Source organism: Pseudomonas sp. S49, assembly GCF_009866785.1.
In the GTDB taxonomy this organism is placed as follows: Bacteria; Pseudomonadota; Gammaproteobacteria; order Pseudomonadales; family Pseudomonadaceae; genus Aquipseudomonas.
In genome coordinates, this window is sequence record NZ_CP019432.1 from 936,957 (window position 1) to 1,052,299 (window position 115,343).

The 115,343-nt window shown below is 58.7% G+C and carries 89 protein-coding genes, 3 tRNA genes and 1 other RNA gene (2 of these 93 cut by a window edge); 47 read left to right on the top strand and 46 right to left on the bottom strand.

Annotated elements, in window-relative coordinates; translation table 11 throughout:
* The 4 genes from PspS49_RS03980 to PspS49_RS03995 all read right to left on the bottom strand — a co-directional run.
* Positions 1 to 1,446 carry the 5' portion of a methyl-accepting chemotaxis protein gene (locus PspS49_RS03980; protein ID WP_127925770.1) on the bottom strand. 474 nt of this gene lie to the left of the window's left edge, so 1,446 of the gene's 1,920 nt are visible here — the first part of the coding sequence; the start codon lies at positions 1,444 to 1,446; its stop codon lies off the left edge, out of view.
* Positions 1,447 to 1,662: 216 nt separating this feature from the next.
* Complete coding sequence (locus PspS49_RS03985) at positions 1,663 to 3,102, bottom strand: glycosyltransferase family 39 protein (RefSeq protein WP_160038243.1); 1,440 nt, start codon at positions 3,100 to 3,102, stop codon at positions 1,663 to 1,665.
* Between the two features lie 67 nt (positions 3,103 to 3,169).
* Complete coding sequence (rimJ, locus tag PspS49_RS03990; RefSeq protein WP_160038245.1) at positions 3,170 to 3,757, bottom strand: ribosomal protein S5-alanine N-acetyltransferase; 588 nt, start codon at positions 3,755 to 3,757, stop codon at positions 3,170 to 3,172.
* A 261-nt stretch (positions 3,758 to 4,018) separates the two neighbouring features.
* On the bottom strand, positions 4,019 to 4,390 hold the full coding sequence (locus PspS49_RS03995) for a hypothetical protein (protein WP_160038247.1): 372 nt from the start codon (positions 4,388 to 4,390) through the stop codon (positions 4,019 to 4,021).
* Between the two features lie 313 nt (positions 4,391 to 4,703).
* On the opposite strand from PspS49_RS03995, the gene PspS49_RS04000 reads away from it, so the two are divergent.
* Entirely contained in the window at positions 4,704 to 5,744 is a 1,041-nt protein-coding gene (locus tag PspS49_RS04000; RefSeq protein WP_160038249.1) for a DMT family transporter, read from the top strand.
* 82 nt (positions 5,745 to 5,826) lie between these two features.
* A complete protein-coding gene (locus PspS49_RS04005) occupies positions 5,827 to 6,453 on the top strand; it encodes a hypothetical protein (RefSeq protein ID WP_160038251.1) in 627 nt (208 codons plus the stop codon).
* A 177-nt stretch (positions 6,454 to 6,630) separates the two neighbouring features.
* On the opposite strand, the gene ssrA is transcribed toward PspS49_RS04005, so the two are convergent.
* From ssrA to PspS49_RS04040, 7 genes are all read right to left on the bottom strand, one after another.
* Positions 6,631 to 7,019: a transfer-messenger RNA gene (gene ssrA, locus PspS49_RS04010) on the bottom strand.
* 96 nt (positions 7,020 to 7,115) lie between these two features.
* On the bottom strand, positions 7,116 to 7,394 hold the full coding sequence (locus tag PspS49_RS04015; RefSeq protein ID WP_150774859.1) for a hypothetical protein: 279 nt from the start codon (positions 7,392 to 7,394) through the stop codon (positions 7,116 to 7,118).
* Positions 7,395 to 7,524: 130 nt separating this feature from the next.
* The gene (locus tag PspS49_RS04020; protein ID WP_160038253.1) at positions 7,525 to 10,335 is read right to left on the bottom strand and encodes an FAD-binding and (Fe-S)-binding domain-containing protein; all 2,811 of its coding nucleotides are present in this window, start codon (positions 10,333 to 10,335) and stop codon (positions 7,525 to 7,527) included.
* Entirely contained in the window at positions 10,332 to 11,003 is a 672-nt protein-coding gene (locus tag PspS49_RS04025) for a lactate utilization protein (protein ID WP_160038255.1), read from the bottom strand. Before PspS49_RS04025 ends, PspS49_RS04020 begins: the two co-directional genes overlap by 4 nt.
* Entirely contained in the window at positions 11,003 to 12,457 is a 1,455-nt protein-coding gene (locus tag PspS49_RS04030) for a LutB/LldF family L-lactate oxidation iron-sulfur protein (RefSeq protein WP_160038257.1), read from the bottom strand. The genes PspS49_RS04025 and PspS49_RS04030 overlap by 1 nt, the downstream gene beginning before the upstream one ends.
* Positions 12,454 to 13,278 (bottom strand): (Fe-S)-binding protein, encoded by an 825-nt coding sequence (locus PspS49_RS04035; RefSeq protein WP_160038259.1) that lies wholly within the window; start codon positions 13,276 to 13,278, stop codon positions 12,454 to 12,456. The genes PspS49_RS04030 and PspS49_RS04035 overlap by 4 nt, the downstream gene beginning before the upstream one ends.
* Before the next feature lie 173 nt (positions 13,279 to 13,451).
* Positions 13,452 to 15,146 (bottom strand): lactate permease LctP family transporter, encoded by a 1,695-nt coding sequence (locus tag PspS49_RS04040; protein WP_160038261.1) that lies wholly within the window; start codon positions 15,144 to 15,146, stop codon positions 13,452 to 13,454.
* Positions 15,147 to 15,408: 262 nt separating this feature from the next.
* Between PspS49_RS04040 and PspS49_RS04045 the strand changes: the two genes are divergently transcribed.
* Complete coding sequence (locus PspS49_RS04045) at positions 15,409 to 16,176, top strand: FCD domain-containing protein (RefSeq protein ID WP_007915207.1); 768 nt, start codon at positions 15,409 to 15,411, stop codon at positions 16,174 to 16,176.
* A gap of 119 nt (positions 16,177 to 16,295) precedes the next feature.
* Here PspS49_RS04045 and smpB read toward each other — a convergent pair whose 3' ends face one another.
* Complete coding sequence (gene smpB / locus PspS49_RS04050; protein ID WP_008088297.1) at positions 16,296 to 16,778, bottom strand: SsrA-binding protein SmpB; 483 nt, start codon at positions 16,776 to 16,778, stop codon at positions 16,296 to 16,298.
* A 119-nt stretch (positions 16,779 to 16,897) separates the two neighbouring features.
* Between smpB and PspS49_RS04055 the strand changes: the two genes are divergently transcribed.
* The 3 genes from PspS49_RS04055 to PspS49_RS04065 are packed head-to-tail and all read left to right on the top strand — an operon-like array spanning position 16,898 to position 19,050.
* Positions 16,898 to 18,301: a sodium-dependent transporter gene (locus tag PspS49_RS04055; RefSeq protein ID WP_150749595.1), complete on the top strand. Its 1,404-nt coding sequence runs from the start codon at positions 16,898 to 16,900 to the stop codon at positions 18,299 to 18,301.
* A gap of 7 nt (positions 18,302 to 18,308) precedes the next feature.
* On the top strand, positions 18,309 to 18,743 hold the full coding sequence (locus PspS49_RS04060) for a type II toxin-antitoxin system RatA family toxin (RefSeq protein WP_016986510.1): 435 nt from the start codon (positions 18,309 to 18,311) through the stop codon (positions 18,741 to 18,743).
* Positions 18,736 to 19,050 (top strand): RnfH family protein, encoded by a 315-nt coding sequence (locus PspS49_RS04065; RefSeq protein ID WP_137219101.1) that lies wholly within the window; start codon positions 18,736 to 18,738, stop codon positions 19,048 to 19,050. Before PspS49_RS04060 ends, PspS49_RS04065 begins: the two co-directional genes overlap by 8 nt.
* A gap of 59 nt (positions 19,051 to 19,109) precedes the next feature.
* Here PspS49_RS04065 and PspS49_RS04070 read toward each other — a convergent pair whose 3' ends face one another.
* Complete coding sequence (locus PspS49_RS04070) at positions 19,110 to 19,637, bottom strand: outer membrane protein assembly factor BamE (protein WP_007915215.1); 528 nt, start codon at positions 19,635 to 19,637, stop codon at positions 19,110 to 19,112.
* A gap of 97 nt (positions 19,638 to 19,734) precedes the next feature.
* Between PspS49_RS04070 and fur the strand changes: the two genes are divergently transcribed.
* Entirely contained in the window at positions 19,735 to 20,139 is a 405-nt protein-coding gene (fur, locus tag PspS49_RS04075) for a ferric iron uptake transcriptional regulator (RefSeq protein WP_007915216.1), read from the top strand.
* Between the two features lie 75 nt (positions 20,140 to 20,214).
* On the opposite strand, the gene recN is transcribed toward fur, so the two are convergent.
* A complete protein-coding gene (recN, locus tag PspS49_RS04080) occupies positions 20,215 to 21,888 on the bottom strand; it encodes a DNA repair protein RecN (protein WP_160038263.1) in 1,674 nt (557 codons plus the stop codon).
* Between the two features lie 240 nt (positions 21,889 to 22,128).
* On the opposite strand from recN, the gene grpE reads away from it, so the two are divergent.
* The 8 genes from grpE (at position 22,129) to PspS49_RS04120 (ending at position 32,600) form a co-directional block, all read left to right on the top strand.
* Positions 22,129 to 22,695 (top strand): nucleotide exchange factor GrpE, encoded by a 567-nt coding sequence (gene grpE / locus PspS49_RS04085; protein WP_007915219.1) that lies wholly within the window; start codon positions 22,129 to 22,131, stop codon positions 22,693 to 22,695.
* A gap of 102 nt (positions 22,696 to 22,797) precedes the next feature.
* A complete protein-coding gene (gene dnaK / locus PspS49_RS04090; protein WP_007915221.1) occupies positions 22,798 to 24,714 on the top strand; it encodes a molecular chaperone DnaK in 1,917 nt (638 codons plus the stop codon).
* Positions 24,715 to 25,011: 297 nt separating this feature from the next.
* Positions 25,012 to 26,136, top strand: a complete 1,125-nt coding sequence (gene dnaJ, locus PspS49_RS04095) for a molecular chaperone DnaJ (protein WP_007915222.1) — start codon at positions 25,012 to 25,014, stop codon at positions 26,134 to 26,136.
* 9 nt (positions 26,137 to 26,145) lie between these two features.
* A complete protein-coding gene (gene dapB, locus PspS49_RS04100) occupies positions 26,146 to 26,952 on the top strand; it encodes a 4-hydroxy-tetrahydrodipicolinate reductase (protein ID WP_038357479.1) in 807 nt (268 codons plus the stop codon).
* Positions 26,953 to 27,209: 257 nt separating this feature from the next.
* The gene (gene carA / locus PspS49_RS04105; protein WP_007915228.1) at positions 27,210 to 28,346 is read left to right on the top strand and encodes a glutamine-hydrolyzing carbamoyl-phosphate synthase small subunit; all 1,137 of its coding nucleotides are present in this window, start codon (positions 27,210 to 27,212) and stop codon (positions 28,344 to 28,346) included.
* Between the two features lie 126 nt (positions 28,347 to 28,472).
* Positions 28,473 to 31,694, top strand: a complete 3,222-nt coding sequence (gene carB / locus PspS49_RS04110) for a carbamoyl-phosphate synthase large subunit (RefSeq protein WP_007915231.1) — start codon at positions 28,473 to 28,475, stop codon at positions 31,692 to 31,694.
* The gene (gene greA / locus PspS49_RS04115) at positions 31,691 to 32,167 is read left to right on the top strand and encodes a transcription elongation factor GreA (RefSeq protein WP_003221530.1); all 477 of its coding nucleotides are present in this window, start codon (positions 31,691 to 31,693) and stop codon (positions 32,165 to 32,167) included. Before carB ends, greA begins: the two co-directional genes overlap by 4 nt.
* 28 nt (positions 32,168 to 32,195) lie before the next feature.
* Positions 32,196 to 32,600: an MFS transporter gene (locus tag PspS49_RS04120; RefSeq protein ID WP_150749592.1), complete on the top strand. Its 405-nt coding sequence runs from the start codon at positions 32,196 to 32,198 to the stop codon at positions 32,598 to 32,600.
* A gap of 9 nt (positions 32,601 to 32,609) precedes the next feature.
* On the opposite strand, the gene PspS49_RS04125 is transcribed toward PspS49_RS04120, so the two are convergent.
* Entirely contained in the window at positions 32,610 to 32,918 is a 309-nt protein-coding gene (locus PspS49_RS04125; protein ID WP_003221534.1) for a YhbY family RNA-binding protein, read from the bottom strand.
* Positions 32,919 to 33,019: 101 nt separating this feature from the next.
* On the opposite strand from PspS49_RS04125, the gene rlmE reads away from it, so the two are divergent.
* The 17 genes from rlmE (at position 33,020) to PspS49_RS04210 (ending at position 49,096) form a co-directional block, all read left to right on the top strand.
* Positions 33,020 to 33,649 (top strand): 23S rRNA (uridine(2552)-2'-O)-methyltransferase RlmE, encoded by a 630-nt coding sequence (gene rlmE / locus PspS49_RS04130; protein WP_008088328.1) that lies wholly within the window; start codon positions 33,020 to 33,022, stop codon positions 33,647 to 33,649.
* A gap of 202 nt (positions 33,650 to 33,851) precedes the next feature.
* The gene (gene ftsH / locus PspS49_RS04135; RefSeq protein ID WP_127925787.1) at positions 33,852 to 35,759 is read left to right on the top strand and encodes an ATP-dependent zinc metalloprotease FtsH; all 1,908 of its coding nucleotides are present in this window, start codon (positions 33,852 to 33,854) and stop codon (positions 35,757 to 35,759) included.
* An 8-nt stretch (positions 35,760 to 35,767) separates the two neighbouring features.
* Positions 35,768 to 36,619 carry a dihydropteroate synthase gene (folP, locus tag PspS49_RS04140; protein WP_127925788.1) on the top strand — a complete coding sequence of 284 codons (852 nt, stop codon included), beginning with the start codon at positions 35,768 to 35,770 and terminating at the stop codon, positions 36,617 to 36,619.
* A gap of 16 nt (positions 36,620 to 36,635) precedes the next feature.
* Complete coding sequence (gene glmM, locus PspS49_RS04145; protein ID WP_127925789.1) at positions 36,636 to 37,973, top strand: phosphoglucosamine mutase; 1,338 nt, start codon at positions 36,636 to 36,638, stop codon at positions 37,971 to 37,973.
* A gap of 65 nt (positions 37,974 to 38,038) precedes the next feature.
* On the top strand, positions 38,039 to 38,794 hold the full coding sequence (tpiA, locus tag PspS49_RS04150; protein WP_016986498.1) for a triose-phosphate isomerase: 756 nt from the start codon (positions 38,039 to 38,041) through the stop codon (positions 38,792 to 38,794).
* A 4-nt stretch (positions 38,795 to 38,798) separates the two neighbouring features.
* Entirely contained in the window at positions 38,799 to 39,185 is a 387-nt protein-coding gene (gene secG / locus PspS49_RS04155; protein WP_016986497.1) for a preprotein translocase subunit SecG, read from the top strand.
* Between the two features lie 22 nt (positions 39,186 to 39,207).
* Positions 39,208 to 39,293 (top strand) — tRNA-Leu (locus tag PspS49_RS04160).
* A 97-nt stretch (positions 39,294 to 39,390) separates the two neighbouring features.
* Positions 39,391 to 39,467 (top strand) — tRNA-Met (locus PspS49_RS04165).
* Between the two features lie 139 nt (positions 39,468 to 39,606).
* A complete protein-coding gene (gene rimP / locus PspS49_RS04170; RefSeq protein ID WP_007915250.1) occupies positions 39,607 to 40,065 on the top strand; it encodes a ribosome maturation factor RimP in 459 nt (152 codons plus the stop codon).
* A 47-nt stretch (positions 40,066 to 40,112) separates the two neighbouring features.
* The gene (gene nusA / locus PspS49_RS04175; protein WP_127925790.1) at positions 40,113 to 41,594 is read left to right on the top strand and encodes a transcription termination factor NusA; all 1,482 of its coding nucleotides are present in this window, start codon (positions 40,113 to 40,115) and stop codon (positions 41,592 to 41,594) included.
* Between the two features lie 27 nt (positions 41,595 to 41,621).
* Positions 41,622 to 44,153 carry a translation initiation factor IF-2 gene (gene infB / locus PspS49_RS04180; protein ID WP_150749590.1) on the top strand — a complete coding sequence of 844 codons (2,532 nt, stop codon included), beginning with the start codon at positions 41,622 to 41,624 and terminating at the stop codon, positions 44,151 to 44,153.
* A 160-nt stretch (positions 44,154 to 44,313) separates the two neighbouring features.
* Entirely contained in the window at positions 44,314 to 44,715 is a 402-nt protein-coding gene (gene rbfA, locus PspS49_RS04185) for a 30S ribosome-binding factor RbfA (RefSeq protein WP_008088344.1), read from the top strand.
* A 4-nt stretch (positions 44,716 to 44,719) separates the two neighbouring features.
* On the top strand, positions 44,720 to 45,637 hold the full coding sequence (gene truB, locus PspS49_RS04190) for a tRNA pseudouridine(55) synthase TruB (RefSeq protein WP_008088346.1): 918 nt from the start codon (positions 44,720 to 44,722) through the stop codon (positions 45,635 to 45,637).
* Between the two features lie 142 nt (positions 45,638 to 45,779).
* Positions 45,780 to 46,049, top strand: coding sequence for a 30S ribosomal protein S15 (gene rpsO / locus PspS49_RS04195; protein WP_003177875.1), 270 nt, complete (start codon positions 45,780 to 45,782; stop codon positions 46,047 to 46,049).
* Between the two features lie 193 nt (positions 46,050 to 46,242).
* Positions 46,243 to 48,348 (top strand): polyribonucleotide nucleotidyltransferase, encoded by a 2,106-nt coding sequence (pnp, locus tag PspS49_RS04200; RefSeq protein ID WP_160038265.1) that lies wholly within the window; start codon positions 46,243 to 46,245, stop codon positions 48,346 to 48,348.
* A gap of 129 nt (positions 48,349 to 48,477) precedes the next feature.
* Positions 48,478 to 48,553 (top strand) — tRNA-Thr (locus tag PspS49_RS04205).
* A gap of 243 nt (positions 48,554 to 48,796) precedes the next feature.
* Entirely contained in the window at positions 48,797 to 49,096 is a 300-nt protein-coding gene (locus tag PspS49_RS04210; protein WP_123452824.1) for a DUF6388 family protein, read from the top strand.
* Positions 49,097 to 49,147: 51 nt separating this feature from the next.
* Here PspS49_RS04210 and nadC read toward each other — a convergent pair whose 3' ends face one another.
* Positions 49,148 to 49,996 carry a carboxylating nicotinate-nucleotide diphosphorylase gene (gene nadC, locus PspS49_RS04215; protein ID WP_150749589.1) on the bottom strand — a complete coding sequence of 283 codons (849 nt, stop codon included), beginning with the start codon at positions 49,994 to 49,996 and terminating at the stop codon, positions 49,148 to 49,150.
* Between the two features lie 372 nt (positions 49,997 to 50,368).
* Here nadC and PspS49_RS04220 point away from each other — a divergent pair, with 372 nt between their 5' ends.
* From PspS49_RS04220 to PspS49_RS04235, 4 genes are all read left to right on the top strand, one after another.
* Positions 50,369 to 52,549, top strand: coding sequence for a DUF1631 domain-containing protein (locus tag PspS49_RS04220; protein WP_150749588.1), 2,181 nt, complete (start codon positions 50,369 to 50,371; stop codon positions 52,547 to 52,549).
* 64 nt (positions 52,550 to 52,613) lie between these two features.
* Complete coding sequence (ampD, locus tag PspS49_RS04225; RefSeq protein ID WP_150749587.1) at positions 52,614 to 53,174, top strand: 1,6-anhydro-N-acetylmuramyl-L-alanine amidase AmpD; 561 nt, start codon at positions 52,614 to 52,616, stop codon at positions 53,172 to 53,174.
* Positions 53,171 to 54,010, top strand: a complete 840-nt coding sequence (ampE, locus tag PspS49_RS04230) for a regulatory signaling modulator protein AmpE (RefSeq protein ID WP_127925795.1) — start codon at positions 53,171 to 53,173, stop codon at positions 54,008 to 54,010. Before ampD ends, ampE begins: the two co-directional genes overlap by 4 nt.
* Positions 54,011 to 54,238: 228 nt before the next feature.
* The gene (locus tag PspS49_RS04235; RefSeq protein WP_127925796.1) at positions 54,239 to 56,269 is read left to right on the top strand and encodes a methyl-accepting chemotaxis protein; all 2,031 of its coding nucleotides are present in this window, start codon (positions 54,239 to 54,241) and stop codon (positions 56,267 to 56,269) included.
* Between the two features lie 116 nt (positions 56,270 to 56,385).
* On the opposite strand, the gene PspS49_RS04240 is transcribed toward PspS49_RS04235, so the two are convergent.
* On the bottom strand, positions 56,386 to 57,162 hold the full coding sequence (locus tag PspS49_RS04240) for a TatD family hydrolase (protein ID WP_150749586.1): 777 nt from the start codon (positions 57,160 to 57,162) through the stop codon (positions 56,386 to 56,388).
* Positions 57,163 to 57,165: 3 nt separating this feature from the next.
* Positions 57,166 to 58,161 (bottom strand): catabolite repressor/activator, encoded by a 996-nt coding sequence (gene cra / locus PspS49_RS04245; protein WP_095119519.1) that lies wholly within the window; start codon positions 58,159 to 58,161, stop codon positions 57,166 to 57,168.
* A 307-nt stretch (positions 58,162 to 58,468) separates the two neighbouring features.
* Here cra and ptsP point away from each other — a divergent pair, with 307 nt between their 5' ends.
* From ptsP to PspS49_RS04265, 4 genes are all read left to right on the top strand, one after another.
* A complete protein-coding gene (ptsP, locus tag PspS49_RS04250) occupies positions 58,469 to 61,330 on the top strand; it encodes a phosphoenolpyruvate--protein phosphotransferase (RefSeq protein ID WP_150749585.1) in 2,862 nt (953 codons plus the stop codon).
* The gene (gene pfkB / locus PspS49_RS04255) at positions 61,330 to 62,271 is read left to right on the top strand and encodes a 1-phosphofructokinase (protein WP_160038267.1); all 942 of its coding nucleotides are present in this window, start codon (positions 61,330 to 61,332) and stop codon (positions 62,269 to 62,271) included. Before ptsP ends, pfkB begins: the two co-directional genes overlap by 1 nt.
* Positions 62,272 to 62,282: 11 nt before the next feature.
* Complete coding sequence (locus tag PspS49_RS04260; RefSeq protein ID WP_160038269.1) at positions 62,283 to 64,016, top strand: PTS fructose-like transporter subunit IIB; 1,734 nt, start codon at positions 62,283 to 62,285, stop codon at positions 64,014 to 64,016.
* Positions 64,017 to 64,190: 174 nt separating this feature from the next.
* A complete protein-coding gene (locus tag PspS49_RS04265) occupies positions 64,191 to 65,732 on the top strand; it encodes an alkaline phosphatase D family protein (protein WP_160038271.1) in 1,542 nt (513 codons plus the stop codon).
* A gap of 224 nt (positions 65,733 to 65,956) precedes the next feature.
* On the opposite strand, the gene PspS49_RS04270 is transcribed toward PspS49_RS04265, so the two are convergent.
* Complete coding sequence (locus PspS49_RS04270) at positions 65,957 to 68,485, bottom strand: sulfite reductase flavoprotein subunit alpha (RefSeq protein WP_160042462.1); 2,529 nt, start codon at positions 68,483 to 68,485, stop codon at positions 65,957 to 65,959.
* Between the two features lie 235 nt (positions 68,486 to 68,720).
* Entirely contained in the window at positions 68,721 to 71,039 is a 2,319-nt protein-coding gene (locus PspS49_RS04275) for a TonB-dependent siderophore receptor (RefSeq protein WP_160038273.1), read from the bottom strand.
* A gap of 207 nt (positions 71,040 to 71,246) precedes the next feature.
* Between PspS49_RS04275 and PspS49_RS04280 the strand changes: the two genes are divergently transcribed.
* Both PspS49_RS04280 and PspS49_RS04285 read left to right on the top strand, forming a co-directional pair.
* Positions 71,247 to 71,927, top strand: coding sequence for a Fe2+-dependent dioxygenase (locus PspS49_RS04280; RefSeq protein ID WP_150749580.1), 681 nt, complete (start codon positions 71,247 to 71,249; stop codon positions 71,925 to 71,927).
* A complete protein-coding gene (locus PspS49_RS04285; protein WP_160038275.1) occupies positions 71,924 to 72,679 on the top strand; it encodes a tetratricopeptide repeat protein in 756 nt (251 codons plus the stop codon). The genes PspS49_RS04280 and PspS49_RS04285 overlap by 4 nt, the downstream gene beginning before the upstream one ends.
* Before the next feature lie 282 nt (positions 72,680 to 72,961).
* Here the strand turns inward: PspS49_RS04285 and PspS49_RS04290 are convergent, their stop codons facing one another.
* The 5 genes from PspS49_RS04290 to PspS49_RS04310 all read right to left on the bottom strand — a co-directional run bounded on the left by PspS49_RS04290 (position 72,962) and on the right by PspS49_RS04310 (position 78,189).
* Entirely contained in the window at positions 72,962 to 74,125 is a 1,164-nt protein-coding gene (locus PspS49_RS04290; protein ID WP_034154440.1) for a type III PLP-dependent enzyme, read from the bottom strand.
* 638 nt (positions 74,126 to 74,763) lie between these two features.
* Positions 74,764 to 75,921, bottom strand: a complete 1,158-nt coding sequence (locus PspS49_RS04295) for an ABC transporter ATP-binding protein (RefSeq protein ID WP_150691842.1) — start codon at positions 75,919 to 75,921, stop codon at positions 74,764 to 74,766.
* Positions 75,918 to 76,571: an ABC transporter permease gene (locus PspS49_RS04300; RefSeq protein ID WP_007915307.1), complete on the bottom strand. Its 654-nt coding sequence runs from the start codon at positions 76,569 to 76,571 to the stop codon at positions 75,918 to 75,920. Before PspS49_RS04300 ends, PspS49_RS04295 begins: the two co-directional genes overlap by 4 nt.
* A 13-nt stretch (positions 76,572 to 76,584) precedes the next feature.
* Complete coding sequence (locus tag PspS49_RS04305) at positions 76,585 to 77,478, bottom strand: glycine betaine ABC transporter substrate-binding protein (protein WP_127925807.1); 894 nt, start codon at positions 77,476 to 77,478, stop codon at positions 76,585 to 76,587.
* A 21-nt stretch (positions 77,479 to 77,499) separates the two neighbouring features.
* Positions 77,500 to 78,189 (bottom strand): ABC transporter permease, encoded by a 690-nt coding sequence (locus PspS49_RS04310; protein ID WP_169844036.1) that lies wholly within the window; start codon positions 78,187 to 78,189, stop codon positions 77,500 to 77,502.
* A gap of 358 nt (positions 78,190 to 78,547) precedes the next feature.
* On the opposite strand from PspS49_RS04310, the gene PspS49_RS04315 reads away from it, so the two are divergent.
* Positions 78,548 to 80,131, top strand: coding sequence for a peptide chain release factor 3 (locus PspS49_RS04315; protein ID WP_007915312.1), 1,584 nt, complete (start codon positions 78,548 to 78,550; stop codon positions 80,129 to 80,131).
* 873 nt (positions 80,132 to 81,004) lie between these two features.
* On the opposite strand, the gene PspS49_RS04320 is transcribed toward PspS49_RS04315, so the two are convergent.
* Positions 81,005 to 82,188, bottom strand: a protein-coding gene (locus tag PspS49_RS04320) for an IS3 family transposase (RefSeq protein ID WP_202982094.1) whose coding sequence is annotated in 2 segments (ribosomal slippage) — positions 81,005 to 81,924 and positions 81,924 to 82,188 — 1,185 coding nt in all. Because the reading frame shifts where the segments join, the coding sequence is not laid out codon by codon here.
* Positions 82,189 to 82,810: 622 nt separating this feature from the next.
* Between PspS49_RS04320 and PspS49_RS04325 the strand changes: the two genes are divergently transcribed.
* Both PspS49_RS04325 and PspS49_RS04330 read left to right on the top strand, forming a co-directional pair.
* Entirely contained in the window at positions 82,811 to 84,007 is a 1,197-nt protein-coding gene (locus tag PspS49_RS04325; protein WP_160038277.1) for an MFS transporter, read from the top strand.
* 160 nt (positions 84,008 to 84,167) lie between these two features.
* The gene (locus tag PspS49_RS04330) at positions 84,168 to 84,422 is read left to right on the top strand and encodes a hypothetical protein (protein ID WP_150705927.1); all 255 of its coding nucleotides are present in this window, start codon (positions 84,168 to 84,170) and stop codon (positions 84,420 to 84,422) included.
* Positions 84,423 to 84,619: 197 nt separating this feature from the next.
* Here the strand turns inward: PspS49_RS04330 and PspS49_RS04335 are convergent, their stop codons facing one another.
* The 10 genes from PspS49_RS04335 to PspS49_RS04380 all read right to left on the bottom strand — a co-directional run bounded on the left by PspS49_RS04335 (position 84,620) and on the right by PspS49_RS04380 (position 99,019).
* Positions 84,620 to 85,600 carry a peptide ABC transporter ATP-binding protein gene (locus PspS49_RS04335; protein ID WP_127925811.1) on the bottom strand — a complete coding sequence of 327 codons (981 nt, stop codon included), beginning with the start codon at positions 85,598 to 85,600 and terminating at the stop codon, positions 84,620 to 84,622.
* Positions 85,600 to 86,568, bottom strand: a complete 969-nt coding sequence (locus PspS49_RS04340; RefSeq protein ID WP_095125386.1) for an ABC transporter ATP-binding protein — start codon at positions 86,566 to 86,568, stop codon at positions 85,600 to 85,602. The genes PspS49_RS04335 and PspS49_RS04340 overlap by 1 nt, the downstream gene beginning before the upstream one ends.
* Positions 86,569 to 86,578: 10 nt before the next feature.
* Positions 86,579 to 87,505: an ABC transporter permease subunit gene (locus PspS49_RS04345; RefSeq protein ID WP_027610812.1), complete on the bottom strand. Its 927-nt coding sequence runs from the start codon at positions 87,503 to 87,505 to the stop codon at positions 86,579 to 86,581.
* Positions 87,506 to 87,515: 10 nt separating this feature from the next.
* Positions 87,516 to 88,526 carry an ABC transporter permease subunit gene (locus tag PspS49_RS04350; protein WP_007917620.1) on the bottom strand — a complete coding sequence of 337 codons (1,011 nt, stop codon included), beginning with the start codon at positions 88,524 to 88,526 and terminating at the stop codon, positions 87,516 to 87,518.
* 73 nt (positions 88,527 to 88,599) lie between these two features.
* Complete coding sequence (locus PspS49_RS04355; protein ID WP_160038279.1) at positions 88,600 to 90,195, bottom strand: ABC transporter substrate-binding protein; 1,596 nt, start codon at positions 90,193 to 90,195, stop codon at positions 88,600 to 88,602.
* Between the two features lie 77 nt (positions 90,196 to 90,272).
* Positions 90,273 to 91,694: an OprD family porin gene (locus tag PspS49_RS04360; RefSeq protein WP_127925813.1), complete on the bottom strand. Its 1,422-nt coding sequence runs from the start codon at positions 91,692 to 91,694 to the stop codon at positions 90,273 to 90,275.
* A 175-nt stretch (positions 91,695 to 91,869) separates the two neighbouring features.
* On the bottom strand, positions 91,870 to 93,468 hold the full coding sequence (locus PspS49_RS04365; protein ID WP_160038281.1) for an ABC transporter substrate-binding protein: 1,599 nt from the start codon (positions 93,466 to 93,468) through the stop codon (positions 91,870 to 91,872).
* A 300-nt stretch (positions 93,469 to 93,768) separates the two neighbouring features.
* A complete protein-coding gene (locus PspS49_RS04370; RefSeq protein WP_127925815.1) occupies positions 93,769 to 95,394 on the bottom strand; it encodes an ABC transporter substrate-binding protein in 1,626 nt (541 codons plus the stop codon).
* 260 nt (positions 95,395 to 95,654) lie between these two features.
* The gene (locus PspS49_RS04375) at positions 95,655 to 97,256 is read right to left on the bottom strand and encodes an ABC transporter substrate-binding protein (RefSeq protein ID WP_160038283.1); all 1,602 of its coding nucleotides are present in this window, start codon (positions 97,254 to 97,256) and stop codon (positions 95,655 to 95,657) included.
* Between the two features lie 579 nt (positions 97,257 to 97,835).
* A protein-coding gene (locus tag PspS49_RS04380) for an IS3 family transposase (RefSeq protein ID WP_202982094.1) occupies positions 97,836 to 99,019 on the bottom strand; the annotation gives its coding sequence in 2 pieces (ribosomal slippage) (positions 97,836 to 98,755 and positions 98,755 to 99,019; 1,185 coding nt in all).
* Between the two features lie 622 nt (positions 99,020 to 99,641).
* Here PspS49_RS04380 and PspS49_RS04385 point away from each other — a divergent pair.
* Positions 99,642 to 100,838 carry an MFS transporter gene (locus tag PspS49_RS04385; RefSeq protein WP_160038277.1) on the top strand — a complete coding sequence of 399 codons (1,197 nt, stop codon included), beginning with the start codon at positions 99,642 to 99,644 and terminating at the stop codon, positions 100,836 to 100,838.
* Between the two features lie 160 nt (positions 100,839 to 100,998).
* Positions 100,999 to 101,253: a hypothetical protein gene (locus PspS49_RS04390; RefSeq protein WP_150705927.1), complete on the top strand. Its 255-nt coding sequence runs from the start codon at positions 100,999 to 101,001 to the stop codon at positions 101,251 to 101,253.
* A gap of 197 nt (positions 101,254 to 101,450) precedes the next feature.
* Here PspS49_RS04390 and PspS49_RS04395 read toward each other — a convergent pair whose 3' ends face one another.
* The 10 genes from PspS49_RS04395 to PspS49_RS04440 all read right to left on the bottom strand — a co-directional run.
* The gene (locus tag PspS49_RS04395; RefSeq protein ID WP_127925811.1) at positions 101,451 to 102,431 is read right to left on the bottom strand and encodes a peptide ABC transporter ATP-binding protein; all 981 of its coding nucleotides are present in this window, start codon (positions 102,429 to 102,431) and stop codon (positions 101,451 to 101,453) included.
* Positions 102,431 to 103,399 carry an ABC transporter ATP-binding protein gene (locus PspS49_RS04400; RefSeq protein WP_095125386.1) on the bottom strand — a complete coding sequence of 323 codons (969 nt, stop codon included), beginning with the start codon at positions 103,397 to 103,399 and terminating at the stop codon, positions 102,431 to 102,433. The genes PspS49_RS04395 and PspS49_RS04400 overlap by 1 nt, the downstream gene beginning before the upstream one ends.
* Before the next feature lie 10 nt (positions 103,400 to 103,409).
* Entirely contained in the window at positions 103,410 to 104,336 is a 927-nt protein-coding gene (locus PspS49_RS04405) for an ABC transporter permease subunit (protein ID WP_027610812.1), read from the bottom strand.
* Positions 104,337 to 104,346: 10 nt separating this feature from the next.
* Complete coding sequence (locus tag PspS49_RS04410) at positions 104,347 to 105,357, bottom strand: ABC transporter permease subunit (RefSeq protein ID WP_007917620.1); 1,011 nt, start codon at positions 105,355 to 105,357, stop codon at positions 104,347 to 104,349.
* Positions 105,358 to 105,430: 73 nt separating this feature from the next.
* Positions 105,431 to 107,026 carry an ABC transporter substrate-binding protein gene (locus PspS49_RS04415; protein ID WP_160038279.1) on the bottom strand — a complete coding sequence of 532 codons (1,596 nt, stop codon included), beginning with the start codon at positions 107,024 to 107,026 and terminating at the stop codon, positions 105,431 to 105,433.
* A gap of 77 nt (positions 107,027 to 107,103) precedes the next feature.
* Positions 107,104 to 108,525, bottom strand: a complete 1,422-nt coding sequence (locus tag PspS49_RS04420) for an OprD family porin (protein ID WP_127925813.1) — start codon at positions 108,523 to 108,525, stop codon at positions 107,104 to 107,106.
* 175 nt (positions 108,526 to 108,700) lie between these two features.
* Positions 108,701 to 110,299 (bottom strand): ABC transporter substrate-binding protein, encoded by a 1,599-nt coding sequence (locus PspS49_RS04425; RefSeq protein WP_160038281.1) that lies wholly within the window; start codon positions 110,297 to 110,299, stop codon positions 108,701 to 108,703.
* A gap of 300 nt (positions 110,300 to 110,599) precedes the next feature.
* Positions 110,600 to 112,225 (bottom strand): ABC transporter substrate-binding protein, encoded by a 1,626-nt coding sequence (locus tag PspS49_RS04430; RefSeq protein WP_127925815.1) that lies wholly within the window; start codon positions 112,223 to 112,225, stop codon positions 110,600 to 110,602.
* 260 nt (positions 112,226 to 112,485) lie between these two features.
* Positions 112,486 to 114,087: an ABC transporter substrate-binding protein gene (locus tag PspS49_RS04435; RefSeq protein WP_160038283.1), complete on the bottom strand. Its 1,602-nt coding sequence runs from the start codon at positions 114,085 to 114,087 to the stop codon at positions 112,486 to 112,488.
* A 579-nt stretch (positions 114,088 to 114,666) separates the two neighbouring features.
* The gene (locus PspS49_RS04440; RefSeq protein ID WP_202982094.1) for an IS3 family transposase occupies positions 114,667 to 115,343 on the bottom strand (it continues 507 nt past the right edge of the window). Within the gene, positions 114,667 to 115,343 belong to an annotated coding region that runs on past the window's edge; the region does not span the whole gene.

Consider the following 115,343-nt stretch of genomic DNA (forward strand, 5'->3'; position numbering starts at 1 on the left):
CTGTTCAGCAACAGCCTTGATCACGTCCATGACGCTGCCGATCTTGTCGCTTTCCTGTTGCAGCACGCTCATGGCTTCGGTGGAACGCACTACTTCGCTGGCCAGACGCTCGATCTGCGCGATGGCTTCGTTGACCACTTTGTCGCCTTCACGGGCTTCACCGTCAGCGGCGGCAGCAGCTTGCGAGGCTTCTTCGGCGTTGCGCGCAACTTCCTGCACGGTGGCGGTCATCTCGTGCATCGCGGTGGCGACCTGATCGGTCTCGACTTTCTGGCTGTTCACACCGGCGCTGGTCTGCTCGGTCACGGCCGAGAGTTCTTCGGCGGCGCTGGCGATCTGGGTGACGCCGTCGCGGATGCCGCTGATCAAGTCACGCAGGGTCACGCCCATGCGTGCGATGCCTTGTTGCAGCACGCCGAGTTCGTCGCGACGGGTGACCGTGACGTTCTGGGTCAGGTCGCCGCTGGCGATGCGCTCGACCACAGCCAGGGTTTCTTGCAGCGGACGGGTGATCTGACGGGTGATGATCACCGCAGCAATCACGCCGACCAACAGCGCCAGCAGGGTGCTGATCAACTGGAAGGTACGCGCCTGGGCACTTTCGATGTCGCGACGGTCGAGCTGGATCTGATACAGCTGCTCGCTGGTGGTGACGATGGCGGCGCCTTGATCAGTCATTTCCTTACGCGCCTGCACCGCATCGGTGTTGGCATTTTTATACGCCATCAATGCGCTGCGATAGTTGACCAGTGCGGTTTCCAACTGACGCAGGGCATCTTGCTGAGAATCAGCGAAATGCACGTTCAGTTGCTTGAGGCTGGCGATCGCGACATCCACCTGGCCGACGGCTTTCTGCTCGGTGTCGGCGTTGGTGGTGGCGGTGTAGCCGCGCACTTCGTAGCGCGCGAGGATGAACGCTTCCTTGGCGGCGGTGATCGCCTGGAACTGTTCGAAACGCTGCTCGCTCATGTCCATCTGCTGTACGCGCTTGCTGATCGATTCGATCTGGTTGTACGCGGTCTCGGCACTCACGCTCATGCTGTCGCGGGCGCTGTTGCCGGTGCGATAGGCGTTGCGCATTTTGTTCAGCGACGTCTGGTATTCAGCGATGGTCGCGGCCTGCTCCTTGAGCAGTTTGACGTTTTCCGGGCTCTTGAAGCTGTTGATCAGCTTCTGTTGCTGCGCGGCGAAGCTTTCGAGGGTGGTCTGCACATTCTGCGCGGCGGTTTCATCGCCATTGGTCAGCATGTATTGCAGGCGCACCACACGCAGTTTGGTCAGGCCGGCGTTGAGCTGGGTGATGTCGCTCATCCAGTTGCTGCGGTCGATCAGGCCACCGAGGCTGGTCCAGCCTGTCAGGGCCAGCACGCAGGTCAGGGCCAGCACCAGGCCGAAGCCCAGGCCCAGTTTCATGTTCACGCTGATGTTGCCGAACCAGCTATTCATCAAAAATCCTCCAGAAACGTTGGGTTTCTTGTCGTCGGTTAGGCTGGAAGATTGTTGTTTTTTTGAGCCAGCAAGGGTGTTAGCAGGTTTGTATCGGCCGCATTTCCCAGAGCTGAAAGGATTTTGTCCTACGGAATTTGTAACGGCCCCGCTGAGGCTCTTTTTCATCGCGGGTTCAGGGGCGTGCCTGCACGAGATGATCGTGTAGCGGCTACCTCAATAACTGACGAAGTAATAAGCCTGCCGACCGACTCTCAGGGTCTTGAGCACTTTCAACGGTGCGACAGGTTCGCGGTCTGCCGCCATGACGGCGACGTGGGATGGCGAGGCTGCGAGGAAGTCTTTCAGTTGCGCGTCGGTATCCAGGCCTTTCAGCACCTGTCGGGTGTAAAAAACGCTGGCGCCGCCAACGCGTTCATTGGCTTGAAACAACGCAACTTGTCGACCTTCGGCTTGCAGCATTTGAATGTGTTCGCTCAACGGCAGGAACGATAGCTTTTTGTCGGCGTGGGGCAGCGCCCATTGCGCGGCCGCGAGATAACTGCCGATCACCAGCGTGAGTACGCCGACTGCCAGTGTCTGACGCTGCCGGGTGATTCGGCCTACGAATCCATTGCCTGATTCGTACTGCTTCAAGCGCTCGAACAGCACGACCGCATACTCCGCTGCGATCACTGCAGCGGCGGGTGTCATCGACATCAGATACACCGTGCGCTTGCTCGACGCCAAGGTCAGCATGATGAACTGCGCAATGATCCACAGGCTGAAAAACAACAGGTAACGGTTGGCCTTCAGTTGTTTGCGGAAATGCCAGAGTCCCAGGTACACCAGAATGTTCCAGGGCAGAAAGGCTTCCGGCAGTTTGGCGAGGTAGTAATAGAACGGTTCGTAGTGTCCGGCTTCGACGAACGATCCGTTGAAGCGCCCGACGCTGTTGGTCAACAGCACTTCTCTGACGGCTTGTGCGCCGCCGTGCTGAAAGAGGATGACGAGCCAGATCAGCAGCGGAATCAAACCGACCAGGGTCAGTAAGCCCGGTCGCAGCCAGTCAACGATTTTCAGGCGCTTGTCCATCAGGTTGTCGGCCAGAAGGTAAGCAAAAATCACCACCCCCGGCATGGCCAGCCCCAGCACACCTTTGCTCAACGTGGCGATGGCAATCCCGACAATAAACAACAGCGAGCTGCCGACACTCGGTGCCCGTTGCGCTTGATAAAAGGCGAGCAGCGCCGTGGTCACGCCGAGAGCGAGCAACGCATCCTCACCGACGCCGCGCACATTGCTCCAGTAACTGGACATGGTCGCGAGCAGAATGCCTGCCGTCCAGGCGACCATTTTCGGTCGTCCAAACCGGCGCAACATGCCGTACAGCAGCATCACACTGATTAAACCGGCCACCGCCGACGCCAGCCGCACCGCCCACGGTGAAACGCCAAACACGCGCATGGCGCCGGCATCCAGCCACAGGCTCAGTGGTGGTTTTTCCAGAAACGGTTCGCCAAACAGCCGGGGCGTCACCCAGTCGTTATCAAGGTGCATCTCCATGGCGATGCCGGCGACGCGGGCCTCGGTGGAGCCTTGCAATTGATGGCCGCCCAAGGCGAAGAAAAACAGCAGGGCGGCAAGCAGAAACAGTGAAGTGACGGCACGCGACATGGTTTCAGGCAACCGGAAGGGGCGGGAGCCTGAGCATACGTCGGCAATCCTGAATAAATTGTGAAGCTCAGGCCAGTCGTCGCGACCAACGCTTTTCCGGCGTTTCGAACAGCGGATTGACCAGCGCCGTCAGCACGTGGTCCTGCCAGCGCCCGGCAATGTTCAGATACGCCTTGGCGTAACCCTCGCGTTCAAAGCCCAACCGCTCAAGCAAACGCTCACTGCGCTCGTTGCCGGGAATGTAGTTGGCCATGATCCGGTGCAGGTTCTGGATATCGAACATGTAAGCGATGCCAGCTTCCAGCGCTTCCTGCATCAGGCCCTGACCCTGTTGGGCCTCATCGATGTGATAGCCCAGATAACACGCCTGAAAGGCACCACGAATGATGCCGCTGAAGTTGCACGCGCCGATCATTTGCTGGCCGTCCGGCGTCAGCAGCGCGAAGTGCATGGCCAGCCCGGCCTCGAAGGCGCTGGCCTGTATTTCAAGGCGCCGGCGAATCTGCTCGGTGGAAAAATATTCGGTGGTGCGGATAGGCGACCATGGCGCGAGGTGGCGTTGGTTGCGTCGGTAGAACTCGCTTTCAAGGTCGGCCTGGTCCGGTGCGAGTATCGCGAGCGTCAGGCGTTGGTAGGGCAGGGTCAACAGCGGCATCGGATGCTCCGGAGTGGGGGATCTTCCGGCAGGTTGGCGCACTCGCCTGTGGGAGAGCAAGCCCTCGCAGGTTGGAGCGGTAAATTCGAGGCAAAAAAAAGCCCGCAGGAGCGCGGGCGAACCGTAGTTTCTTGAATGAGCGAGCGGACTGTACAAGGCTTGGCCACGTAGCTGCAGTGAAGAAAAATTCATCTCGATGGGCGGCTCGGCGTTGTCCGATGCTCACCCGAGCGACGGGGCGACTCGTACAGGTTTCACCCGTCAATGGCGGGTTTCAGGCCCGCAGGTTTGCGGTCCCTGCGGATCAAGATTGTCCCGCGCCCGGCAGACCAGGATCTCGGCCAGTGCGCTCAGTTGCTTCATGGCCACCGCCACATGGCGTTTCGAACCGTCGAACTCATCGGCAAGGTTTGCGCTGATGGCGACGAGGGAGTCGAGGATCTCGCTGGCGTGGGTGAGCAGGGTCAGTGTGTCGACATCGTCACGCACCCTGATGAGTTGATTGAGCGGGACGCTACGCCGCCGACGGGTCGCCTCGGTGCGTGCGGTGGTATTCGACTGAGTTTGGGTGCTGGAAGCGGGCGCGTCGGAAGATGCCGAGCCAACCAGCGAAAGTTGTGGGGTCTTTTTCATGACGTAGCTCCGTGGAGTGAACATTCACTGCAATTGCGGCTGCCAAACCGTCCGTTGGATGGCAGTGGTCGTGGAGCGTAACGCCCTGAGGAACTGTCCACCAGTTCATCAAAGTCGACGCGTGTTGCGGGAATTTTCCTAGGACGTTCGGTGTGGGAAGGACGGCATGGCGACAAAACCAGACGGCAGTCGCGGTGATCACGGAAAGCCATCTGAAGCATGTAGTCAGCGGGCGGAACGGTCACATAATTCTCACCTGAGTTCTGCCATGATTGTCACCGGTATTTCATCGGCCCGAGCGAGTGATCCCGTCATGAATGTGAGCATCCTCTACGCTTTGGTTGCGGCAGCATTGTTTGGCGCCAGTACGCCACTCGCCAAGCTGTTGGGCGTACAGATTTCACCGATTCTATTGGCCGGTTTGCTCTATCTGGGCAGCGGGCTGGGTTTGACCATCCTGCGTTTTGCCCGCGATCGAGGCTGGCAGCGTTCCGGACTAGGAGCCGGCGAATGGCCGTGGCTAGTCGGTGCCATCGGCTTCGGCGGCGTGCTGGCACCGGTGGTGTTGATGTTCGGTTTGACCCGAACGTCCGGCGCGAGCGCGTCACTGATGCTCAATCTGGAATCAGTGCTCACGGCGCTGCTGGCGTGGGTAGTGTTCAAGGAAAACGCCGATCGGCGAATCGTGATCGGCATGCTCGCCATCGTGGCTGGCGGTGTCGTGTTGTCCTGGCCGCAAGAAGCCGTGTCGGCGCAAGACTGGACAGGGCCGCTGGCCGTCGCGTTCGCCTGCTTTTGCTGGGCCATCGATAACAACCTGACACGTAAGGTGTCTGCCTCGGATGCACTGTTTATCGCGGGCAGCAAAGGTCTTGTGGCGGGAGTGGTCAACTGCGGCCTCGCCTTGTTCATCGGCAAACAACTGCCCGCAACCGCCTCGCTGGTGCCCATCCTGCTGGTCGGGTTTCTCGGTTACGGGGTCAGCCTGGTGATGTTCGTCCTCGCCCTGCGTGGGCTGGGCAGTGCACGCACCGGCGCGTACTTTTCCACCGCGCCGTTTCTGGGCGCAGCTATCTCGATTCTGCTGCTGGGCGAGTCGGTGTCGCTGATGTTCCTGCTCGCTGCGGCGTTAATGGCCGTGGGGGTATGGATTCACTTGATGGAGAACCATATTCATGAGCATCAGCACGAACGGCTCGAGCATGATCATCGCCACACACACGACGAGCATCACCAGCATACGCACGGGTTTGACTGGGATGGAACGGAGCCGCACAGCCATCCGCATGTGCATACGCCGATGCGTCACCGGCATGCACATTTTCCGGATATTCATCACCGGCATGAGCACTGATTGAATGTCGAAAGTCTGTCAATTGATATCACTGTGATATCATTTTTTGCCAGTTTCTTCAGTCTTTCATTCGAGTCATTCCATGAAACCCTTTTTCCTGCTGCCCCTTGTGACCCTCTTTTCGACTGTCAGCGTTGCCGCTGCACCCTCACCAGTGGCGTCATTTGCCGCTTGTGACGATCACTCACTGGCCGTTGTGCAATCACCATTGATCAAGGATCTGGTGCCGAACTCTGTCGAAAATGGCCAGATCAAATTGTCCGGCGGTACCAAGAGCGACATGGGGCAGCGCTGGATGTTCGCCAAGCCGGTCGAGATCGATGGCATGTCGTTGACCGGCTTCTACGCCGAAGATATGGACCTGATGGGCACGCGCATCATCAGTTGGGGCTTCTACGCCAAACAGACGCCGAATGAACTCCACACTCAGCTGGAAAAAGCGGGCGGACCACGCATGGAGATGTCGCAGGGACTCTACGCTCGTGCGGAAATCTGGTCTCATGGCAAATCCAGCTGGCAGCCGGAAGATCCTGCCGCTACTGCCGGTAAGCTGGTGGTCGACAGTGCTGAGCGGGTGTTCTTGATCGAACCGGCTCCGGAAGAGCTGAGTGCTGGGAGTAAGGGGATGTTTACTTGCTCGATTCAAGGCAAGGTCAATGAAGCGATGCTCAAGTCCAGTCGTCCGGATTTGGTTAGTGTTGCTCATTGATGGGGCATGAGTGCAGGTAGGAAAAAGGACGACATTGTGTCGTCCTTTTTTGTAGGTTGGCGGAGCATCGCCGGGGTTATCGAGCCTGAAGATTGCAGGCTGCGGTCGTGGATCCCCGGTTTGGCTGATGTCCAGATGCAACAAAGCCCGCACTTGGCGGGCCTTGTTGTTGAGAGTTGGTGGAGCCGGGGGGATTTGAACCCCCGTCCGCCAGTACTCCGCTGTCGGTACTACATGCGTAGCCGTTTCTATTAAGTTAACCCTCAGCGACCCGAAGGGCAGGGTGCTTTGGGCGAGTTGTGTAAGTTTTAGCCGCTTCGTCCACAACGTACTGCACGGCGATTCTGTTCTATATGACAATCATTTTGGGTTTACAGACATCCCCTGATGATTGCTGGACCCGAAGGTACCAGGAGCATTGTCAGCTGCAATTAAGCAGCGAGAGCAACACCGTATTGGTCGTCATTGGCAACTATAAGTAGTTGCAACAGTGGATTTACGACTTCTGTTACCAAGTCGGCATGCACCTAGAGTTTCGCAACCGGCGTCGAATCCTAAACGGCCCCGAACTCATTGCTCAGTACATCTGTTTGAGCAACAAGCCTGCGCAGTGTACGCCAATCGGCCCGCGAGGCCAACCCGAAGGTTGGCCGGGACGCTGATCAGTTGTTGGTACCGGTGGATTTGCGCAGTTCCACGATGGTTTGCGAGGTTTCCGCAATGCAATCGTCGATTTTGCCTTGAGCCTTGAGCGCCTCGGCCTTGCTCACACTGGCGTTAGCACGCTGACTCAGTTCCGGGTTCGCTGACAGCTGGCCCTTGGCATTGTTGATGGTCTGAATATTGACTTCACACAGGTCGTCAGGCTTGTCAGCAGCAAACGAAGTGGACGCCATCATCGATGCAGTAACGAACAGACCTAACAGTACAGAACGTTTCATGTGTATCTCCTTGAACCGAGTGGGTCCAGACTTCGCTGGCCGTCAGGACGGGCAACCGTATGGAAGAAAAACCCCGATCAGTCGGGGTTATTCTGTGGACTACAGTCGAACTCAAGGGTTCTATTTTTCTTCAGCAGGCCTTCGCCCGGGTCACTCGATCCACCAGATAGACCAGTCCGTGGTAGTCAATCCCGCCATGTTGCGTCAGACCGATCTCGCAGGTGCGGCTGGTGGAAATCCCCTCGCTGCAATGCTGCACCGTATCCTTGAGCGTGCGCAGCGAGTGGCTGTTCAGCTCCGGCGTGGTGAAGCCTTTGTCGCCGGCAAATCCGCAGCAGTGAATGCCTTCCGGGATCACCACGTTCTTGCTGCATTTGCGCGCCAGATCGATCAACGCCTGGCTTTCGCCCAGATGTTGCGTGCTGCACGTCACGTGCACCGCAATCGGCGCGTCTTGCGGGGTGAAGTCGAGTCGTTCGAGCAGGTGCGTACGGATGAAGCGCACCGGGTCGTACAGATCCAGACGGGTTTCTCCTACGTCCTGAACCAGTCGCAACGTGCACGGACTGGTGTCGCAGTAAATCGGATCGAGACCGCCGCGACTGGCGTGGAGCAATGCACTGATCAACTCCTGACGCTTGTGTTCGGCTTGTTCGGCGTAGCCTTTCGAGGCAAAGGGCTGACCGCAGCATAGGTTGTCCTGATTGTCCGGGAAGACCACTTGGTAGCCGGCCTTTTCCAGCAGCCCACGGGTTTTGTCGTACAGCGACATCTGCTCTTTGTCACCTGCCGCCGGGCCCATGACTCGTGACACGCAAGCAGCCAGATAGACCACGCGCGGGCGTTCATCTGACGCGCTCGGGCTGAAGCGAATCGCTTTTTCCGGTTGCGGCATCGCATTCGTCCACAACGGCACCTGGCCTTTGGACAGTCGCGTAATCGTTGCTGAAAGTTTCGCCAGACGCGGCGCCCCGAGCAGCATCCGCGCGCCGTTGGCCACGTGCAGGGTGAAGCGTGCGCCTTGCAGGGTCTTGGCGAAATTTCCTTCGATCCAGTCAGCGGTTTTCTGATGCGTTGCGTGTCGGCCGCGCAGCTTTTTCACCAGCTCGCCGGTATTGATGCCTACAGGACAGCGTTGCGCACACAGACCGGTGGCGGCGCAGGTTTCGATGCCTTGGTACTCGTAAGCTTCTTCCAGTTCTCGGGTGTCGATGCCGGCGCGTTTTTTCGCCTGAATATCGCGCCAGATCACAATGCGCTGGCGCGGGCTCAGGGTCAGTCCTTTCGACGGGCAAACCGGCTCGCAGAAGCCGCACTCAATGCACTTATCGACAATCTCATCCGCCGCCGGTAGCGGTTTCAGATGCTTGAGGTGGATCTGCGGATCTTCGCTGAGCACCACGTCCGGGTTGAGAATACCGTTCGGATCGAGCAGACGTTTGAGCTGCCACATCAACTGATAGGCGTCGCTGCCCCATTCCAGTTCCACGAACGGCGCCATGTTGCGGCCGGTGCCGTGTTCGGCTTTCAACGAGCCGCCGAACTCCACGGCGACCAGTTGCGCGACGTCGTCCATGAACGCTTGATAGCGTGCGACTTCTTCCGGGTTGTTGAAGCCTTGGGTGAAGACGAAGTGCAGATTGCCTTCCAGCGCGTGTCCGAAAAGGATCGCCTCATCGTAGGAATGTTTGTCGAACAGCTCGATCAAGCGATTGACGCCAATGGCCAGTTGTTCGACCGGGAAGGTTACGTCTTCGATGATCACCGTGGTGCCGGTTTTGCGCACCGCGCCGACGGCGGGGAAGGTGTCCTTGCGGATCGCCCAGAGCTTGGCGTTTTCGGCAGGGTCTTCGGTGAAGTCGACCTGCTTTTCTACCGGGAAGCCACTGAGCGAGGCCATGATTTGCGCCAGTTGTTCCTGCAGTAAAGTGGAAGACGCGGCGCGGGATTCGATCAGCAATGCGCAGGCATTGTTCGACAGCTGTTGTACGAAAGCGGGCATGCCCGGTTTATCCTGCACCGAGCGCAGACTGCGGCGATCCAGCAGCTCAACTGCAGACACCGGCTGGCTTTTCAGCACGGTGACCGCGTTGCAGCAGGTCTCCACATCCGGGAAGACGATCAGCGCCGAGGCTTTGTTCGGGTGATCGATCACTGTGTCGTAGGTCACTGCGCTGATAAAACCGAGGGTGCCTTCGGAGCCGACCAGCAAATGGCTCAAGATATCCACAGGCTCATCGAAATCCACCAGGGCATTCAGCGACAGGCCGGTGGTATTTTTCAGACGGTATTTGTGGCGGATTCTTGCAGCCAGTTCGGCGTTGGCGCGGGTCTCGCGGCCCAAGGTAGCCAAGCGCTCCAGCAACTCGCCGTGACTGTTGCGAAACGCGGCGACACTGGCAGCGTCTTCGGTATCCAGACGTGTGCCATCGGCCAGCACCAGGCGAATCCCGGCCAGCGTGTGGTAGGTGTTTTGCGCGGTGCCGCAGCACATGCCGCTGGCGTTGTTGGCGACGATCCCGCCAATCTTGCAGGCGTTGATCGAAGCCGGATCCGGGCCGATCTTGCGCCCGAACGGTGCCAGCCATGCGTTGGCTTGCGCACCGATCACCCCCGGTTGCAGGCGGATTTGCATGCCTTGGCCACGAATCTCGCGCGCGTTCCAGTTATCTCCAAGCACGATCAAAACGGAATCGCTGATCGCCTGACCCGACAGACTGGTGCCCGCCGCACGGAAGGTCACTGGAACATGGTCGCGCTGAGCCAGTTTCAGCAGTGCCACGACTTCATCTTCAGACTCGACGCGGATCACCAGTTGCGGAATCAGCCGATAAAAACTGGCATCAGTACCAAAGGCCAGAGTCGATAACGGATCATCAAAGCGGCGCTCCGCCGGAATCAGTTGTTGCGCATCACGCAGGAAATTCACTGGAAGCGTCATTGGTCCTCCAGGATCAGAACCACCAGGTCTTTCGGGCCGTGGGCACCGTAAGCCAGCACTTGCTCGATGTCGGCAGTTTTCGACGGACCGGACACCAGCAATGCGTTGGTTGGCATGCCTTGCGCCCATTTGAATTCGTGTTGCACCTGATAGAAGTTGTCGCGGATTTCACTGGCCTTGAGCAGGGCGAAATGCACCGGCGGCACCAGGCTCATCAGTCGTGGTTCCTCGCGGGTTGGCCACATAATCAAACTGCCGGTAGCGGCGATGGCGCCGAGGGTGCCGGTGAGGCTGGCCGGGGTGTCGTTGAACAGTTCGGCTTTCCACTCTTCCATCGGCCGGTCGTAGGACTTCAGCGCTGGCAGATCAGGATTGTTCGCCCAATGCTGTGTGATGCGTTGCCCGTGCGCTGTCGTCGGCGCGATCAACAGGCTCGGCAACTGGCGATCACGCAGCAATTGCGCAAGCAGCGCCGGCCATTCTGCGTCCGAGGTCAGGTGGATTTCGGTGTGCACCGCTTCCATCAATTTGCGCAGTTGCGGGATGCGTTGTTCGGCGCTGTAGGTGTAAGGCTGCGTCACCAGATCGACATCGAAGTTGTCGGCAATCGGCGTGGTGCCGGTCAGACTTTTCCGCAGCTTGCCGAGGATATTTTGCTTGGCGCTCATCAGCGGTCTCCCTGTTTGGCCAGATGCTCACGGGCCATGTCGTGCAGTGAGCGGGCGGCGGGTTTCGGCGCGCTGTGGTTTTGTGTCCATGGGCCGACATTGCTCGGAGTCAGCGCCCGCAGGCGCGTGGCGAAGAAGCCGAACAATCGATACAAGGTTGGCGAGCTGTTGAGCTTGGCCCAGGCGTTCCAGATAAAGCGTTCCTTGCGCGAATACTTGCTGCCCTGACCGCGCATCACTTGATTCGGGCTGTCCGGGGCTTTGACGTTCTCTTCGCGCAGGCGTCGCAGGATCGCCGGAATCGGAATTTTTACCGGGCAGACTTCACCGCAGGCACCGCACAGCGACGAAGCACTCGGGTGATCCGGAACCTTGGCCAGACCGACCATGTGCGGGGTGATGATTTTGCCGATCGGCCCCGGATACACCTCGCCGTAGGTGTGACCACCGACGCGGGTATAAACCGGGCAATGGTTCATGCAAGCGCCGCAGCGGATGCAATTCAGGGTCTGGCGCAATTCACTGTCGGCGAAAGCCTGGCTGCGACCGTTGTCGAGCAGCACCAGATGGACTTCCTGTGGGCCGTCGAGTTCGTGCTCCTTGCGCGGGCTGGAGATCATGTTGACGTAAGTGGTGATCGGAATGCCCAGCGCCGAGCGGGTCAGCAGTGACAGCAGCGGCACCACGTCACGCAGGTTTTCCACGACTTTTTCGATGCCGGTGACGGCGATGTGCACCGGCGGCACGGTGGTGGTCATGCGCCCGTTGCCTTCGTTTTCCACCAGCAGCAGGGTGCCGGTTTCGGCGACGGCGAAGTTGACACCGGAGACGCCGATGTCCGCTTCGAAGAATTTCTGCCGCAGGACTCTGCGACCGATCTGAATGAGTTGGTCAACGTCCTTGGTGTATTCCACGCCAAGTTTGTCGTGGAACAAGGACGCGACCTGACCGGCATTCTTGTGGATCGCCGGCATAATGATGTGTGAAGGCTTCTCGTGGTCGAGCTGGACGATGTATTCCCCCATGTCGGACTCCAGACATTCAATGTCCCGAGCCTCGAGGAAATGGTTCATCTCCATCTCTTCGCTGACCATCGATTTGCCCTTGATCACTTGCCGCGCCTCGTGAGCGCGGATGATCGATAAGACGATGCCATTGGCCTCGTCCACCGTTTCCGCCCAGTGCACTGTCACACCGTTGCGGGTCAGGTTCTGTTCCAGTTGCTCGAGCAGGTCGGGCAACTTGGACAGCGCGCGGGCCTTGATCGAATTGCCCAGTGCGCGCAAATGTTCTCTTTCATGGGGATCACTGAAAGCGGCTGCCCGCTTGACCATCAGTGAGTCCATGGCAGTGCGGAAGTTGTTCCGCAGCTGCTGATCACCCAAGGCGTTGTGTGCCCGGGTGCGGAAATCTTCTTCTACGGCGACCGTAGGAATAATCGCGGAAGTGCTCATTGCGCACCCCCGGTTCGTTGCCACAAGAAGCTGGCGAGATGTTGCCCGCGCAGCGCTTCTTTTTGTTTCTCCAATGCGCCGTTGATGTTCATCAAACAGCCACAGTCGGCGCTCAACACCTTGTGCGCGCCGGAATCCTTCAACGCTTTGGTCTTGTCAGCCACCATCGCGCCGGAAATGTCTGGCATACGGACGCTGAATGTCCCACCGAAGCCACAGCATTCGCTTTCGTGGTCATGGTTGACCCGTTCCACGTTGCTCAACTGCGCCAACAACTCGCGGCCGTGCAGGTGGGTGTTCATTTCGCGACGTGCCGAACACGAAGTGTGCAGCGCGACTTTGACCGGCTCGCCGCTGTCCTTGAGCTGCACCTTGCAGACGAACAGCAGAAACTCGGCCAGTTCATAGGTGCGGGCCGCGAGGGCCTGAACCTGTTTCAACGTTTCCGGCTCGTCCTTGAACAAGTCGGCGTAATGCTCGCGCAGCATGCCGGCGCAGGAACCCGACGGCACCACCACCGGATAATCCCCGGCAAACAGCGCCAGTTGCGAGCGCGCTACCGTCCGTGCCTGCTCGGTGTAACCCGAGGTGTAGGCCGGTTGCCCGCAGCAACTCTGCCCTTGCGGATACTCGACCCGGATCCCTTCGCGCTCCAGCAAGTGGATCGCGTCCATCCCGGCTTCGGGGTAGAACAGATCGACCACGCACGTGCCGAACAGGTAGACCCGCGCCGGTTTCTCGCTGGGGTATTGCCGAGGTTCGGGCAGTGGCGGTGCCACACGGGTCGCGTTTGGCACGGCGTTGTAAAAAAGCTCGCTCATCAGGCGTGTCTCCGGGTGGGCCCGGTTATCCGTCTGTTGCGGCTGCTGAAATATAGAGAGAGTTGCTTTCAGCAGCCTTACAGACCGGGTTGTGAATTGCTGACGCCGAAATCACGGATCGGCGTCGGTTATTTCCATGCTTCTTGTAGACGTTTTGTAGGTTTCTTATTGGTTTAGTGCACCAGCATGCCGGTGAACCAGTAGGCCTGGGCCAGGGTGATCAAACCGACAATCGTTGCAAAGAATAGGCTGTGCTTGAGGGTGAAGCGGAACAGATCCGATTCCTTGCCCACCAGCCCGGTCGCGGCGCAGGCCACGGCGATCGATTGTGGCGAGATCATCTTGCCGGTCACGCCGCCGCTGGTGTTCGCTGCAACTAGCAGGGTGTCATTGACGCCGATCTGGTGCGCAGTGGTCGCTTGCAGCGAACTGAACAGGGCGTTGGACGAAGTATCCGAACCAGTGAGGAACACGCCGAGCCAGCCGAGGAATGGCGAGAAGAACGGGAACGCTGCGCCCGTACCGGCCAGTACCAGCGCCATGGTCGAAGACATGCCGGAGTAGTTGGTGACGAAAGCGAACGCCAGCACCATGCCGATCGACAGGATTGGCCAGCGCAGTTCGTAGAAGGTCTCTTTCAAAGTGGTCAGACCAGTTTTGAAATTGATCTTCAGCACCAGCATCGAGATCAGTGCCGAGAAGAAAATCGCGGTGCCGGTCGCGGAAATCGGATCAAGTTTGAACACCGCAGGGATTGCTGTTGGAGCGGCCACAATCGGTGCGGTCTTGATCACCAGTTGATCAAGGTGCGGAATCGCGAAGTTGAACACCCAGCTGTACATCGAACCGCCAGCGGCGAACATCGCTTTGAAAGGCTTCAGCGTCCAGATCGTTACCAGCACGGTGAGGATCAGGAACGGCGACCACGCTTTGAAAATTTCCCCGAGGCTGTAAGGCGAAGCCACGGTGGTGCGCTTTTGACCGAAACCGCCGACGCTGGCGGTCACCACCGAAGCGGAAACGGCGCCGGCGATGTGTTGGCCGGCGGCGCGTTTCGGCTGCCAGACCTTCAGGAACAGGGTCAGGGAAATAAGGCTGGCCAGGGCCGAGGTGATGTCCGGCAGTTCCGGGCCAATGAAGTTCGAGGTGAAGTATTGGGTGATGGCGAAGCTCAAGCCTGCAACCAGTGCAGCCGGCCAGGTTTCACGCACGCCACGCAGGCCGTCCATCATGAACACCAGCCAGAACGGTACGAACAGCGACAGCAGTGGCAGTTGGCGACCGGTCATGGCGCCGATCTTGAACGCGTCGATGCCGGTGACTTGCCCGGCAACAATGATCGGAATCCCCAGGGCACCAAACGCCACTGGTGCGGTGTTGGCGATCAGGCACAGGCCGGCGGCGTACAGCGGGTTGAAGCCCAGTCCGACCAGCAGTGCGGCAGTAATCGCTACGGGCGCGCCGAAACCGGCGGCACCCTCCAGGAACGCACCGAAGCAGAAACCGATCAGCAGCACTTGCAGGCGCTGGTCGTCAGTAATCGATAACACCGAACTGCGAATGACCTCGAACTGACCACTTTTGACCGTCAGTTTGTAGAGGAATACCGCTGCGACAATGATCCAGGCAATCGGCCACAGACCGTAGGCGAAACCATAGCCGGCGGCGGCGAAAGCCATATCGACCGGCATCTGGAACGCGAAGATTGCCACGGCAATCGACAGGGCGAGGGTGATGCTCCCGGCCACGTGGCCTTTGAGGCGGAACACCGCCAGCGCGAGAAAGAAGAAAACGATGGGAATGACGGCCGCGAGTGCGGATACGCCGAGACTGCCGAGCGGGCTGTAGAGCTGTTGCCAGGTTTGCATATGGGGTGGCCCCTAATTGTTGTTGGTCAGGCACTGTCAGCGTTCTTGGATAATTGGTAATACCAATTTACAATCGCTGTTGGCTAGGGTAAAAGCCTTGATGTCGGTGTGTCAATTTGCCGCGTTAAAACTTTTGTCGAACAAGCGGTGCAGATCGCATCTGATCCGGTTTCTGCAAGTAGCGTCTGGTAGGTGTCGACAAGGCGCCGATAGGCCAGAATAGAGAGCCCGGCGAGCGGTCGGGATCGTGGAGAAATGAGTTATGGGGTTTGATCAGATACGTCAGCGCCGTTTGTCTGACGATATTGTCGAGCGACTTGAGGGGATGATCCTTGAGGGCACGCTGAAGTCCGGTGAGCGGCTGCCGGCGGAGCGCACGCTCGCCGAACAATTTGGCGTATCACGGCCGTCGCTGCGCGAAGCGATTCAGAAACTGGCGGCCAAAGGGCTGCTGGTCAGTCGCCAGGGCGGCGGCAATTATGTGGTGGAAAGCCTCGGGTCGACGTTCAGTGATCCGCTGTTGCAGCTGCTTGAAAGCAACCCCGAGGCACAACGCGATCTACTGGAATTTCGGCACACTCTGGAGGCATCGTGCGCCTATTACGCTGCATTGCGCGCTACTGATGTGGATCGCGAGCGCTTGACCGCAGCGTTCGAAGAACTACAGGACTGCTATTCGCGTCACGATGAAGTCAGCCGGGCGGAGGAGGGCGCGGCGGATGCGAAATTCCATCTGGCAATTGCCGAAGCCAGCCATAACGCGGTGTTGCTGCACACTATTCGCGGGCTGTTCGATCTGCTCAAACGTAATGTGGTCACCAACATCGGCGGCATGTACAAGCAGCGCACGGAAACCCGCGACATGCTGATCACCCAGCATCGGGAATTGTATCTGGCGATTATCGAAGGTCGTGCGGAGCAGGCGCGGGAAGTCTCCAGCCGACATATTTTGTATGTGCAGGAGGTGCTGGAAGAGGTGCGGCAGGAAGTTCAGCGCATGGCTCGGGCGGAGCGGCGCAAGGGGATGTGATCAGTTATTTCTGTGTTGATGCTGCAATAGCTTTCGCGAGCAGGCTCGCTCCCACATTGAAATGCACTCCAAATGTGGGAGCGAGCCTGCTCGCGAATACACTTTAAAGGCAGAAGAAATTAATCTTCCTTGCCCTTGTTGCGCACGGCACGCTGCAGCTCACGACCGGCATCGCGTTCGCGCTCGGTGTCACGCTTGTCGTATTCCTTCTTGCCCTTGCCCAGAGCAATTTCGCACTTGACCATGTGCTTGCTCCAGTACCAGGACAGGCAGACGCAGGCGTAACCCTTTTGCTGCACCATCGCTGCAAGCTTTTCCAGCTCGCGGCGGTTGAGCAGCAATTTGCGTGTGCGCACCGGGTCGGCGATGACGTGGGTGCTTGCGGTCATCAGAGGCGTGATGTGGCTGCCGAGCAACCACGCTTCGCCATCCTTGAGCAGGACATAGCTGTCGACCAGCTGTAGCTTGCTTGCCCGCAGACTTTTTACTTCCCAGCCGGCCAGGACCAGACCAGCCTCGAACTTATGCTCGATGAAGTAATCGTGTCGCGCCTTTTTGTTCTGCGCGATGGTCCCTGTTGGGTGTTTCTTCTGTTTAGCCATAGGGGCGGCATTATATGGAGATAAACCGCTGTCGGCTACGGTGATGCTGCGTGCTTGAGCAGGTTGAGTGAATCCCGGACAATGCGGCCTCTTTTTCTAACGCTTGGGCGTGATAAACGATGTCGACAGACAAGGTTTCTGTCCACGGCAGTTGGGCTAGCCGCTGGGTATTCATACTCGCCGCGACCGGTTCGGCCGTGGGACTGGGTAGTATCTGGAAGTTCCCCTACATGGTCGGGGTCTACGGCGGCGGTGCCTTTGTGCTGATGTTTCTGGCGTGTATCGCGCTGATCGGCATACCGGTCATGCTCGCGGAAACCCTGATCGGCCGGCGCGCCCGGCAGAGTCCGGCGAACGCCTTGAAGGTGCTGGCGCTGGAAGCCGGGCACTCGGGCAAGTGGTCGTGGGGCGCATTTGCCGGGATGATCACGGCATTGCTGATCCTGTCTTTCTACAGTGTGGTCGGCGGCTGGTCGCTGGATTACATCGTCGACATGGGGCGCGGCGACTTCCAGGGCGCGACGGCCGATCAGGTCGGCGCCTATTTCGGCAATGTCATCTCTAATCCATGGCGCCTGACACTTTGGCACACGATTTTCATGCTGCTGTCAGCCTATGTGATCGCCAAAGGCGTGGTTGCCGGACTTGAGCGCAGCTTGCGCATCATGATGCCGCTGCTGTTCGTGATGATCCTGGTATTGCTGGGTTACAGCATGACCACCGGGCATTTCATGGAAGGCGTGCATTTCATGTTCGACTTCCACCCGGAAAAAGTCCTCGACGGCTTGTTGCCAGCGATGGGCCACGCGTTCTTCTCGCTGAGCGTCGGTGTCGGCTCGATCATGATCTACGGCGCTTACATGCCGAAAAGTTCGTCGCTGTCCGGCACGGTTGTCGGCGTGGCGCTGCTTGATACCTTTGTGTCGCTGGTCGCCGGTCTGGCCTTGTTCCCGATTGTGTTTGCCGGGGGGCTGAACCCTAGCGAAGGACCAGGCTTGATGTTCGTCAGCCTGCCATTTGCCTTTGGTAATGTGGCTTTTGGTCAATTGATGGGCGTGGTGTTCTTTGTGCTGGTGGCGATTGCGGCCTGGAGTTCGGCGATTTCGCTTCTGGAACCGATGGTTGCCTATCTGGTTGAACGCACGAAAGTCAGTCGCGCCTGGGTAACCTTCTGGCTGGCATTCATCTGCTGGTTCGTCGGTCTGGGCACAGTGTTCTCCTTCAATATCTGGAAGGAAGCCAAATTTTTCGTGAACGAAGGCGGGATGTTCCACCTCTACCAATGGGGTGCGCAGAGCGGTCTGGACTTCTTTGGCGTGATCGATTTCTTCACCTCGCGGATCATGTTGCCGCTCGGTGGCCTGTGTTTCGTGCTGTTTGCTGGATGGGTGATGGGGCGTGAAGCGGTACGCGACGAGTTGTCGATCCGCAACCCGGTACTGTTCGCCCTGTCTTTGTTCTTGATGCGCTACGTGGCGCCCATCGGCATTCTTGTAGTGTTTGCCGCTCAGCTCTGGAAGTAACGCTCACATGACGACACATATTCAACGATCGGCATTGCTGCCGTACCCGGCGCAATTTCTCTACGACCTGGTGAATGACGTGGCACGCTACCCGGAATTTCTGCCGTGGTGCTCGTCGGCCGAGGTACTGGAAAGCTCGCCGGAGCATATGCGCGCCAGTGTTGGCGTAGCGAAGGGTGGTCTCAGCCAGCATTTCGTGACGCGTAATACGCTGGTGCCAGGGCAGTCGATCGAGATGAACCTTGAAGAGGGGCCGTTCAATCAGTTGCACGGTGTCTGGGTGTTCAAGGTGTTGAACGAGAAGGCCTGCAAGATCAGTCTGGATCTGTCTTTCGACTATGCCGGGCCGCTGGTGCGCGCGACGTTGGGGCCGCTGTTCAATCAGGCCGCCAATACGCTGGTGGACGCGTTTTGCCAGCGCGCCAAGCAGATGCATGGTTGAGCCGGTGATCGAGATAGAGGTGGTGTACGCGGCCGTGGATCGTCAGGTTTTGCGCTCGGTTAGCATAAATGACGGCGCAACGGTGCGGGCTGCGGTGCTTGCGTCGGGTATCGGTGGCGAGTTCCCTGAGCTGAATCTGGCGGAATGTCCATTGGGCATTTTTGGCAAAGTGGTTACTGACCCGGATTCGCGGCTGATTCAGGCAGGGGAGCGCATCGAGATTTACCGTCCATTGCTGGCCGATCCGAAAGAGGTACGGCGTCTGCGTGCGGCCAAGGCTGCCGAAGCCAAGGCCCGAAACGCGTAAAAACCAAATCGCAGACAATAAAAAACCCGGAGTTTCCGGGTTTTTTATTGTCTCGCCAATTATTGCGGCGAGGTGTCCAGCGGCTCTGGTGTCGGAACCGGAACGGTTTCTACACCATCGACGTCCTTCTGGATCTGATCCAGCAAGGAACCTGGCTTCACCGGTTTTTCCGGTGTTGGCTTCTCGGCGTTTTCAGCAGGAGCGGTCACCGTAGTGCCACTGTCCTTGCCGAGAATGGCTTCGTCACGGCTTACGCCCGGCATAAAGTCACCGGACAGGCTGACAAGCTGGTCGTTTGAGTTGAAAATAACGCTGATGCGTTCCTGTTGGCGTTCACCGCCACCCGGTTGCAGGCTGTACAGATAATCCCAGCGATCGGCATGGAACGTGTCGACAAGCAGAGGGTTACCCATGATAAACCGTACTTGCGGCCGGGTCATTCCCGGGCGTAACTGGTCTATCATGTCCTGCGTGACGACATTGCCCTGCTGGATGTCGATTTTGTAAACCCCGGGGAATGAACAACCGGCGAGTGCGAGCAGTCCCACAAAGGTGAAACTGGTTAGCAAGAGCTTGGTGTTTTGCATCGGTGGGCGACTTCCACTATCTTGGCTGGGACAACGTAAACGCCGATCATACCCGCATTAAGAGAAGCTGCGAAGCAGCATCGCGAGAAAGCTGACCATGGTTGAAAATAGCGAACTACGCAAAGCCGGCCTTAAAGTGACCCTGCCACGGGTCAAGATCCTGCAAATGCTCGACTCCACCGAGCAGCGCCACATGAGTGCCGAGGACGTCTACAAGGCGTTGATGGAAGCTGGTGAGGACGTCGGTCTGGCCACGGTTTACCGTGTTCTGACCCAGTTCGAAGCGGCTGGCCTCGTGGTCCGTCACAACTTCGACGGTGGCCATGCGGTTTTCGAGTTGGCCGACAGTGGTCACCACGACCACATGGTTAACGTGGAAACCGGTGAGGTTGTCGAATTCGTCAGCCCGGAAATCGAAAAGCTTCAGAAGGCAATTGCCGAGGAACACGGTGTCGAGTTGGTGGATCACAACCTGGTGCTGTACATCCGCAAGAAAAAGTAAGCATGTCGCGCGAATTTCATATTCGCGAAACGAACGAAGGCGACCCAAGGGTCGCCTTCGTGCTTTCTGTCGTTGTCAAACCTTGGCGGTCACAACCATTTTTTTCGCGTGGGCCAGGGATTCCTTGGTCAGATCGATGCCGCCGAGCATCCGCGCCACTTCTTCTATGCGCTCGTTCTTGCTCAGTTTGGAGACGGCGGTGTGCGTCGCCTGTTCGCCCCGCACCTTGTGCACGAACAGATGCTGATGACCCTGCGCTGCCACCTGAGGCAAGTGCGTCACGGTCAGTACCTGGCCGCGATCCCCGAGACGGCGCAGCAGCTGGCCGACAATTTCAGCGGTAGGGCCACCAATGCCGACGTCCACTTCGTCGAACACCAGCGTCGGAACACGGGATGTCTGTGCGGTGATGACCTGAATCGCCAGGCTGATCCGTGACAGTTCGCCACCAGAAGCGACTTTTGCCAGCGCCTTCAGTGGTTGGCCCGGGTTGGCGCTGACCAGCAATTCGACCTGTTCCAGCCCGTTGGGCAGCAATTCGTCGCTGCTATTGGCCTTTAATTCAATGGTGAATCGACCTCCGGGCATGCCCAGACGCTGAATTTCCTGTTCAACCGCGCTGGCGAGACTGCCGGCAGCCTGATGACGCAAGTCGCTCAGTTCCCGCGCCTTCTCTTGATAGTGGCGGGCGTAGGAAGCCAGTTCTTCTCCCAGGCGCTCGATGGACTCGTCATTGGCGTTGAGGGTTTCTATCTCATCCAGCAACTTCTGCTGCATTTCCCCGACCTCGGTCGGCTGAATCCGGTGTTTGCGTGCCAGCGTGTAGATCGCGTCGAGACGCTCTTCCAGATATTGCAGGCGCGCCGGATCGGCATCGAAGTTGTCGAGGAAGCGGTTGAGTTCGCCGACGGCCTCTTCGACCTGGATCTGCGCGCTGGTCAGTAGGCTGCTGGCTTCGCCCAATGCGCCGACGGAGTTATTCACGCTCGACAGGCGATTGAGGCTGGCGGTCAGTGCGTTCAGCACATTGCCGGAATCGCTTTCGCTGCATTGCTCGACCACTTGCCGACAAATGCCCAGCAGGGTCTCGGCGTTGGTCAGGTTTTTGTGTTCCTGCTCCAGTTGCTCAAGTTCGTTATCGCCGAGGCCGAGGTTTTCCAGCTCTTCGAGTTGATAGCTCAGCAATTGATGGCGCGCGCGTTGTTCGTCGCCGGAGTTGGAAAGGCGCTCCAGTTCCTGGCGAGTCTGGCGCCAGCGCTGGGCGGCGAGCTGAACCTGGCGGGCCAGATCTGTAGCGCCGGCGTACTCGTCCAGCAACCGACGATGGGTATCGGTTTTCAGCAGGGATTGGTGTTCGTGCTGGCTGTGGATATCGATCAATAACTCGCCCAGCGACTTGAGATCGCCCAGTGGGCAAGGGGTGCCGTTGATGTAGCCGCGCGAGCGACCTTCCGACGTGATTACCCGGCGCAGAATGCACGGGCCGTCAGTTTCCAGATCGCGCTCGGCCAGCCACGTGCTGGCTTCAGGGATGTCGGCCAGATCGAAGGTCGCAAGGATATCGGCCTTGTCGGCACCGGGGCGAACCACGCCGCTGTCGGCACGATCACCAAGGGTCAGGCCCAGGGCGTCGAGCATGATCGACTTGCCGGCGCCGGTTTCCCCTGTGATCACGCTCATCCCGCGATCGAGTTCGAGATCGAGATGTTCAACGATGGCGTAGTTATGTACGGACAGGTGCACCAGCATAAAGGCCGCTCCCAGGCTTTAGGTCTGGTTATTTATACAGTGTTTTGTTTCGGGCTGACAATGCCCTCCCTTAGCTCGATTCGCTTGAACATAAAAACTGCTTAGCGCATTCAGGAATGAGAATGTGGCACTTTTTTGTAGGGTTAATGGTTGAAAGCCCTTGAAGCCTGATTTTGCGGCCCCATATATCGGGGCAGAAGCGCGAGTCAGGCTCGCGGACGAAATTGAAAGGAGAATTCTATGGCTGACGAACAGACAGTAGATACGCAAAACCCAGAAGCCAATCAGGCGCCCGAAGGTTCGGGTGATGACCTGGCGACCCGTGTACAAGTGCTCGAAGAGCAATTGGCCGCCGCGCAGGATCAGTCTCTGCGTGTTGCTGCCGATCTGCAGAACGTCCGTCGCCGTGCCGAGCAGGATGTCGAGAAGGCGCACAAGTTTGCCCTGGAAAAATTCGCCGGCGACCTGTTGCCGATCGTCGACAGTCTGGAGCGCGGCCTTGAGCTGTCGAACCCGGACGACGAAAGCATCCGTCCGATGCGCGAAGGCATCGAGCTGACGCTGAAAATGTTCCACGACACCCTCAAGCGTTATCAGCTGGAAGCGATCGACCCGCATGGCGAGCCGTTCAACGCCGTTCAGCATCAGGCGATGGCCATGCAGGAAAGCGCCGACGTAGAACCGAACAGCGTTCTGAAGGTGTTCCAGAAGGGCTACCAGCTCAACGGTCGCCTGTTGCGCCCGGCCATGGTTGTGGTCAGCAAGGCGCCTGCGCCAATTTCGCCTTCGATCGACGAGAAGGCTTGAAATTAGCCGCAAGGCCCCCATTTAGAAGTCAAGCGTTTAAGTATTACCGCAGTTAGCCACCACTGCTGCGGCAACAAAATCCAAAGTTTCGGGAGAGTTAACATGGGCAAAATTATCGGTATCGACCTGGGGACTACCAACTCCTGCGTCTCCGTGCTGGAAAACGGCAAAGCAAAAGTTATCGAAAACGCTGAAGGCGCGCGTACCACGCCGTCGATCATCGCTTACGCCAACGATGGCGAAATCCTGGTAGGTCAGTCGGCCAAGCGTCAGGCTGTGACCAACCCGCACAACACTCTGTACGCGGTAAAGCGTCTGATCGGTCGTCGTTTCGACGAAGAAGTTGTGCAGAAAGACATCCAGATGGTCCCTTACAAGATCGTCAAGGCTGACAACAACGACGCCTGGGTTGAAGTGAACGGCCAGAAAATGGCGCCGCCACAAATCTCGGCTGAAATCCTGAAAAAGATGAAGAAGACCGCCGAAGACTACCTCGGCGAGACCGTGACCGAAGCGGTGATCACCGTTCCGGCCTACTTCAACGACAGCCAGCGTCAGGCGACCAAAGACGCCGGCCGCATTGCTGGTCTGGACGTAAAACGTATCATCAACGAACCAACCGCAGCCGCTCTGGCTTACGGTATGGACAAGGCCAAGGGCGATCACACCGTGATCGTTTATGACCTGGGTGGCGGTACGTTCGACGTTTCCGTGATCGAGATCGCTGAAGTAGACGGCGAGCACCAGTTCGAAGTACTGGCTACCAACGGTGACACGTTCCTCGGCGGTGAAGACTTTGACATTCGTCTGATCGACTACCTCGTTGACGAATTCAAGAAAGAAAGCGGCATGAACCTCAAAGGTGACCCGCTGGCCATGCAGCGCCTGAAAGAAGCCGCTGAGAAAGCCAAGATCGAGCTGTCGTCCGCTCAGTCGACCGACGTCAACCTGCCGTACATCACTGCAGACGCGACCGGTCCTAAGCACCTGAACGTGAAGATCTCGCGTGCCAAGCTCGAAGCACTGGTTGAAGACCTGGTTCAGCGCACCATCGAACCTTGCCGTATCGCCATGAAAGACGCAGGTCTGGACGTTGGCGCGATCAACGACGTGATCCTGGTCGGTGGTCAGACCCGTATGCCGCTGGTTCAGAAGCTGGTTACTGATTTCTTCGGTAAAGAAGCTCGCAAAGACGTTAACCCGGACGAAGCTGTTGCCATGGGTGCTGCGATTCAGGGCGCTGTTCTGGCCGGTGACGTGAAAGACGTTCTGCTGCTCGACGTCAGCCCGCTGACCCTGGGTATCGAAACCATGGGTGGCGTGATGACTGCGCTGATCGAGAAAAACACCACGATTCCTACCAAGAAATCGCAAGTGTTCTCGACTGCCGACGACAACCAGGGTGCTGTGACCATTCACGTGCTGCAGGGCGAGCGTAAGCAAGCCACTCAGAACAAGTCCCTGGGCAAGTTCGACCTGGCCGACATTCCACCAGCTCCACGTGGTGTGCCGCAGATCGAAGTGACCTTCGACATCGACGCTAACGGCATTCTGCACGTTGGCGCGAAAGACAAGGCTACCGGCAAGACCCAGTCGATCGTGATCAAGGCCAACTCCGGTCTGTCCGACGAAGAAATCGAGCGCATGGTGCGTGACGCCGAAGCCAACGCTGAGGAAGACCGCAAGTTCGAAGAGCTGGCCGCTGCCCGTAACCAGGGTGACGCACTGGTTCACTCGACTCGCAAAATGATTGCCGACGCGGGCGACAAAGTCACCGCCGAAGAGAAGACTGCGATCGAAGCCGCTGTGGTTGCTCTGGAAGCTGCTGTCAAAGGCGACGACAAGGCTGCTATCGAAGCCAAGGTTGAAGAGCTGTCGAAAGTCTCCGCTCCGGTTGCTCAGAAGATGTACGCCGAACAGGCTCAGCCAGCTGATGGTGCAGCCCCGCAAGGCGAATCGGCTGAGAAGGCTGACGACGTTGTCGATGCAGAGTTCGAAGAAGTCAAAGACCACAAGTAAGTTGTTGGTCGGCCGGTTGACTGCCTTTAGGCAGTGACTGGTAGGATGTCGCCGCGCGGGAGCTAGCTCCCGCGTTGGCGTATCTGGAATACGCGAATTTTTACAGCATGCGACAAGCCTCGTGTGTTGCTGGTATGGCCGGGAATGCTCCTGCTTTCCGTGCCGCAAGTACCACAAGAAACAAAGACCAGGATCGTTGAATTGACGTGAGTTGGGTCCGGGCCTGTATTGGGGCTCAACGAGTTTGACGATCCTCAGGAGGGGTTTGTCGGACGTCCTCAAGAGTGCAGAAGACTTATGGCAAAGCGTGACTATTACGAAGTGTTGGGTGTTGAGCGCGGCTCAAGCGATGCGGACCTGAAGAAGGCTTACCGTCGTCTGGCGATGAAGCATCACCCGGACCGTAATCCCGATGACAAAGCGTCGGAAGAAATGTTCAAAGAGGCCAACGAGGCCTATGAAGTGCTGTCCGACTCGAGCAAGCGTGCGGCGTACGACCAGTACGGTCATGCCGGTGTCGACCCGAGCATGGGTGGCGGTGGCGCCGGTTTCGGCGGTCAGAATTTCTCGGACATCTTTGGTGATGTCTTCAGTGATTTCTTCGGTGGCGGTCGCGGCGGTTCCCGTGGCGGCGCTCAGCGTGGCAGCGACTTGCGCTACACCCTGGAGCTGAATCTGGAAGAAGCGGTGCGCGGCACGACCGTGAATATCCGTGTTCCGACATTGGTCAACTGCAAGCCGTGCGATGGTTCTGGCGCTAAGAAAGGCTCCTCGCCATCGACGTGCCCGACTTGCGGCGGCATCGGTCAGGTGCGCATGCAGCAGGGCTTCTTCTCGGTGCAGCAGACCTGCCCGCGTTGCCATGGCCAAGGCAAGATCATTTCTGATCCGTGCGACTCCTGCCACGGTGACGGTCGCGTCGAAGAGTACAAAACCTTGTCGGTCAAAGTGCCGGCCGGCGTTGATACCGGTGACCGCATTCGTCTGTCCGGCGAAGGCGAGGCGGGTACTCAGGGTGGTCCGACGGGCGACCTTTACGTGGTCATCAATGTCCGCGAGCACGACATCTTCCAGCGCGATGGCAAGCATCTGTTCTGCGAAGTGCCGATCAGCTTTGTTGATGCAGCCTTGGGCGGCGAGCTGGAAATTCCGACCCTCGACGGTCGCGTCAAACTGAAAATCCCTGAAGGCACCCAGACCGGCAAGCAGTTCCGCGTACGCGGCAAAGGCGTGGCGCCGGTGCGTGGCGGCGGTGCGGGCGACTTGATGTGCCGTGTGGCCGTCGAGACCCCGGTCAACCTGAACCGTCGTCAGCGCGAATTGCTGGAAGAGTTCCGCAGTTCGCTGGCGGACGACAACAGCCATTCACCGAAAACCACCGGTTGGTTTGACGGTGTGAAGCGCTTCTTCGGCGATCTGTAAGGAGTCGGCATGCGACGAATAGCTGTGATGGGCGCTGCTGGGCGCATGGGCAAGATTCTGGTCGAAGCCGTGCAGCAGCGCGCGCCGCTGACCGGGTTGACCGCTGCCGTGGTTCGTCCTGGCAGCACGCTGATCGGCGTCGATGCCGGTGAGCTGGCGTCGCTGGGTCGCATCGGTGTGCCGTTGTCCGGGCATATCGAGGCTGTGGCTGAAGAGTTCGATGTATTGATCGACTTCACCCTGCCGGAAGTGATGCTGAAAAACCTCGCGTTCTGCCGCAAGGCAGGCAAGGCCATGGTTATCGGCACTACCGGGCTGGACGCGGCGCAGAAGCAGTTGCTGGTCGAGGCGGGCAAGGATATTCCGATCGTGTTCGCGGCCAACTTCAGTGTCGGCGTCAATCTGTCGCTGAAGCTGCTGGATATGGCAGCGCGCGTGCTGGGCGATGATGCTGATATCGAAATCATCGAAGCTCATCACCGTCACAAGATCGATGCGCCGTCGGGTACGGCGTTGCGCATGGGTGAAGTGATCGCCAGTGCGCTGGATCGTGATTTGCAGAAGGTCGCGGTGTACGGTCGCGAAGGTCATACCGGTGCTCGCGAGCGTGAAACCATCGGTTTTGCCACCGTGCGCGGCGGTGACGTGGTGGGTGACCACACCGTGCTGTTCGCCTGCGAAGGTGAGCGTCTGGAGATCACGCACAAGGCGTCGAGCCGTATGACTTTTGCCAAGGGCGCGGTGCGTGCGGCGTTGTGGCTGGACGGTCGCGAGCCGGGTCTGTACGACATGCAAGACGTGCTCGACCTGCGTTGATACACTGCTGAACCCAGCGCAAACGCCCTGTTTGCGCTGGGTTTTCTCCGCTTGGCGACGACCTGTCGCATTCTCCGGCCTTTTCGGCTCTTTAGCGGTGGACCAAAAAAGCCTTTTTCTGTAAGCTACAGCTTTAGTGTGTCCACTAAAAGCGCGCAGAATAATTCAGTGAAGAAGCGGGGTGACGTGTCCATACGTCACTCCGCTTTTTTACAACCTGCGATCGCCCTTTCATGCGTTATTTACGGGAGGTCTTCTTGACTAAGCCAGCCATACTTGCCCTTGCTGATGGCAGCATTTTTCGCGGCGAAGCCATTGGTGCCGACGGTCAAACCGTTGGTGAGGTGGTGTTCAACACCGCAATGACCGGCTATCAGGAAATCCTTACCGATCCTTCCTACGCCCAACAGATCGTTACCCTGACTTACCCGCACATCGGCAACACCGGCACCACGCCGGAAGATGCCGAGTCCGATCGCGTCTGGTCCGCTGGCCTGGTCATCCGTGACCTGCCGCTGGTAGCGAGCAACTGGCGTAACACGATGTCCCTGTCCGACTACCTGAAAGCCAACAACGTTGTGGCCATCGCCGGTATCGACACCCGTCGCCTGACTCGCATCCTGCGTGAAAAAGGCGCACAGAACGGCTGCATCATGGCTGGTGACAACATCTCCGAAGAAGCGGCCATCGCCGCGGCGCAAGGCTTCCCGGGCCTCAAGGGCATGGATCTGGCGAAAGTCGTCAGCACCAAGACTCAATACGAGTGGCGCTCGACTGTCTGGGATCTGAAGACCGATAGCCATGCGACCATCGACGCTTCCGAGCTGCCTTACCACGTGGTTGCCTACGACTACGGCGTCAAGGTCAACATCCTGCGCATGCTGGTCGAGCGCGGCTGCCGCGTCACCGTGGTGCCGGCTCAGACCCCAGCCGCTGATGTGCTGGCACTGAAGCCGGACGGCGTGTTTCTGTCCAACGGCCCTGGTGATCCGGAGCCATGCGACTACGCGATCAAGGCGATCAAGGAAGTCCTGGAAACCGAAATTCCGGTATTCGGCATCTGCCTCGGTCACCAACTGCTGGCACTGGCCTCCGGCGCCAAGACCCTGAAAATGGGCCACGGCCACCACGGTGCCAACCACCCGGTGCAGGATCTGGACACTGGCGTCGTGATGATCACCAGCCAGAACCACGGTTTCGCGGTAGACGAAGAAACCCTGCCAGCCAACGTGCGCGCGATCCACAAATCGCTGTTCGATGGCACCCTGCAAGGCATCGAACGCACCGACAAGAGCGCGTTCAGCTTCCAGGGTCACCCTGAAGCGAGCCCGGGCCCGAACGATGTCGCGCCACTGTTCGACCGCTTCATCAACGAGATGGCCAAGCGACGCTAAGCGTTCGCCTTGAGACTGTAGAGAGAAGCCCTTCGAGGGTGGCCCCGATCCCGGCGGCCCCTTCGAGACTTCAGAAATCGATCAAGACGGCTTGCCGACTGACCTGCGGATTTGAGTGACAAACCCATGCCAAAACGTACAGACATTAAAAGCATCCTGATTCTCGGCGCTGGCCCGATCGTTATCGGCCAGGCCTGCGAATTCGACTACTCCGGCGCCCAGGCCTGCAAAGCCCTGCGCGAAGAGGGTTACCGCGTCATCCTGGTGAACTCCAACCCGGCCACCATCATGACCGACCCGGACATGGCCGACGCTACCTACATCGAGCCGATCAAGTGGCAGACCGTTGCCAAGATCATCGAGAAAGAACGTCCGGACGCGGTGCTGCCAACCATGGGCGGCCAGACTGCTTTGAACTGCGCCCTGGACCTGGAGCGCGAAGGCGTTCTGGAGAAGTTCGGCGTAGAAATGATCGGTGCCAACGCCGACACCATCGACAAGGCTGAAGACCGTTCGCGTTTCGACAAGGCGATGAAATCCATCGGCCTGGCGTGCCCGCGTTCCGGTATCGCCCACAGCATGGAAGAAGCCAACGCGGTTCTCGAAACCCTGGGCTTCCCGTGCATCATCCGTCCGTCCTTCACCATGGGCGGCACCGGTGGCGGTATCGCTTACAACCGTGAAGAGTTCGAAGAAATCTGCGCCCGTGGTCTGGACCTGTCGCCGACCAAAGAGCTGCTGATCGACGAATCGCTGATCGGCTGGAAAGAATATGAGATGGAAGTTGTCCGCGACAAAAAGGACAACTGCATCATCGTCTGCTCGATCGAAAACTTTGACCCGATGGGCGTGCACACCGGTGACTCGATCACCGTGGCTCCAGCGCAAACCCTGACCGACAAGGAATACCAGATCCTGCGTAACGCCTCCCTGGCGGTACTGCGCGAGATCGGCGTCGAGACGGGCGGTTCCAACGTTCAATTCGGTATCTGCCCGAACACTGGCCGCATGGTCGTGATCGAAATGAACCCGCGTGTATCGCGTTCCTCGGCGCTGGCCTCGAAAGCCACCGGTTTCCCGATCGCCAAAGTCGCGGCCAAACTGGCTGTGGGCTACACCCTCGACGAGCTGTCGAACGACATTACCGGCGGCAAGACCCCGGCGTCCTTCGAACCGTCGATCGACTATGTCGTGACCAAGCTGCCGCGTTTCGCCTTCGAGAAATTCGCCAAGGCTGACGCGCGCCTGACCACTCAGATGAAGTCGGTTGGTGAAGTCATGGCCATCGGCCGTACTTTCCAGGAGTCCCTGCAGAAAGCTCTGCGCGGTCTGGAAGTGGGCGTTTGCGGTCTGGACGAGAAGCTCGACCTGAGCAACCCGGAAAGCATGAGCGTGCTCAAGCGCGAACTGACCGTGCCGGGCGCCGAGCGTATCTGGTACGTGGCGGACGCTTTCCGCGCTGGCCTGTCGGTCGAAGACATCTTTGGCATGAACATGATCGACCCTTGGTTCCTGGTGCAGATCGAAGATCTGATCAAGGAAGAGGAGAAGGTCAAGACCCTCGGTCTGTCCGCTATCGATCGCGACCTGATGTTCAAGCTCAAGCGCAAAGGCTTCTCCGACCAGCGCCTGGCCAAGCTGCTGGGTGTGACCGAGAAGAACCTGCGTACCCACCGTCAAAAGCTCGAAGTGTTCCCGGTCTACAAGCGCGTTGACACCTGCGCCGCCGAGTTTGCCACTGATACCGCTTACCTCTACTCGACGTACGAGGAAGAGTGCGAAGCCGCGCCGTCGGGCCGCGACAAGATCATGATTCTGGGTGGCGGTCCAAACCGTATCGGCCAAGGCATCGAGTTCGACTACTGCTGCGTTCACGCTGCCCTCGCTCTGCGCGAAGACGGCTACGAAACCATCATGGTCAACTGCAACCCGGAAACCGTTTCCACCGACTACGACACTTCCGACCGTCTGTACTTCGAGCCGGTAACCCTGGAAGACGTACTGGAAATCTGCCGTGTCGAGAAGCCGAAAGGCGTGATCGTCCAGTACGGCGGCCAGACCCCGCTGAAACTGGCGCGTGCTCTGGAAGCCGCTGGCGTGCCAATCATCGGCACCAGCCCTGACGCCATCGACCGCGCTGAAGACCGTGAGCGCTTCCAGCAAATGGTTGAGCGCCTGAATCTGCGTCAGCCGCCAAACGCCACCGTACGCAGCGAAGATGAAGCTGTTCGTGCTGCTGCGAAAATCGGTTATCCGCTGGTGGTGCGCCCGTCCTATGTACTGGGCGGCCGTGCGATGGAAATCGTTTATAAAGAAGACGAGCTCAAGCGTTACCTGCGTGACGCGGTGCAAGTGTCCAACGACAGCCCGGTGCTGCTCGACCACTTCCTCAACTGCGCCATCGAAATGGACGTGGATGCGGTCTGCGACGGCAAAGACGTGGTGATCGGCGCGATCATGCAGCACATCGAACAGGCTGGCGTTCACTCCGGTGACTCCGCGTGCTCGCTGCCGCCGTACTCGCTGCCGGCGCACATCCAGGACGAGATGCGCGAACAGGTCAAGAAAATGGCCTTGGAACTGGGCGTTGTCGGCCTGATGAACGTGCAGTTGGCTTTGCAGGGCGAAGACATCTACGTCATCGAAGTCAACCCGCGCGCTTCCCGTACCGTACCGTTCGTGTCGAAGTGCATCGGTGTCTCCCTGGCGATGATCGCTGCCCGCGTGATGGCCGGTAAGACCCTGAAAGAAATCGGCTTCACCAAAGAAATCATCCCGAACTTCTACAGCGTGAAAGAGGCGGTGTTCCCGTTCGCCAAATTCCCTGGCGTTGACCCGATCCTCGGCCCAGAGATGAAGTCGACCGGTGAAGTGATGGGCGTCGGTGACACCTTCGGTGAAGCATTCGCCAAAGCCCAGATGGGCGCCAGTGAAGTGCTGCCGACCGGCGGTACTGCGTTCATCAGCGTGCGCGACGACGACAAGCCATTGGTTGCAGGCGTGGCCCGTGATCTGATCAACTTGGGCTTCGAAGTGGTTGCCACTGCCGGTACTGCCAAGCTGATCGAAGCCGCAGGCCTGAAAGTGCGCCGTGTGAACAAGGTGACCGAGGGGCGTCCGCACGTGGTCGACATGATCAAGAATGACGAAGTCACGCTGATCATCAACACCACCGAAGGTCGTCAGTCGATCGCTGATTCGTACTCCATTCGTCGTAATGCCTTGCAGCACAAGATCTATTGCACCACCACCATTGCTGCTGGCGAAGCTATCTGTGAAGCGCTGAAGTTCGGTCCGGAAAAGACTGTGCGCCGCTTGCAGGATCTACACGCAGGATTGAAGGCATGATCAAATACCCAATGACCGTCCAGGGCGCTAAAGCCCTGGAAGAAGAACACGCTCACCTGACCAAGGTCGTTCGTCCGAAGCTCAGCCAGGACATCGGTACGGCCCGCGAGTTGGGTGACTTGAAGGAAAACGCTGAATACCATGCCGCCCGCGAACAGCAAGGCATGGTCGAGGCGCGGATTCGTGACATCGAAGGCCGGATTCAGAATCAGGTCATCATCGACGTCACGACCATTCCTCATACCGGCAAGGTGATTTTTGGCACTACCGTCGAAATCGCCAACGTCGAGACTGATGAAAGCGTCACTTACCACATCGTGGGTGAGGATGAGGCTGACTTCAAGCTCGGCAAGATTTCGGTCGGCTCGCCTTTGGCCCGTGCCTTGATCGGCAAGGAAGAGGGCGATGTGGTCGCCGTGAAAACGCCGAGCGGCGTTATCGAGTACGAGATTGTCGAAGTCCGCCACATCTGAAAAAGGGCGCCCGCTGCATGCTGGCGCCATGCTTTGGCAGCTGACCCAGATGCTTTGGGTCGGCGGTCTATGGCTGATACATCTCGGTTTGCAGCCGGCGCTGGGCAAGATTGGCCTGGCACCGCTGCTGATCGATGAAGTTGCCAGTGCATTTGAAGTGCTGGTGGTGGGGTTCGCCGCCGCATGCGTTATTTTTCAGGCTTTGGTGCTGGTACAGGCCGAGGGCCTTGCCAGTCTATGGCGGGATTTTCGTGGGCAGGTGCTGTTGATGGCGTTGTATGCGTGTGCGATGTATGTCGCAGTGCGTGTCGGCTGGCCGGATGCGCAGCGCTGGCAGGTGTTCAGTTATCTGGTTTTGGGCTTTTCCGGGCTGGTGCTGGTGATGCAGCCGGTGCCGGGATGGAGTGGCAGGGTGCGCGAAGCACACCCTTGACCCTTTTCATCACTTGAAGCGATGAACGTTCGACAGCTGCTTGTTGACGCTGAAGTTCTTGCGGTAAACCAGTGCCATCTTGCCGATGACCTGTACCAGGTCTGCTTTGCCAACCTTGCACAGCTCTGCGATGTGCGCCAGGCGCGACTCGCGATCGAGGATATTGAGCTTGATCTTGATCAGCTCATGATCCGCCAGGGCGCGTTCAAGTTCGGCTAAAACACCTTCAGTCAAACCGTTGTCAGCCACCGTCAAAACCGGCTTCAGGTGGTGGCCAATGGATTTGTACTGTTTCTTCTGCTCTGGAGTGAGCGGCATAATCTGACCCTTTCGTCTGGATTCTGTAAAATGGCGGCCATTTTACCCGAGGGTTCGTGGATCCGCCCAATTAATCACGACCCTTATCATCGAGGTGCCCAATGGCGCGTTCCAAGACAAGCCTTGGTTGGCTGAAACGACATGTCAACGATCCCTATGTGAAGCAAGCGCAGAAGGATGGCTACCGCTCGCGTGCGAGTTACAAGCTTCTGGAAGTCCAGGAGAAATACAAGCTGATCCGTCCTGGCATGAGCGTTGTCGACCTGGGTGCAGCGCCCGGTGGCTGGTCGCAGGTGACTAGCCGGCTGATCGGTGGTCAGGGCCGCCTGATCGCTTCGGACATTCTGGAAATGGACAGCATCCCTGACGTGACCTTTATTCAGGGTGACTTCACCGAGGACGCAGTACTCGCTCAGATTCTTGAAGCTGTGGGTAATTCGCAGGTGGACCTTGTGATTTCCGATATGGCCCCCAATATGAGTGGTACGCCCGAAGTGGATATGCCCAAAGCCATGTTTCTCTGCGAGCTGGCGCTTGATCTGGCGGAGCGGATACTCAAGCCGGGTGGCAATTTTGTGATCAAGATTTTTCAGGGCGAAGGATTTGATGTTTACCTGAAGGACGCTCGCAAAAAGTTCGACAAGATCCAGATGATCAAGCCGGACTCCTCCCGTGGCAGCTCACGCGAGCAATACATGCTGGCTTGGGGTTACCGCGGACGTAGTGAGTAAAACGAGGTTTTTGTGCGGGGTGATAGGTTTTTAGTATTTCGCCCGGCTAGCATTAACGAATATTGTGTAGAAAGTGTTTCACAAAGGGTTACAGACGGCGCCTGCCAGAGCCGTAGGTAATGTAGTAAGTTAGGCCGGTGAATATCATGCGAAGCGCGCGCCAGTAGCGGAGCTTGCTTCAGAGGGTAGTTAATTGAACGATATGGCAAAGAATCTGATCCTGTGGTTGATCATCGCGGCTGTCCTGGTGACGGTGATGAACAACTTCTCCAGCCCTAACGAGCCGCAGACCCTCAACTATTCCGACTTCATCCAGCAGGTCAAGGATGGCAAGGTCGAGCGCGTAGCGGTTGATGGCTATGTAATCACCGGCAAGCGCAACGATGGCGACAGCTTCAAGACCATTCGTCCGGCAATTCAGGACAATGGCCTGATCGGCGATCTGGTCGACAACCACGTTGTGGTTGAAGGCAAGCAGCCTGAGCAGCAAAGCATCTGGACCCAGCTTCTGGTAGCCAGCTTCCCGATCCTGGTGATCATCGCGGTGTTCATGTTCTTCATGCGCCAGATGCAGGGCGGTGCCGGTGGCAAGGGCGGGCCGATGAGCTTTGGCAAGAGCAAGGCACGCCTGCTCTCCGAAGATCAGGTGAAAACCACATTGGCTGACGTTGCCGGTTGCGACGAAGCCAAGGAAGAAGTCGGCGAACTGGTTGAGTTCCTCCGTGATCCGGGCAAGTTCCAGCGCCTGGGCGGTCGTATTCCTCGCGGTGTGCTGATGGTCGGTCCTCCGGGTACCGGTAAAACCTTGCTGGCCAAGGCAATTGCCGGCGAAGCCAAGGTTCCGTTCTTCACCATATCCGGTTCCGACTTCGTTGAAATGTTTGTCGGTGTCGGTGCGAGCCGTGTTCGCGACATGTTCGAGCAGGCGAAGAAGCACGCGCCGTGCATTATCTTCATCGACGAAATCGACGCCGTCGGTCGCCATCGTGGCGCTGGCATGGGTGGCGGTCACGATGAGCGTGAGCAGACTCTCAACCAGTTGCTGGTCGAGATGGACGGCTTCGAAATGAACGACGGCATCATTGTTATCGCTGCAACCAACCGTCCTGACGTACTTGACCCTGCGCTGCTGCGTCCGGGCCGTTTCGACCGTCAGGTTGTCGTCGGTCTGCCGGATATCCGTGGTCGCGAACAGATTCTCAAGGTTCACATGCGCAAAGTGCCAATGGGTGACGACGTCGCTCCGGCCGTTATCGCGCGTGGTACTCCAGGCTTCTCCGGTGCTGATCTGGCAAACCTGGTCAACGAAGCGTCGCTGTTCGCTGCGCGCAGCGGCAAGCGCATCGTTGAAATGAAAGAGTTCGAACTGGCCAAAGACAAGATCATGATGGGCGCCGAGCGCAAATCGATGGTCATGTCCGAGAAAGAGAAGCAGAACACCGCTTATCACGAAGCTGGCCACGCCATTGTCGGTCGCGTCGTGCCTGAGCATGATCCGGTCTACAAAGTGTCGATCATTCCGCGCGGCCGTGCGCTGGGTGTGACCATGTTCCTGCCGGAAGAAGATCGCTACAGTCTGTCCAAGCGCGCGCTGATCAGCCAGATCTGCTCGCTGTATGGCGGCCGTATCGCTGAAGAAATGACCCTGGGCTTTGACGGTGTGACCACCGGTGCTTCCAACGACATCATGCGTGCTAGCCAGATTGCGCGGAACATGGTGACCAAGTGGGGTCTGTCGGAAAAACTCGGTCCGTTGATGTATGCCGAAGAAGAGGGTGAAGTATTCCTCGGCCGCGGCGGTGGCGGTCAGGCTGCCAGTTTCTCTGGCGAGACAGCCAAGCTGATCGACTCCGAAGTGCGCAGTATCATTGACCAGTGCTACGGCACCGCCAAGCAGATCCTCACGGACAACCGTGACAAGCTCGATGCCATGGCCGATGCCCTGATGAAGTACGAAACGATCGATGCTGAACAGATCGACGACATCATGGCCGGTCGTACGCCTCGCGAGCCTCGTGACTGGTCGGGTGGCACGGGTACACCACCACCTCCAGTGGTTCAGGACGAGCGTCCGGAAACACCGATTGGCGGTCCGGCTGCTGACGTTTAAGGTTTGAAATGACTTCTGTACAGTCCCTGACCCGGTTGCCTTGCGGCAACCGGGTTCTTGATTTGGCCCAGACGCATGTCATGGGCATTCTCAATGTCACCCCTGATTCTTTCTCTGATGGCGGCCAATACAGCCAGCTTGACGCTGCCTTGCGCCATGCAGAAGCGATGGTTGCGGCGGGTGCGACACTGATTGACGTCGGTGGCGAGTCCACCCGGCCTGGCGCGCGAGCGGTTTCTCCGCTCGAAGAGCTTGAGCGCGTGGCGCCGATTGTCGAGCTGATCAATCGCGAGCTTGATGTGATCATTTCGGTGGATACGTCTACGCCTGCGGTGATGCGCGAAACCGCACGGTTGGGTGCCGGTTTGATCAATGATGTGCGATCGCTACAGCGCGATGGTGCGTTGGATGCAGCGGCGGCGACAGGCTTGCCGGTATGTCTGATGCATATGCTCGGTGAGCCAGGCGATATGCAGGACAATCCGCAGTATCACGATGTCACTCGCGAGGTTGGCGAGTTTCTCGCGCAGCGGATGTCGGTGTGTGCATCAGCAGGTATTCCTGCCGAGCGGATCATTCTTGATCCGGGCTTCGGTTTCGCCAAAACCCTGCAGCACAATCTAAGCTTGTTCAAGCACATGGAAGCCCTGCATGCGTTGGGCAGGCCCTTGCTGGTTGGTGTTTCCCGAAAGAGCATGATTGGGCACGCCTTGAATCGTCCTGTTGGCGAGCGGCTGCATGGCGGATTGGCGCTGGCGGCGCTGGCGTCGGTGAAAGGTGCGCGTATATTGCGCGTCCATGATGTGGCGGAAACAGTAGACGTGGTGCGGATGATCGCGGCCGTGGAATCAGCCGAATAAGAATGATGGAGCGCTTATGAGCAAGAAATATTTTGGTACTGACGGCATTCGTGGTCGCGTTGGTGAATACCCGATTACTCCTGACTTCATGCTCAAGCTCGGCTGGGCTGCTGGCATGGCGTTCCGCAAGATGGGCGCCTGCAAGGTGCTGGTCGGCAAAGACACGCGAATTTCCGGTTATATGTTCGAGTCGGCGCTTGAGGCCGGTCTGACATCGGCGGGTGCCGATGTGATGCTGCTGGGTCCTATGCCGACGCCGGCCATCGCCTACTTGTCGCGCACGTTCCAGGCTGAGGCCGGTATCGTGATCAGTGCTTCGCACAATCCGCACGACGATAACGGCATCAAGTTTTTCTCCGGTAAAGGCACCAAGCTGCCCGATGAACTGGAGCTGATGATCGAAGAGTTGCTCGATACGCCGATGACCGTGGTCGAATCGAGCAAGATCGGCAAGGTCTCGCGGATCAACGATGCGTCAGGCCGTTATATCGAATTCTGCAAGAGCAGCGTGCCAACGGGCACCAGTTTCTCTGGACTCAAGATCGTTATCGACTGTGCGCATGGTGCGACCTACAAGGTGGCTCCGAGTGTCTTCCGGGAGCTGGGTGCGGAAGTTGTCGTGCTGTCAGCCCAGCCTAACGGTCTGAACATCAATGAGAATTGCGGCTCGACCCATATGGGGCAGCTGCAGGCTGCGGTACTGGCGGAGCATGCCGACCTGGGTATCGCTTTTGATGGCGATGGCGATCGGGTTCTGATGGTTGACCACACTGGCGCCATTGTTGATGGCGACGAGTTGTTGTTCATTATTGCTCGCGATCTGCATGAACGTGGCAAGTTGCAGGGCGGCGTGGTTGGCACCCTGATGAGTAATCTGGGTCTGGAGCTCGCGCTTGCAGAGCTTTCGATTCCGTTCATTCGTGCCAATGTCGGCGACCGCTACGTGATCGCTGAGTTGCTTGAGCGCAATTGGCTGGTCGGTGGCGAAAATTCAGGGCATATCGTTTGCTTCAATCACACCACGACCGGTGATGCGATCATCGCGGCTTTGCAAGTGCTGATGGCCTTGAAGACCCGTAATGAAGGGTTGGCGCAAACGCGTCAGGCATTGCGCAAGTGCCCTCAGGTGCTGATCAATGTGCGTTTTGGTGGTGGCGAAAGTCCGCTGGAACACTCGGCTGTCAAGGAAGCCAGTGCGCGTGTTACCCAGGCAATGGCGGGGCGCGGTCGCGTGCTTTTGCGCAAGTCCGGGACAGAGCCTCTGGTGCGCGTAATGGTCGAAGGCGAGGACGAAACCCAGGTTCGCAACTACGCCGAAGAGCTGGCAAAACTGGTAACTGAAGTTTCTGCCTGATACGGCTTGCAAGCCATGATTGTGTTGGGTAACATCTGCGCCCACTTTGACCGACGAGGTACAGCATGCGTCGCCCTATGGTAGCTGGTAACTGGAAGATGCACGGTACCCGCGCCAGCGTCGCTGAGCTGATCAACGGCCTTCGTCATCTGGCCTTGCCAAGCGGTGTTGATGTCGCGGTATTCCCGCCTTGCTTGTATATCAATCAAGTGATTGATGGCTTGAAAGGCAAGTCGATTTCGGTCGGCGCGCAGAATTCTGCGGTGGAATCCATGCAAGGTGCATTGACCGGTGAGATTGCGCCGAGTCAGTTGGTGGATGCAGGTTGTTCCCTGGTGCTTGTCGGGCACTCCGAGCGTCGCCAGATAATGGGCGAGCGGGATGGGATGCTGAATCGCAAGTTTGCAGCTGCGCAGGCATGTGGCTTGATTCCGGTGTTGTGTATAGGGGAAACCCTCGAGCAGCGCGAAGCCGGAAAAACTCTTGAGGTTGTCGGGCGTCAGCTGGGCAGCATCATCGAGGAGCTGGGTGTCGGTGCTTTTGCCAAGGCAGTCATTGCTTACGAGCCGGTCTGGGCTATTGGTACCGGACTGACTGCGACGCCGCAGCAAGCTCAGGATGTGCATAAAGCCATTCGCGAGCAGCTGGCGGCAGAGAATTCTGAAGTGGCACGAGGTGTGCGGCTTCTATACGGCGGCAGCGTGAAGGCGGCCAATGCGGTCGAACTGTTCGGCATGCCGGATATCGATGGGGGGCTCATTGGTGGAGCCTCCCTGAATGCAGATGAGTTCGGTGCGATTTGTCGCGCCGCGGGAAACTGAAAAAATGCTGGAAACAGTCGTAGTCGTTTTTCATCTGCTGGGTGCATTGGGCGTAGTTGCTCTGGTTTTGCTGCAGCAGGGTAAGGGTGCGGACGCTGGCGCGTCTTTCGGAGCAGGTGCTTCAAATACTGTGTTCGGAAGCCAAGGTTCCTCTACCTTTCTTAGTAAGTTTACTGCTATACTTGCCGCCGGTTTCTTCATAACCAGCTTGGGGTTAGGTTACTTTGCTAAAGAGAAGGCTCACCAGCTGACTCAGGCAGGTCTCCCAAATCCAGCAGTGTTGGAAGTACCTAAGCAACAACAACCGGCTTCTGATGATGTACCGGTGCTTCAAGAGCAAAAGTCGGCTACTCCAGCGACTGACGTACCTCCAGCTCAAGAGCAGAAGTAAGAAGGGTTTCAAACGTAGTTTTGCCGAGGTGGTGGAATTGGTAGACACGCAACCTTGAGGTGGTTGTGCCCATAGGGTGTAGGGGTTCGAGTCCCCTTCTCGGTACCAATTAGTCAGGAGAGCCCGCTGTTGCGGGCTTTCTTGCAGGTGGAAGGTTACATTGACCCTATAAGGGATCGGTCGTATACTTCCGCCCCAGCTTTGTCGCGGGGTGGAGCAGTCTGGTAGCTCGTCGGGCTCATAACCCGAAGGTCGTCGGTTCAAATCCGGCCCCCGCAACCAGTTTAAGGAGCCCCTTTTAAGGGGCTTTTTGTTAGCTGGACACTTTCAACGCCGCTGTTCGACGGCGTTTCAAGGATGGGCGTTAAGCCCATTTTTTTATTTTGCAAAGCATGCACATATCATGCACTAGGGGGTTCAGGTGTCGAGCAAGCTAGAAGAGTTGCAGGCCTTGCTGGCCCCGGTGGTCGTGGCCCTGGGCTATGAATGCTGGGGTATCGAGTTTTCGGCTCAGGGTCGTCACTCGATGTTGCGCGTTTATATCGATAAAGAGGGTGGCGTGCTGGTGGACGATTGCGCCATTGTCAGCCGTCAGATCAGCGGTGTACTGGATGTTGAAGATCCGATCTCCGTTGAATACACCCTCGAAGTTTCCTCGCCTGGCATGGAGCGCCCACTGTTCACTCTTGAGCAGTTTGCAAAGTTTGCCGGTGAACAAGTGAAGATCAAGCTGCGCTCGCCTTTTGAAGGGCGACGCAACTTTCAGGGCCTTCTGCGCGGTGTAGAAGAACAGGATGTCGTGGTGCAGGTAGACGACCATGAGTTCCTGTTGCCGATCGATATGATCGACAAGGCCAACATTATTCCCAGTTTTGACTGAGACGCGGATCCCGCGGATCCAATGGCTTGCGAAAGGCGAGGCGTACGATGAGCAAAGAAGTACTGCTGGTTGTTGAGTCGGTATCCAATGAAAAGGGCGTACCGGCAAGCGTAATTTTTGAAGCGCTGGAGCTGGCTCTGGCCACTGCTACCAAAAAGCGTTTTGAGGACGAAGTTGACCTGCGTGTGGAAATTAACCGCCACACCGGGGCATACGAAACTTTCCGTCGCTGGACGGTCGTCGAAGAGAATGATCTCGACGATCCGGCCATCGAAACCTGGCCAAGCAAGGTTGCCGAAACGCATCCTGGTGCCAAGGTTGGCGACGTCGTCGAAGAAAAGATCGAATCCATCGAGTTCGGCCGCATCGCTGCACAGACTGCCAAGCAGGTCATCGTGCAGAAAGTTCGCGAAGCCGAGCGCGCTCAAGTGGTCGACGCCTATCGCGAGCGCCTGGGAGAAATCATCTCCGGCACCGTGAAAAAAGTCACCCGCGATAACGTGATCGTCGATCTGGGCAACAACGCTGAAGCGTTGCTGGCCCGTGAAGACATCATTTCTCGCGAAACCTTCCGTGTCGGCGTGCGCTTGCGTGCGTTGCTCAAGGAAATCCGCACCGAGAACCGCGGCCCGCAGCTGATCCTGTCGCGTACCGCGCCGGAAATGCTGATCGAGCTGTTCCGTATCGAAGTGCCGGAAATTGCCGAAGGCCTGATCGAAGTAATGGCTGCATCCCGTGATCCGGGTTCGCGCGCCAAGATCGCCGTCCGCTCGAAAGACAAACGCATCGACCCACAGGGCGCTTGCATCGGTATGCGCGGTTCGCGCGTCCAGGCAGTGTCGGGTGAGTTGGGCGGTGAGCGTGTTGATATCGTCCTGTGGGACGACAACCCGGCTCAGTTCGTGATCAACGCCATGTCCCCGGCTGAGGTTGCGGCAATTATCGTTGACGAAGATGCCCACGCAATGGACATCGCCGTTGGCGCAGACAATCTGGCTCAGGCCATCGGTCGTGGTGGTCAGAACGTGCGTCTGGCGAGCCAGTTGACTGGCTGGACCCTGAACGTGATGACCGAATCGGACATCCAGGCTAAGCAGCAAGCAGAAACCGGCGACATCCTGCGCAACTTCATCGACGAGCTGGAAGTCGACGAAGAACTGGCTCAGGTGCTGGTTGATGAAGGCTTCACCAGCCTGGAAGAGATTGCCTACGTACCGTTGGAAGAAATGCTCAACATCGACGGCTTTGACGAAGATATCGTCAACGAGCTTCGCGCTCGTGCCAAGGATCGTTTGTTGACCAAAGCCATCGCTACTGAGGAAAAGCTGGCAGACGCCCATCCGGCCGAAGACCTGCTCTCGCTTGAGGGTATGGACAAGGATTTGGCGATGGAACTGGCGGTGCGCGGCGTAATTACCCGCGAAGACCTGGCCGAGCAGTCTATTGACGACCTGCTCGACATCGACGGCATTGACGATGATCGTGCCGGCAAGTTGATCATGGCCGCCCGAGCCCACTGGTTCGAGTAATTAGGCGCGGCCTGAGGAGAGAAGTGCATGACGCAAGTCACGGTGAAACAACTGGCCGATGAGGTCAAAACACCGGTAGAGCGCCTGTTGCAGCAGATGCGTGAGGCAGGTCTGCCGCACACCGCCGCCGAAGAAAATGTGACTGACAGTGAGAAGCAGTCTCTGCTGACTCACTTGAAAAGCAGCCACAAGGCGAAAGTGGAAGAACCACGCAAGATCACGCTGCAGCGTAAAACCACCAGCACCCTGCGTGTGGCTGGTAGCAAAAGCATCAGCGTAGAAGTTCGCAAAAAGAAAGTTTTCGTACAGCGCAGCCCGGAAGAAATCGAAGCCGAGCGCAAGCGTGAACTGGATGAGCGTCGCGCAGTAGAAAATGCTGCTCGTCAGAAGGCTGAAGAAGAAGCCAAGCAACGCGCCGAAGAAGAAGCGCGCCGCCAGCCTGCTGCCGCGCAGACCGCTGCCAGCGACGCCGTTGCGGCGCCGGCTGCAGCTGCCGAACCTGTTCGCGAAAGCGCACCGGTAGTGGCCGCTGCTCCAGCTCCGTCTGCCGAAGTTCGCAACAAGCAGAACGAACAGCGCCGTCCGGACAAACCACGTGCCGACGACAACAATCGTCGTAGCGGTGGTGGTGATGGCGAGCGCAAAAACGCTCCGCATCGCGCCTCGGTCAAAGAAAAAGCGCCGGCTCCACGTGTGGCGCCACGCACTACCGACGAAGAAAGCGATGGCTTCCGTCGTGGTGGTCGCGGCAAGGCCAAGCTGAAGAAGCGCAACGCTCACGGTTTCCAGAGCCCAACCGGCCCTGTCGTGCGTGATGTGCAGATCGGCGAGACCATCACTGTTGGCGATCTCGCCAATCAGATGTCGGTCAAGGCTGCTGAAATCATCAAGTTCATGTTCAAACTGGGTACTCCAGCGACCATCAACCAGGTGCTTGATCAGGAAACTGCTCAACTGGTAGCCGAAGAACTGGGCCACAAAGTGACCCTGGTCAGCGACACCGCCCTGGAAGATTCCCTGGCCGAGTCCCTGAAGTTTGAAGGTGAGTCGTTCTCCCGTGCGCCAGTCGTGACCGTAATGGGCCACGTTGACCACGGTAAAACTTCCCTGCTCGACTATATCCGTCGTGCCAAGGTAGCTGCTGGCGAAGCCGGCGGTATCACCCAGCACATCGGTGCGTACCACGTTGAAACCGAACGCGGCATGGTCACCTTCCTCGATACCCCGGGTCACGCCGCGTTTACCGCAATGCGTGCTCGTGGTGCCAAGGCGACCGACATCGTGATTCTGGTGGTTGCAGCGGACGACGGCGTGATGCCGCAGACCATTGAAGCTGTTCAGCACGCTGTAGCGGCTGGCGTTCCACTGGTTGTTGCAGTGAACAAAATCGACAAGCCGGGCGCCGATCTCGATCGCATCCGTAGCGAACTGTCGGTTCACGGCGTGACTTCCGAAGAGTGGGGCGGTGATACGCCGTTCGTTCCGGTTTCGGCGAAAGTCGGTACTGGCGTGGACGAGTTGCTTGAAGCCGTTCTGCTGCAAGCTGAAGTTCTCGAACTGAAAGCAACTCCATCGGCTCCTGGTCGTGGTGTTGTGGTTGAATCGCGTCTCGACAAAGGTCGCGGCCCGGTGGCAACCGTTCTGGTTCAAGACGGTACCCTGCGCCAAGGCGACATGGTCCTGGTCGGTTCGAACTATGGTCGCGTTCGCGCCATGCTCGACGAGAACGGCAAGCCAATCAAAGAAGCCGGTCCTTCCATCCCTGTCGAGATCCTCGGCCTGGACGGTACCCCGGACGCTGGCGACGAGATGAGCGTGGTTGCTGACGAGAAGAAAGCCCGTGAAGTGGCTCTGTTCCGTCAAGGCAAGTTCCGCGAAGTCAAACTGGCTCGCGCTCACGCCGGCAAGCTGGAAAACATCTTCGAAAACATGGGTCAGGCCGAGAAGAAGACGCTCAACATCGTCCTCAAATCCGATGTCCGTGGTTCGCTGGAAGCGTTGAACGGTGCCTTGAATGGCCTGGGCAACGACGAAGTTCAAGTGCGCGTAGTCGGCGGCGGTGTCGGTGGTATCACCGAATCCGATGCTAACCTGGCACTGGCTTCCAACGCTGTACTGTTCGGCTTCAACGTGCGTGCCGATGCTGGCGCACGGAAGATCGTCGAGCAGGAAGGTCTGGACATGCGTTACTACAACGTGATCTACGACATCATCGAAGACGTCAAGAAAGCCCTGACCGGCATGCTCGGCAGCGATGTTCGCGAGAATATCCTGGGTGTGGCCGAAGTGCGTGACGTGTTCCGTTCGCCGAAGTTTGGCGCGATCGCTGGCTGCATGGTGATCGAAGGTGTTGTGCACCGTAACCGTCCGATCCGTGTACTGCGTGAAGACATCGTTATCTTCGAAGGCGAGCTGGAATCCCTGCGCCGCTTCAAGGATGACGCTTCCGAAGTACGTGCCGGCATGGAATGCGGTATCGGCGTGAAGAGCTACAACGACGTCAAAGTCGGCGACAAGATCGAAGTCTTCGAGAAGGTTCAGGTTGCTCGCAGCCTCTAACTCGCGCACTTCAGGAGCCGTGATGGCCGGCCGCACTCAACAGTGTGGCGCATCACCCGGACTCTAAACGCAACGCCCGGTCTGGCTTTTGTCAGGCCGGGCGTTTGCCGCTTTCAGACCTGGCGGGTTTCACCGCCGGGCAGTAACAGGTAACAAAATCATGGCAAAAGAATACAGCCGTACCCAACGTATCGGCGATCAGATGCAGCGCGAGCTGGCCCAGCTGATCCGTCGTGAAGTCAAGGATCCACGCGTGGGTCTGGTCACCATTACCGCAGTGGAAGTCAGCCGTGACGTCGGTCACGCGAAGATTTTCATCACCGTGATGGGGCAGGACAACGCTGAAGACATCGCACAAAGCATCAAGGTGCTCAATTCCGCCGCAGGTTTCCTGCGCATGCAATTGGCCCGTGAAATGAAGCTGCGCAGCGTGCCGCAACTGCACTTCCACTACGACGAGTCCGTCGTGCGTGGCGCGCACCTGTCGGCGCTGATCGAGCGTGCGGTGGCTGAAGACAATCAGCATCCGGTCGCTGCTGAACCTGAAGACACCAAGGAGTAACTCGGTGGCTCAGGTCAAACGTATCCGTCGTAACGTCAGCGGCATCATCCTGCTCGACAAGCCGTTGGGATTCACGTCCAACGCCGCGTTGCAGAAGGTTCGCTGGTTGCTCAACGCCGAGAAGGCCGGTCACACCGGCAGCCTCGACCCTCTGGCCACGGGCGTCTTGCCGTTGTGCTTTGGCGAAGCGACCAAGTTCTCGCAGTACCTGCTCGATTCCGACAAGGCTTATGAAACCCTCGCGCAACTGGGTAAGACCACCACCACGGCCGATGCCGAAGGTGAGGTTTTGCAGGAGCGCCCGGTGACCGTTGGTCGCGCCGATGTCGAAGCGGCATTGCCGAAATTTCGTGGGCAAATCAGTCAGATACCGCCGATGTACTCGGCGCTAAAGCGTGATGGCCAGCCGCTCTACAAGTTGGCTCGTGCAGGCGAAGTAGTGGAGCGTGAACCGCGTTCTGTTACTATTGCGCGCTTGGAATTACTGGCCTTCGAAGGCGATACTGCACGACTTGCGGTGGATTGCAGCAAAGGCACCTATATTCGCACCCTCGTGGAGGATATCGGTGAGCAACTCGGTTGTGGTGCGTACGTCGCGGAATTGCGCCGTACCCAGGCCGGGCCTTTCACCCTGGCGCAGACGGTGACCCTCGAAGAGCTTGAAGCGGTACATGCCGAGGGCGGCAACGAAGCGGTGGATCGCTTCCTGATGCCATCGGACAGCGGCCTGCAGGATTGGCCGTTGCTGCACTTCTCCGAAGCGAGTGCGTTCTACTGGCTCAACGGCCAGCCGGTGCGTGCCCCGGATGCTCCGAAGTTCGGCATGGTGCGGGTACAGGATCACAATGGTCGCTTCATCGGTATCGGTGAAGTGAGCGAAGACGGGCGCATTGCGCCACGTCGACTGATTCGGTCGGAATGACCGAAACCGGTCTGTGTCAAAGCAGGCTGGCGAGGGTGGCTGTTAACAGGCACGGTCACTACTCATTTATAGATACAGGGATTTGTCCCTGGCCTGTTGAAGCTGTTTCTTTGAAACAGTTTCCTGATAAAAGGATTGCCTCATGGCTCTCGACGTTCAAGAAAAAGCTCAAATCGTTGCTGACTACCAGCAAGCTGTTGGTGACACCGGTTCGCCAGAAGTGCAAGTTGCACTGCTGACCCACAACATCAACAAGCTGCAAGGTCACTTCAAGGCCAACGGTAAAGATCACCACTCCCGTCGTGGTCTGATCCGCATGGTAAACCAGCGTCGCAAGCTGCTGGACTACCTGAAAGGCAAGGATCTGGGTCGTTATCAGACTCTGATCGGTCGCCTGGGTCTGCGTCGCTAATCAGCGATTGCGCTATGAGGTTGGTTGTCTGTCGGACGTCAGCGGTTTACCGCCGGCGTCTTGCAGGCTCCCAGCCTCAAGTTTTATCTGGATACACGTTTTACCCTGGACAGGCGTTGGGCCGATTCCCGACATTGCCCAAGAATTCGCAAGAAACCAGTTCCCCCAAGAGCCACAAAGAAGGTAGGACACCGTGAACCCGGTAATCAAAAAATTCCAGTTCGGTCAATCGACCGTTACCCTCGAGACTGGCCGTATCGCCCGTCAGGCCTCCGGCGCAGTATTGGTCACCGTTGACGACGACGTCAGCGTGTTGGTGACTGTAGTCGGTGCAAAACAAGCTGATCCAGGCAAGGGCTTCTTCCCTCTGTCGGTTCACTACCAGGAAAAGACTTACGCTGCCGGTAAGATCCCTGGCGGTTTCTTCAAGCGTGAAGGCCGTCCTTCCGAAAAAGAAACCCTGACTTCCCGACTGATCGACCGTCCGATCCGTCCGCTGTTCCCTGAAGGTTTCATGAACGAAGTGCAGGTTGTCTGCACCGTCGTTTCCACCAGCAAGAAGACCGATCCGGACATCGCAGCGATGATCGGTACCTCGGCTGCCCTGGCTATCTCGGGTATCCCGTTCGACGGCCCGATCGGCGCCGCTCGCGTTGCCTTCCACGAAAGCACCGGCTACCTGCTGAACCCGACTTACGAGCAGCAAGCGGCTTCGAGCCTGGACATGGTCGTTGCCGGTACTTCCGACGCCGTACTGATGGTTGAATCGGAAGCCAAAGAGCTGACCGAAGACCAGATGCTGGGCGCGGTACTGTTTGCTCACGACGAATTCCAGGTTGTGATCAACGCCGTTAAAGAACTGGCCGCTGAAGCTGCCAAGCCAACCTGGATCTGGGCTCCTGCGCCAGAAGCCACCGAACTGCTGGGCGCTATCCGTGCCGAGTTCGGCGAAGCGATCTCCCAGGCTTACACCATCACCGTCAAGGCCGACCGTTATGCGCGTCTGGGCGAGCTGAAGGATCAAGTCGTTGCCAAGCTGTCCGGTGAAGAAGGTCAGCCTTCGTCCAGCGAAGTCAAAGCCGCTTTCGGCGAAATCGAATACCGCACTGTTCGCGAAAACATCGTCAATGGCAAGCCACGTATCGACGGTCGCGACACCAAAACCGTACGTCCGCTGAACATCGAAGTCGGCGTTCTGCCGAAGACTCACGGTTCGGCGCTGTTCACTCGTGGTGAAACCCAGGCGCTGGTCGTTGCAACACTGGGCACCGCCCGTGACGCACAACTGCTGGACACCCTGGAAGGCGAGAAAAAAGACCCGTTCATGCTGCACTACAACTTCCCTCCGTTCTCGGTGGGCGAGTGTGGTCGCATGGGTGGTGCTGGTCGTCGTGAAATCGGTCACGGCCGTCTGGCCCGTCGTTCGGTTTCGGCCATGCTGCCAGCCGCTGACGTGTTCCCGTACACCATCCGTGTGGTTTCGGAAATCACCGAATCCAACGGTTCGAGCTCGATGGCTTCCGTTTGCGGCGCTTCCCTGGCCCTGATGGACGCTGGTGTGCCGATGAAGGCGCCGGTTGCCGGTATCGCCATGGGTCTGGTCAAGGAAGGCGAGAAGTTCGCAGTTCTGACCGACATCCTCGGTGACGAAGACCACCTGGGCGACATGGACTTCAAAGTAGCCGGTACCGCCAAAGGCGTTACTGCGCTGCAGATGGACATCAAGATCAAAGGCATCACCGAAGAAATCATGGAGATCGCTCTGGGCCAAGCCCTGGAAGCGCGCCTGAACATCCTCGGTCAGATGAACCAGATCATCGGCCAGTCGCGTACCGAACTGTCGGCCAACGCTCCGACCATGATCGCGATGAGAATCGACACCGACAAGATCCGTGATGTTATCGGTAAAGGTGGCGCGACCATCCGTGCGATCTGCGAAGAAACCAAGGCTTCGATCGACATCGAAGACGACGGTTCGATCAAGATCTTCGGCGAAACCAAGGAAGCTGCTGAAGCTGCACGTCAGCGCGTTCTGGGTATCACCGCTGAAGCCGAGATCGGCAAGATCTATGTGGGTAAAGTTGAGCGCATCGTCGACTTCGGCGCATTCGTCAACATCCTGCCGGGCAAGGACGGTCTGGTGCATATCTCGATGCTGAGCGACGCTCGCGTAGAGAAAGTGACCGACATCCTGAAAGAAGGCCAGGAAGTGGAAGTGCTGGTACTGGACGTGGACAACCGCGGCCGTATCAAGCTGTCCATCAAAGACGTGGCTGCTGCCAAGGCTTCGGGCGTTTAATCACCCCAAAGCGTTAGCGCAATAAAAATGCCCCGCCGTGAAAACGGCGGGGCATTTTTTTGTCTGCGAAATATCGGGACATTCTGTGAAGTTGCCGGACTTCAAGACCGGTGCTAGGTTTAGCCCACCGCCCGTGTAGCTCAGCCGGTAGAGCAGCGCACTCGTAACGCGAAGGTCGCAGGTTCGATTCCTGTCTCGGGCACCACCTTCTTAAACACTCTCACCCATCGCAAAAGCGGATTTATGTTCCGCAGGTCAGCTTTTTGTGAGAGAGATGTAAAGAGCCGTGTAATTCGTCATGCAAACGTCCTATATTCGGAGCCTGCATGAGCATCGCCCAGCAGTTTTCAGATGATCCCGAATGGTTCCGAAGGCCGGACAAATCCGCGTCAGAGAGATCCTTGATGATCCAGATCCATCCTCCATTCCTAAGATCAGCGAGAACGCCATGACCGAATTAACTCAAGAGCAACGTCACGAACAAGCGCTGGAAAAGTACATTCTGGACGTACCGGACCTGAAAGAAGAGATCAAGGACCTGAGTCCCGATGATCAAAAAGATCAGATCCAGTGGGCCTTCGAAGACGAAGCCGAAGCCCAGGGCTTGCAGCCGTGGGAGCTGACACTCAAGTACACGAGCACGCCGGAAGAGTTCGAGGCACAGCGCCTCGTGCTGCACAAAGAGGCGGCCGAAGTGCTGGGTGTCGAGTGGGAAGAGTACTGCGAGATGAATAATCTGGTGGTCTGATACAAAAACGCCAGCCTCAACCGGGCTGGCGTTTTTTATTGCGCGCAGTATTCAGAGACTGAGGCGCATCGACAGATCCACCGCTTTGACATCCTTGGTCATCGCGCCAATCGAGATGTAGTCCACTCCGGTTTCGGCGATCGGCAGCAGTGTGCTTTCGTTGATACCGCCGCTGGCCTCCAGTTTCGCCTTGCCGCCGTTCAGGCGCACGGCTTCGCGCATGTCATCCAGGCTCAGTTCGTCGAGCATGATGATGTCGGCGCCGGCGGCCAGTGCCTCCTTCAGCTCCTCCAGACTTTCCACTTCGACTTCCACCGGTTTGCCCGGGGCAATCTTGTGCGCGGCGGCAATCGCCTGCGGGATGCCACCGCTGGCGGCGATGTGGTTTTCCTTGATCAGGAACGCGTCGTACAGACCGATGCGATGGTTGTGGCAGCCACCGCAGGTCACCGCGTATTTCTGTGCCAGACGCAGACCCGGCAGAGTCTTGCGGGTGTCGAGCAGTTTGACCTGAGTGGTACCGACGAAATCGGCCAGGTACTGCGCGTGCGTAGCTACGCCGGAAAGCAATTGCAGAAAATTCAGCGCACTGCGCTCACCGGTCAGCAGCGAACGGGCCGGGCCTTCCAGATGAAATAACGGTTGATTGGGCTTTACCCGCTCGCCATCGACCACTTGCCAATGCACCGCCACCCGCGGATCAAGCTGACGAAACACCGCATCGACCCAGGCAGTGCCGCAGATAACGGCCGCGTCGCGAGTGATGATGGTGGCTTTGGCCAGGCGTTCGGCCGGGATCAGTTGCGCGGTGATGTCGCCGCTGCCGATGTCTTCGAGCAACGCACGGCGCACGTTGGCTTCGATTTCGGCGGTCAAGTCGGCGAGACGTAGATTCGGCATAACGGGCTCCACAAACAAAGTGGTTCGATTATAGGGGCATGGCGCGAGCCAACCCAAGGCGAGAACGCGCGTGCCAGCCTGCATCCGGTCGATTTTCTTTGAGCAAACCCGGCCAGGCGTGGTCACTGAAAGGGGCGGTATAGGGGAAACCCTGACGGCTATGGCGCCGGGTGCAAGTTATGAAAGATAATTCGCCTTGCATTTGACGTCATAGCTTTGACGTCCTGATTGAACTTGCGGGAGCGAGCCTGCTCGCGAATGCATTCTTTCAGTGACATTGCTACGGCTGACACACCGCCATCGCGAGCAGGCTCGCTCCCACAGGGATCCGGGTTGGCTTGACCGAACGAATCACCGTTTCAGGAGGCTTGGATGCACAACGACGGGAAAGTGGTGCCTTTGCACAAAGGCACTGCCGATCAGGCGAATCACTCGCCGCTCGCCCGCCTGCCTGTGATTCTGCTTCAGGTTCGCGACAAGGCTGCCCAGCAACTGCGCCACGGTTTGCAGGAGCTGTTCGATAACGCCGACGACACGCTGTTTGAAATGGCCGACCGGGCGCGCAACGACGTCGAACAGAACATCTTTTTCGAAGCCATGCGCGACCTGCGCCTGAAGCGCAAAAACATCGAACGCGGTTTTCTCGAGCAATTCTTCGAAGCCTTCGTCGGCCTGACCCAATACGATCCTGCGCACAACACGCTGCCGCACGCGCTGATATACGACGAGCTGGCCCCCCGCAACGACGATATGGAACGCAGCGTGGCGGTCGAGACCATGGTCGGTCGTGTGCTCAAGCGTGACGGCTTCGCCCTCGATCAACTGACCGCACGGCTTAACGCGTTGCTCGGCAAGACCCTCGATGATCAGCACAACCCGCTCGGCCCGGCGCTGCTCTGCGAGTTTTTCCTCCAGGCCGGGCGTAATCTGGGCGTGGAGATCAAGGTTAAACTGATCCTGCTCAAACTGTTCGAGCGCTATGTCCTGGCCGACACCGAACAGCTTTACGCCGAAGCCAATCAATTGCTGCTCGCCACCGGTGTGTTGCCGGACTTGAAGCCGGCCCCTGCACGCCGCGCCATTGATCGGGCGATCGCGAATGTGGAAAGTGGTGAAAGCGACGATCTGCCGCCTGTCGATGAAAGCGTGCAAGAGGTCTTCGCCGCGTTGCAAGAGTTGCTTTCGCATGTACGTGGCACTGTCGCACCGACGCTGGAATCCAGCTTTGCGGTTCAACCGATTTCCACCCGCGATCTGCTGCGCCTGCTCTCGCATTTGCAGCAATACGTGCCCGAGTTGGCGGCACAGGATGATTTCGATCTACGCAATCAGCTCGAACAACTGCTGACCCGGGTCAGCGTCAGAAGTGGCAAATCGCGGATTGTGGGCGATGCGGACGAAGATGTGATCAATCTGATCGCCATGGTCTTCGACTGCATTCTTGAAGACCGCAATGTCCCGGATTCGCTCAAGGCCCTGATCGCCCGGTTACAGATCCCGATGCTCAAGGTCGCGGTGCTCGACAAGAGTTTCTTCAGCCGCAGCACGCATCCGGCGCGGCGCCTGCTCAATGAAATCGCCGAGGCGGCCATGGGCTGGGGCGATTGTGACGGTGACGCGCGTGACAGCTTGTACCTGCGTATCGAACAAGTGGTGCAGCGCCTGCTGACTGACTTTGTCGATGATCCGGCGATTTTTTCCGAATTGCTCGCCGATTTCCTCGCGTTCACCAGTGATGAACGCCGTCGCAGCGAGCTGCTTGAACAGCGTCTGCGTGACGCCGAAGAGGGGCGAGCGAAAACCGAACTGGCCCGGCGCCGGGTCGAACGGGCTTTGAATCAGGCATTGCTGGGCAAGACGCTGCCGCCTTCCGTGGTCACCTTCGTACAAGATGCGTGGAGCAAAGTACTGCTGCTGACGTGCCTCAAGCATGGCGATCAGTCAGCCGAATGGCAGGCCGATGTGCAAACCATGGAGCAATTGATCTGGAGTGTGCAGCGTCACGAAGACGCTGAATCCAGTCTGCGCTTGCTGGCGCTGGTACCGGGGTTGCTCAAGTCGCTGCGTGATGGCCTGACCAGTTCGGCGTTCGACCCGTTCGCCACCAGCGAGTTTTTCAGCGAACTTGAAGCCCTGCATGTGCAGGTGCTGGAGCGCTCCGTCGAGGCAGAACCGGCCGCTTCGATGATTGAGGTCTCGCAACAGATCGTGCTGCAAAGCGCCGACGACAGCAGCATGGCGCTGTCATCGGCACGTTTGTCCCACGATGCCGTCGGTTTGCGCCAGGTCGAGCAACTGCGTCTGGGCAGTTGGGTGGCGTTTCAAGAGGACGATGAACACAGTCTGCGTTGCAAACTCGCGGCGATCATCGAAGCCACCGGCAAATATGTGTTTGTCGATCGCACCGGCATGAAGGTACTGGAGCGCAGTCGCCTTGCGCTGGCCGAGGAATTCCAGCGTGGTGCGGTACGCGCACTGGATGACACCTTGCTGTTTGATCGGGCGCTGGAGTCGGTACTGGGCAATCTGCGGCGACTCAATCGCGGCAAGTGATCGCGCGCCGGGGGCCGATCACGGCATACTGGGCGCCAACACAGTCGGCGTTGAAGGAATCGGTATGCAGTTGGATCCCGCTAGCGGGTGGTGTCACGGGGTGCAGGTCTGCCCATCGCCCAACTTCAATGAACGCCCTGCGGGCGAAATTTCCCTGTTGGTTATCCACAACATCAGCCTGCCGCCGGCGCAGTTTGCCACGGGCAAGGTACATGAATTTTTCCAGAATCGTCTGGATGTCACCGAACACCCCTACTTTGCAGGGATCGCCGACTTGCGCGTTTCGGCGCATTTTCTGATTGAACGTGACGGCAAGGTCACCCAGTTTGTCTCCTGTCTTGAGCGGGCGTGGCATGCGGGTGTATCGGTGTTCGAAGGGCGCGAAACCTGTAACGATTTTTCCGTGGGCATCGAGCTCGAAGGCACCGATGATCTGCCGTTCACCGACGCGCAGTATCAGGCGTTGACGGCGCTGACGCGTCAGTTGCAAAGCGCATTTCCGGCCATCACCGGCGCGCGCATTTGCGGGCACAGCGACATAGCACCCGGGCGTAAGACCGATCCTGGCCCGGCATTCGACTGGGCGCGTTACCGCGCGGCCCTGGCACAAGAGGAAGGACAATGAGTTTTCTGGTGTTACTGCTGGCGCTGTGGATCGAGAAGTTTTCGGCCCTGCGTCATCGGGTTCAACGCGATGGCGGATGGATCCGCGAACTGAACAAACTCGAAAGCAGCGAGCGGCTGGCCAAACAGCCGTGGCTGGTGCTGAGCATTCTGGTGCTGTTTCCGGTGGCCTTGCTGGCGCTGTTGCTGGTGGTGCTGGAGCCGGTGGCGTACGGCTTGCTGGCGTTGCCGGTGCATTTGCTGGTGGTGATTTACAGTCTGGGGCGCGGCGACTTGCTCGGCGGTCTCGGGCCGTTCCGTGATGCCTGGCGCCGTGAGGATCTGCAAGCCGCGGCGCATGTAGCCAAGCGTGATCTGAATATTTGCGCCGACAGCGGCGAGCAGTTGCTCGAGCGTGTGCAGGGGCATCTTCTGTGGCAGGCTTACCAGAGCTTTTTTGCGGTGATCTTCTGGTATTTCGTGCTCGGCCCGGTGGCGGCACTGGCCTATCGCTTGTTGGCGCTGGCGCAAGAACACGGGCAGAACCCGGCGCTGGTCGAGCGCGCCGCGCAACTGCGGCACGCCTTCGACTGGCTGCCGGTACGCTTGCTGGCGGCGAGCATGGCACTGGTCGGCAACTTTGTTGCGGTCAGTCGGGTGATGCTGCATGAACTGCTCAACTGGAACATCAGCGCGGCGCAACTGATCAATCGGGTCGGTTTGGCGGCAGGCGAGATTCCACCTCCAGTGGTCGGGCCGGAAGGCATCAACACCCTCGATTGCCTGTGGGAACTGCTGCTGCGCGCGGCAGTGCTGTGGTATGCCGGGTTTGCCCTGTGGACAGTCCTGATCCACTGATTTCACTGATTTAAAGAAAGATCAAAAGATCGCAGCCTGCGGCAGCTCCTACACAGGGATTGTGTGTTTCCTGTGGGAGCTGCCGCAGGCTGCGATCTTTTTGTCGTTAACCTTAAGTTACAAAACCTCCCTCCGATTTGAGCTATACAGAGATAGCGCCCGATAGTGGCTATCTGCTGTCGTCCCGCGCCTGCCAATAAAAACAAGAAAAACCAAGGGAGACTTCCAGTGAAGAGCTTGCTCTATCCCGCCGTCTCGCTGATGAACCGTCTGAGCTTCGGCATGAAGTTCAGCCTGATCAGCGTGCTGTTCCTGGTGCCGATGCTGGTGACCAATTTCTATCTGGTGCGCGACTCCTATCGCGAATTCCAGGGCACCCGCGTCGAGCTGCAAAGCCTTGATCTGCTGGGCAGCAGCCTGGCCCTGCGCCGGGATCTGGAAACCCTCAACAATCTGGTGCAGATCAACGTCAGCCTCGGCCAGTCGGGCAAGGCCGGGAATGTCGAGGCGCAGATCACCACGCTCGAACAGGCGGTTCTGGCGCGCCTGCAGGGACTGACGGCAATGACCGACGATCCCGAGCAGATCAAAGTATTCGACGACAAGCGTGATGAAATGATCGCCGCGTTCAAGGCCCAGCAAGTGGAAAACTCGCTGCAGAGTAAAAGCGCGTTGATTGGCAAACTGCTGGCCAGTGCGCAGATTTTCAGCCAGATCATCACCAGTCAGGCCGGGCTGAGCCGCGACAACCAGAGCGACATCCGTCAGCTCAGCGAACTGGTTACCCTGATTACGCCGACCGTCACGCAAACTCTCGGCGAAGGCCGGGCCATGGGTTCGTATTCATTGGGTCAGGGTTTTCTCAACAGCTCTTCAAGCACACGTTTCGACGAGTTGATGGTGCAGATCGAAAAACTCCAGGCCGAATACGGTTTGAAACTGCAGGACGCCCTCGGCTCCAGCAAAGCAGCGCGGGAAACCCTCAGCGCTGCGGCCGACAGCAGCAAGGCCTCGCTGAAACAGGCCAGCGAACTGTTCGAAGAGCAGGTCGTCATGGCCGACACCCTCGATGCGCCGTGGCAGGCTTTTTACGATCAGGTCACTGGGCTGATCGGCAAGACCTATGAGCTCAACGAAGCCACGTTGAAATTCCTCGACACTCAATTGCAGCAGCGTCTGGCGCAAAACCGCACACACATGGTCTTGCAGGCGGTGGCGCTGTCGGTGGTGTTTGTGCTGATTTTCTATCTCTACGGTGGTTTCTACGCCTCGACCCGCACCACGCTTAAACGCCTCGGGGCGATGATGGACAAGGTTGCGGCTGGTGACATGACGGTCAACTTCAAGGCCAGCAGTCGCGATGAGTTAGGTGAGTTGGGCGAGGTGTTCAATGGCACGGTGAGGAAGATTCACGACTTGATTGAACGGGTTGGTCAGACCGTCGCCGAGGTCGAACGTCAGGCCGGGCAGGTTGAAAACGTCTCCGCGCAGAGCAATCAGGCGGTGGCGGGACAGCGCACGCAGATCGAACAAGTGGCGACGGCGATGAACCAGATGTCGGCGACCTCACTGGAGGTGGCGCGCAGTGCCGCCGCAGCGGTGAGCAGTGCTCACAGCGTGAATGACGAGACCATCAATGGCCGTGGCTTGGTCGAATCACAGCAGGGCAGCATTGCCGCGCTGGCCAGCGAGATCGACCAGTCGGTGCTGGTGATCAACCAGTTGGCCAGCGACAGTCAGTCGATCAGCCGTGTACTGGAAGTGATCAAGAGCATCGCCGAGCAGACCAACTTGCTGGCGCTCAACGCGGCGATCGAAGCGGCACGTGCCGGCGAGCAGGGACGTGGCTTTGCTGTGGTCGCAGACGAAGTGCGTACCTTGGCCAAACGCACTCAGCAATCGACCGAAGAAATCGAACAGATGATCGCCAAGCTGCACGGCGGCGTCGGAGCAGCGGTGAAAGCCATGGGTGTCAGCCATCAGATGGCCAACGGCACGGTGGGGCAGTCGGAAAAGGTTCAGCAGGCGCTGGAAAACATCCTCGGCGCGGTCGGCATGATCGTCGATCAGAACCAGCAGATCGCCGCTGCGGTGGAGCAGCAAACGGCGGTGGCCCACGACATTGATCAGAATATCGTCGAGATCAACCGCGCCGGCGAACGCACGGCGCAAGGTGCGCACCAGACTGAAGATGCCAGCCGGGCGTTGTCAGCTCAGGTCGTTGAGCTCAAACAACTGATCAGCGCCTTCCGTGTCTGAGCTGTACACAAATCCCCTGTAGGAGCTGCGGCACGCTGCGATCTTTTGATCTTGATTTCAAAGATCAAAAGATCGCAGCCTCGTTTCACTCGACAGCTCCTACAGGGGGAGATGTGTTACCAGCCGAATACTTCGCAGCTGTTGGCGGTGCTGGCGGTGGCCAAATGTTCGGGGCTGATCTTCATCAACTCGGCCAGCGCCTCGCAGATCGCCGGCAAATGCGCCGGACTGTTGCGCTGACCGGGAAACATGACAGGCGCCATGTCCGGTGAATCGGTTTCCAGCACGATCGACTCCAGCGGCAGTTCCGCCAGTACCCGATGCATGCGCAACGCCTGCGGCCAGGTCGGTGCGCCGCCCAGGCCCAGTTTGAAACCGAGTTTGATGTACTCCCGCGCTTCTTCACGGCTGCCGGCGAAGGCGTGAATGATCCCCGCGCGTTTGAGCTTGACGCGTTTGAGCGTAGCGATGACCGCCGCATGACTACGGCGAACGTGGATTAATGCCGGTAATTGGAAATCCGCCGCCAATTGCAGCTGCGCTTCGAACAGCGCCTGTTGCCGCTCGCGATCCAGCGTTTCGACGAAGTAATCCAGACCGATTTCGCCCACCGCACACAATTGTCGATGACCGCGCAGCCGGGTCAGCCAATCACCGAGCGCTGACACATCCTCAGGACGATGCTGATCGAGATACACCGGATGCAGACCGAACGCCGCGTACAAGTCCTTGTCGCTCTGCACCAGATCCCACACCCGTTGCCAGTTACCCTCATAAACCCCCAACACCACCATCCGCCGCACTCCGAGGGCGCGGCATTCGGCGAGCAACGCCGCGCGATCGGCGTCGAAGTCGGGGAAATCGAGGTGGGTGTGGCTGTCGATCAGCTCCACGGCTCAGTCCTGGTGGATACGCTGCTTGAAGGTCCGCGCGATGGCCTGCACACCGGGCTTGTACTCCGACTGCTCGACGGCGGCCAGCGCCAGTTCCAGCGCCTTGTCGGCGATCAACTGGTGCTGCTGGGCCATGGCGTTGACCGGCAGCGGCAGGAAATCCAGCAACTGTGTATCACCGAAGGTGCCGAGACGCAGCGGCCGGGATTTCAGCGGAAAGTCATGCAGCGCATCGAACACGCCTTGCAGCAGCACGTAGGACGTCGTCACCAGTGCATCCGGCAAATGCCCCAGACGTTGCAGGAGTTCTTCCATCAACTGCTTGCCGCACTCACGGCTGAAAGACTCAGCATGTTCGACCAGCACTTCGCCTTTGAAATCGACCAGCGCCTCTTTGAAACCGGCGGCACGTTCCTGGCTGATGCTCAGTTCCGGGCGCGCGCCGAGCAGTACGATCTGCTTCGGTTGCGGATCGAGCAGGCTCTGGGTCAGGTGCAGGCTGGCTTCGCGGTCGTCACTGATCACCGAGCAGAAATGCTCGGGTTCCATGACCCGGTCGATGGCGATGATCGGCAGACCTTTGGCCTGCAACTGCCGATAGCTGTCATCGCCGGCCGGCAGGCAACTGGCGACGATCAGCGCATCGCAACGGCGCGCGCGGAACAGTTGCAGCAGTTGCCGTTCGCTGTCCGGCGCATCGTCGGAGCTGGCGATCAGCAACTGATAGCCACGCGCTCGCGCACCTTGTTCGAGCAGTTTGGCGATCCGCGCGTAACTGGGGTTTTCCAGATCCGGCAGAATAAAGCCCAGCGTGCGCGTATGCCGACTGCGCAGCCCAGCCGCTTGAGGGTTCGGCGTGAAGCCGTGCAGATCGACCACCGCCCGCACCCGCTCGACGGTGGCGGTGCTGATGCGTTGCTGTTCGGCCTTGCCGTTGATGACGTAGCTGGCGGTGGTCACGGACACTCCGGCCAACCGCGCGATATCACTGAGTTTCAACCCGGGATTTCCTTGTTTATTCGAGCTTGCCGCGACATTTTCGCCAATCCTACCCGATTAGGGCAGGCGACTATTGTCGCAGCGCATCCGACAAGTTGGACTTCAAGGATGGGACATTATCGAGTAACGTGCCGATCAATCTAGATTAAACGTTTCAGCAAGCGTATTTTCTACGTTTTAGACGCCTTTGGCCGGTGCTGCCGTGAAACCGCCAAAACTGCCGCTGAAAAGCAAAGCGGCAGAGCGCCTAAGCTGCAACCATCCAAAACAATACCTGGCACTCATAAAGCGCCAAAAAGGAGATCGCATGCTCGAGCTCACTATAGAGCAGATATCCATGGGCCAATCGGCTGTGGATAAACCCGCTGCCCTGCAACTGCTCGCCAATCATCTGGTGGCCGATGGTCTGGTCGCCGACGGCTACCTCGCCGGATTGCAGGCCCGGGAAGCCCAGGGCTCGACCTTTCTCGGTCAAGGTATTGCCATTCCCCACGGCACCCCGGAAACCCGCGATCAAGTGTTCGCCACTGGCGTGCGCCTGATGCAGTTCCCGGAAGGCGTGGATTGGGGCGATGGCCAGATCGTTTATCTGGCGATTGGTATCGCTGCCAAATCCGACGAACACCTGCGCCTGCTGCAACTGCTGACCCGTGCCCTCGGCGAGACCGATCTGGGCCAGGCCCTGCGGCGCGCCAGTTCCCCCGAAGCCCTGCTGAAACTGCTGCAAGGCGCGCCGCAGGAGCTGGCGCTGGATGCGCAGATGATCGGCCTCGGCGTGTCGGCCGATGATTTCGAAGAACTGGTCTGGCGTGGCGCACGTCTGTTGCGTCAGGCCGATTGTGTGAGCAACGGTTTCTCGGCGGTGCTGCAACAGGTCGAAGCACTGCCGTTGGGCGATGGTTTGTGGTGGTTGCACAGCGAGCAAACCGTGAAGCGCCCGGGCCTGGCGTTTGTCACCCCGGACAAACCGATGCGCTACCTCGGTCAGCCACTCAGTGGCTTGTTCTGTCTGGCCAGTTTGGGCGAGGCGCATCAGGCGCTGCTCGAACGTCTTTGCGCATTGCTCATCGAAGGTCGCGGCCATGAATTGGGGCGCGCCACCAGCAGCCGCAAAGTTCTCGAAGTGCTAGGCGGTGAATTGCCCGCCGATTGGCCGAGCGCACGCATTGCCCTGGCCAATGCCCATGGTCTGCACGCGCGTCCGGCGAAGATCCTTGCGCAACTGGCGAAGAGTTTTGATGGCGAAATTCGCGTGCGCATCGTCGACGGCCAGGACAGCGCAGTATCGGTGAAGAGCTTGAGCAAACTGCTCAGCCTCGGCGCCCGTCGTGGTCAGGTGCTGGAACTGATTGCCGAACCGAGCATCGCCGCTGATGCTTTGCCGGCCTTACTCGCCGCCATTGAAGAAGGCCTTGGTGAAGAAGTCGAACCGCTGCCAGCAGTAAGTCAGCAGCGCGAAGTCATCGCCGACATCGCCGAAGTGCTGATCGCTCCGGCGTCTGGCACTCAGTTGCAGGCGATCCCGGCAGCACCGGGCATTGCTATCGGGCCTGCGCATATTCAGGTGCAGCAGACCATCGATTACCCGCTGCGCGGCGAGTCCGCCGCGGTCGAGCGCGAACGCCTCAAGCAAGCCCTCAGCGATGTGCGCAGCGACATTCAAGGTCTGATCGAACGTAGCAAAGCCAAAGCCATCCGCGAGATCTTCATCACCCACCAGGAAATGCTCGACGACCCGGATCTCACCGACGAAGTCGACACCCGCCTCAAGCAGGGCGAAAGTGCCGAAGCGGCGTGGATGGCAGTGATCGAGGCGGCGGCCAAGCAACAGGAGTCGTTGCAGGACGCGTTGCTCGCCGAGCGTGCGGCGGATCTGCGCGATATCGGCCGCCGCGTGCTGGCGCAACTGTGTGGTGTGCAAACCCCGAGCGAGCCTGAGCAGCCATACATTCTGGTGATGGACGAAGTCGGCCCGTCCGACGTCGCGCGGCTGGACCCGGCGCGTGTGGCGGGGATTCTCACCGCACGCGGCGGCGCCACCGCGCACAGTGCAATCGTCGCGCGAGCGCTCGGGATTCCGGCGCTGGTCGGCGCTGGCGCAGCGGTGTTGTTGCTGGCGCCGGGCACGCCGTTGCTGCTCGACGGCCAGCGCGGTCGCCTGCATGTCGACGCCGATGCTGCGACCCTGCAACGCGCCGCCGAAGAACGCGACACTCGCGAGCAACGCCTGAAGATTGCCGCCGAACAACGCCACCAACCGGCACACACTAGCGACGGTCACGCCGTTGAAGTGTTCGCCAACATCGGCGAAAGCGCGGGCGTGATCAGCGCGGTGGAGCAAGGCGCTGAAGGCATCGGTCTGCTGCGCACCGAACTGATTTTCATGGCCCATCCGCAAGCGCCGGACGAGGCGACGCAAGAAGCCGAATACCGCCGCGTTCTTGATGGTCTCGCCGGTCGCCCGTTGGTGGTGCGAACGCTGGATGTCGGCGGCGACAAACCGCTGCCGTATTGGCCGATCGCCAAAGAGGAAAACCCGTTCCTCGGCGTGCGCGGCATTCGCCTGACCTTGCAGCGGCCGCAGATCATGGAAGCGCAATTGCGCGCCTTGCTGCGTTCGGCGGACAACCGTCCGCTGCGCATCATGTTCCCGATGGTTGGCAGCGTTGAAGAGTGGCGTCAGGCCCGTGACATGACCGAACGTCTGCGCCTGGAAATCCCGGTTGCTGATCTGCAACTGGGGATCATGATCGAAGTGCCGTCCGCCGCGTTACTCGCGCCGGTATTGGCCAAGGAAGTCGACTTCTTCAGCGTCGGCACCAACGACCTGACGCAATACACACTGGCCATCGACCGGGGTCACCCGACGCTGTCGGCGCAGGCTGACGGCTTGCACCCGGCGGTGCTGCAACTGATTGACATCACCGTGCGCGCGGCCCATGCCCACGGTAAATGGGTCGGCGTGTGCGGCGAACTCGCAGCTGATCCGCTGGCGGTGCCGGTGCTGGTTGGCCTCGGTGTCGATGAACTCAGCGTGTCAGGGCGCAGCATTGCCGAAGTCAAAGCACGCATCCGCGAACTCAGCCTGACTCAGGCGCAAACCCTTGCTCAACAGGCCCTGGCCGTGGGCAGCGCGAATGAAGTGCGCGCACTAGTGGAGGCCCTGTAATGGCCAAGATTCTTACCCTGACCCTCAACCCGGCGCTCGACCTCACCGTTGAGTTGCCACGGCTGGAGGCCGGTCAGGTCAATCGCAGCGACGAGATGCACACCCACGCCGCTGGTAAAGGCGTGAACGTCGCGCAAGTGCTGGCCGATCTAGGCCATCAACTGACGGTCAGTGGGTTTCTCGGCGAAGACAATCTGCAAGCGTTCGAAACCCTGTTCGCCAAGCGCGGTTTTGTCGACGCGTTTATCCGCGTGCCGGGTGAGACGCGCAGCAACATCAAGGTCGCCGAACAGGATGGCCGCATCACCGACATCAACGGCCCGGGGCCGGTGGTCGACGCCGCCGCGCAGCAGGCCTTGTTGGAGCGTCTGCTGCAGATCGCACCGGGTCACGACGCAGTGGTGGTGGCCGGCAGTTTGCCGCGCGGCGTCACGGCGCAGTGGTTGCGCGAGTTGATCGAACGGCTCAATCAGCTCGGTCTGAAAGTCGCCCTCGACTCCAGCGGCGAAGCGTTGCGCGAAGCCTTGAAAGCCAGTCCATGGCTGATCAAACCCAACACTGAAGAACTCGCTGATGCGCTCGGTTGCGAGGTGGTTTCGCACGCGGCGGAAGCGCAAGCAGCGGCGCGTTTGCATGCGCAAGGCATCGAGCACGTGGTGATCTCCCACGGCGCCGACGGTGTGAACTGGTTCAGCGTCGGTTCGGCACTGCACGCGACGCCACCGAAGGTCAGCGTCGCCAGCACGGTCGGTGCCGGTGATTCGTTGCTGGCCGGCATGCTTCACGGTTTGCTCAGCGCTGACACGCCTGAACAAACCCTGCGCACCGCCACCGCGATTGCGGCGATGGCGGTGACCCAGATCGGTTTCGGCATCAACGACGCTGCGCAACTGGCGCAGCTCGAACAGGGCGTGCGCGTGCGTCCCCTGACAGAACAATAAGAGGGTTTGTCATGAAATTAGCCATTGTTACGGCTTGCCCGAACGGCATGGTCACCAGTGTGCTGTGCGCGCGTTTGCTCGATGCGGCGGCGCAGCGTCAGGGTTGGAGCACCAGCGTTGAAGTGGTCGATGCGGCGCACCCGGAACGTGAGTTGTCGGCGGCGACCATTGCAGCGGCCGAGTGGGTTTTGTTGGTTGCCACCGGCGCGGTCGACATGACGCGTTTTGTCGGTAAACGTGTTTTCCAGATCGCCCCGGCGCAGGCGCTGCAGGATGTTGAAGCGGTGCTGCGTCGTGGAGCTGAAGAGGCTGAGGTTTACGTCGCCAGCGCGGCTGAACCGGTTGCTGACGCGCCGCGTGCGCCACGCATCGTCGCGATTACCGCGTGCCCGACCGGTGTCGCGCACACCTTCATGGCCGCTGAAGCCTTGCAGCAAACCGCCAAGCGTCTGGGTTACGAACTGCAGGTCGAAACCCAAGGCTCGGTGGGCGCGAAAACCCCTTTGAGCGCAGCGGCGATTGCCGAGGCTGACGTGGTGTTGCTGGCGGCGGATATCGAAGTCGCCACCGAGCGTTTCGCTGGCAAGAAAATCTATCGCTGCGGCACCGGGATCGCCTTGAAGCAGTCCGAAGCCACGCTGAAAAAAGCCTTGGCCGAAGGTGCTGTGGAAAGCGCGGCGGCTGACGGCAAAGTACCAGCCAAGCAAGAGAAAACCGGCGTTTACAAACACCTGCTGACCGGTGTGTCGTTCATGCTGCCGATGGTCGTGGCCGGCGGTTTGATGATTGCGCTGTCGTTCGTGTTCGGCATCACCGCGTTCAAGGAAGAAGGCACGCTGGCCGCTGCGCTGATGCAGATCGGCGGCGAGACCGCGTTCAAACTGATGGTGCCGTTGCTGGCGGGTTACATCGCCTATTCGATTGCTGACCGTCCAGGTCTGGCGCCGGGGATGATCGGTGGTCTGTTGGCGAGCACCTTGGGCGCTGGTTTTATCGGTGGGATCGTCGCCGGTTTCATCGCCGGTTATGCGGCCAAGGCGATCAGCCGTTATGTCGCCTTGCCGCAGAGTCTTGAGGCGCTGAAACCGATTCTGATCATCCCGTTGTTCGCCAGTCTGTTCACCGGTCTGGTGATGATTTACGTGGTCGGCAAACCGGTCGCCGGCATGCTTGGGGCGCTGACGCATTTCCTCGACAGCATGGGTACCACCAACGCGATTCTGCTTGGCGTGCTGCTCGGCGGCATGATGTGCGTCGACCTCGGCGGGCCGATCAACAAAGCCGCTTACGCGTTCTCGGTGGGGCTGCTGGCGTCGCAGAGTTATGCGCCGATGGCCGCGACCATGGCGGCGGGCATGGTGCCGCCGATTGGCCTCGGTATCGCCACGTTTATTGCGCGACGCAAGTTTGCCCAGACCGAGCGCGAGGCGGGTAAAGCAGCGCTGGTGCTGGGGCTGTGCTTTATCTCCGAAGGCGCGATTCCGTTTGCCGCGAAAGACCCGTTGCGGGTGATCCCGGCGAGCATTGCCGGCGGTGCGCTGACCGGTGCGTTGTCGATGTATTTCGGCTGCAAGTTGATGGCGCCGCACGGTGGCTTGTTTGTGCTGGCGATCCCGAATGCGATCAATCATGCGTTGCTGTATCTGCTGGCAATTGTCGCCGGTAGTTTGTTGACCGCCGTCGTCTATGCAACGGTCAAACGCCCCGAAGCCGTCGAGATGGCCCTGGAACCGGCGAAGGCTTAACTGGCTCCACAAAACCCTGTGGGAGCGAGCTTGCTCGCGAAAGCGGTGTGTCAGCGAATAAGATTTCGACTGATAGGACGCATTCGCGAGCAGGCTCGCTCCCACAATGGTTGGTGGTGTCATGGCGAATTCATATAGGCGTGCTTAAGTTTTCCTTTTTTCAGGGAGAACACCATGAGCGATTTCAACCCCGGTCGCCGGCGTGTCATGCAAGTCGTCGGCGCCGGTCTGCTGATGCCAAGCCTGGCGCCGGCGGTGATTGCGTCGGTCAAGGATCGTCCGCAACTGACTGATGGCGTGCAGTCCGGCGACCTGCAAGGCGACCGCGCGATGATCTGGAGCCGCAGCGATCGCCCCGCGCATATGGTGGTCGAGTGGGACACCCGCAGCCAGTTTCGTCATCCGCGCCGGGTGGTCTCGGCGCTGGCCGATGCGCGCACAGATTTCACCGCCCGGGTTGAACTCACCGGCCTGCCGGCCGATCAGGCGATTTTCTATCGGGTGTATTTCAAGGATGCGCAAACCGGCGTCGCCAGCGAACCGTGGCTCGGTCACCTGCGTAGCGCACCGACGGCGCGGCGCAATATTCGTTTCGTCTGGAGCGGCGATACCGTCGGCCAGGGTTTCGGCATCAACCCGGACATCGGCGGCATGCGCATCTACGAAGCGATGCGTCTGCGTTTGCCGGACTTCTTTATCCACAGCGGCGACACCATCTACGCTGACGGCCCGGTGCCCGCGCAGCTCACCACTGAAGGCGGGCGCATCTGGCGCAACCTCACCACCGAAGCCAAGAGCAAAGTCGCGCAGACCCTCGACGACTATCGCGGCAACTACCGCTACAACCTGATGGACGAAAACATCCGCCGCTTCAACGCCGAGGTGCCGCAGATCTGGCAGTGGGACGACCATGAAGTGGTCAACAACTGGTCACCGGGCAAGCAGCTCGACGAGCGTTATCAGGAGAAAGATATCCACACCCTGGTCGGACGCGCACGCAAGGCGTGGCTGGAATATTCGCCAATGCGTTTACAGGCTGCTGACGGCGGCGGGCGGATTTATCGCAAGTTGAGTTATGGGCCGATGCTCGATGTGTTCGTGCTCGACATGCGCAGTTATCGCGGCGCCAATGACGACAACCTTGGCGCGGCGAAACCGTTTCTGGGGCGTGAGCAACTGGACTGGCTCAAACGCGGTTTGAAGAAGTCCAAAGCCCAGTGGAAGGTCATCGCCGCCGACATGCCAATCGGTCTGGGTGTGCCGGATGGCGAGGTCAGCCCGGGTGTCGCGCGTTGGGAAGCGGTGGCTAACGGTGATCCGGGACCGGCGCAGGGGCGCGAGGTGGAAATCGCCGAGTTGCTCGGTTATCTGCGTGCGCAGCAGGTGCGCAATTTTGTCTTCCTCACGGCCGACGTGCACTACTGCGCGGCGCATCACTATCACCCGGATCGCGCGGCGTTTCAGGATTTCGAGCCGTTCTGGGAGTTTGTTGCGGGGCCGCTGAATGCCGGGAGCTTTGGGCCTAATCCGCTGGATAAAACCTTTGGCCCGGAGGTGGTGTTCGAGAAGGCACCGCCGGCGCAGAACACTTCGCCGTTTGCCGGGTTTCAGTTTTTTGGCGAGGTGAATATTGAAGGGGGGAGTGGGGAGATGAGTGTGGTGCTGCGGGATTTGAATGGGGTGGCGGTTTTTGAGAAGAAGTTGCAGCCCGCTTAAAGATCAAAGGCTACCCTCACCCCAGCCCTCTCCCGGAGGGAGAGGGGGCCGACGGAGGTGTCTGAAGAGGTACGTCGACCTGAAAGACCGAGTCGATTATGAGATCAGGTACAAAACCCTTTCTCGATTCTGGATTCGGTGAAGCACGTTCAGGTCGGCGTATTGCGTGAATCTCCCCCAATCAGTCCCCTCTCCCTTTGGGAGAGGGTTAGGGTGAGGGGCTCTTAATAGACATCACGCCGATAGCGGCCTTGCTCAATCAGGCGTTCGACTTCAGCGGCACCGAGAATGTCGTTGAGTGCCTGATCCACGCCCGAAGCCATGCCTTGCAAGCTGCCGCAAATATAAATCACCGCCCCCTCCGCCAGCCATTTCTTCAATTCGTCCGCCGACTCACGCAAGCGATCCTGCACGTAAACCTTCTCGGCCTGATCCCGCGAAAACGCCAGATCCAGCCGCTCCAGATCGCCATTGATCAACCACTCTTCCAGCTCCGCGCGGCAGAGGAAATCGTGTTGACGATTGCGCTCGCCAAACAGCAACCACTGGCGCTGTTGACCGTCGGCAATCCGCGCCTTGAGCAAGCTGCGCAGTCCTGCGATGCCGGTGCCGTTGCCCAAAAGAATCATCGGAACGGGTTCGTTCGGCAGATGGAAACCACTGTTGCGTCGAACCCGCAAACTGATGCTGCCGCCCACCGGCGCGTGCTCGGTCAGCCAGCCAGAACCGATGCCAAGCGTGCCGTCGGCATGCTGTTCCTGACGCACGATCAACTCCAGCACACCGTCGGCGGCAATCGAGGCGATCGAGTATTCGCGCATGGCCAGCGGCACCATCGCATCGACCAGCGATTGCGCATGCAAACCGACCAGATGGGCGCGGTGCTCGGGTAATTGCCGCGACGCCAGCGCGACTTCCAGAGGTTCGTCGAGGCCGTTGATTTTCACTGGGGTTTCACCACGAATGCCGAGACCGTCGAGGAAATGCTCGATGGCCCACGGGCAGTTGCGTGGCTGTACTTCGACCAGGTCGCCGGCCAGCCAACTGCTGGTGTTCGGTGCGCTCAAGCCCAACAGATAAACCGGTGAGCCGCTGCTGTCCGGGTTCATCAGTTCGCGGCGGATCAGCGTCCAGTTGTCGTAGCTCGGCGCCTGCCAAGTATCGATGGGGGCTTGCCCGGTGAGCAGGCCGAGTTGGGTTTGCCAGTGACGCAGGGCATACGGATCACCGCTGTCGACTTCCACCGGGGCGAACAATGTCTTGCCGCCGTGCTCAGCCAACCAATGGTGCAGGCGTTTGGCGAAACCGCAGAAGTGCTGATACTGACGATCGCCGAGGCCAAGCACCGAGTAATTCAGACTGTCGAGCGTTGCAGCCTTGCTCAACACCTTGCGCTCAAATCCGCGTGCGCTGTCCGGTGCTTCGCCGTCGCCGAAGGTGCTCACGACAAACAACGCATTGTTCGATTCACGCAGATCCTGCTCGCTGACATTCGCCAATGGCTGCACCTTCACCGGCAGTCCGGCGGCCTGCAATTGCCCGGCGGTCTGCCACGCCAGTTGCTCGGCAAAACCGCTCTGGCTGGCGAAACCGATCAGCCACGCCGGAGTATCGCCGGCCGGTTGAGCGAGGCCTTTGCGTGCGTCCTTGATCTGCTTTTTCTTGCGGCGGCGGTCGAGGTACAGCAGCCAGCCGGTGATGAAAAACAGCGGCATGCACACCGCCGCAACGGTGATGATGATCCGCCCGACCAGACCGAAGTAACTGCCGACGTGCAGCGCATAAATACTGGTCAGCAGTTGCGCCTTGAAGCTCTTGTCAGCGTAGCGGTCGACGCGTTTGACCACGCCGGTGGCCGGATCGAGGGTGATCTGGTTCAGGGCGCGATCGTGCGGCGAACTGTCGAGCAGGTAGAACACCGTCGCCGGTTGACCGGCCACAGGTGGCATACGAATGTTGTAGGCAGACAGACCCGGGCCGGCTGCGCTGTAGATGCTGCTCCACATCGCGGCGTAATCGGCGGTCGGCGCCGGACCTTCCGGCGCCGGGCCACGACCGCCGCGCACGCGTTCGTTTTGCGGGGCGTCGGAGAGCAATTTGGTCAGGCCTTTGTTGTACCACTCGTACGACCACGACAACCCGGTCAACGCCAGCAGCAGATAGACCAGCAGGCACCAGGTGCCGGCTACCGAGTGCAGATCCCAGTTGAAGGCGCGGCCCTTTTTCTTCCAGTCCAGCGTCAGCCATACGCGCCAGCTGTTCCACTGACGCGGCCAGCGCAGGTACAGGCCGGAGAGGCAGAAAAACAGCAGGATCAGCGTACAGGCGCCGGTGATGTTGCGCCCGGTGTCGCCCATGGCGAGGAAGCGGTGCAGTTGCAGCATCAGGCCGAAGAAGTCCTGGCCGACGGCGTTGCCCATGAATTCGCCGGTGTAGGGATCGAAATAGCGCATCTCACCGCGACGCTCGCCTTTGGGCGGCGTGAAGAAGACGCGAGCCGCGTTGCCGCTGTCGGTTTCGACCCAGAGCATCGAAACCTTCTTGCCCGACGTGGCTTCGATGCGCTCGACCAGTTCGACCGGCGGCAAGACACCGGCGACCTGTTTTTCTACTTGCAGGACGGACGGATTCAGCGCCCGCAGGATTTCGTCCTGAAACGAATAGGCCGCGCCGGTGATGCCCATCAACGCCAGCACCAGGCCTGCGGTGATGCCAAAAAACCAGTGCAACTGGAACAGGGTTTTCTTCAACACGTCACTCGCCGTCCGTTCGGAAATTGTCTTCACGGCGCGCATTATGCCGTGGGTTATCGAGAAGCGTTCTTTCTTACGCACAAAAGCCCCGTTCAATTGAATGAACGGGGCCAAGCCTTGCGGCGCATACCTTGTGGGAGCGAGCCTGCTCGAGAAGGCGTCGTGTCAGTCAGCCTCGACTTAACTGACCCAGCGCTTTCGCGAGCAGGCTCGCTCCCACAGGTTTCCACATCGGTCAGAAGTGGAAGTTGGTGCTCAACAGTGCCGTACGGCCCGCCGCCTGATTGGCGAAGTGGGTCGAGAAGGCTTTGTCGTAATAGGTTTCGTTGGTCAGGTTCTGCACGTTGAGTTGCAGGTCGACGTTCTTGGTCAGCTTGTACGCGGCCATCGCGTCGTAGCGAACATACGAGTCAACCATGGTGGTGTTGGCCACGCTGCCGTACACGTCGTCGACGTAGAACGCACCGCCACCGATGGTCAGCTTCGGCGTGACCTGGTAAGTGGTCCACAGGCTGGCACTGTTTTTCGGCGTGTTAGGCAGTTCGTTACCATCGTTAGCCTTGCCCATCGGGCCGCCGTCGATTTGTTCGCTGTCCATGAAGGCGTAACCGGCGAACACTTGCCACTTGTCGGTGATCTTGCCGCTGGCCGACAGCTCGACACCTTGCACACGGGTCTTGCCGGCGTTTTCGTACGAGGTGGTGTCGACTTGCACACGAGCGTTTTCTTTCTCGGTGCGGAAGATGTCAGCGGTCAGCGACAGGCGATCATTGAGCAGATCCCACTTGGTGCCGATTTCATAGTTCTTGGTGGTTTCCGGCTCCATGTCGCTGCTCAGCAGATTACCGCTGCGATCCGGGGTGCCGCCCAACGGGTTGCCTTCCTGACCTTCGCCCAAGGTGTTGCCCGGTGGTGTGGCCGAGGTGGCGTAGGAGGCGTAAATGCTGCCGTTTTCCGCAGGCTTGTAGACGACGCCGAACTGACCGGTGACGAACTCGCTGGTGTCATCACCCTTGGACGTGGTGGTGCCAGCGGCGTTGTAGGACTTGTAGTCGGTGTCGAAGTGGTCGTAACGCAGACCCATGTTCACCAGCCACTGCTCGTTCAGTTCCAGGGTGTCGAACACATACAGTGCGTAGGTGTTGGCCTGGGTGTCGGTGCCAGCGTAGTTGCGCGAGATTGCGCCGTTCCACGGATCGTTCGGGTTCGGGTTCGACAGCGAGGTGCAGTTGTAGCCACTCGAAGCGCCGACCATCGACGGGGTGCAGTTAGTGCTGGAGTTGCCCGGTGTGCGCGGCGTGGTGTCGGTGTTGACGTTATACGAAGACTTCTGGCTTTCCTCACGGGTGTATTCAATGCCGGTGGAGAAGCTGTTCTTGAAGCCGGCGACGTAGAAGTTACCGAACAGGTCAGTCTGGTTGGTGGTGGTCTCGGTATTGCTCACCCGCGTATTCGCCCGACGCCAGACCGTGCCGTTGTTGACGTTGCCCTTGCTGTCGTCCGGCTGGGTCAGGATGTAATCCTGCATGCTGGTGCCGTGACGCAGGGTGTTCTTGATCGTCAGCGAGTCGCTCAGGTCATGCTCGATGGCGAAGGTCGCGGTGTCGGTGCGGCCCTTGCGGAAGTCGCGATCCAGACCGTAGAAGTTGCTGTGATCACCGCCGGCGTAAGGCTTGTCCGGATTGGACTTGGTGCGTGCAGCGGAGCCGCCGGCAGGAATGGTGTACGGCACGCCCGAATCCGGGGTGTCGTTACTTTCGAGATGGTAATAATCGAGGTTGACGCGGGTGTCGGTGCCCAGGCCAAACGCCAGGGACGGGGCGATACCCCAACGGTCGTAGTCGACCTTGTCGCGACCGGCGACATTGCTCTCGTGGCTCATCAGGTTCAGACGGCCAGCAGCGGTGTCGCTGAACTGGTAGTTGCCGTCGAGGGTGTAACGCTGGGTCTGGTCGGAGCCCCAGGTGAAGCCGCCGTCGAACGAATTGCCCAGGTGCGCTTTCTTGCTCACCAGGTTGATGCTGCCGCCTGCCGCGCCGCGACCGCCAATGGCGGAGTTCGGGCCCTTGCTGACTTCAATGTTTTCCACGGCGAAGATCTCGCGGCTCTGCGAACCGGTGTCGCGCACGCCGTCGAGGTAGGTGTCGCCCTGGGCGTCGAAACCGCGAATGAACGGACGGTCGCCCTGGGGGTTGCCGCCTTCACCGGCGCCGAAGGTGATGCCCGGCACGGTGCGCAGCGCGTCCTGCATGTTCAGGGCGCCGGTGTCTTTCAGAACCTGTTGCGGAATAACGGTGACCGAGCGCGGCGTGTCGACCAGCGGCGCGGTGTACTTGGGCGAGGAGGCTTTTTCGACCTGGTAGGACGTAGAGTCCTGCGCTTCGCCGGTGATGGCGGTGGCGTCCAGGGCGATGGCATTGCCGGCGGCTTTGCTGTCGGTTTTTTCAGCGGCGAACACCATCTGGCCAGCGGAGCCGGCGGTGATTGCCACACCGATTGCAGAGGCGAGCAGACGTGGTGAACTGACCGGTAATTGTGCGTGTTGACGTGCCATTTTTATTCCCCTCCCCAAGGATTTGAGGCGGCGGAATATAGGTTAAACAAGTATTCGTATCAATTGCGAAACATTGTTATTCGCACTGAATTTACATTCTTTACAATTTAACCTTACGGTTTTTGCCAGTTCATTCGTCTCTCGGGTTTTACACGGTCAATAAGAATCAATACCATTGCCGCCTCTTTGCCATCAGGTGACATCGCCATGCTGCTGCACATCCCCGGACTGTTCGCAAAAGACGAAGTGCAGCGCATTCGTGACGCGCTGGAGCAGGCCGATTGGGCCGATGGCAAGATCACCGCCGGCTTTCAGTCAGCGAAGGCCAAGCACAATCTGCAATTGCCTGAAGGTCATCCGTTGGCCAAGGAAATCGGCGCGGCGATGCTGGAACGGCTGTGGAAAAATCCGTTGTTCATGTCCGCCGCGTTGCCGCACAAAGTCTTCCCGCCGTTGGTGAACTGTTACACCGCCGGTGGCAGCTTCGATTTCCACATCGACAACGCCGTGCGCCAGCCCAAGGGCAGTATCGAGCGGGTGCGCACCGATTTGTCGGCGACGCTGTTCTTTAGCGAACCGGAGGATTACGACGGCGGCGAGCTGGAAATCCAGGACACTTACGGTACGCAGCGGGTGAAGTTGCCGGCTGGTGACATGGTTTTGTATCCCGGCACCAGCCTGCACAAGGTCAACGCGGTCACTCGCGGTGCGCGTTATGCGTCGTTCTTCTGGACGCAAAGTCTGGTGCGCGAAGACAGTCAGCGCGCGTTGCTGTTCGAGATGGACGGCGCGATTCAGCAGCTCACCAGCGACATGCCTGATCATCCTTCGCTGATCCGCCTCACCGGCACCTATCACAACCTGCTGCGGCGTTGGGTTGAGGTATGACTTTTCAAATACGTCGCGAGGAAATCCTCAGCGGCGAACAACTCAGCGCCATGCTCGCCGAAAGTCCTGCCCGTGCCGCGCAAGCGATTTTGCTCGCGGCGGGTCAGGGCGAGGTTGAAGCGCAAGCGCTGCTAGGCCAGATCCTGCTGGATGGCCAGGGAATCGCACAGGATCAAGCGCTGGCGCTGCGCTGGTTCGGCATCGCCGCCGGACGCGGGCATCTGATGGCGCGCAACATGCTCGGGCGTTGTCATGAGCATGGTTGGGGTTGTTCGGCAGATGCGGCGATTGCCGCGCAGCACTATCGGATTGCGGCGGAGGCCGGACTGGATTGGGCGATGTACAACCTCGCCAATCTGCTGGCGACCGGGCGGGGAGTGGAGGTGGATCATCTGCAGGCGCTGGCGCTGTATCGCCGCGCGGCTGAACTGGGCCATGCGAAATCGATGAATCTGCTGGGGCGGTATCTGGAAGAAGGGCTGGTGTGCCCGGCGGATCCGACGGCGGCGCGTGAGTGGTATCGGCGCTCGGCGGAGGGTGGGGATTTTCGTGGGCAGTTCAGTTTCGCTGCAGTTTTAGCGGATGAGGGGCGGATTGATGAGGCGGTCGATTGGCTTGAGAAAGCTTTGGCCGGCGGTAATCCGAATTTTCTGCGGGTGGCGAGTCAGACGCTGTCAGGTGCGACAGATCCCAGGGTTCAGGGGATGGCTGCTCGGTTCGCGCTTCGATGCACAGACTTGCAGCGCGTCTGAACTCGCAAGCCCTCACCCTAACCCTCTCCCGGAGGGAGAGGGGACTGACCGGGGGATATTGAAGAGTTACGCCGACCTGAAAGTGCTTTGCCGAATCCATAATCGACACGGTCTCTCCGGTCGGTGAATGACGCTTTACACCTCGGTCGGCTCCCTCTCCTTTGGGAGAGGGCTGGGGTGAGGGATCTCGGTCTCAAGTACCCCGCAAAACATCAAGCCGAACGCACAGGCACAAAAAAGCCCATGACACGTCATGGGCTTTTTGCATTACGGCTTCAGCGCTTACACGTAAAACGACTTCAACGGCGGAAAGCCATTGAACTCAACCGCGCTGTAACTGGTGGTGTAAGCACCGGTCGACAACCAGTACAGACGATCACCAATCGCCAGGTTCAGCGGCAGGCCGTACTTGTAGTTCTCGTACATGATGTCGGCGCTGTCGCAGGTCGGGCCGGCGATGACGACTTCTTCCATCTCGCCTTTCTTCTCGGTCCAGATCGGGAACTTGATCGCTTCATCCATGGTTTCGATCAGGCCGGAGAACTTGCCGACATCGGTATACACCCAGCGCTCAACGGCAGTGCGCGACTTGCGTGCAACCAGCACCACTTCGCTGACCAGAATACCGGCGTTGGCGATCAGCGAACGGCCCGGCTCAAGAATGATTTCCGGCAGATCATCACCGAAGTCTTCCTTCAGGAAGCGGATGATTTCCTCGGCGTAGGTTTCCAGGCTGTTGGTGCGGGTGATGTAGTTGGCCGGGAAGCCACCGCCCATGTTGATCAGCTTGAGGTGGATGCCGTCTTCTTCTTTCAGACGCTCGAAGATCACTTTGACCTTGGCGATCGCTGCGTCCCAGACGCTGATGTCGCGCTGTTGCGAACCGACGTGGAACGAGATGCCGTAAGGCACCAGGCCGAGGTCGCGAGCAAGGATCAGCAGGTCCATGGCCATGTCGGTCTGGCAGCCGAATTTGCGCGACAGTGGCCAGTCAGCCGTGGTCGAGCCTTCGGTGAGGATGCGCACATAGACTTTCGAGCCCGGTGCAGCCTTGGCGATGTTGCGCAGGTCGGCTTCGGAGTCGGTGGAGAACAGACGCACGCCCTTCTCGTAGAAGTAGCGGATGTCCTTGGATTTCTTGATGGTGTTGCCGTAGCTGATACGGTCGGCGCTGACGCCACGATCCATTACCTTGTCCAGTTCGTAGATCGAGGCGATGTCGAAGCTCGAACCTTTTTCTTTGAGCAGGTCGATGATCTCGACGGCCGGGTTGGCCTTGACCGCGTAGTAGACCTTGGCGAATTCGAAACCGGCGCGCAGGTCATCGTAGGCCTGGGCGATCATCGCGGTGTCGATCACCACGAACGGGGTTTCCTGTTTGTCGGCGAACGCCTTCATTTTGTCGAATGTAGCGCGCGCGAAATAGTCTTCGACCTGGATCGACATGCTGGGAACTCCTACTGGCAAACTAAGTTAATCAATGGGTGCAAATGAACGCCCTCCGTATCCCCACTTTGGTTCGCCTACTTCCCAAGGCATGTCGCCGAAAGCAAAAAGGCCATGGGATGTGCAGCTTTCCCTTGGCCTTGCTGTCTCGTCGTCAGTACTTGAGCCGGATGGATCGTTTCCAGCATGGACGTTCGGCGCGAACTTTAGGGCGTGAGGGGCGTGAGATCAACTAAAAATGTCGCGTTTTTGCACGCTTCTGACGTGCGTCGCGTTCATCACTCTTTGTAGCCGACCGAGATGACGGGCAGATGTTCCCCGAGAATTTTCAAGTGTTAAAAATACCTGCACGTTCGCGGATTATGTCGGCGAAGTCGTGGGTAAGTGTGATGGGCGCAACATCGGCGACGTTGGCGGCGAGAGGGGCGTATGGAGGGGATTTTAGTTGTTTCAGAAGCGCTTGTTGGTGTGTTCTCTGAGTGACGTGTGTTGAGATTCTTTTCCAGCTGGCGAATGAAGAAAAAATCACGCAGATCCTGTGGGAGCGAGCCTGCTCGCGAAGGCATTTTCACAACCAACATCATAGTTGACTGATATTGCGCTTTCGCGAGCAGGCTCGCTCCCACAGGTTTCGTGTTTTATGCGACTACGGCCTCAGCTGGCGAGACGATGCTGGTCTTGCCGCCGCGAGATTTGCCGGAGCTCAGATACTCGGCAATCGACTCCTGCGTCACCTCGCCAAGGAACACCCGCTCGGCATCCATCACCGGCAACCACGAGCGGTTGAATTCATACATGCGCGACAGCAGGATGCGCAAATGCTCGTCGTACGCCGCCGTGGCATTGAACTCACGCAGGAACTGCGCGCAGGTGCCGGTCTGACGGTGCAGGTCACGACGACGCACATACCCCAGCGCCTTGTTCTCGGCACAGGTGACCACCACATAGCGACGGTCATGCTCGTCCATCAATTCCAGCGCATCGGCCACTGGCGTCTCCGGGCTCACCGACGGCGCGTTGTCCGCCGCATCTTCGGCCTTCACCAGCAGCAGGCGCTTGAGCGTGCTGTCCTGGCCGACGAAGTTGCTGACAAAGTCGTCCGCCGGGTGCGCGAGCAGCGTGTCCGGATGATCGATCTGCAGCAGTTTACCGGCGCGGAAAATCGCGATCTTGTCGCCGAGTTTGATCGCTTCGTCGATGTCGTGGCTGACCATGATCACGGTCTTGTTCAGCGCGCGCTGCATTTCGAAGAATTCGTTCTGGATCATCTCGCGGTTGATCGGGTCGACCGCACCGAACGGCTCGTCCATCAACAGCAGCGGTGCATCCGCGGCCAGTGCGCGGATCACGCCGATGCGCTGTTGCTGACCACCGGACAATTCGCGCGGATAACGATGCAGATACTGCTTGGGCTCAAGTTTGATCATGCTCATCAACTCGCGGGCGCGGTCGTGGCATTTCTGTTTGTCCCAGCCGAGCAGTTTCGGCACGACGACGATGTTCTCTTCGATGGTCATGTTCGGGAACAGACCGATCTGCTGGATCACGTAGCCGATGTTGCGACGCAGGGTCACTTCGTCGAGATCGGTGGTGTCTTCGCCATTGATGAGGATCTTGCCCGAGGTCGGTTTGATCAGGCGGTTGATCATTTTCAGCGTGGTGCTTTTGCCGCAACCCGATGGCCCGAGGAACACACAGATTTCGCCTTCATTGACGGTCAGGCTTACCGAGTCCACGGCTTTGACATCTTTGCCGTTGCTTTGGAAAGTTTTGCTGAGGTTTTGAAGTTCGATCATTTGAGCAGTCCTTTTGGAGTCAACGAGCGTTGCAGCCATTGGAGAAACAGGTCAGCGAAAATGGCCAGAAGACTGACCAGCAGTGCGCCAACGATCAGCATCGACATGTCACTGCGGCTGATGGAAGCGAGGATCAATACACCGAGGCCGCCGGCGCCGATGGTCGCGGCGATGGTCATCACCCCGATGTTCATCACCACGGCGGTGCGTACGCCGGCGAGGATCACCGGCACGGCGATCGGCAATTCGACCATGCGCAGGCGCTGGCCGAAGGTCATGCCGATGCCGCGCGCGGCTTCACGGATGCCCGGTTCCACGCCAGTGAGGGCGAGGTAGGTGTTGCGCATGATCGGCAGCAGTGAATAAAGGAACACCGCGGTGATCGCCGGCATCGGGCCGAGGCCCTGGCCGAACTTGGAGTAGAACGGCAGCAGCAGACCGAACAGGGCAATCGACGGCACCGTAAGTAGCACGGTGGCGCTGGCCTGCAACGGACCAGCGAGGGTCGGAAAGCGTGTCATCAGAATGCCCAGCGGCACGCCAACGACAATCGCCAGGGTCACGGCAATACCGACGAGGGTGATGTGCTGCCAGGTCAGGTGCATCACCTGTTGCCAGTCGAGATGGGAAAAGGCGTTCAGGAATTCCATGACTTCTCCTCTCTTAATTCAGCGGATGTTGGCGCAGGAAATCGGCGGCAACTTTCGATGGGCTTTCGTGATCGACGTCGACCCGCGCGTTGAGCTGGCGCATGGTTTCGTCATCGAACAGTTCGGCCAGTGGCTTGAGCTGTTCGGCCAGTTGCGGGTGCGCGTCGAGGTAGGCCTGACGCACAACCGGCGCGGCGGTGTAGTCGGGGAAGTAGTGCTTGTCGTCTTCCAGCAGTTTCAGGCCGAAGGCGTTCAAGCGACCGTCGGTGGTGTAGACCAGACCGGCAAACACCTGACCGTTGCGCAACGCGGTGTAAACCAGCCCGGCATCCATCTGGCGGATGTTCTTGCGGCTCAGGTTCATGCCGTAGAGATCGACCATGCCGATCAGACCATCGGAGCGGTTGGCGAACTCGGTATCCAGCGCCACCAGATGATTGGTCTTGGCTTCGGCGCGCAGCACTTCGTTCAACTGGCTGATGTTGTTGATCTGCGGATATTCCTCGGCGACCTTTTTAGGGAGGGCGAGGGCGTAGGTGTTGCTGAATTTCGACGGGGTCAGCCAGACCAGGCCTTTTTTCGCGTCGAGTTCTTTCACCCGGGCGTAGGACTGGGCGCTGTCGAGTTTTTCGGTGACATGGTTGTAGGCCACCAGCGACACGCCGGTGTATTCCCAGAGCATGTCCAGTTGTCCGCTTTCGTGGGCGCTGCGGGCGAGGTTGCTGCCCAGACCACCGGTGATCTGCGCGTCGTAGCCTTTGCTGCGCAGGTATTGCGCGGTGATTTCCGCGAGCAGGGTTTGCTCGGTGAACACGCGTGCGCCGAGGCGAATAACCGGTTTGTCGGCGGCTTGGGCAATACCTGCGAACAGCAGGATACAGCCCAGAATCAAGCTCAATCGTTTCATAGGTATTCCTTCACAAAAGCCTTAAGACGGGCGCAAACCGCGTTCCAGCCAGAGACGGCTGGCGAGGGTGACGACGCCATCGAGCAGCAAGGCCAGCAGCGCGGTGCACGCGGCGCCGAGCAGCAGTTGCGGCTGATTGTTCAGGGCGATGCCAGGGAAGATCAGGCTGCCGAGGCTGTTGGCACCGATCAGGAAGGCCAGCGGCGCGGTGCCGACATTGATTGCCAAAGCCACGCGCACACCACCGACGATGATCGGCACGGCGTTGGGCAGTTCGACTTTCCACAGCACTTGGCGCGGGGTCATGCCGATGCCGACGGCCGCTTCTTTCAGCGAGCCCTGCACGTTTTTCAGGCCTTCGTAGGTGTTGCGCACAATCGGCAACAAGGAGGCGAGGAACAAAGCGAAGATCGCCGGGCCACTGCCGATGCCAAGGACGCCCAGGGCAATCGCGAGCACGGCCAACGGAGGCACGGTGTTACCGATATTGAAGATCTGCATGAAGCGTTCGGCGCGTCCGACCATGGTCGGGCGACTGAGGAAGATGCCGGCGGGGATGCCCACGACAAGGGCGGCCAGCATTGAAGCGAGGACGAGAATCAGATGAGCTTGCAGGTAAAACAACAAATCGTCGCGGTAGTGTTCGATCGTGTTGATGCCGATCCAGTGGACCAGCAGGGCCAGGAGCGCGATCACCACCGCACCTCCCATCAGCCCTTTGCCATAGCGGATAGCCACAGGCGGACTCCTTTTTTTGTAGTCGGCGAACGCCCTCCCGTGTGGCATGCCATACATGGCTGCCGGGAATAAACGTTCGCGAGAAGCAGCTCCCTCAGCACCGGCAAAAAGCGGTCTGAAAGCGAGCCATGAGCGCAGCCTCGTCAGGCTAACTTGCTGATTTTTCAGCCCCTGACGAAATTTCGTAACAGGGGATGGACGTCTCCGTGCTTTAAAAGGTTCCCATCTGCGGCAGCATTTGGCCACCCTTAATGTGCTCAACGGTTCGGTTATTGCATCGAGTTGGGCTATAATCGCGGCCCTTTTTTGAATCACCGCCAGGCGATTTCCCATGACCAACCAGGCCGCCGAAGTCGCGAAACGCCGCACTTTCGCCATTATTTCCCACCCCGATGCCGGTAAAACCACGATCACCGAAAAGCTCCTGTTGATGGGCAAGGCGATTGCAGTGGCCGGTACGGTGAAATCCCGTAAATCCGATCGCCATGCGACATCCGACTGGATGGAGATGGAGAAACAGCGGGGTATTTCCATTACCACGTCGGTCATGCAGTTCCCGTATCGCGAACACATGATCAACCTGCTCGACACCCCGGGCCACGAAGACTTCTCCGAAGATACCTACCGCACCCTGACGGCAGTGGACTCGGCATTGATGGTCCTCGACGGCGGTAAAGGTGTAGAGCCACGGACCATTGCGCTGATGGATGTCTGCCGTCTGCGTGACACGCCGATCGTCAGCTTCATCAACAAACTCGACCGTGACATCCGCGACCCGATCGAACTGCTCGACGAGATCGAAGCCGTGCTGAAGATCAAGGCGGCGCCGATCACCTGGCCGATCGGTTGCTACCGCGACTTCAAGGGCGTGTACCACCTGGCTGACGACTACATCATTGTCTACACCGCCGGTCACGGTCACGAACGCACCGAAACCAAGATCATCGAGAAGCTCGACTCCGACGAAGCCCGCGCGCATCTGGGCGACGAGTACGAGCGCTTCATCGAGCAGTTGGAACTGGTTCAGGGCGCCTGCCACGAATTCAACCAGCAGGAATTCCTCGACGGTCAGTTGACTCCGGTGTTCTTCGGTACTGCTTTGGGCAACTTCGGTGTTGATCATGTACTCGACGCCGTCGTTGATTGGGCGCCGCGTCCATTGGCCCGTGTGGCCAACGAGCGTACCGTCGAGCCGGTCGAAGAGAAGTTCTCCGGCTTCATCTTCAAGATCCAGGCGAACATGGACCCGAAACACCGCGACCGCATCGCCTTCATGCGTATCTGCTCCGGCAAGTACGAGAAAGGCATGAAGATGCGCCACGTGCGCACCGGCAAGGACGTGCGCATCGGCGACGCCTTGACGTTCTTCTCCTCCGAACGTGAGCAGCTTGAAGAAGCCTTTGCCGGCGACATCATCGGTTTGCACAACCACGGCACCATCCAGATCGGCGACACCTTCAGCGAAGGCGAAACCCTGGGCTTCACCGGCATTCCGCACTTTGCTCCGGAGCTGTTCCGTCGCGTACGTCTGCGTGATCCGCTGAAGTCCAAGCAACTGCGTCAGGGTCTGCAGCAGTTGGCCGAAGAGGGCGCGACGCAGGTGTTCTTCCCAGAGCGCAGCAACGACATCATTCTTGGCGCCGTCGGTGTGCTGCAGTTCGATGTGGTCGCTAGTCGTTTGAAGGAGGAGTACAAGGTTGAGTGCTCTTATGAGCCGATCACTGTGTATTCCGCGCGCTGGATTGAGTGCAGCGACAAGAAGAAGCTTGAGGAATTCTCTAACAAGGCTGTGGAGAACCTTGCCGTTGATGGCGGTGGTCACCTGACTTACCTGGCGCCGACGCGGGTTAATCTGGCGTTGATGGAAGAGCGTTGGCCGGATGTGAAATTCCGGGCGACGCGTGAGCATCATTAAGTTCTGAATGGTTGGTCCGAAGCCCTCGATGTGAAAGCATCGGGGGCTTTTTGCTTTGGTCTTGGCGGCCTGTGGGCCGACCAGGTTCTTGGGGTTTTGGGTGAATATCCGTTGCTACGGGTGTTGCTGCTGGCGGTTTCGCTCTTACAGCGAGTCCCTTTGGCAAACGCCCCAAAGGAACCAAAGGTCTGCGCCCTGACGTTCGGCCCACTCGCTGGGGCTCGGGGTTCCTTCGCTCCGGGATCGATCCGGGGGCATCGCTTCCGGTTTGCTTCGCTGCACCTCCTTTCGATGTGTTCGACTTCGTCGAACGGCGCTGCGCGCCTACCCCCGGATCAATCCCTCCATTCAGCCTGCCGACGGGCTCCAAGATCAAAAGCAGGCGAGCTGACACTCGGCCTATTGAGTGGTTAAGGGCCAAGCGGTGTTCGGCTCTTGATTTGTGTTGGGGCTGCCCCTCACCCCAGCCCTCTCCCGAGGGAGAGGGAGCCGATTTGTGGGCCTTTCAAAACCTGAGTTTGGCTCGGTATTTCACGTCGGCGTAGCTCTCCCAAACACCTCGGTCAGTCCCCTCTCCCTCCGGGAGAGGGCTAGGGTGAGGGGCCTTTGACCTGTTTCAGAATCTGAGTTCGACTCGGTATTTCACGTCGGCGTAGCTCTCCCAAACACCTCGGTCAGTCCCCTCTCCCTCCGGGAGAGGGCTAGGGTGAGGGGCTTTTGATCTGTTTCAGAATCTGAGTTCGACTCGGTATTTCACGTCGGCGTAGCTCTCCCAAACACTTCGGTCAGTCCCCTCTCCCTTTGGGAGAGGGCTAGGGTGAGGGGCTTTTGATCTGTTTCAGAATCTGAGTTCGGCTCGGTATTTTGCAGTGGTCAACTAATTCCGGACACCTCGATAGGTGTTTTTGACGCCATCGCTCGCTCATAAACGGTCGGTGGCAGATATCCCAGTTTCGAGTGCAGCCGTTCGTTGTTGTAAAACCCAACGATGTACTCGGTGATGTCGCGGATCGCTTCAGCGTGGTTCGCGTAGTCACGGCGCCATACCCGCTCCATTTTCAAACTCAAAAAGAAGCGCTCCATCACTGCGTTGTCCCAGCAATTACCTTTACGGCTCATGCTCTGCTGCATGTCGTTTCTTGCCAGTAATTCTCTGTAAGTTGCACTCGCATATTGGCTACCCCGATCTGAGTGGGCAATCAAGCCTGGCGGCGGTTGACGCTGCGCGATAGCCAGTTGCATCGCGGTGCACACCAGCTCTGCCGGCATGTTCGGAGCCATCGACCAGCCCACTATCTTGCGCGAGAACAAGTCCAATACCACGGCCAGATACAACCAGCCACTGCGGGTGCGGATATAGGTGATGTCGGCTACCCAGGCCTTGTTTGGCGCTACTGGATCAAATTTTCTGTTCAGTACATTCTCTGCAATCGGCAGGTCATGATTACTATCGGTTGTGTGTACAAACTTGCGCTTCCAGGCTGAACGCAGTCCGTTAGCCCGCATCAATCGACGGATTTTATACAGCCCGACAAGCATGCCTTTACCGCGCAAAGCGTCGCGCAAAGGGCGGCTGCCGTAGCAGCCTCCACTCTCGGCGAAAGACGCCTTGAGTTGCACAAGAACAGGACAACTCTGCCGAACAGGCGCATCAGCACGCTTCTGAGACTCATAGAAGCCTGAACGACTGATGCTCAGCAACCGACAGACATGTGCCACTGAGTAAGCCTTCTGTTGCAGCTGCCGAACCAGTCGATACCTTACTTCAGCTCGCGGGCAAAGAAGGCGGTAGCCTTTTTTAAGATGTCGTTGTCCACCTTGAGCTGCCGATTTTCCTGTTCCAATTGCCGGATGCGCTGTTGCTCTGCCGTCAATGGCTTGCCGATTCCGGCCTGCCCCAGTTGCTCTGCCTCGTATTGCTGAACCCAGCGTCGAACGGCTGTCTCACCAATGTTCAGATCCTGGCAAACCTGCACAACAGTCAGTCCCTGATCCTTGATCATCTTCACGACTTGCAGCTTGAAGCTGTCGTCGAATGCCCTGCGTTTTTTAGTCATGAATAACTCCTCGATAGATGTATTTTCCACCTATCGGGGTGTCCGGGGAAATTAGACCACTGCATTTCACGTCGGCGTAGCTCTCCCAAACACCTCGGTCAGTCTCCTCTACCTCTGGGAGAGGGTTAGGGTGAGGGGCTTTTGATCTGTTTCAGAATCTGAGTTCGGCTCGGTATTTCACGTCGGCGTACATCTCCCAAACACCTCGGTCAGTCCCCTCTACCTCTGGGAGAGGGTTAGGGTGAGGGGCTTTTGATCTGTTTCAGAATCTGAGTTCGGCTCGGTATTTCACGTCGGCGTAGCTCTCCCAAACACCTCGGTCAGTCCCCTCTCCCTCCGGGAGAGGGCTAGGGTGAGGGGCTTTTGATCTGTTTCAGAATCTGAGTTCGGCTCGGTATTTCACGTCGGCGTAGCTCTCCCAAACACCTCGGTCAGTCCCCTCTCCCTCCGGGAGAGGGCTAGGGTGAGGGGCTTTTGATCTCAAGTCGGTTTCTGGTTTCGTCCGCGCAATGGCTGTAGGACGACTCGGCTTTTTGTGGTTTCGATGTTCTTGAACGCGACAACCTGCCTGCTGACCGTTAGTGTTCCAGCTCCCCGCACGTCGCTTTGAGAGGTCAATGGAATGACGAGTCGCCTGACTCACTTGCTACGACTGAACGGCTATTTCAGCGTGATGGCCTGGGTGCTCGCGGCGCTGTTGTTCATCAATCGCCTGAGCAGCATGGTCAAGCTGTTCATGGCGCTGTATCTGCGTCAGGAGCTGGGCCTGGCGATCGAGACGGTTGGCTGGTTGTTGTCGGCGTACGGCGCGGGGTTGCTGGTCGGGTCGATGCTCGGTGGCTGGCTCAGTGATCATGTGCGCACGGCACGGCTGACGGCGGCGTTGTTCTTTGTTTCGGTGTGGGTGCTGATTCTGCTGGGGCTGGTGACGCAGGTGTCGTTGCTGGCGGCATTGCTGTTGCTCAGCGGGGGCATCGACGGGGCTATTCGCACGCTGCATCAGCGGCTGATCATGGAATATTGCGAGGTGGCGCAGCGCTCGCGTGCGCAGGCGTTGAGTCGGGTTGCGCGCAACCTTGGGATGGCCGCCGCCGGTGTGGCGGGCGGGGTTTTGGCGCAGGCTGATTTTCGCTGGGTATTTTTCGGCAGCGCGGCAATGACGTTGCTGGCCTTGATGTGGTTTGTCCGCACTACGTGGCGTCGACCGGTGCTGATCAATGACGAAAAGTCCACGGACGACGCAGGTTCCGGGGTGCCGCATCGCGACAAACCGTTCCTCTGGTTGCTGGCGGCGACGGCCGTGCTTGGCATCGCGTTCGACACGGTCTACAGCACGCTGGGCAATTATCTGCGTGATTACTACCACCTGAGCACTGAGGCCATCGGTTGGCAGTTCGGCCTCAATGCGTTGTTGGTGATCGCCCTGCAGATTCCGCTGTCGCATTGGGGCGAGCGCTGGGGCATGCGTCGACAAATGCTGCTCGGCAGTGTGTTGCTGGCCTGCGGGCTCGGCATGTTGCCGTTCGGTTCCGGGCTGTTTTACGTCTGCGTGTCGACGCTGATCTGGACCTTGGGCGAGGCCTTTTTCATGCCGCCGCTGAATGTGCTGGCCATGCACTTTGCCCAGGGCGGCAAAAGCGGTCAGTACTTCGGCCTGTTCTTTATGAGCTGGAGCGCGAGTGCGCTGTTGTCACCGGTACTCAGTGGCCAGTTGTACGGTCAATTCGGTGGCCACAGTGTGTGGCTGGCGAGTGCGCTGATGGTGTTGATTTCCATCCCGCTGACTTGGCAGGCCACGCGCCTGCGCCCGGTCGCTTAGCTGATCCGGCGATTGGCGTTATTCGAAAGCAATCTGTCTGTCGAGGGCATTTCTGCGTGCTCGTTAGCGTCCTATCTGGTGAACCCGATGGATCGGAACTAGATTTCACACAGCGCCAGTCAGGCACAAATGTCTCACCTGAAAATGGATGGAGTCGGCTATGAAAAGCAGGTTGCTACGGGTTTTATTGCTGTTGAAAGTGATGGTCATGCTGTCCCTCGGCACCGCGACGGCCTGGGCCGAGTGCGAGGATCACGATTCTCAGGCGTTCAACGGGCAGGTCGGGCATAGCGGTTTGATGCTTGCCAAGTCCGAGTCCGAGCCGGGCGATCAGGGGCAGGGTGGCAGCGCCGATGATGACGACTCGACTACCGATGAGCCGGATACCGACGATGAGGGCGACAGCCAGACGTAAATTGCAGGCAAAAGAAAACCCCTACTGCCTCGACTGATGCGCAATCGGGGTGGAAGGGGTTTGGTTAACTCAGGAATAACTCACATCCCCTGTGGGAGCGAGCCTGCTCGCGAAGGCGTCATCTCAGTCAACATTAATGGTGACTGATTCACCGCTTTCGCGAGCAGGCTCGCTCCCACATTGTTTCAGGGCGGTTTTTAGGCCGCGCCATCAAGGAACTGCTCGGCGTAGTGGCAGGCCACCTGCCGGCTGTCGAGCTGACGCAAGGCCGGCTCTTCGCTGCTGCAACGCTCGGTCGCATACGGGCAGCGCTTGTGGAAAGCACAGCCCGGCGGCGGGTTCAGCGGGTTAGGCAGTTCGCCGACGATCTTGATTTTCGGCTTGTTCGGGTCCGGGTGAATGGTCGGGGTCGCCGACAGCAGCGCCTGGGTGTAGGGGTGCAACGGACGCTCGTAAATGTCGTTCTTCGGACCCAGTTCCACCGGGCGACCGAGGTACATCACCATCACGTCATCGGCCACGTGTTGCACCACCGCCAAGTTGTGCGAGATGAACACGTACGCGGTGTTGAACTCCTGCTGCAGATCCATGAACAGGTTGAGCACCTGCGCCTGAATCGACACGTCCAGTGCCGAGGTCGGTTCATCCGCCACCAGCACTTTCGGTTGCAGCATCATCGCCCGGGCCAGGGCGATACGCTGACGCTGACCGCCGGAGAACATGTGCGGATAGCGCTGATAGTGCTCAGGGCGCAAGCCGACCTGCTTCATCATCGCCTGGACTTTCTCGCGACGCTCGGCGGCGGAGAGATTGGTGTTGATCAGCAGCGGCTCGCCGAGCTGGTCACCGACTTTCTGCCGTGGGTTCAACGAGGCGTATGGGCTTTGGAAGACCATCTGCACGTCTTTGCGCAGTTGCTTGCGCTGGGCCTTGTCGGCGCCGGCGACTTCCTGGCCGGCGATTTTCAGCGAGCCGGAGGACGGATCTTCAATCAGTGTCAACGCACGGGCGAGGGTGGATTTGCCGCAGCCCGATTCGCCGACAACAGCGAGAGTCTTGCCGGCTTCCAGTTCGAACGACACGCCGTTCAGTGCGCGCACGGTCGCATGGCCCTTGAACAGGCCACGGGAGACTTCGTAGTGACGGGTCAGGTCGCGGGCGGTAAGTACGACGGCCATTACGCCACCTCCTGGTTCAGCGGGAAGAAGCAGCGGGCGAGGCTGTGGCTTTTCGGATCAAGGCCTGGACGCTGCGCGCGGCAGCTGTCCTGCACGTATGGGCAGCGCGGCGACAGCAGGCAACCCTGCGGACGGTCGTAGCGGCCCGGAACGATACCCGGCAGGGTCGACAGGCGTGAGGCGCCGAGGCTGTGCTCGGGAATCGCCTTGAGCAGCGCTTCGCTGTACGGGTGCGCCGGGATGTCGAACAGTTGCGGCACCTGCCCGACTTCAACGGCTTGCCCGGCGTACATCACGCAGACGCGCTGGGCGGTTTCTGCCACGACGGCGAGGTCGTGAGTGATCAGCACCAGGCCCATGTTCTGTTCTTTCTGCAACGCCAGCAGCAGATCCATGATCTGCGCCTGAATCGTCACGTCCAGAGCCGTGGTCGGTTCGTCGGCGATCAGCAGTTTCGGTTCGCCGGCAATTGCCATGGCGATCGCAACGCGTTGGCTCATACCGCCGGACAGTTGATGCGGGTAGGCGTCCATACGGCTGGCGGCGCCCGGAATTTCAACTTTTTCCAGCAGCTCGATCGCACGTTTGCGCGCTTGCTTGCCGGACATTTTCAGGTGCAGACGCAGCACTTCTTCGATCTGGAAACCGACGGTGTAGCTCGGGTTCAGCGCGGTCATCGGATCCTGAAACACCATCGACAGGTCTTTGCCGACGATCTGCCGACGCTGACGGTTGCTCAGTTTGAGCATGTCTTTGCCGTCAAAGCTGAGCGAGTCGGCGGTGACGATGCCGGGGTGCTCGATCAGGCCCATCAGCGCCATCATGGTCACGGATTTACCCGAACCCGACTCGCCAACGATGGCCAGTACTTCGCCTTTGTCGACTTTCAGGTCGAGGCCATCGACCACCGGGGTCGCGGTCTTGTCGCCGAAGCGAACGTTGAGATTCTTGATTTCTAGCAGTGACATGGGAATCTCCTCAGGCGGCGTTCTTGAGTTTCGGGTCCAGCGCATCGCGCAGGCCGTCGCCCATCAAGTTGATTGCCAGCACGCTGAGCAAAATGGTCAAACCAGGCAGACTGACTACCCACCAGGCGCGTTCGATGTAGTCGCGGGCCGAGGCCAGCATGGTGCCCCACTCAGGAGTTGGCGGTTGTACGCCAAGGCCGAGGAAGCCCAGTGCGGCGGCATCGAGAATCGCCGAAGAGAAGCTCAAGGTCGCTTGAACGATCAGCGGCGCCATGCAGTTCGGCAGCACGGTGATGAACATCAGACGTGGCAGACCGGCACCGGCCAGGCGCGCGGCGGTCACGTAGTCGCGGTTCAGTTCGCCCATCACGGCGGCTCGGGTCAGACGCACGTAGGACGGCAAGGACACCACAGCAATGGCGATCACGGTGTTGATCAGGCCAGGGCCGAGGATGGCGACGATCGCCACAGCCAGCAGCAGCGATGGCAGGGCCAGCATGATGTCCATCAGACGCATGATGGTCGGGCCGATCATCTTCGGGAAGAAACCGGCGAACAGACCGAGCAGAATCCCCGGAATCAGCGACATCACCACCGACGACAAACCGATCAGCAGCGACAGGCGCGAGCCCTGGATCAGACGCGACAGCAGGTCACGCCCCAGTTCATCGGTGCCGAGCAGGAACTGCATCTGCCCGCCTTCGAGCCACGCCGGCGGCGTCAGCAGGAAGTCGCGGTATTGCTCGCTAGGGTTATGCGGTGCGACCCACGGCGCGAAAATCGCGCAGAAGATGATCAGCAGCATGAACAGCAGGCCGGCAACCGCGCCTTTGTTTTTGGAGAAGGCTTGCCAGAATTCTTTGTACGGTGACGGGTACAGCAGGCTTTGATCCGCGCTTGGGGCGGACGTGGCTACTGAGGATGTTGGAGTGCTCATGGTATGGACCTCAGCGCTGATGACGGATGCGTGGGTTGGCAAAGCCGTAGAGGATGTCCACCACGAAGTTGACCAGAATCACCAGGCAGGCGATTAACAGGATGCCGTTTTGCACAACCGGGTAGTCCCGGGCGCCGATGGCTTCGATCAGCCATTTACCGATGCCGGGCCAGGAGAATATGGTTTCGGTCAGAACTGCACCGGCCAGCAGGGTGCCGACTTGCAGGCCGACCACGGTCAGTACCGGAATCAGCGCATTGCGCAGACCGTGGACGAACACCACGCGCGACGGCGACAGGCCTTTGGCCTTGGCGGTGCGGATGTAGTCTTCGCGCAGCACTTCGAGCATCGACGAACGGGTCATCCGCGCGATCACTGCCAGCGGAATGGTGCCGAGGACGATGGCCGGCAGAATCAGGTGATGCAGGGCATCGAAGAACGCCCCGACGTCATCGGCCAGCAGCGTGTCGATCAGCATGAAACCGGTGCGTGGCTCGATGTCGTAGAGCAGGTCGATCCGTCCGGAAACCGGGGTCCAGCCCAGGCTCACCGAGAAGAACATGATCAGGATCAGGCCCCACCAGAAGATCGGCATCGAATAGCCCGCGAGGGAGATGCCCATCACCCCGTGGTCGAACAGCGATCCTCGCTTGAGTGCCGCAATCACCCCGGCCAGAAGCCCGAGAATGCCGGCGAACAGCAGGGCGGCCATGGACAGTTCCAGGGTCGCCGGGAAGAGGGAGGTGAACTCGGTCCATACGCTCTCACGCGTACGCAGGGATTCGCCGAGATCGCCTTGAGCCAGTTTGCCGATGTAGTCCAGATACTGGGCATACAACGGTTTGTTCAGACCTAGGCGTTCCATTGCCTGAGCGTGCATTTCGGGGTCGACCCGACGTTCGCCCATCATCACTTCCACGGGGTCGCCCGGAATCATGCGAATCAACGCGAAAGTCAGCAAGGTGATGCCGAAAAACGTGGGGATCAACAACCCCAGTCGGCGGGCAATAAAACTAAACATCGTGTGTGGTACCTCATCAGCCGGTTAGGCGTGCCCGGTGTCCCTGGGGTCAGGGACACCGGGAGTTTCTTATCTACTTCACCTGGGTGGTGGCGAAGTTATTAGTGGTGAGAGGGCTGATGTGATAGCCCTCTACGTTGTTGCGCATTGCGGTAAACATCCTGGTGTGGGCCATGCTGATCCATGGCTGATCCTGATTAAACAATACTTGCGCCTGTTCGTAGAGCGCGGCGCGTTCGGCCGGATCTACTTTAGCCCGTGCTTCATCCAGCAGCGTCTGGAATTTCTCGTTGCACCAGCGCGCGTAGTTCTCGCCGTTTTTTGCCGCCTCGCAACTGAGCATAGGCGTCAGGAAGTTATCCGGGTCGCCGTTGTCGCCCGCCCATCCGGCCGAGACCATATCGTGTTCGCCAGCCTTGGCGCGTTTGAGCATTTCGCCCCATTCCATCACGCGGATGTCGATCTTGATCCCGACTTTCGCCAGGTCAGCCTGCATCATCTGTGCGCCGAGCATCGGGTTGGGGTTGGTCGGGCCGCCACCGTTGCGGGTAAACAGGGTAAACACGGTGCCCTCCGGAACCCCGGCTTCCTTGAGCAGGGCGCGGGCCTTGTCGAGGTCACGTGGCGGGTTCTTCAGGTCGTGGTTGTAGCCCAGCAGCGTGTCCGGGTACGGGTTGACCGCGACGGTCGCATTGCCCGGGCCGAACAGCGCGTTGACGTAAGCCGCTTTGTCGAAGGCGATATCGATCGCTTTACGCACACGCACGTCGCTCATGTATTTGTGCTGGGTGTTCATGGCGATGTACGAAACGGTCATCGCATTCAGTTCATCGACCTTGAGCTTCTCGTCTTTCTTGATGCTCGGGATGTCATCCGGTTTCGGATACAGCGCGATCTGGCACTCGTTGGCCTTGAGCTTCTGCAGGCGCACGTTGTTGTCGGTGGCAATCGCCAGGATCAACGCATCGGCCGGTGGCTTGCCACGGAAGTACTCCGGGTTGGCCTTGAAGCGCACCTGCGCATCCTTGGCATAACGCTGGAAGATGAACGGGCCGGTGCCGACCGGTTTGTTGTTGAGGTCGCCGGTCTTGTTGGCCTTGAGCAACTGATCGGCGTACTCGGCGGAGTAGATGGCAGTGAACGGCATCGCGACATCGGCCAGGAACGGCGCTTCGCGGCGGGTCAGAGTGAACTTGACCGTTTGGTCGTCGACTTTTTCGACGCTTTTGAGCAGTTCTTTGAAGCCCATGCTTTCAAAGTACGGGAAGCCCACGCTCGACAATTTGTGCCACGGGTGATTCGGGTCCAGCTGACGCTGGAAGCTCCAGACCACGTCGTCGGCGTTCATGTCGCGGGTCGGCTTGAAGTATTCGGTGGTGTGAAACTTGACGCCTTTACGCAGGTGGAACGTGTAGGTCAGACCGTCTTCACTGATGTCCCAGGTGTCTGCCAGGGCCGGAACGATTTCCGTGGTGCCGGGCTTGAAGTCCACCAGACGGTTGAAGATGGTTTCGGCCACAGCGTCCGCCGTGACTGCAGTTGTGTACTGGACCATATCGAAGCCTTCCGGACTGGCTTCGGTGCAGACCACCAAGGGTTTGGCCGAGACGCCGACAGCGACACTCAGCAACGCAGCCGCGATGGCTGCACGTAGGGGAAGCATTTTCATCGATAACCCTCTGCAATCGGTTGAAGACAAAAAGCCGAACGGCCGACTCATCATGAGTCAGCCGTCGACTGGCGTTTTTACAGGATGTTGAATGGAATCGTGGTCACGAGACGGAACTCGTTGATGTTGCCGTCAGCCTGGTTTTCACTGGCGCGGTGCGTGGTGTACGTCGCGCGAATCGCAGTGGCCTTGAGCGGGCCGCTCTGCACGGCGTAGGAAGCACCGATGCCGTATTCGTAGTGAGTTTCGCCGTCCATCAGGCTCAGGTCGCCGCGCTTGGCGCCCGGGTCGGTGTAGGCGGTGCCACGGTAGTGAGTACCGTCAATGCCCCAGCCGCGTGCCTGGTAGATGTTGAACTTCAGGCCTGGCACGCCATATTCGGCCATGTTGATGCCGTAGGCGATCTGGAAGGACTTCTCGTTCGGGCCGTTGAAGTCCGACAGCAGGGAGTTGGCCAGGTAGATGCCGTTGGTTTCGTGCAGGTAGTCGAAGTAGGTGTCGCCATTCACTTCCTGGTACGAGAAGGTCAGGCTGTGAGCCTGGTGAGCCAGACCCAGCGACAGCGAGTAAGTATCGTTGTCGATCTCGCCCATGAGCTTTTTGCCTTCGTCGACGGTCTTGTAGTAGTTCAGACCGGTGGTCAGGCTCAGCACCTGGCTGTCACCCAGTTCGTGGGTGGCACCGAAGTAGTACTGGTTCCAGAAGTCTTCGACGTTGGAGCCGTACAGGCTGGTTTTCAGACTCTTGAACGGCTGATAGTTGACGCCAGCGATGTAGACCTTGTCGGTCTCAACGCCAGTGGCCGAGTACTCGGTGCGGAATTTCGACAGGCTCTGCTCGGTACGCGGCGAAACACGGTCGAAGCCACCGAGGTCGAACGACAGGTTGTTGAACTCTTCGCTGTGCAGGGTAATACCCTCAAAGCTCGAAGGCAGCGGACGGTTGCCGATGACGTCAACGATCGGGGTGCTGAAGTTCTGGCGACCGGCGGTCAGCGTGGTGTTGGAAACCCGCAGCTTGACGTTGGCCAGACCCAGTTTGCTCCACTGGTCGACAGCGTCGCCGTCGGAGTGCGCCAGGGTACGGTTGGAACCGCCGGCGATGTCCTTGCGGTCACGGTCCAGAACGATGGCGTTGTAAGCGGCGACTTCGGTGCTGACGCCAACGGTGCCTTGGGTGAAGCCCGAGGTGTAGTTGACGATGGTGCCTTGCACCCAGTTGATACGACGCGGGGTCGGTGTCTTGACCACTGGCGAAGTGTTCTTGTCGCTGTTTTTCACGTAGCTGAAACGGTCATCACGACGCTTCAGTTCATTGGCGTACCAGTTACGGGTTGTGCCGCCCAGGCTTTGTCCATCGATAAAGCCTTTGGCCTCGCTTTGGGCGCTACTGCCGGCCAATGTGGTAGGGACGAACTCCTGACTTGCAGGTTCTGCGTACGCCGTGGCGGTGATGCTGCTGATGGCCAGGGCCAGTATCGCGGTGCTGCTCAGTTTCATGGGTGAAGCTCCTTTACTTTCTTTTTATGCCGGCTTTTTTTGGTGTGCCGGTTATTGGTTTAGAACTCATTCACACATCGCAAACGTTTGCAAAAAGCCGGATTGGCGAATTTCGGCAAAGCGCTTGCGTGAGGGGCTAGACAGCGCCCCTCAGCGTTGCGGCTAATCGTCTGGTTTAATCGATACCGACACCCGAGAACACGTTGCGACCGAACGGGCTGACTTTGAACCCTTCGATCCTCGCGCTTAACGGCTGGTTGACCGTCGAGTGGGCGACAGGCGTGATCGGCACTTGCTGTTTAAGCAATTGCTGGGCCTGTTTGTAGAGCACGGTGCGCTGGTCGCGGTCGGTGACGACCTTGGCCTCTTTGATCAGCTTGTCGTAAGCCGGATCGCACCACATGGAATAGTTGTTGCCGCCAATGGCATCGCAGCTGTACAGCGTGCCGAGCCAGTTGTCCGGGTCACCGTTGTCACCGGTCCAGCCGATCAGGCTGATGTCGTGTTCGCCGTTCTTGGTGCGCTTGATGTACTCGCCCCATTCGTAACTGACGATCTTCACTTTAAGACCGATCTTGGCCCAGTCGGCCTGGAGCATTTCGGCCATCAGCTTGGCGTTGGGGTTGTACGGACGCTGCACCGGCATCGCCCACAGGGTGATTTCGGTGCCTTCCTTGACGCCGGCAGCCTTGAGCAGCTCTTTGGCTTTTTCCGGGTTGTAGGCGGCGTCTTTGATAGTGTCGTCGTAAGACCACTGGGTTGGCGGCATGGCGTTCACGGCCAGTTGGCCAGCGCCTTGATAAACAGCGTTGAGAATCCCTTGTTTATTCACCGCCATGTCCAGCGCCTGCCGCACTTCGAGCTGGTCGAAAGGCTTGTGACGGACGTTATAGGCGATGTAGCCGAGGTTGAAACCCGGCTTGGAAATCAGTTGCAGTTTCGGGTCGGCCTTCAACGCTTCAACATCGGCAGGGCGCGGATGCAGGGTGATCTGGCATTCGCCGGCCTTGAGCTTCTGTACGCGCACCGAGGCGTCGGTGTTTATGGCGAAGATCAGGTTGTCGAGTTGGACCCGGCTCGGATCCCAGTATTGTTTATTACCGGTGTAACGGATGTTCGAGTCTTTCTGATAACTCTTGAACACGAACGGCCCGGTGCCGATCGGTTTCTGGTTGATATCGCTCGGCTTGCCGTCGGCCAGCAGTTTGTCGGCGTATTCGGCGGACAGGATGGAGGCGAAGCTCATGGCGATGTTCTGGATGAACGCGGCGTCGACGCTGTTGAGCGTGAACGCCACGGTCAGCGGCCCGGTCTTCTCGACCTTGGCGATGTTCTTGTTCAGGCTCATCCCGTTGAAGTACGGGAATTCGGTTGGATAAGCCTTACGGAAGGGCTGCTGCGCATCCAGCATGCGATTAAACGTGAACAACACGTCATCGGCGTTGAAATCGCGGCTCGGCTTGAAGTACGGCGTTGTATGAAATTTCACACCTTCACGCAGGTGAAAGGTGTACTTGAGACCATCCTCGGAAATATCCCACTGGGTTGCCAGACCGGGGACGACATTGGTCGCGCCTTTTTCGAACTCGACGAGACGGTTGTAGATCGGTTCGGCGGCGTCGTTATCGGTCGCTGTTGTGTACTGCGCGGTATCGAAACCGGCCGGGCTGCCTTCAGAGCAGAACACCAGGCTTTTGCTGGCGGCGAAACTGGCGGACGAGGCGGCCAACAGGCCGGCGCCCAGCAATGCGGAAAAAACCAAGGTATGGCGCATGACGCTCCCTCTCTTTTTAGTGTTGTTCAATGCGCCGTCGTCTCATCCGGAGACGTTTGGCTACATCGAGCTCAATCCAGTACGTACGGCAAACCGGTGGCCCACGCAGAAACTGGTCAGTACCCGACGGTAGGGGCCGCGGTCCTGGCAGTAAATGCGTAAATGCCTTAAAGCTCGTAGGAAAAGGCGACACGTCCTATACCGCTGCGGTAATCCACAGTGGAATTGGCTGTAGGCAATTTCCTGAATTCCCGGCAGATAAAACAGCGGCGACGTTAAAAACGTCGCCGCTGCAGTGCCTTATTTGCTGACGCTGACGCCGTAGAAGGAGTTCAAGCCAAATGGGCTGATCTTGAAATCCTGCACGTTGGCGCGCATGGGTTGATACACCGTCGAGTGAGCGATAGGTGTCATCGGGACTGCATCTTTGAGGACGTGTTGTGCCTCTTTGTACAGTTCGGTGCGTTTACCTTGGTCGGTTGTACGCTTGGCTTCTTTGACGAGGCCGTCGAACTTCTTGTCGCACCACTTGGAGAAGTTGTTGCCGCTGAGCGAGTCGCAACCGAACAGCACGTTCAGCCAGTTGTCCGGATCACCATTGTCACCGCTCCAGCCAATGATCATGGCCTGGTTCTCGCCACCTTTGGAACGCTTGATGTACTCGCCCCACTCGTAGCTGGTGATCTTCACTTTCAAGCCGATCTTGGCCCAGTCGGACTGGAGCATTTCAGCCATCAGTTTGGCGTTCGGGTTGTACGGACGCTGCACCGGCATCGCCCACAGAACGATTTCGGTACCTTCCTTGACGCCCGCTTCCTTGAGCAGCTGTTTGGCTTTCTCAGGATCGTACTTGGCATCCTTGATGGTGGTGTCGTAAGACCACTGGGTCGGCGGCATGGCGTTGACGGCCAGTTGGCCTGCGCCCTGATAAACCGAGTCGATGATCTGCGGCTTGTTCACCGCCATGTCCAGCGCCTGACGGACGCGCAGGTCAGCCAGCGGGTTGGCTTCGTTGCTGCCCTTGACCTTGTCCATCACGTTGTAGGCGATGTAGCCGAGGTTGAAGCCCGCCTGATCAGGCATCTTCAGCGACTTGTCTTCTTTCAGCGCTTTCAGGTCGGCCGGACGCGGGAACAGGGTGACCTGGCACTCGTTCTTTTTCAGCTTCTGAATACGTACCGACGGGTCGGTGGTGATGGCGAAGATCAGGTTGTCGATCTTCACGTCATCAGGCTTCCAGTAATCCTTGTTGCCGGTGTAACGGATGTTGGAATCTTTCTGGTAGCTCTTGAACACGAACGGGCCAGTGCCGATCGGCTTCTGGTTGATGTCGGCGGCTTTGCCTTCTTTCAGCAGCTGCGCTGCGTACTCGGCGGACTGCACCGAGGCGAAGCTCATGGCCATGTTCTGGATGAACGCAGCGTCGACTTCTTTCAGAGTGAACTTGACGGTGTGGTCGTCGACTTTATCGATCTTGGTGATGTTGGTGTCCATCCCCATGTCGGTGAAGTACGGGAATTCGGTCGGGTACGCCTTACGGAACGGGTCATCCTTGTTAATCATGCGATTGAAGGTGAACAGCACGTCGTCGGCGTTGAACTCACGAGTCGGCTTGAAATACGGGGTGGTGTGGAACTTGACGCCTTCACGCAGGTGGAAGGTGTAAGTCAGGCCATCATCGGAAATGTCCCACTTGGTCGCCAGACCAGGAATCACGGCGGTGCCGCCGCGCTCGAACTGGGTCAGACGGTTGAACATGGTTTCGGCTGAGGCGTCGAAGTCGGTTCCGGTGGTGTACTGGCCTGGGTCGAAACCGGCCGGGCTGCCTTCGGAGCAGAACACCAGGTTAGTCGCAGCGGATGCGAAAGGTGCGGAGGCTAACAAGCCTGCGCCGACTAAAAACGGAATGACCGCGTGTTTAAGCATGTTGGCCTCATGATTTGTTGTCATTTTTTAGTTGTGAGGTACGACCTCGTGAGTCGTGCCTGCGGATACTTATGCAGGGGCCATACCCAATGCAAGATCCAGAGTGTGAGTGAGCGTTAAACCGTGGCACGAACGTACCTTAATGTCGCATCTGTATAACTTCTGACGCATTTGACCGTTTGCGGGTGGTTTTTACGGTGCAAATGAAGCCCCAAAACGGTGCGCTGGTCACGTTGTGCGCGCCGCCTTGGGGCTCGGTGTTACTTATTTATACCCACGCCATAGAAGGGGGTTAGACCGAACGGGCTAATACGGAAGTCGGTGACTTCCATGCGCAACGGCTGGAACACCGTGGAGTTTGCAATCGGCGTGATCGGCACTTGCTGTTTAAGGATCAGTTGTGCCTGTTGATACAGTTTTACCCGCTGCTCCTTGTCCGTGGACAACTTGGCCTGTTGCACCAGTTTGTCGTAAGCCGGATCGCACCATTTGGCGTAGTTGCTGCCTTTCACCGCCGCGCAGCTGTAGAGCACGCCAAGCCAGTTGTCCGGGTCACCGTTGTCACCTGTCCAGCCATAGATCATGGCGTCGTGTTCGCCATTTTTCGCACGTTTGATGTACTCGCCCCATTCGTAGCTGACGATGTTGGCCTTGATGCCGATTTTCTCCCAATCCTGCTGGATCATCTGTGCCGACATCCGCGCATTCGGGTTCGAGGCGCGTTGCACTGTCATCGCCCAGAGGTTGATGGTTGTACCTGGCGCAACCCCTGCTTCTTTCAGTAGCACCCGTGCTTTTGCCGGGTCGTAGGGAGCGTCCTTGATGGTCGGGTCATACGACCATTGCGCCGGCGGCAAGGCGTTTTGCGCCAACTGGCCGGCGCTTTGGTAAACGGCTTTGATGATTGCCGGTTTGTCGATGGCCATGTCCAGCGCCTGCCGCACTTTGAGCTGGTCGAGTGGCGCGTGGGTGGTGTTGTAGGCGAGGAAACCGAGGTTGAAACCGGCCTGTTTGAGCACGCGCAGGTTCGGGTCTTTTTCCATCACTTCGATGTCGGCCGGGCGCGGGTAGCCGCTGACCTGGCATTCGCCGGCCTTGAGTTTTTGCAGGCGCACGGCGGCGTCCGGGGTGATCGAAAAAATCAGGTTATCGATTTTGACGTCTTCGGGTTTCCAGTAGGCCGTGTTGGCGGCATAGCGGATTTGTGAATCCTTCTGGTAGCGCTTGAAGACGAATGGGCCGGTGCCGATGGGTTTCTGGTTGAGGTCAGCGGCTTTGCCTTCCTTCAACAGTTGGTTGGCGTATTCGGCGGATTGCACCGAGGCGAAGCTCATGGCGAGGTTTTGCACGAAGGCGGCGTCGACGTTGTTGAGGTTGAAGCGCACGGTTTGCTCGTCGAGTTTTTCTACCGATTTGATTGTGGTGTTGAGGCCCATGTCGGTGAAGTAGGGGGACTCGGCGGGGTAGGCCTTGCGGAAGGCGTTGTCTGGGTCGAGCAGGCGCTGGAAGGTGAAGAGCACGTCGTCGGCGTTGAAGTCGCGGGTGGGTTTGAAGTAGTCGGTGGTGTGGAATTTTACGTTTTGGCGCAGGTGGAAGGTGTATTGCAGGCCATCGTTGGATATGTCCCATTTTGTTGCCAGGCCGGGTTCGATGTCGGTGCCGCCGCGCTGGAATTGGGTGAGGCGGTTGAAGACGGTTTCGGCGGAGGCGTCGAAGTCGGTGCCGCTGGTGTATTGGCTGGGGTCGAAGCCTGCCGGGCTGGCTTCGGAGCAATAAACGAGTGTTGTGGCGGCGTTGGCGATCGGGGTTATGGCTGTTAGTGCGAGGGAGATCAAGAGCGGTTTTAGGGTGGATCTTGGCATGGGGTCCCCGGGGAATCGGCGGTGGTAATCGTGGAAGAGTAGCTGGGGCGGGGGTGTTGGCGGAAATATCGTTTTTCCTGTTGAAGCGTCTATCTCGGCATATCTAGCACTTGTGTGTATATCCGTTGCTGCGGTAACGGCGGCTTAGGGTTTCGCCCTTACGGCGACTCACTTTTTTTCAAACGCCAAAAAAAGTAAGCAAAAAACGCTTGCTCCTACGTGCGGCCCGCTCGCTGGGGCTCGGGGTTCCTTCGCTCCGGGATCGATCCGGGCGCAGCGTCTCCGGTTTGCTTCGCTGCACCTACTCCCGCTGTGTTTGGCTTCGCCAAACGGTCGCTGCGCTCCCACGCCCGGATCAATCCCTCCACTCAGCCTTCCGACGTCGCCTTACAGATCAAGAGCTGCAGCCGAGCTAACGCTCATCCTGTTGAGTGGTGAAGAGCGGGGCGCGGTCGGCTTTGGATTTGTGGTGGATTCGCCCCTCACCCCAGCCGTCTCCCGAGGGAGAGGGAGCCGATTTTCGGGCGTTTCAAAACCTGAGTTCAACGCGGTATCGCACGTCGGCGTAGCTTGCAGTGGTCAACTAATTCCGGACACCTCGATAGGTGTTTTTGACGCCATCGCTCGCTCATAAACGGTCGGTGGCAGATATCCCAGTTTCGAGTGCAGCCGTTCGTTGTTGTAAAACCCAACGATGTACTCGGTGATGTCGCGGATCGCTTCAGCGTGGTTCGCGTAGTCACGGCGCCATACCCGCTCCATTTTCAAACTCAAAAAGAAGCGCTCCATCACTGCGTTGTCCCAGCAATTACCTTTACGGCTCATGCTCTGCTGCATGTCGTTTCTTGCCAGTAATTCTCTGTAAGTTGCACTCGCATATTGGCTACCCCGATCTGAGTGGGCAATCAAGCCTGGCGGCGGTTGACGCTGCGCGATAGCCAGTTGCATCGCGGTGCACACCAGCTCTGCCGGCATGTTCGGAGCCATCGACCAGCCCACTATCTTGCGCGAGAACAAGTCCAATACCACGGCCAGATACAACCAGCCACTGCGGGTGCGGATATAGGTGATGTCGGCTACCCAGGCCTTGTTTGGCGCTACTGGATCAAATTTTCTGTTCAGTACATTCTCTGCAATCGGCAGGTCATGATTACTATCGGTTGTGTGTACAAACTTGCGCTTCCAGGCTGAACGCAGTCCGTTAGCCCGCATCAATCGACGGATTTTATACAGCCCGACAAGCATGCCTTTACCGCGCAAAGCGTCGCGCAAAGGGCGGCTGCCGTAGCAGCCTCCACTCTCGGCGAAAGACGCCTTGAGTTGCACAAGAACAGGACAACTCTGCCGAACAGGCGCATCAGCACGCTTCTGAGACTCATAGAAGCCTGAACGACTGATGCTCAGCAACCGACAGACATGTGCCACTGAGTAAGCCTTCTGTTGCAGCTGCCGAACCAGTCGATACCTTACTTCAGCTCGCGGGCAAAGAAGGCGGTAGCCTTTTTTAAGATGTCGTTGTCCACCTTGAGCTGCCGATTTTCCTGTTCCAATTGCCGGATGCGCTGTTGCTCTGCCGTCAATGGCTTGCCGATTCCGGCCTGCCCCAGTTGCTCTGCCTCGTATTGCTGAACCCAGCGTCGAACGGCTGTCTCACCAATGTTCAGATCCTGGCAAACCTGCACAACAGTCAGTCCCTGATCCTTGATCATCTTCACGACTTGCAGCTTGAAGCTGTCGTCGAATGCCCTGCGTTTTTTAGTCATGAATAACTCCTCGATAGATGTATTTTCCACCTATCGGGGTGTCCGGGGAAATTAGACCACTGCATTTCACGTCGGCGTAGCTCTCCCAAACACCTCGGTCAGTCTCCTCTACCTCTGGGAGAGGGTTAGGGTGAGGGGCTTTTGATCTGTTTCAGAATCTGAGTTCGGCTCGGTATTTCACGTCGGCGTACATCTCCCAAACACCTCGGTCAGTCCCCTCTACCTCTGGGAGAGGGTTAGGGTGAGGGGCTTTTGATCTGTTTCAGAATCTGAGTTCGGCTCGGTATTTCACGTCGGCGTAGCTCTCCCAAACACCTCGGTCAGTCCCCTCTCCCTCCGGGAGAGGGCTAGGGTGAGGGGCTTTTGATCTGTTTCAGAATCTGAGTTCGGCTCGGTATTTCACGTCGGCGTAGCTCTCCCAAACACCTCGGTCAGTCCCCTCTCCCTCCGGGAGAGGGCTAGGGTGAGGGGCTTTTGATCTCAAGTCGGTTTCTGGTTTCGTCCGCGCAATGGCTGTAGGACGACTCGGCTTTTTGTGGTTTCGATGTTCTTGAACGCGACAACCTGCCTGCTGACCGTTAGTGTTCCAGCTCCCCGCACGTCGCTTTGAGAGGTCAATGGAATGACGAGTCGCCTGACTCACTTGCTACGACTGAACGGCTATTTCAGCGTGATGGCCTGGGTGCTCGCGGCGCTGTTGTTCATCAATCGCCTGAGCAGCATGGTCAAGCTGTTCATGGCGCTGTATCTGCGTCAGGAGCTGGGCCTGGCGATCGAGACGGTTGGCTGGTTGTTGTCGGCGTACGGCGCGGGGTTGCTGGTCGGGTCGATGCTCGGTGGCTGGCTCAGTGATCATGTGCGCACGGCACGGCTGACGGCGGCGTTGTTCTTTGTTTCGGTGTGGGTGCTGATTCTGCTGGGGCTGGTGACGCAGGTGTCGTTGCTGGCGGCATTGCTGTTGCTCAGCGGGGGCATCGACGGGGCTATTCGCACGCTGCATCAGCGGCTGATCATGGAATATTGCGAGGTGGCGCAGCGCTCGCGTGCGCAGGCGTTGAGTCGGGTTGCGCGCAACCTTGGGATGGCCGCCGCCGGTGTGGCGGGCGGGGTTTTGGCGCAGGCTGATTTTCGCTGGGTATTTTTCGGCAGCGCGGCAATGACGTTGCTGGCCTTGATGTGGTTTGTCCGCACTACGTGGCGTCGACCGGTGCTGATCAATGACGAAAAGTCCACGGACGACGCAGGTTCCGGGGTGCCGCATCGCGACAAACCGTTCCTCTGGTTGCTGGCGGCGACGGCCGTGCTTGGCATCGCGTTCGACACGGTCTACAGCACGCTGGGCAATTATCTGCGTGATTACTACCACCTGAGCACTGAGGCCATCGGTTGGCAGTTCGGCCTCAATGCGTTGTTGGTGATCGCCCTGCAGATTCCGCTGTCGCATTGGGGCGAGCGCTGGGGCATGCGTCGACAAATGCTGCTCGGCAGTGTGTTGCTGGCCTGCGGGCTCGGCATGTTGCCGTTCGGTTCCGGGCTGTTTTACGTCTGCGTGTCGACGCTGATCTGGACCTTGGGCGAGGCCTTTTTCATGCCGCCGCTGAATGTGCTGGCCATGCACTTTGCCCAGGGCGGCAAAAGCGGTCAGTACTTCGGCCTGTTCTTTATGAGCTGGAGCGCGAGTGCGCTGTTGTCACCGGTACTCAGTGGCCAGTTGTACGGTCAATTCGGTGGCCACAGTGTGTGGCTGGCGAGTGCGCTGATGGTGTTGATTTCCATCCCGCTGACTTGGCAGGCCACGCGCCTGCGCCCGGTCGCTTAGCTGATCCGGCGATTGGCGTTATTCGAAAGCAATCTGTCTGTCGAGGGCATTTCTGCGTGCTCGTTAGCGTCCTATCTGGTGAACCCGATGGATCGGAACTAGATTTCACACAGCGCCAGTCAGGCACAAATGTCTCACCTGAAAATGGATGGAGTCGGCTATGAAAAGCAGGTTGCTACGGGTTTTATTGCTGTTGAAAGTGATGGTCATGCTGTCCCTCGGCACCGCGACGGCCTGGGCCGAGTGCGAGGATCACGATTCTCAGGCGTTCAACGGGCAGGTCGGGCATAGCGGTTTGATGCTTGCCAAGTCCGAGTCCGAGCCGGGCGATCAGGGGCAGGGTGGCAGCGCCGATGATGACGACTCGACTACCGATGAGCCGGATACCGACGATGAGGGCGACAGCCAGACGTAAATTGCAGGCAAAAGAAAACCCCTACTGCCTCGACTGATGCGCAATCGGGGTGGAAGGGGTTTGGTTAACTCAGGAATAACTCACATCCCCTGTGGGAGCGAGCCTGCTCGCGAAGGCGTCATCTCAGTCAACATTAATGGTGACTGATTCACCGCTTTCGCGAGCAGGCTCGCTCCCACATTGTTTCAGGGCGGTTTTTAGGCCGCGCCATCAAGGAACTGCTCGGCGTAGTGGCAGGCCACCTGCCGGCTGTCGAGCTGACGCAAGGCCGGCTCTTCGCTGCTGCAACGCTCGGTCGCATACGGGCAGCGCTTGTGGAAAGCACAGCCCGGCGGCGGGTTCAGCGGGTTAGGCAGTTCGCCGACGATCTTGATTTTCGGCTTGTTCGGGTCCGGGTGAATGGTCGGGGTCGCCGACAGCAGCGCCTGGGTGTAGGGGTGCAACGGACGCTCGTAAATGTCGTTCTTCGGACCCAGTTCCACCGGGCGACCGAGGTACATCACCATCACGTCATCGGCCACGTGTTGCACCACCGCCAAGTTGTGCGAGATGAACACGTACGCGGTGTTGAACTCCTGCTGCAGATCCATGAACAGGTTGAGCACCTGCGCCTGAATCGACACGTCCAGTGCCGAGGTCGGTTCATCCGCCACCAGCACTTTCGGTTGCAGCATCATCGCCCGGGCCAGGGCGATACGCTGACGCTGACCGCCGGAGAACATGTGCGGATAGCGCTGATAGTGCTCAGGGCGCAAGCCGACCTGCTTCATCATCGCCTGGACTTTCTCGCGACGCTCGGCGGCGGAGAGATTGGTGTTGATCAGCAGCGGCTCGCCGAGCTGGTCACCGACTTTCTGCCGTGGGTTCAACGAGGCGTATGGGCTTTGGAAGACCATCTGCACGTCTTTGCGCAGTTGCTTGCGCTGGGCCTTGTCGGCGCCGGCGACTTCCTGGCCGGCGATTTTCAGCGAGCCGGAGGACGGATCTTCAATCAGTGTCAACGCACGGGCGAGGGTGGATTTGCCGCAGCCCGATTCGCCGACAACAGCGAGAGTCTTGCCGGCTTCCAGTTCGAACGACACGCCGTTCAGTGCGCGCACGGTCGCATGGCCCTTGAACAGGCCACGGGAGACTTCGTAGTGACGGGTCAGGTCGCGGGCGGTAAGTACGACGGCCATTACGCCACCTCCTGGTTCAGCGGGAAGAAGCAGCGGGCGAGGCTGTGGCTTTTCGGATCAAGGCCTGGACGCTGCGCGCGGCAGCTGTCCTGCACGTATGGGCAGCGCGGCGACAGCAGGCAACCCTGCGGACGGTCGTAGCGGCCCGGAACGATACCCGGCAGGGTCGACAGGCGTGAGGCGCCGAGGCTGTGCTCGGGAATCGCCTTGAGCAGCGCTTCGCTGTACGGGTGCGCCGGGATGTCGAACAGTTGCGGCACCTGCCCGACTTCAACGGCTTGCCCGGCGTACATCACGCAGACGCGCTGGGCGGTTTCTGCCACGACGGCGAGGTCGTGAGTGATCAGCACCAGGCCCATGTTCTGTTCTTTCTGCAACGCCAGCAGCAGATCCATGATCTGCGCCTGAATCGTCACGTCCAGAGCCGTGGTCGGTTCGTCGGCGATCAGCAGTTTCGGTTCGCCGGCAATTGCCATGGCGATCGCAACGCGTTGGCTCATACCGCCGGACAGTTGATGCGGGTAGGCGTCCATACGGCTGGCGGCGCCCGGAATTTCAACTTTTTCCAGCAGCTCGATCGCACGTTTGCGCGCTTGCTTGCCGGACATTTTCAGGTGCAGACGCAGCACTTCTTCGATCTGGAAACCGACGGTGTAGCTCGGGTTCAGCGCGGTCATCGGATCCTGAAACACCATCGACAGGTCTTTGCCGACGATCTGCCGACGCTGACGGTTGCTCAGTTTGAGCATGTCTTTGCCGTCAAAGCTGAGCGAGTCGGCGGTGACGATGCCGGGGTGCTCGATCAGGCCCATCAGCGCCATCATGGTCACGGATTTACCCGAACCCGACTCGCCAACGATGGCCAGTACTTCGCCTTTGTCGACTTTCAGGTCGAGGCCATCGACCACCGGGGTCGCGGTCTTGTCGCCGAAGCGAACGTTGAGATTCTTGATTTCTAGCAGTGACATGGGAATCTCCTCAGGCGGCGTTCTTGAGTTTCGGGTCCAGCGCATCGCGCAGGCCGTCGCCCATCAAGTTGATTGCCAGCACGCTGAGCAAAATGGTCAAACCAGGCAGACTGACTACCCACCAGGCGCGTTCGATGTAGTCGCGGGCCGAGGCCAGCATGGTGCCCCACTCAGGAGTTGGCGGTTGTACGCCAAGGCCGAGGAAGCCCAGTGCGGCGGCATCGAGAATCGCCGAAGAGAAGCTCAAGGTCGCTTGAACGATCAGCGGCGCCATGCAGTTCGGCAGCACGGTGATGAACATCAGACGTGGCAGACCGGCACCGGCCAGGCGCGCGGCGGTCACGTAGTCGCGGTTCAGTTCGCCCATCACGGCGGCTCGGGTCAGACGCACGTAGGACGGCAAGGACACCACAGCAATGGCGATCACGGTGTTGATCAGGCCAGGGCCGAGGATGGCGACGATCGCCACAGCCAGCAGCAGCGATGGCAGGGCCAGCATGATGTCCATCAGACGCATGATGGTCGGGCCGATCATCTTCGGGAAGAAACCGGCGAACAGACCGAGCAGAATCCCCGGAATCAGCGACATCACCACCGACGACAAACCGATCAGCAGCGACAGGCGCGAGCCCTGGATCAGACGCGACAGCAGGTCACGCCCCAGTTCATCGGTGCCGAGCAGGAACTGCATCTGCCCGCCTTCGAGCCACGCCGGCGGCGTCAGCAGGAAGTCGCGGTATTGCTCGCTAGGGTTATGCGGTGCGACCCACGGCGCGAAAATCGCGCAGAAGATGATCAGCAGCATGAACAGCAGGCCGGCAACCGCGCCTTTGTTTTTGGAGAAGGCTTGCCAGAATTCTTTGTACGGTGACGGGTACAGCAGGCTTTGATCCGCGCTTGGGGCGGACGTGGCTACTGAGGATGTTGGAGTGCTCATGGTATGGACCTCAGCGCTGATGACGGATGCGTGGGTTGGCAAAGCCGTAGAGGATGTCCACCACGAAGTTGACCAGAATCACCAGGCAGGCGATTAACAGGATGCCGTTTTGCACAACCGGGTAGTCCCGGGCGCCGATGGCTTCGATCAGCCATTTACCGATGCCGGGCCAGGAGAATATGGTTTCGGTCAGAACTGCACCGGCCAGCAGGGTGCCGACTTGCAGGCCGACCACGGTCAGTACCGGAATCAGCGCATTGCGCAGACCGTGGACGAACACCACGCGCGACGGCGACAGGCCTTTGGCCTTGGCGGTGCGGATGTAGTCTTCGCGCAGCACTTCGAGCATCGACGAACGGGTCATCCGCGCGATCACTGCCAGCGGAATGGTGCCGAGGACGATGGCCGGCAGAATCAGGTGATGCAGGGCATCGAAGAACGCCCCGACGTCATCGGCCAGCAGCGTGTCGATCAGCATGAAACCGGTGCGTGGCTCGATGTCGTAGAGCAGGTCGATCCGTCCGGAAACCGGGGTCCAGCCCAGGCTCACCGAGAAGAACATGATCAGGATCAGGCCCCACCAGAAGATCGGCATCGAATAGCCCGCGAGGGAGATGCCCATCACCCCGTGGTCGAACAGCGATCCTCGCTTGAGTGCCGCAATCACCCCGGCCAGAAGCCCGAGAATGCCGGCGAACAGCAGGGCGGCCATGGACAGTTCCAGGGTCGCCGGGAAGAGGGAGGTGAACTCGGTCCATACGCTCTCACGCGTACGCAGGGATTCGCCGAGATCGCCTTGAGCCAGTTTGCCGATGTAGTCCAGATACTGGGCATACAACGGTTTGTTCAGACCTAGGCGTTCCATTGCCTGAGCGTGCATTTCGGGGTCGACCCGACGTTCGCCCATCATCACTTCCACGGGGTCGCCCGGAATCATGCGAATCAACGCGAAAGTCAGCAAGGTGATGCCGAAAAACGTGGGGATCAACAACCCCAGTCGGCGGGCAATAAAACTAAACATCGTGTGTGGTACCTCATCAGCCGGTTAGGCGTGCCCGGTGTCCCTGGGGTCAGGGACACCGGGAGTTTCTTATCTACTTCACCTGGGTGGTGGCGAAGTTATTAGTGGTGAGAGGGCTGATGTGATAGCCCTCTACGTTGTTGCGCATTGCGGTAAACATCCTGGTGTGGGCCATGCTGATCCATGGCTGATCCTGATTAAACAATACTTGCGCCTGTTCGTAGAGCGCGGCGCGTTCGGCCGGATCTACTTTAGCCCGTGCTTCATCCAGCAGCGTCTGGAATTTCTCGTTGCACCAGCGCGCGTAGTTCTCGCCGTTTTTTGCCGCCTCGCAACTGAGCATAGGCGTCAGGAAGTTATCCGGGTCGCCGTTGTCGCCCGCCCATCCGGCCGAGACCATATCGTGTTCGCCAGCCTTGGCGCGTTTGAGCATTTCGCCCCATTCCATCACGCGGATGTCGATCTTGATCCCGACTTTCGCCAGGTCAGCCTGCATCATCTGTGCGCCGAGCATCGGGTTGGGGTTGGTCGGGCCGCCACCGTTGCGGGTAAACAGGGTAAACACGGTGCCCTCCGGAACCCCGGCTTCCTTGAGCAGGGCGCGGGCCTTGTCGAGGTCACGTGGCGGGTTCTTCAGGTCGTGGTTGTAGCCCAGCAGCGTGTCCGGGTACGGGTTGACCGCGACGGTCGCATTGCCCGGGCCGAACAGCGCGTTGACGTAAGCCGCTTTGTCGAAGGCGATATCGATCGCTTTACGCACACGCACGTCGCTCATGTATTTGTGCTGGGTGTTCATGGCGATGTACGAAACGGTCATCGCATTCAGTTCATCGACCTTGAGCTTCTCGTCTTTCTTGATGCTCGGGATGTCATCCGGTTTCGGATACAGCGCGATCTGGCACTCGTTGGCCTTGAGCTTCTGCAGGCGCACGTTGTTGTCGGTGGCAATCGCCAGGATCAACGCATCGGCCGGTGGCTTGCCACGGAAGTACTCCGGGTTGGCCTTGAAGCGCACCTGCGCATCCTTGGCATAACGCTGGAAGATGAACGGGCCGGTGCCGACCGGTTTGTTGTTGAGGTCGCCGGTCTTGTTGGCCTTGAGCAACTGATCGGCGTACTCGGCGGAGTAGATGGCAGTGAACGGCATCGCGACATCGGCCAGGAACGGCGCTTCGCGGCGGGTCAGAGTGAACTTGACCGTTTGGTCGTCGACTTTTTCGACGCTTTTGAGCAGTTCTTTGAAGCCCATGCTTTCAAAGTACGGGAAGCCCACGCTCGACAATTTGTGCCACGGGTGATTCGGGTCCAGCTGACGCTGGAAGCTCCAGACCACGTCGTCGGCGTTCATGTCGCGGGTCGGCTTGAAGTATTCGGTGGTGTGAAACTTGACGCCTTTACGCAGGTGGAACGTGTAGGTCAGACCGTCTTCACTGATGTCCCAGGTGTCTGCCAGGGCCGGAACGATTTCCGTGGTGCCGGGCTTGAAGTCCACCAGACGGTTGAAGATGGTTTCGGCCACAGCGTCCGCCGTGACTGCAGTTGTGTACTGGACCATATCGAAGCCTTCCGGACTGGCTTCGGTGCAGACCACCAAGGGTTTGGCCGAGACGCCGACAGCGACACTCAGCAACGCAGCCGCGATGGCTGCACGTAGGGGAAGCATTTTCATCGATAACCCTCTGCAATCGGTTGAAGACAAAAAGCCGAACGGCCGACTCATCATGAGTCAGCCGTCGACTGGCGTTTTTACAGGATGTTGAATGGAATCGTGGTCACGAGACGGAACTCGTTGATGTTGCCGTCAGCCTGGTTTTCACTGGCGCGGTGCGTGGTGTACGTCGCGCGAATCGCAGTGGCCTTGAGCGGGCCGCTCTGCACGGCGTAGGAAGCACCGATGCCGTATTCGTAGTGAGTTTCGCCGTCCATCAGGCTCAGGTCGCCGCGCTTGGCGCCCGGGTCGGTGTAGGCGGTGCCACGGTAGTGAGTACCGTCAATGCCCCAGCCGCGTGCCTGGTAGATGTTGAACTTCAGGCCTGGCACGCCATATTCGGCCATGTTGATGCCGTAGGCGATCTGGAAGGACTTCTCGTTCGGGCCGTTGAAGTCCGACAGCAGGGAGTTGGCCAGGTAGATGCCGTTGGTTTCGTGCAGGTAGTCGAAGTAGGTGTCGCCATTCACTTCCTGGTACGAGAAGGTCAGGCTGTGAGCCTGGTGAGCCAGACCCAGCGACAGCGAGTAAGTATCGTTGTCGATCTCGCCCATGAGCTTTTTGCCTTCGTCGACGGTCTTGTAGTAGTTCAGACCGGTGGTCAGGCTCAGCACCTGGCTGTCACCCAGTTCGTGGGTGGCACCGAAGTAGTACTGGTTCCAGAAGTCTTCGACGTTGGAGCCGTACAGGCTGGTTTTCAGACTCTTGAACGGCTGATAGTTGACGCCAGCGATGTAGACCTTGTCGGTCTCAACGCCAGTGGCCGAGTACTCGGTGCGGAATTTCGACAGGCTCTGCTCGGTACGCGGCGAAACACGGTCGAAGCCACCGAGGTCGAACGACAGGTTGTTGAACTCTTCGCTGTGCAGGGTAATACCCTCAAAGCTCGAAGGCAGCGGACGGTTGCCGATGACGTCAACGATCGGGGTGCTGAAGTTCTGGCGACCGGCGGTCAGCGTGGTGTTGGAAACCCGCAGCTTGACGTTGGCCAGACCCAGTTTGCTCCACTGGTCGACAGCGTCGCCGTCGGAGTGCGCCAGGGTACGGTTGGAACCGCCGGCGATGTCCTTGCGGTCACGGTCCAGAACGATGGCGTTGTAAGCGGCGACTTCGGTGCTGACGCCAACGGTGCCTTGGGTGAAGCCCGAGGTGTAGTTGACGATGGTGCCTTGCACCCAGTTGATACGACGCGGGGTCGGTGTCTTGACCACTGGCGAAGTGTTCTTGTCGCTGTTTTTCACGTAGCTGAAACGGTCATCACGACGCTTCAGTTCATTGGCGTACCAGTTACGGGTTGTGCCGCCCAGGCTTTGTCCATCGATAAAGCCTTTGGCCTCGCTTTGGGCGCTACTGCCGGCCAATGTGGTAGGGACGAACTCCTGACTTGCAGGTTCTGCGTACGCCGTGGCGGTGATGCTGCTGATGGCCAGGGCCAGTATCGCGGTGCTGCTCAGTTTCATGGGTGAAGCTCCTTTACTTTCTTTTTATGCCGGCTTTTTTTGGTGTGCCGGTTATTGGTTTAGAACTCATTCACACATCGCAAACGTTTGCAAAAAGCCGGATTGGCGAATTTCGGCAAAGCGCTTGCGTGAGGGGCTAGACAGCGCCCCTCAGCGTTGCGGCTAATCGTCTGGTTTAATCGATACCGACACCCGAGAACACGTTGCGACCGAACGGGCTGACTTTGAACCCTTCGATCCTCGCGCTTAACGGCTGGTTGACCGTCGAGTGGGCGACAGGCGTGATCGGCACTTGCTGTTTAAGCAATTGCTGGGCCTGTTTGTAGAGCACGGTGCGCTGGTCGCGGTCGGTGACGACCTTGGCCTCTTTGATCAGCTTGTCGTAAGCCGGATCGCACCACATGGAATAGTTGTTGCCGCCAATGGCATCGCAGCTGTACAGCGTGCCGAGCCAGTTGTCCGGGTCACCGTTGTCACCGGTCCAGCCGATCAGGCTGATGTCGTGTTCGCCGTTCTTGGTGCGCTTGATGTACTCGCCCCATTCGTAACTGACGATCTTCACTTTAAGACCGATCTTGGCCCAGTCGGCCTGGAGCATTTCGGCCATCAGCTTGGCGTTGGGGTTGTACGGACGCTGCACCGGCATCGCCCACAGGGTGATTTCGGTGCCTTCCTTGACGCCGGCAGCCTTGAGCAGCTCTTTGGCTTTTTCCGGGTTGTAGGCGGCGTCTTTGATAGTGTCGTCGTAAGACCACTGGGTTGGCGGCATGGCGTTCACGGCCAGTTGGCCAGCGCCTTGATAAACAGCGTTGAGAATCCCTTGTTTATTCACCGCCATGTCCAGCGCCTGCCGCACTTCGAGCTGGTCGAAAGGCTTGTGACGGACGTTATAGGCGATGTAGCCGAGGTTGAAACCCGGCTTGGAAATCAGTTGCAGTTTCGGGTCGGCCTTCAACGCTTCAACATCGGCAGGGCGCGGATGCAGGGTGATCTGGCATTCGCCGGCCTTGAGCTTCTGTACGCGCACCGAGGCGTCGGTGTTTATGGCGAAGATCAGGTTGTCGAGTTGGACCCGGCTCGGATCCCAGTATTGTTTATTACCGGTGTAACGGATGTTCGAGTCTTTCTGATAACTCTTGAACACGAACGGCCCGGTGCCGATCGGTTTCTGGTTGATATCGCTCGGCTTGCCGTCGGCCAGCAGTTTGTCGGCGTATTCGGCGGACAGGATGGAGGCGAAGCTCATGGCGATGTTCTGGATGAACGCGGCGTCGACGCTGTTGAGCGTGAACGCCACGGTCAGCGGCCCGGTCTTCTCGACCTTGGCGATGTTCTTGTTCAGGCTCATCCCGTTGAAGTACGGGAATTCGGTTGGATAAGCCTTACGGAAGGGCTGCTGCGCATCCAGCATGCGATTAAACGTGAACAACACGTCATCGGCGTTGAAATCGCGGCTCGGCTTGAAGTACGGCGTTGTATGAAATTTCACACCTTCACGCAGGTGAAAGGTGTACTTGAGACCATCCTCGGAAATATCCCACTGGGTTGCCAGACCGGGGACGACATTGGTCGCGCCTTTTTCGAACTCGACGAGACGGTTGTAGATCGGTTCGGCGGCGTCGTTATCGGTCGCTGTTGTGTACTGCGCGGTATCGAAACCGGCCGGGCTGCCTTCAGAGCAGAACACCAGGCTTTTGCTGGCGGCGAAACTGGCGGACGAGGCGGCCAACAGGCCGGCGCCCAGCAATGCGGAAAAAACCAAGGTATGGCGCATGACGCTCCCTCTCTTTTTAGTGTTGTTCAATGCGCCGTCGTCTCATCCGGAGACGTTTGGCTACATCGAGCTCAATCCAGTACGTACGGCAAACCGGTGGCCCACGCAGAAACTGGTCAGTACCCGACGGTAGGGGCCGCGGTCCTGGCAGTAAATGCGTAAATGCCTTAAAGCTCGTAGGAAAAGGCGACACGTCCTATACCGCTGCGGTAATCCACAGTGGAATTGGCTGTAGGCAATTTCCTGAATTCCCGGCAGATAAAACAGCGGCGACGTTAAAAACGTCGCCGCTGCAGTGCCTTATTTGCTGACGCTGACGCCGTAGAAGGAGTTCAAGCCAAATGGGCTGATCTTGAAATCCTGCACGTTGGCGCGCATGGGTTGATACACCGTCGAGTGAGCGATAGGTGTCATCGGGACTGCATCTTTGAGGACGTGTTGTGCCTCTTTGTACAGTTCGGTGCGTTTACCTTGGTCGGTTGTACGCTTGGCTTCTTTGACGAGGCCGTCGAACTTCTTGTCGCACCACTTGGAGAAGTTGTTGCCGCTGAGCGAGTCGCAACCGAACAGCACGTTCAGCCAGTTGTCCGGATCACCATTGTCACCGCTCCAGCCAATGATCATGGCCTGGTTCTCGCCACCTTTGGAACGCTTGATGTACTCGCCCCACTCGTAGCTGGTGATCTTCACTTTCAAGCCGATCTTGGCCCAGTCGGACTGGAGCATTTCAGCCATCAGTTTGGCGTTCGGGTTGTACGGACGCTGCACCGGCATCGCCCACAGAACGATTTCGGTACCTTCCTTGACGCCCGCTTCCTTGAGCAGCTGTTTGGCTTTCTCAGGATCGTACTTGGCATCCTTGATGGTGGTGTCGTAAGACCACTGGGTCGGCGGCATGGCGTTGACGGCCAGTTGGCCTGCGCCCTGATAAACCGAGTCGATGATCTGCGGCTTGTTCACCGCCATGTCCAGCGCCTGACGGACGCGCAGGTCAGCCAGCGGGTTGGCTTCGTTGCTGCCCTTGACCTTGTCCATCACGTTGTAGGCGATGTAGCCGAGGTTGAAGCCCGCCTGATCAGGCATCTTCAGCGACTTGTCTTCTTTCAGCGCTTTCAGGTCGGCCGGACGCGGGAACAGGGTGACCTGGCACTCGTTCTTTTTCAGCTTCTGAATACGTACCGACGGGTCGGTGGTGATGGCGAAGATCAGGTTGTCGATCTTCACGTCATCAGGCTTCCAGTAATCCTTGTTGCCGGTGTAACGGATGTTGGAATCTTTCTGGTAGCTCTTGAACACGAACGGGCCAGTGCCGATCGGCTTCTGGTTGATGTCGGCGGCTTTGCCTTCTTTCAGCAGCTGCGCTGCGTACTCGGCGGACTGCACCGAGGCGAAGCTCATGGCCATGTTCTGGATGAACGCAGCGTCGACTTCTTTCAGAGTGAACTTGACGGTGTGGTCGTCGACTTTATCGATCTTGGTGATGTTGGTGTCCATCCCCATGTCGGTGAAGTACGGGAATTCGGTCGGGTACGCCTTACGGAACGGGTCATCCTTGTTAATCATGCGATTGAAGGTGAACAGCACGTCGTCGGCGTTGAACTCACGAGTCGGCTTGAAATACGGGGTGGTGTGGAACTTGACGCCTTCACGCAGGTGGAAGGTGTAAGTCAGGCCATCATCGGAAATGTCCCACTTGGTCGCCAGACCAGGAATCACGGCGGTGCCGCCGCGCTCGAACTGGGTCAGACGGTTGAACATGGTTTCGGCTGAGGCGTCGAAGTCGGTTCCGGTGGTGTACTGGCCTGGGTCGAAACCGGCCGGGCTGCCTTCGGAGCAGAACACCAGGTTAGTCGCAGCGGATGCGAAAGGTGCGGAGGCTAACAAGCCTGCGCCGACTAAAAACGGAATGACCGCGTGTTTAAGCATGTTGGCCTCATGATTTGTTGTCATTTTTTAGTTGTGAGGTACGACCTCGTGAGTCGTGCCTGCGGATACTTATGCAGGGGCCATACCCAATGCAAGATCCAGAGTGTGAGTGAGCGTTAAACCGTGGCACGAACGTACCTTAATGTCGCATCTGTATAACTTCTGACGCATTTGACCGTTTGCGGGTGGTTTTTACGGTGCAAATGAAGCCCCAAAACGGTGCGCTGGTCACGTTGTGCGCGCCGCCTTGGGGCTCGGTGTTACTTATTTATACCCACGCCATAGAAGGGGGTTAGACCGAACGGGCTAATACGGAAGTCGGTGACTTCCATGCGCAACGGCTGGAACACCGTGGAGTTTGCAATCGGCGTGATCGGCACTTGCTGTTTAAGGATCAGTTGTGCCTGTTGATACAGTTTTACCCGCTGCTCCTTGTCCGTGGACAACTTGGCCTGTTGCACCAGTTTGTCGTAAGCCGGATCGCACCATTTGGCGTAGTTGCTGCCTTTCACCGCCGCGCAGCTGTAGAGCACGCCAAGCCAGTTGTCCGGGTCACCGTTGTCACCTGTCCAGCCATAGATCATGGCGTCGTGTTCGCCATTTTTCGCACGTTTGATGTACTCGCCCCATTCGTAGCTGACGATGTTGGCCTTGATGCCGATTTTCTCCCAATCCTGCTGGATCATCTGTGCCGACATCCGCGCATTCGGGTTCGAGGCGCGTTGCACTGTCATCGCCCAGAGGTTGATGGTTGTACCTGGCGCAACCCCTGCTTCTTTCAGTAGCACCCGTGCTTTTGCCGGGTCGTAGGGAGCGTCCTTGATGGTCGGGTCATACGACCATTGCGCCGGCGGCAAGGCGTTTTGCGCCAACTGGCCGGCGCTTTGGTAAACGGCTTTGATGATTGCCGGTTTGTCGATGGCCATGTCCAGCGCCTGCCGCACTTTGAGCTGGTCGAGTGGCGCGTGGGTGGTGTTGTAGGCGAGGAAACCGAGGTTGAAACCGGCCTGTTTGAGCACGCGCAGGTTCGGGTCTTTTTCCATCACTTCGATGTCGGCCGGGCGCGGGTAGCCGCTGACCTGGCATTCGCCGGCCTTGAGTTTTTGCAGGCGCACGGCGGCGTCCGGGGTGATCGAAAAAATCAGGTTATCGATTTTGACGTCTTCGGGTTTCCAGTAGGCCGTGTTGGCGGCATAGCGGATTTGTGAATCCTTCTGGTAGCGCTTGAAGACGAATGGGCCGGTGCCGATGGGTTTCTGGTTGAGGTCAGCGGCTTTGCCTTCCTTCAACAGTTGGTTGGCGTATTCGGCGGATTGCACCGAGGCGAAGCTCATGGCGAGGTTTTGCACGAAGGCGGCGTCGACGTTGTTGAGGTTGAAGCGCACGGTTTGCTCGTCGAGTTTTTCTACCGATTTGATTGTGGTGTTGAGGCCCATGTCGGTGAAGTAGGGGGACTCGGCGGGGTAGGCCTTGCGGAAGGCGTTGTCTGGGTCGAGCAGGCGCTGGAAGGTGAAGAGCACGTCGTCGGCGTTGAAGTCGCGGGTGGGTTTGAAGTAGTCGGTGGTGTGGAATTTTACGTTTTGGCGCAGGTGGAAGGTGTATTGCAGGCCATCGTTGGATATGTCCCATTTTGTTGCCAGGCCGGGTTCGATGTCGGTGCCGCCGCGCTGGAATTGGGTGAGGCGGTTGAAGACGGTTTCGGCGGAGGCGTCGAAGTCGGTGCCGCTGGTGTATTGGCTGGGGTCGAAGCCTGCCGGGCTGGCTTCGGAGCAATAAACGAGTGTTGTGGCGGCGTTGGCGATCGGGGTTATGGCTGTTAGTGCGAGGGAGATCAAGAGCGGTTTTAGGGTGGATCTTGGCATGGGGTCCCCGGGGAATCGGCGGTGGTAATCGTGGAAGAGTAGCTGGGGCGGGGGTGTTGGCGGAAATATCGTTTTTCCTGTTGAAGCGTCTATCTCGGCATATCTAGCACTTGTGTGTATATCCGTTGCTGCGGTAACGGCGGCTTAGGGTTTCGCCCTTACGGCGACTCACTTTTTTTCAAACGCCAAAAAAAGTAAGCAAAAAACGCTTGCTCCTACGTGCGGCCCGCTCGCTGGGGCTCGGGGTTCCTTCGCTCCGGGATCGATCCGGGCGCAGCGTCTCCGGTTTGCTTCGCTGCACCTACTCCCGCTGTGTTTGGCTTCGCCAAACGGTCGCTGCGCTCCCACGCCCGGATCAATCCCTCCACTCAGCCTTCCGACGTCGCCTTACAGATCAAGAGCTGCAGCCGAGCTAACGCTCATCCTGTTGAGTGGTGAAGAGCGGGGCGCGGTCGGCTTTGGATTTGTGGTGGATTCGCCCCTCACCCCAGCCGTCTCCCGAGGGAGAGGGAGCCGATTTTCGGGCGTTTCAAAACCTGAGTTCAACGCGGTATCGCACGTCGGCGTAGCTTGCAGTGGTCAACTAATTCCGGACACCTCGATAGGTGTTTTTGACGCCATCGCTCGCTCATAAACGGTCGGTGGCAGATATCCCAGTTTCGAGTGCAGCCGTTCGTTGTTGTAAAACCCAACGATGTACTCGGTGATGTCGCGGATCGCTTCAGCGTGGTTCGCGTAGTCACGGCGCCATACCCGCTCCATTTTCAAACTCAAAAAGAAGCGCTCCATCACTGCGTTGTCCCAGCAATTACCTTTACGGCTCATGCTCTGCTGCATGTCGTTTCTTGCCAGTAATTCTCTGTAAGTTGCACTCGCATATTGGCTACCCCGATCTGAGTGGGCAATCAAGCCTGGCGGCGGTTGACGCTGCGCGATAGCCAGTTGCATCGCGGTGCACACCAGCTCTGCCGGCATGTTCGGAGCCATCGACCAGCCCACTATCTTGCGCGAGAACAAGTCCAATACCACGGCCAGATACAACCAGCCACTGCGGGTGCGGATATAGGTGATGTCGGCTACCCAGGCCTTGTTTGGCGCTACTGGATCAAATTTTCTGTTCAGTACATTCTCTGCAATCGGCAGGTCATGATTACTATCGGTTGTGTGTACAAACTTGCGCTTCCAGGCTGAACGCAGTCCGTTAGCCCGCATCAATCGACGGATTTTATACAGCCCGACAAGCATGCCTTTACCGC

What these genes read in the sequence shown, in the direction of transcription:
- PspS49_RS03985 (WP_160038243.1), bottom strand. Translation starts at nt 3,102, where the DNA reads ATGTCGCGTGCCGTCACTTCACTGTTTCTGCTTGCCGCCCTGCTGTTT.
- rimJ (WP_160038245.1), bottom strand. Translation starts at nt 3,757, where the DNA reads ATGCCGCTGTTGACCCTGCCCTACCAACGCCTGACGCTCGCGATACTC.
- PspS49_RS03995 (WP_160038247.1), bottom strand. Translation starts at nt 4,390, where the DNA reads ATGAAAAAGACCCCACAACTTTCGCTGGTTGGCTCGGCATCTTCCGAC.
- PspS49_RS04000 (WP_160038249.1), top strand. Translation starts at nt 4,704, where the DNA reads ATGAATGTGAGCATCCTCTACGCTTTGGTTGCGGCAGCATTGTTTGGC.
- PspS49_RS04005 (WP_160038251.1), top strand. Translation starts at nt 5,827, where the DNA reads ATGAAACCCTTTTTCCTGCTGCCCCTTGTGACCCTCTTTTCGACTGTC.
- PspS49_RS04015 (WP_150774859.1), bottom strand. Translation starts at nt 7,394, where the DNA reads ATGAAACGTTCTGTACTGTTAGGTCTGTTCGTTACTGCATCGATGATG.
- PspS49_RS04020 (WP_160038253.1), bottom strand. Translation starts at nt 10,335, where the DNA reads ATGACGCTTCCAGTGAATTTCCTGCGTGATGCGCAACAACTGATTCCG.
- PspS49_RS04025 (WP_160038255.1), bottom strand. Translation starts at nt 11,003, where the DNA reads ATGAGCGCCAAGCAAAATATCCTCGGCAAGCTGCGGAAAAGTCTGACC.
- PspS49_RS04030 (WP_160038257.1), bottom strand. Translation starts at nt 12,457, where the DNA reads ATGAGCACTTCCGCGATTATTCCTACGGTCGCCGTAGAAGAAGATTTC.
- PspS49_RS04035 (WP_160038259.1), bottom strand. Translation starts at nt 13,278, where the DNA reads ATGAGCGAGCTTTTTTACAACGCCGTGCCAAACGCGACCCGTGTGGCA.
- PspS49_RS04040 (WP_160038261.1), bottom strand. Translation starts at nt 15,146, where the DNA reads ATGCAAACCTGGCAACAGCTCTACAGCCCGCTCGGCAGTCTCGGCGTA.
- PspS49_RS04045 (WP_007915207.1), top strand. Translation starts at nt 15,409, where the DNA reads ATGGGGTTTGATCAGATACGTCAGCGCCGTTTGTCTGACGATATTGTC.
- smpB (WP_008088297.1), bottom strand. Translation starts at nt 16,778, where the DNA reads ATGGCTAAACAGAAGAAACACCCAACAGGGACCATCGCGCAGAACAAA.
- PspS49_RS04055 (WP_150749595.1), top strand. Translation starts at nt 16,898, where the DNA reads ATGTCGACAGACAAGGTTTCTGTCCACGGCAGTTGGGCTAGCCGCTGG.
- PspS49_RS04060 (WP_016986510.1), top strand. Translation starts at nt 18,309, where the DNA reads ATGACGACACATATTCAACGATCGGCATTGCTGCCGTACCCGGCGCAA.
- PspS49_RS04065 (WP_137219101.1), top strand. Translation starts at nt 18,736, where the DNA reads ATGGTTGAGCCGGTGATCGAGATAGAGGTGGTGTACGCGGCCGTGGAT.
- PspS49_RS04070 (WP_007915215.1), bottom strand. Translation starts at nt 19,637, where the DNA reads ATGCAAAACACCAAGCTCTTGCTAACCAGTTTCACCTTTGTGGGACTG.
- fur (WP_007915216.1), top strand. Translation starts at nt 19,735, where the DNA reads ATGGTTGAAAATAGCGAACTACGCAAAGCCGGCCTTAAAGTGACCCTG.
- recN (WP_160038263.1), bottom strand. Translation starts at nt 21,888, where the DNA reads ATGCTGGTGCACCTGTCCGTACATAACTACGCCATCGTTGAACATCTC.
- grpE (WP_007915219.1), top strand. Translation starts at nt 22,129, where the DNA reads ATGGCTGACGAACAGACAGTAGATACGCAAAACCCAGAAGCCAATCAG.
- dnaK (WP_007915221.1), top strand. Translation starts at nt 22,798, where the DNA reads ATGGGCAAAATTATCGGTATCGACCTGGGGACTACCAACTCCTGCGTC.
- dnaJ (WP_007915222.1), top strand. Translation starts at nt 25,012, where the DNA reads ATGGCAAAGCGTGACTATTACGAAGTGTTGGGTGTTGAGCGCGGCTCA.
- dapB (WP_038357479.1), top strand. Translation starts at nt 26,146, where the DNA reads ATGCGACGAATAGCTGTGATGGGCGCTGCTGGGCGCATGGGCAAGATT.
- carB (WP_007915231.1), top strand. Translation starts at nt 28,473, where the DNA reads ATGCCAAAACGTACAGACATTAAAAGCATCCTGATTCTCGGCGCTGGC.
- greA (WP_003221530.1), top strand. Translation starts at nt 31,691, where the DNA reads ATGATCAAATACCCAATGACCGTCCAGGGCGCTAAAGCCCTGGAAGAA.
- PspS49_RS04120 (WP_150749592.1), top strand. Translation starts at nt 32,196, where the DNA reads ATGCTTTGGCAGCTGACCCAGATGCTTTGGGTCGGCGGTCTATGGCTG.
- PspS49_RS04125 (WP_003221534.1), bottom strand. Translation starts at nt 32,918, where the DNA reads ATGCCGCTCACTCCAGAGCAGAAGAAACAGTACAAATCCATTGGCCAC.
- rlmE (WP_008088328.1), top strand. Translation starts at nt 33,020, where the DNA reads ATGGCGCGTTCCAAGACAAGCCTTGGTTGGCTGAAACGACATGTCAAC.
- ftsH (WP_127925787.1), top strand. Translation starts at nt 33,852, where the DNA reads ATGGCAAAGAATCTGATCCTGTGGTTGATCATCGCGGCTGTCCTGGTG.
- folP (WP_127925788.1), top strand. Translation starts at nt 35,768, where the DNA reads ATGACTTCTGTACAGTCCCTGACCCGGTTGCCTTGCGGCAACCGGGTT.
- glmM (WP_127925789.1), top strand. Translation starts at nt 36,636, where the DNA reads ATGAGCAAGAAATATTTTGGTACTGACGGCATTCGTGGTCGCGTTGGT.
- tpiA (WP_016986498.1), top strand. Translation starts at nt 38,039, where the DNA reads ATGCGTCGCCCTATGGTAGCTGGTAACTGGAAGATGCACGGTACCCGC.
- secG (WP_016986497.1), top strand. Translation starts at nt 38,799, where the DNA reads ATGCTGGAAACAGTCGTAGTCGTTTTTCATCTGCTGGGTGCATTGGGC.
- nusA (WP_127925790.1), top strand. Translation starts at nt 40,113, where the DNA reads ATGAGCAAAGAAGTACTGCTGGTTGTTGAGTCGGTATCCAATGAAAAG.
- infB (WP_150749590.1), top strand. Translation starts at nt 41,622, where the DNA reads ATGACGCAAGTCACGGTGAAACAACTGGCCGATGAGGTCAAAACACCG.
- rbfA (WP_008088344.1), top strand. Translation starts at nt 44,314, where the DNA reads ATGGCAAAAGAATACAGCCGTACCCAACGTATCGGCGATCAGATGCAG.
- rpsO (WP_003177875.1), top strand. Translation starts at nt 45,780, where the DNA reads ATGGCTCTCGACGTTCAAGAAAAAGCTCAAATCGTTGCTGACTACCAG.
- PspS49_RS04210 (WP_123452824.1), top strand. Translation starts at nt 48,797, where the DNA reads ATGACCGAATTAACTCAAGAGCAACGTCACGAACAAGCGCTGGAAAAG.
- nadC (WP_150749589.1), bottom strand. Translation starts at nt 49,996, where the DNA reads ATGCCGAATCTACGTCTCGCCGACTTGACCGCCGAAATCGAAGCCAAC.
- PspS49_RS04220 (WP_150749588.1), top strand. Translation starts at nt 50,369, where the DNA reads ATGCACAACGACGGGAAAGTGGTGCCTTTGCACAAAGGCACTGCCGAT.
- ampD (WP_150749587.1), top strand. Translation starts at nt 52,614, where the DNA reads ATGCAGTTGGATCCCGCTAGCGGGTGGTGTCACGGGGTGCAGGTCTGC.
- ampE (WP_127925795.1), top strand. Translation starts at nt 53,171, where the DNA reads ATGAGTTTTCTGGTGTTACTGCTGGCGCTGTGGATCGAGAAGTTTTCG.
- ptsP (WP_150749585.1), top strand. Translation starts at nt 58,469, where the DNA reads ATGCTCGAGCTCACTATAGAGCAGATATCCATGGGCCAATCGGCTGTG.
- pfkB (WP_160038267.1), top strand. Translation starts at nt 61,330, where the DNA reads ATGGCCAAGATTCTTACCCTGACCCTCAACCCGGCGCTCGACCTCACC.
- PspS49_RS04260 (WP_160038269.1), top strand. Translation starts at nt 62,283, where the DNA reads ATGAAATTAGCCATTGTTACGGCTTGCCCGAACGGCATGGTCACCAGT.
- PspS49_RS04265 (WP_160038271.1), top strand. Translation starts at nt 64,191, where the DNA reads ATGAGCGATTTCAACCCCGGTCGCCGGCGTGTCATGCAAGTCGTCGGC.
- PspS49_RS04275 (WP_160038273.1), bottom strand. Translation starts at nt 71,039, where the DNA reads ATGGCACGTCAACACGCACAATTACCGGTCAGTTCACCACGTCTGCTC.
- PspS49_RS04280 (WP_150749580.1), top strand. Translation starts at nt 71,247, where the DNA reads ATGCTGCTGCACATCCCCGGACTGTTCGCAAAAGACGAAGTGCAGCGC.
- PspS49_RS04285 (WP_160038275.1), top strand. Translation starts at nt 71,924, where the DNA reads ATGACTTTTCAAATACGTCGCGAGGAAATCCTCAGCGGCGAACAACTC.
- PspS49_RS04290 (WP_034154440.1), bottom strand. Translation starts at nt 74,125, where the DNA reads ATGTCGATCCAGGTCGAAGACTATTTCGCGCGCGCTACATTCGACAAA.
- PspS49_RS04295 (WP_150691842.1), bottom strand. Translation starts at nt 75,921, where the DNA reads ATGATCGAACTTCAAAACCTCAGCAAAACTTTCCAAAGCAACGGCAAA.
- PspS49_RS04300 (WP_007915307.1), bottom strand. Translation starts at nt 76,571, where the DNA reads ATGGAATTCCTGAACGCCTTTTCCCATCTCGACTGGCAACAGGTGATG.
- PspS49_RS04305 (WP_127925807.1), bottom strand. Translation starts at nt 77,478, where the DNA reads ATGAAACGATTGAGCTTGATTCTGGGCTGTATCCTGCTGTTCGCAGGT.
- PspS49_RS04310 (WP_169844036.1), bottom strand. Translation starts at nt 78,189, where the DNA reads ATGGGAGGTGCGGTGGTGATCGCGCTCCTGGCCCTGCTGGTCCACTGG.
- PspS49_RS04315 (WP_007915312.1), top strand. Translation starts at nt 78,548, where the DNA reads ATGACCAACCAGGCCGCCGAAGTCGCGAAACGCCGCACTTTCGCCATT.
- PspS49_RS04325 (WP_160038277.1), top strand. Translation starts at nt 82,811, where the DNA reads ATGACGAGTCGCCTGACTCACTTGCTACGACTGAACGGCTATTTCAGC.
- PspS49_RS04330 (WP_150705927.1), top strand. Translation starts at nt 84,168, where the DNA reads ATGAAAAGCAGGTTGCTACGGGTTTTATTGCTGTTGAAAGTGATGGTC.
- PspS49_RS04335 (WP_127925811.1), bottom strand. Translation starts at nt 85,600, where the DNA reads ATGGCCGTCGTACTTACCGCCCGCGACCTGACCCGTCACTACGAAGTC.
- PspS49_RS04340 (WP_095125386.1), bottom strand. Translation starts at nt 86,568, where the DNA reads ATGTCACTGCTAGAAATCAAGAATCTCAACGTTCGCTTCGGCGACAAG.
- PspS49_RS04345 (WP_027610812.1), bottom strand. Translation starts at nt 87,505, where the DNA reads ATGAGCACTCCAACATCCTCAGTAGCCACGTCCGCCCCAAGCGCGGAT.
- PspS49_RS04350 (WP_007917620.1), bottom strand. Translation starts at nt 88,526, where the DNA reads ATGTTTAGTTTTATTGCCCGCCGACTGGGGTTGTTGATCCCCACGTTT.
- PspS49_RS04355 (WP_160038279.1), bottom strand. Translation starts at nt 90,195, where the DNA reads ATGAAAATGCTTCCCCTACGTGCAGCCATCGCGGCTGCGTTGCTGAGT.
- PspS49_RS04360 (WP_127925813.1), bottom strand. Translation starts at nt 91,694, where the DNA reads ATGAAACTGAGCAGCACCGCGATACTGGCCCTGGCCATCAGCAGCATC.
- PspS49_RS04365 (WP_160038281.1), bottom strand. Translation starts at nt 93,468, where the DNA reads ATGCGCCATACCTTGGTTTTTTCCGCATTGCTGGGCGCCGGCCTGTTG.
- PspS49_RS04370 (WP_127925815.1), bottom strand. Translation starts at nt 95,394, where the DNA reads ATGCTTAAACACGCGGTCATTCCGTTTTTAGTCGGCGCAGGCTTGTTA.
- PspS49_RS04375 (WP_160038283.1), bottom strand. Translation starts at nt 97,256, where the DNA reads ATGCCAAGATCCACCCTAAAACCGCTCTTGATCTCCCTCGCACTAACA.
- PspS49_RS04385 (WP_160038277.1), top strand. Translation starts at nt 99,642, where the DNA reads ATGACGAGTCGCCTGACTCACTTGCTACGACTGAACGGCTATTTCAGC.
- PspS49_RS04390 (WP_150705927.1), top strand. Translation starts at nt 100,999, where the DNA reads ATGAAAAGCAGGTTGCTACGGGTTTTATTGCTGTTGAAAGTGATGGTC.
- PspS49_RS04395 (WP_127925811.1), bottom strand. Translation starts at nt 102,431, where the DNA reads ATGGCCGTCGTACTTACCGCCCGCGACCTGACCCGTCACTACGAAGTC.
- PspS49_RS04400 (WP_095125386.1), bottom strand. Translation starts at nt 103,399, where the DNA reads ATGTCACTGCTAGAAATCAAGAATCTCAACGTTCGCTTCGGCGACAAG.
- PspS49_RS04405 (WP_027610812.1), bottom strand. Translation starts at nt 104,336, where the DNA reads ATGAGCACTCCAACATCCTCAGTAGCCACGTCCGCCCCAAGCGCGGAT.
- PspS49_RS04410 (WP_007917620.1), bottom strand. Translation starts at nt 105,357, where the DNA reads ATGTTTAGTTTTATTGCCCGCCGACTGGGGTTGTTGATCCCCACGTTT.
- PspS49_RS04415 (WP_160038279.1), bottom strand. Translation starts at nt 107,026, where the DNA reads ATGAAAATGCTTCCCCTACGTGCAGCCATCGCGGCTGCGTTGCTGAGT.
- PspS49_RS04420 (WP_127925813.1), bottom strand. Translation starts at nt 108,525, where the DNA reads ATGAAACTGAGCAGCACCGCGATACTGGCCCTGGCCATCAGCAGCATC.
- PspS49_RS04425 (WP_160038281.1), bottom strand. Translation starts at nt 110,299, where the DNA reads ATGCGCCATACCTTGGTTTTTTCCGCATTGCTGGGCGCCGGCCTGTTG.
- PspS49_RS04430 (WP_127925815.1), bottom strand. Translation starts at nt 112,225, where the DNA reads ATGCTTAAACACGCGGTCATTCCGTTTTTAGTCGGCGCAGGCTTGTTA.
- PspS49_RS04435 (WP_160038283.1), bottom strand. Translation starts at nt 114,087, where the DNA reads ATGCCAAGATCCACCCTAAAACCGCTCTTGATCTCCCTCGCACTAACA.